This window comes from Deinococcus humi (genome assembly GCF_014201875.1).
GTDB lineage: Bacteria > Deinococcota > Deinococci > Deinococcales > Deinococcaceae > Deinococcus > Deinococcus humi.
Map to the genome: position 1 here is coordinate 612,956 of NZ_JACHFL010000001.1, position 107,227 is coordinate 720,182.

Consider the following 107,227-nt stretch of genomic DNA (forward strand, 5'->3'; position numbering starts at 1 on the left):
AGGGCGGCTACCAGCAGGCGCGCTACGCCGCCGCCGAGAGCGTGCCCGACAACCGCCGGGGCACCGCCCTGGGCGCCCTGATGTTGATGAGTGTGCTGGGCTCGTTCCTGATGACCGGCTTCTCGCACCCCATTGAGGGGCTGGCCGTCACCCTCGGCACCACTCCCGAAATTGTCGGCTGGCTGGTGGGCGGCGCGTTACTGGGCGGCTCAGCGCTGCTGATGCTGCTGTGGACCCCGGTCCGCGAACCGGTCACTGCCACCGTCGCCGGAGCCACCCGCAAGACCCCCTCCTTCTCCGAGGCGTTCCGCGTGCCGGGGGTTCGCAGCACCGCGCTGGCGCTGGCCACGGCGCAGGGACTGATGGTCACGCTGATGAGCCTCACGCCGCTGCGAGCGCACAATATGGGCATGGACCACACGGGAATCGCCGCGCTGATCAGCGGGCACATCCTGGGCATGTTCGGCTTTGGCTGGCTGACCGGGCCGCTGATTGACCGCCTGGGCGTGCGGGTAGGCTACGTGGGCGGCGCGGCCCTGCTGTGCACGGCGGCCCTGACCGCGGCGCTGCCAGGAGCCGGGGCGCTGGGCCTGAGCATGTTCCTGCTGGGGCTGGGCTGGAACCTGGCCTTCGTGTCGGGCAGCAAGTCGCTGACCCGCTTTCCCGCCGTGCAGGGGGTCACCGATGGCCTGGGCTACATCACGGCGGGGGCGGGCACGCTGTTGGGCGGCTTCGTGATCGCCCGCGCTGGGTTTCCGCTGCTGGCCTACATCTGCGCGGCACTGGCACTGCTGCCGCTGCTCAGTGCGTGGCGGGCCGGGAAATCTTCCTCATCTGTCCGGCAGGCCGCATGAACGCCGCCGAGACCCGCGCCCTGCTCGACGCCCTGAAGGCCGCAACCCAGCAAGGCCAGCGCGCCGCCATCGCCACCGTCGTGGGCGTGCAGGGCAGCGCCTACCGCCGTGAGGGCACGCGGATGCTGGTGCTGGACGACGGCGCACAGGTCTGCATGCTCTCGGGGGGCTGCCTGGAGGCCGAAGTGGTGGAGGTGGCGCTGGAGGTGATCCGCAGCGGCACCCCCACGGTCACCCACTACGATCTCTCGGAGGACGCGACCTGGGGCCTGGGCATCGGTTGCGGCGGCAGCGTGGACGTGCGCGTGGAGCCCGTGGAGGGGGACGACCCGGTGATGGGCGCGTGGCTGCGGGCGCTGGAGAACGGAGAACTGGCGGCGCTGGTCGTGCCTCTCAAAGGTGAGGGCCGCCTCCTGATCACGCCGGATGGGGCCACGCTGGGGGACCTCTCCCCCACCAGCCTGCGCGACTTTGCCGTGCAGGCGGCCCAGGCACGCCTGGGGCAGCTTGAGCCGCGGGCGGTGACCCTGGCCGCGCCAGACGGGACGCCCGTGTTCATCGACATCAGCATGCCCCCGCCGGTGCTGGTGCTGTACGGCGCAGGCCACGACGCCATGCCACTGGCGCGTGGGGCGCACGATCTGGGCTACGAGGTGCATGTGATCGATCCACGCGGCGCGTACCTCACGCCAGGACGTTTTCCGGGGGCCATCTTGCATGACCTCGCGCCGGAAGACCTGGCACAGTTCACGCCGCCCGCCCGCGCCAGCCTGCTGATCATGAACCACCATCTGGACCGCGACCGGGTGTGCCTTCAGCACGCGCTGTGGTCTGGTGCGCCCTACGTGGGCGTGCTGGGACCGCTGAGCCGTGCCCAGGGCCTGCTGGACGAGCTGAAGGCGGAGGGCGTGGGCTTCAGTGACGCGGAACTGGCCCGCCTGCGTGCCCCGGTGGGTCTGCGCCTGGGTGCCGAAGCCCCCGAGGAGGTGGCCCTGAGCATCCTGGCCGAGTTGATGGCGTGGCGGCGCGGCTACGACGGGGGCTTTCTGAGCGGCCATGCCGGGCGCATTCACGACGCCCACACGCACGCGGCCAGTCCGGCGCTGGGGGCGTCCCCGGAACAGTAACCACCCTTTCCCGTGCCGGAGAGGTTCAATAGTCCATGACCCCTTTCACGCCCACCCCTGACCTGTGCGACGCCCACCCGGAAGCACAGGTCTTCGCGCCCATCTTCCGCGACTTCGGAGGACGGGCGCGGTTCAGCGGCCCTGCCTTCACCCTGCGCGTCTATGAGAACAACACGCTCGTGCGCGCCACGCTGGAAACGCCCGGCGAGGCACGGGTGATGGTGGTGGACGGCGGCGGCAGCCTGAACTGCGCGCTGGTGGGCGATCAACTGGCCGGGCTGGGTGTGGAGAACGGCTGGGCAGGCATCATCATTCACGGCTGCGTGCGCGATACAGCGCAGTTGAGGGAGATGCCCATCGGCATCCGGGCGCTGGCCGTCCATCCCCGTCGCAGCGGCAGGGCGAATGTGGGCGAAACGGATGTGGTCCTCACTGTTGCGGGCGCGACCGTACGCCCCGGCGACATGGTTCACGCCGACGAGGACGGCATCTGCCTCCTGGCTGCACCCACGGACCAGTGAAAGGGGTTCCACCTGTCGCATCAACGACGAGGTGGAACCCGCTGGCGGAGTAGCCCAGTTCAGGCCGAAGGAACGGCCTCCGCTTGCGCCAGATCCCGCAATGCTTCCCGCATGATGTCTAGCCCCGTCTCCGCGTCCTCGCGCGTCAGGATCAGCGGTGGGCTGACGCGGATCACGGCCTCGCCACAGTCCAGATTCAGCAGACCGCGCTCAAAGATGGCGGTGCTGGCACGATCCCGCAGCTTGCCGTCGGGGCTGCCGTCGGGCTTCACGAATTCCAGGCCGATGAACAGGCCCTGGCCGCGCACGTCGCCCAGGAAGGGAAACTCGCTCTGCATTTTGTTCAGCTCGGACAGCAGGTAGGCGCCCACATCGGCGGCGTTCTGCATCAGGCTCTCGCCGCAGCCAGGGTGCTTGACGACGCCCTCAATCAGGTCGAGGGTGGCGTGGGCCGCCGCCGCCGCCACCGGATTGCCACCGTAGGTGGAACCGTGAGAGCCGACAGGCCAGGTCATGACCGATTCCTTCGCCAGCAGCGCGGAAATGGGCATCCCCGAGGCGATTCCCTTGGCCACCGTGATCATGTCCGGCTGAACCTCGCCGTATTGCTCGAACTGCTGGAACGAGAACATCTTGCCGGTGCGGCCCATGCCAGCCTGAACCTCATCGTAGATCAGCATGATGCCGTGCTCGTCGCACAGTTGGCGCAGCCCCGGTAGGAAGTCGGCGGGGGGCACGATGTAGCCGCCCTCGCCCTGCATGGGTTCCACGATGATGGCGGCCACCTCGTCCGCGGGGATAACGCCCACGAACAGCTCGCGGATGTGGTTCAGGACAGCCTGACCGCAGGCTTCAGGGGTGGACCCCAGCGGTGGGCGGAACGGGTTGGGGTACGGCACATGCGACACGGCGGGCAGCAGCGGGCCAAAGCCACGCTTGTACTTGGTCTTGCTGCCCGTCAGCGTGATCGCGCCGTAGGTGCGCCCGTGAAAGCTGCCCATCGTGGAGATGATGTGGCTGCGCCCAGTATGGTTGCGCGCCAGCTTGACGGCGGCCTCCACAGCTTCCGCACCGGAGTTGCCGAAAAACACGCGCCACTTCTCCGTGCTTCCATCCGGCAGGGAGCGCTCCACATGCTTGACCAGACGCTCGGCAAGGCTGGTGGTGACTTCCTGCGGGTAGTCGGAAAGGCAGACATGCGTGAACCTGGTGACCTGCTCCTGCACGGCCTTCACGACATGTGGGTGCGCGTGGCCGGTGGTGGACACGGCGATGCCCGCGAAGAAGTCCAGCATGGTGTTGCCGTCCGGGTCACTGAGCCAGACGCCCTCGCCGTGGTCCGGCACGAAGGGGTACGGGCGCACGTAGGAGGTGGAAAGGTGCTGGGCGTCGCGGTCCATGATGGCCCTGGTTTTGGGGCCAGGGAGAGCGGTTTTCAGGATGGGCTGGCGCGATTTGGTGGCTGTGGTCATGAACTCTCCTCAAGAGTGAAATGCGTTGGGGGCTGGCAGGCGATGACGGCGGAGTGGCACTCTGGTTGCCGCTGAGCAACGCACCCCAGTCGTGCCTCTGCCTTGTGTCAGTCCCCGCTGTGGACTGGGATCGGCTCCTGCACCTTGCCGTCGGGGGCGGTGTCGCTGACGCCCGCCGGATTGGGTGCGCCGACGCCGTAAGCGGCCCACTTGTCCTCACGGCTGTTCAGGCGGTGGGTGGTCGCGCCAGGGCGCACGCGGCTCTCGGAGAATTCGCGCGGCTCTATGGAGATGCGCTCGCCTTCCATCAGGCCAAAGATGCCGCTCTGACCGGGTTCGCGGCGCTGCCAGTCCTCAGGGATCGCCATGTCCGGCCCGGTGTAGTCGGTGGGTTCGGAATACGCGGCGATGTAGCCCTCGAAGTTGCGCAGAATCAGCTTGTCGGGGCTGTGCGACAGCACGTAATTGGGGGCAACCGGAATCTTGCCGCCGCCGCCCGGGGCGTCCACCACGTAGGTGGGAATGCTGTAGCCGGAAGTATGCCCGCGCAGACTTTCCATGATCTCCAGCCCCTTGCTGACGGTGGTTCTCAGGTGGCCCGCGCCGTGAACGAGGTCGCACTGGTAGATGTAGTACGGTCGCACACGAATCTTGACCAGTTCGCGCAGCAGTTTCTGCATGATCACGGGGTGGTCATTGACGCCCCTGAGCAGCACGCTCTGGTTGCCCAGCGGCACGCCCGCGCGGGTCAGGCGGTCACAGGCGTCGGCCACCTCCGGCGTGATTTCCTTGGGGTGATTGACGTGAATGTTCATCCACAGCGGGTGGTTCTCGGCGAGCACGTCGCACAGTTCTTCGGTCACGCGCATGGGCATGAAAACCGGAACGCGCGTCCCGATACGGATGATCTCGATATGCTCGATCTTCCGCAGTTCGGCCAGCAGGCGGCCCAGCACCTTGGGGGCCAGGGTCAGCGGATCGCCGCCCGACAGCAGCACGTCGCGCACCTGGGGCGTATTGCGCAGGTAGTTGAGCTGCGCCTCGTATTCGGCGGGGTTAAAGGTCTCTGTGGGATCACCCACGATGCGGCTGCGGGTGCAGTAGCGGCAGTAGCTGGCGCACTGCGTAGTCACCAGCATCAGTACGCGGTCCGGATAGCGGTGGACCAGGCCAGGCACCGGGCTGTGCTTGTCCTCGGCCAGCGAGTCCTCCATCATCGAGGTAAACGGTTCCAGCTCGTGGTGCGTGGGAATCACCTGACGACGGACCGGGCAGGTGGGGTCCTCGGCGTCCATCAGCGAGGCGAAGTACGGCGTGATGTCGAGGCGGAAAATGCCTTCCGCACTGGCGCCGAGGCGTTCGCTCTCGGTCAGGCGGATCACTTCTTCCAGCTCAGAGACGGAGTTGATTCGGTTCTTGAGCTGCCATTTCCAGTCGTACCACTTCTCGTCGGGAATATCGGCCCATTTGGCGGCGCGGTGACCACGGGGCAGCATCTGCTGGCTGCGAACAGTCGCCTGCGGGTGTAGGGGAGCGTGGGACATAGAGGCCTCCTGAAAGAAAGAAACGTGAGTTGCTAGACCTTCATTCTTCATCTCCGGCGGGGTGGATTGGAAGGCGCGGAGGCCGCCAATATGGTGGGGTCAAGGGGGCTTTTCTCTTGCAAACGCTACGCCTGACCTTGCATATGACAACTACGGTGCTAAGCTCTGAGAATGCGACAGACTGGCAGCGCTTTGGATTCCCTGGATCACCGGATTTTGCAGGAGCTCCAGACCGATTCGCGGCTCTCGATGCGTGAACTGGGCCGCCGGGTGGGGCTGTCGGCCCCCGCCGTGACCGAGCGGGTGCGGCGGCTGGAGGATGCAGGTGTGATCCTGGGCTACGGCGTGCGCGTCGCCAGCAAGCCGCTGGGTCGCACCATCACCGCGTTTATTGGCGTGCAGGACAGTGGCCGCAACGATCCCACGCTGGTGCGCTGGGCCACCGCCCACGACGGCGTGCTGGAGTGCCACAGCGTGACCGGCGACAACTCCTGCATCCTCAAAGTGGCCGTGCCGGACGTGGGCGCGCTGGAAACCATGCTGGGGGATCTGATCGGCATGGGCTTTACCTGCGACACCTCGATTGTGCTGAGCACACCGCTGGAAGGCAAGTTGATGCTCCCGCTGCGCTGAGCAAAGGCCCGGGGACAGAAAGGCGGAAGCCGTCCGTCCTCCATTGTCCTCTTCAGCGGTCTGCCTTTTCCGTCCCCCCCAGCAACAATTCCAGCAACTCGTTGACATTCCGGTGCGCGTCCAGCGGGTGGCGCAGCGGGCGGTTGGCCTCGATCTGGTAGGTGTTACGGCGCCCCACGCGCTGGCGGATCAGGATGCCGGCGTCCTCAAGGTCGCGCACGATGCGTTGCACGGCGCGTTCGGTGATGCCGACATCGGCAGCCACCTGACGCAGCGTGGCGTCCGGCTGGCGTTTCAGGCACAGCAGCACGCGGCTGTGGTTCGACAGGAACGTCCACGAGGGTTCATGTGGGGGCAGGGGCGAGGTCATGGCGTGTTGGGCCGAGTTTAACCGAGACAGTGGAGCGGACAAGGCTAGACCTCCAGATGGGAAGTGGGGCGGGGGGCTTGCATCTCCAATATACGATCTCTAATATACGAATTATATTTCGTATATCGAGTAAATCCAACCCCAGGAGATTGCCATGCCCACCATCGAACAGCCTGTCCAGCCCGCCGCCCCCCAGACCGCCCTCGTTCCTGTTTCCGTCGTCTACGGCGATGGTATCGGCCCCGAAATCATGGGGGCCACCCTCCGCATTCTGCAGGCGGCGGGCGCGCGAATTGCTCCGCAGGAGGTCCGCATGGGTGAGGCGCTGTACCGGGAAGGCTTTACCTCCGGTTTCGCGCCCGACGCCTGGGACAACCTGCGCCAGACCGGGGTGCTGCTCAAGGCGCCGATCACCACGCCACAGGGCGGCGGCTACAAGAGCCTGAACGTGACCCTCCGCAAGTCGCTGGGCCTGTACGCCAACGTGCGTCCCTGCCGCGCCTACGCACCGTACGTGCCGACGCACCACCCCGCGATGGATCTGGTGATCATTCGCGAGAACGAGGAAGACCTGTACGCGGGCATCGAGCACCGCCAGACCCGCGAGGTGATGCAGTGCCTAAAGCTGATCACCCGCCCCGGCTGCGAGAAGATCGTGCGCTACGCTTTCGAATACGCCCGCGCTAATGGTCGTAAGAAAGTCACGGCCTTGAGCAAGGACAACATCATGAAGATGTGCGACGGGCTCTTTCACACCGTCTTCGACGAGATCAGCGCCGAGTACCCGGACATTCAGGCCGAGCATCAGATCATCGACATCGGCACGGCGCGGGTGGCGGCCAGACCGGAAGGGTATGACGTGATCGTGACCCTCAACCTGTACGGCGACATCCTCTCAGACGTGGCGGCGGAGGTGGCCGGTTCGGTGGGACTGGCGGGCAGCGCGAATATCGGTGACAGTTTCGCCATGTTCGAGGCCATCCACGGTTCGGCCCCCGATCTGGCCGGGCAGGACGCGGCCAACCCCGGCGGTCTGATCTCGGCGGCGGCGCTGATGCTGGGGCATCTGGGCCAGCACGAGGTGGCCGCCAGCATTCAGAACGCCCTGCTGTGTGCGCTGGAGGACGGGATGCATACCAGGGATGTCGCCGGGCCCCACACGAAAGAGGTGCTGGGGACGCAGGCTTTTGCCGATGCCATCATCGAGCGGCTGGGACGCGTGCCGCAACACCTTCCGGCCGTTACCGCCGACTCGGGGGCCAGGAAAATGCCTGTCCGGCAGCCCGCGGAGCCCGCCCACATCGACAAGCAGCTTGTCGGGACTGATGTCTTCTTCGAATGGACGGATGCTGGACGTGACCCTGAAGTGCTGGCCGCCATCCTGCAGGAGGCGCAGCTTGACGGCGTGCCGCTGCGGATGATCACCAACCGGGGGGTCAAGGTCTGGCCGGACGGTCTGCCCGAGACCTTTAAATCCGATCACTGGCGCTGCCGCTTCCAGTCGGAGACGCCTGTCACCCACCGTGATCTGCTGGCCCTGTTGGTCCGCGTCCACGACAAGGGACTGGATTTCATCAAGACCGAACACCTCTACACCTTCGACGGCGTGCCGGGGTATTCGCTGGGCCAGGGCCAGTAAGGAGAGGCAGACCCGGCCTCATTCTCTACCGCGTCAGCGCCGCGTACCTCTGCAACACGTCCCAGCCCAGGCCCGCCATCATGACCTCGCGGGCCTGGGCCACGCCCGCTGCGATGCTGTCCACACGCCCCGCTGTCCGCAGCGCCGCCCCCGCGTTGAGGGCCACGATGTCGCGCTGGGCCTCGGTTCCGCCGCCCGTCAGCAGGGCCCGGGTGATCCCGGCGTTCTCGGCAGGAGTACCCCCCACCAGCGACTCGCGCGGATGCACATTCACGCCCACTTCCTCGGGATGCACCTGACGGTCAATAATCTCGCCGTCGCGCAGACCTGAGACGGTATTGACGCCGCAGACGGTAAATTCATCCAGACCGTCGCCGTAAACGACGGTGGCCCCCTTCGCCCCCAGCAATCGCAGCACCTCGGCCAGCGTCCGCGTCAGCTCCGGCTTGAAGACGCCCACCACCAGGTGCGTGGCCCCCGCCGGATTACTCAGTGGCCCCAGGATGTTAAAGACCGTGCGGGCGGCCAGATCCGAGCGGACCGGCGCGGCGTGGCGCAGGGCCGGATGGTAATTCCGGGCAAACATGAAGCCCACGCCCAGTGTGTTCACGGCCTCCTCGATGGCTTCCGGGGGAGCGTCCAGGTTCACGCCCAGCGCCTCCAGCACGTCCGCACTGCCGGCACGGCTGCTGGCGGCGCGGTTGCCGTGCTTGGCGACGGGAACGCCCGCTCCGGCCACCACAAACGCCGTCGTGGTGCTGATGTTGAAGGTATGCGCCCCATCGCCCCCGGTGCCGACCACGTCCAGGAGAACCTCACGCGGACGGACGTTGACGCGCACCGCATTCTCGCGCATGGCCTGGGCAAATCCGGCGATCTCGTCGGGCGTCTCGCCACGCACGCGCAGGGCCGCCAGCGCCGCTGCCATCCGCACGCCGCTCATTTCCCCGGCCATCACCTCACGCATGAAGGCCGCCGCCTCCGACTGGGACAGGACTTCGCCGTTCATTAGGCGAGCATGGATCATGCCCCCACCGCCCCGGCCTGGGCCGCCCGGTGCCGCTCCACCTCAGTCAGGAAATTGCGGATCATGGTCTTGCCGTCCTCGGTGGCAATGCTTTCGGGGTGGAATTGCACCCCGAAGACCGGATGGTCGCGGTGACGCAGGGCCATCAGGGCGCGGTACTCGCCCCCCGGCGTCTGATCGGTGGTCCAGGCGGTCGCCAGCAGCTCTGGCGGCAGGTCCTCCACGATCAGGCTGTGGTAGCGGGTCACGCTGGCGTCGCCCTCGATTCCGGCGAACAGGTTCTGGCCGTCGTGCGCCACCTTGCTGGTCTTGCCGTGCACTGGAATCGGGGCGCGTTTGACGGTGGCCCCAAATGCCTCCCCAATACTCTGGTGGCCCAGGCACACGCCCAACAGCGGGTATTTCGGCGCAAAAGCCTGAATGACTTCCACACTCATTCCGGCTTCCAGCGGCGTGCAGGGGCCAGGGGAAACCACGATGGCGTCTGGATTCAAGGTCTCCACATCCTCAAGGGTGAAAGCGTCGTTGCGCCACACGGTCATTTCGCAGCCCAGTTCACCGAAGTACTGAACGAGGTTGTAAGTGAAGGAGTCGTAGTTGTCAACTAAAAGGATATGGGTCATTGCTGATCTCCAAGCGCATCAATGGCAGGACTTGCCTGAGTGGTGAGGTGACGCTGTGGCCGGTTGGAGGCGGGCATGGCTCCAATCTGGCTCCTACGCCCCGTCACAGCCCCGCCACCGCCCGCTCCACCGCCCGCATCAGTGCTGCCGCCTTGTTGCGCGTTTCCTCCTCCTCAGCCACCGGGTCAGAATCGGACACGATTCCGGCCCCGGCCTGAATATGAATCCTGCCGCCTGCGATCACCATCGTCCGCAGGGTTAGGGCCATGTCCAGGCTGCCGTCGAAGGCGATATAGCCGAATGCGCCGCCGTACGGCCCGCGCCGCACAGGTTCTACCTCGTCGATGATTTCCATCGCGCGGATCTTGGGAGCGCCCGACACCGTTCCCATCGGCAGCGCGCTGGCGAGGGCGTGCAGCGGGGTCTGCCCCTCGCGCAGCCTGCCCCGCACCCCGCTGACGATGTGCATGACGTGGCTGTAGCGCTCGATGGTAAAGGCGTCCTCCACGGTCACGCTGCCGTACTCGGCCACCCGCCCGATGTCGTTGCGGCCCAGGTCCACCAGCATCAGGTGTTCGGCGCGTTCTTTCTCATCCGACAGCAGTTCCTCGGCCAGGGCGGCGTCCTCGCCGGGCGTCTTGCCGCGCGGACGGGTTCCGGCGATCGGGCGAGTCACGATGCTTAGGCCGTCGCTTCGGAGCAGGCTTTCGGGGCTGCTCGCCACCAGCGTCACCTCGCCCAGGTTCAGAAAGCCCAGATACGGGCTGGGGTTGATGCCGCGCAGGGCCCGGTACAGCGCGAAGGGATGGACGGTCAGGTCCGCAGAGAAGCGCTGGGACGGCACCACCTGAAAGACGTCCCCGGCGTGGACGTACTCGATACAGCGCTGGACGGCGGCCTGATACCCCTGGGGCGTGAAGTTGCTGGAAAAGGTCACCGGCCTGGCCCGCTCACGCCCCGGCACGTCTGGCAACGGCCCGAGCAGATCAGCTTCCAGGGCCGCCACAATGCGCTCCGCCTCCGCCTGATGTTCGGAGATGGCCACGGCGTACAGCTTGTGCCGCAGGTGATCAAAAATGACGATGCCCTCGGGGACGATGAACAGCGCGTCGGGAACGTTCAATTCGTCGGGATTGTTGTCGGGCAGTTTCTCATACACGCGGATGAGGTCGTAGGCGGCGTAGCCCACCGCGCCGCCAAAGAAGGGGGGCAGCCCGTTGAACTTCCCGGGAGGCAGTTCAACGGGGCGCAGCACCCGGCTGTACAGCACATCCAGCGGATCGTCGGTTTCCAGCGTCTCGTTGCCCAGCACGCCGCTGAGGGTGGCCTCTCGCCCGCGCAGCGTGAAGCGCCCTACCTCGCCCACACCGATAAACGAGTAGCGGGCCTGCCGCTCACCACCCTCCACGCTTTCCAGCAGGAAGCTGAGTTTCTTCGCGCCGTCCGTGACTTTCAGGTAGGCGCTGACGGGCGTGTCCAGATCGGCATTCAGTTCCTGAACGGCCACGGCGGTCATCGGCTTGGATTGAGCGGTCTGGGTCATGAAACTCCTCTTCCACGGTGAAGGGCCAAAAAAAGGCGCCCGGCGGTCTTTAAACCACCTGGGCGCGTCGGATACGGCAAAAAAGGACAGCGGCGCGTTAGACCCAGGTGAAACTGGGCCACCACCACGCGCGGCGAACGGTCATGGACCAGAGCATAGCGCGGCGGGGAGCGGCGGGGAAGATGGCGTGACCTGGACGGCCGTCCGCCCGCCCCCAGGGACGCCCGCCCCCTCCCCTTTTTTCCACAACCGCTAGACTCATCCCATGACCCTACCCGCCGGTTCCCCGACGCTCACCGTGGCGTTCCTGGCGGGGCTGATCTCGTTTCTCAGCCCCTGCGTGCTGCCGCTGGTGCCCAGTTACCTGGGCGTGATCGGCGGGGCCCGCGCGCCTCTGATGCGGGCGCTGGGCTTCATCGCAGGCTTCGGGCTGGTGTTCATCGCGCTGGGGGCCACCGCCAGCAGCCTGGGCGCGCTGATCGCGCCCCACAAGTACCTGCTGGGCCAGATCGCGGCAGTGCTGATCACCTTCTTCGGACTGGTGATGCTGGGTGTGATCCGTCTGCCCTTCTTAATGCGCGACACCCGCGCCCTGGCGGATGCCGGGGGCTACGGTCCCGTCGCGCTGGGCGCGGCCTTCGCCTTCGGCTGGAGCCCCTGCCTGGGGCCAGCGCTGGGCAGCATCCTGGGGCTGGCCGCCAGCAGCGCCAGCCTGGGCGCGGGCGTGACCCTATTGGGGGCCTACACGCTGGGACTGGCCGTCCCGTTCCTGCTGGCCGCGCTGCTGTGGAACCGCTTGAACCTGCGCCGCCTGAACCGTTACGCAGGCATCTTCGAGAAGGTGGGCGGCGGCATTCTGGTGCTGGTGGGCGTGCTGATGCTGACTGGACAGTTCACCCGCCTGGCCACCTTCTTTTACGAGGTGATGCCCGCGTGGCTGAGGGTGTAAGTGGGCGAGTGGAAGACCAGCTCCCACCCCTAGTCTCCCCCGCCCTGCAACTGCGCGATCTGTGGTTGAGGCTGGGGCGAGAGGTCATCCTGCGCGGCGTGAATCTGGATGTGATGGTGGGCGAGGGCGTCACGCTGCTGGGCGAGAACGGGGCGGGCAAGACCACGCTGCTGCGCCTGCTGGCCTCCGGACTGCGGCCCACGCGCGGCGAGGGACGGGTGATGGGCTTTGACCTGCGCGACTCACGGGCAGTGCGCGATCACATTCACCTGATGCCGGTGGACGCCGGCCTATACCCGGACCTCAGTTGCGCTGAGAATCTGGACTTTGCACTGAAGATGCACGGCCAGACCGGTGACGTGGCGGCGGCGCTGCGGCGCGTGACCCTGGAGGCCGCCGCCAACCGCCGCGTGCGCTTTCTGTCGGCGGGAATGAGGAAACGGCTGGCCCTGGCCCGCGCCCACCTGCTGGCCCGCCCGCTCACGCTGGTGGACGAACCGTTCGCCAATCTAGATACGGCAGGACGGGGGCTGGTGCTGGAGTTGCTGGGCGAACTGCGCGCTGGAGGCGTGACGCTGTTGATCGCCGCCCACGAACCGGAACTGGCGCGGCAGGTGGCCCCACGGGCGCTGCGGCTGGCCGCCGGGGTGCTACATGAGACCTAGGGCAAGGAGACGCCCCCATCAGCACGCCATCCCCGCGAATGGTCGGCCAGTGCTTCCCCCCTCTCCTCAGGACCGCCCATGAGAAACGCCCTGCACCTCGCCGCCAAGGACCTGCGCGTCGCTGGACGCACGCGCGATACCCTCCTGGCCACTGCTTTTTTCGCCGGGCTGGTGCTGCTGGTGCTGGGGCTGGCGCTGGGCGGCAACCTGGGACGCACGCTGTCGCAGACGGCGGGGGTGGCGTCCGGGGCGGTGTGGACCGCGCTGGCCCTGGCCGCGGCGGTGGGCGCGCAGCGCGCCTTCGCGCAGGAGCAGGAGGCGGGGGCACTGGAACAGCTCACGCTGTATCCGGGAGCGCACGGCGCGCTGTACCTGGGCAAATTGCTGGGGGTGCTGGGGCCGCTGCTGCTGGTGGCGGCCTTCACGTTACCGGCGGGGTTGCTGCTGTTCGGCGCGGCAGGAACAACCTGCGTGCCGGGCCGCGACTGCGTGCCGACGCCCTGGTCCCTGCTGGCGCTGGTCACGGCGCTGGGGGTGCTGGGCTTCGCGGCAGGAACCACGTTCTACGGTTCCATCACGGTCAGCCTGCGCGCCCGCGAGGCGCTGCTGCCTGCCCTGGCCTTCCCGATTCTGGTCCCGGTGGTAATTGCCACGGTGCGCGCCACATCCGGCCTGCTCGAAGGTTTGCTCCTGGCGGAACTGTGGCCCTGGTTTGCCTTCCTGGGTGCCTTTGACCTGGGGACGATCATCCTGGCGACGCTGCTGTTTCCATATGCCGTGGAGGGGTAGCGTCGCCCTTCCGTCTGTGCTCGCCCCCATACGCGCCCTTCCAGACCACGTCACCGTATTTGACACGCTCCATCATTCTGCTATCATCAGAATATGAAGCGTCCATTACGCAATGAAGCCGATCCGTATCCGGCCAGCGGACGCGGATACGTTCACGTCTGCCCGGACTGCGCGCTGCCCCTGACCCTGCACGATCTGCGTGACGGCGATCAGGCGTACTGGTGCCACACGTGCGGCAAGGGCCACCGCGCGGGCGATCCGCCCCTTGAAGCCCTCAGACTCCTGCCCCAGGCGGGGTAAACGTTGGGGACGGGGACGCTATGCTGGGCCACATGACGGACCCCACCACTTCCCGCGACCACGCCGGGGCTCCCTATCAGGAGGTGCTGGCCGGGCAGGTGATCGCCGTGACCGGGGCCGATACGGGCTACGGCAAGACGCTCAGCACCGCCCTGGCACAGCTCGGGGCCAGCGTGGTCCTGATCGGCAACAACAGCGAGACGCTTGCGGCGCAGGCCAGCGCCCTGGAACATTCCGGCGGTCACGCCATTCCCATCAAGGCCGACGTGAGCGTGCCGCTGGACTGGCTGAGCGCCCAGACCCGCATCCTGGAAATCTTTGGGGCCCTGCACGGCATCGTTCACCTGGCCGACAAGCGCACGCACGCCAGTTTCACGCTGCTCAGCGAGAACGAGTGGATGGAACTGTTCAACAGCAACGTCAAGAGCAGCGTCGCCATCGCGCAGATCCTGGGCCGCCGCCTGCCCGGCACCTGGCTGACCATCATCGGCCCGCACGGCGACGAGCCCGGCCTCCAGGCCCATCCGCAGCGCGGCGCGATTCGTGGTCTGGTGGAAGCAGCCGCGCGCGAGGACCTCCGGCTGAACATGCTGCTGCCCTCTCGCGCCAGCAGCGGCGACGAGGCCCTGGACCGTCCGCTGGCCGACGCGGTGCTGGCCCTGGCCGCCCCCCGCATGCGCCACCTGCGCGGCAATGTGATGGACGTGCCGCTGCCCGCCGCCCCCAAAGTCCGGCTGCCCGAAGTGACGAACGTTCTGAACACGCTGTGATGGACTGCCGGAAATGAAATGCCCCTACTGCTCGGCCCCCGATTCCAAGGTGGTCAATTCGCGCCCCAGCGACGACGGGGCCAGCATTCGCCGCCGCCGCGAGTGCCTGAACTGCGCCCGGAGGTTCACCACCTACGAGCGCGCGCAGCTGGAGCCGCTGATGGTGGTCAAGCGCAGCGGCCCGCGCGAGGCTTTTAACCCCGACAAGTTGCTGCGCGGCCTGTCGCTGGCCACCGAGAAACGTCCTGTCGAACCCGAGGCCCTGCGCGCTTTCGCCTACGGCTTTGAGGACGAGGTGGGGGCCGCCGAGATCGCCAGTGAGGAAATCGGTAAGCGCGCCATGACCTTTCTGCGCCCACTGGACGACGTGGCCTACATCCGTTTTGCCAGCGTTTATCGTGACTTTGACAGCCTGGAACGCTTTATCGAGGAAATCCGGGGGCTAAAAAACAAGGATGAGGGCTGAGTCGCTCCAGCGAGCCGATTTGCTCAGGCCATAAAAAATCCGCCCTCTCGGACGGTGATGGAGCAAATATAGCGTGAAATGCACGGGCTGTCAAACTTATACATCGCCCCAGAATCCGTGCGCTGGGAGAGCATCCGCGAGACCCTCAAAAGGACTTGCTGACCTCTTCGCTCGGTAGAAGGTATGCAAGTCAAGAGTCCGGCTGTCCAGAATGTCTTGCATAAAAGGATGCTCACGCCGTTCCTCAGGCCGCGCACCAGACCAACGGGCTCGCCCGCTTCACTGCGGGCCGTCCAGTTCACGGACGGGTAGGCAGAGGAGTTCATCTGGTGTGGGCACTTCATCGGCAGTCAGGCAAAACGTCATGTGGGGCGTCGTGCTGCCTCGTCTCGACCAGGGCATTGCAAAAGCCAGTCCATAACAAAAGCCCCCGCACACGGCGAGGGCAAAACAGACAAGAGCGGCTTTAGCGGCGGCGCAGCCACCCCTGAACCGTGCCGACCACCCCGGCGCGGAAGAAGAGCACCACCACGACAAACACCAGCCCAGTCACGATGCCCACCGGCAGATCCGAAGTGGTCAGGCGGTCCCGCAGCAGCAACACCAGGCCCGCGCCCACCGCCGGGCCGAACAGCGTGGTGGTCCCGCCCAGCAGGGTCATCATCACGACCTCGCCGCTGGTAGTCCATTTGGTCACGTCCAGGCTGACCACGCCGTGGCCGAAGGTGTACATGCTGCCCGCCAGCCCGGCCAGCCCGGCGCTGATCAGAAAGGCGGTGAACTTGAAGCGCACCGGGTTGTAACCGATGCTCTGGGCGCGCACCTCATTGTCGCGCACCGCCTGCTGCGCCTGACCGAAAGGGCTGCGCACTGTGCGGTAGGCGATGTAGAACCCCAGCGCGAACACCGCCAGACAGAAGTAGTAGCGCGTGACGCTGTCGCTGAAATCCAGGCCGAACAGGCTGGGACGCTCGAAGCCCTGGAGGCCGTTCTCGCCGCCTGTCACGTCGGTCCATTGCAGCGCCACGAAATAGACCATCTGCGCGAAGGCCAGTGTGATCATGCTGAAGTAGATTCCGGCGCTGCGGACACTCAGGTACGCAATGGGCACGGCCAGCAGCAACGCGCTGAGGGTCCCTCCCAGCATGGCGACCGGTACGCTCTGACCGTTGGACAGCAGGAAGGCCGTGACGTAGGCACTGCTGCCCCAGAAAGCGGCGTGACCAAAGGACAGCAGGCCCGAGAAACCGAACAGCAGATCGAAGGCCACCGCGAACAGCCCCCAGGCCAGAATATCCAGCGCGAGCACCGGGTAGATCAGCCGGGGCAGAATCAGCAGCAGCAACCCCAGCCCAATCAGCCACGCGGCACGGACGGTGCGGGCGCGGTCGTTGTGGGCGGCGGTGCGGGGCAGGGCGGTCACCGCGTCCCCTCGGGCAGTCCGAACAGACCGCTGGGACGCACCAGCAGTACGACGGCCATCAGAATAAAGACCAGCGTGTTGGCAATCGGCGGGTAGACCGCCGCCCCCACCGCCGCCAGTACGCCCACCGCGAAGCCGGTCACGATGCTGCCCAGGATGCTGCCCAGCCCACCGATGACCACCACCGCGAAGGTGGTGATGATCAGCTCCGCGCCCATGTACGGCTCGACGCTGTAGATCGGCGCGGCCAGCACCCCGGCCAGCCCGGCCAGGCCCACACCCACGCCAAAGACGCCCGTCACCCATTTGCTCACGTCGATCCCGAAGGCCCGCGTTACCCCTGGATTCTCGGTGCTGGCGCGAATGATCGCTCCCACACGCGTCTTCTCGACCACGAACCATGTCACTAGACAGATGACCAGCGTTAGCGCGATCACGAACAGCCGGTACTTAGGAAAGACCACGAAGCCCAGGTTGACCACCCCAGTCAGCACATCCGGTGTGGTGTACGGTGCGCTGGACACGGCGAACTGGCTGAGCATCACCTGCTTAACCAGATCCTGGGTCAGCAGCGTCAGGCCGAAGGTCAGCAGCAGGTTGTAGCTGGGTTCCAGGCCGTACAGCCGCGAGAGCAGCGTGCGCTCCAGCAGCATGCCCAGCGCCCCCACAATCAGCGGGGCCAGGATCAGCGCGGGCCAGAAGCCCAGCCCGAAGGCCTGTCCCAGCGCGAAAGCGGTGAACGCTCCCAGCATGTACAGCGCCCCGTGCATGAAGTTGACGATCCGCAGCATCCCGAAGATCACCGCCAGACCCAGGCTCAGCAGGGCGTAGAACGCCCCGTTGACCAGCCCGTTGAACACTTGAATCAGCAGCAGTTGTGTATTCATCTGTTGTCCATAGCGTGAAAGGCGCAGGGGGCAGGAACGCCCGGTTCAGCGTTCCCGCCCCACTCCCCCTAGCCCATCCTCAGAACTTGCACTTGACTTCGGCCAGCGGGGTGAAGGCCTTGGCGGAGGGAATGGTGGCCACCTTGGTGAAGATGTCACCGGCCTCCTTGGCCTGCGCCTTGGGTTTGACTTGCACGGTGTACACGTCCAGCGTCACGCGGTGGTCCTGTGGGCGGACGTAGGCGCTGCGGGCAAAGAAGTCGCTGAAGCGGTGGCCTTCCAGGGCCTTGACCACCGCGTCGCCGTTGTCGGACTTGGCGCGAGCGACGGCCTGCAGGTAGGTCGTGGTGGCGCTGTACACCCCGGCCTGCGCCCAGGTGGGCTTCTTACCGAAGGCCTTCTCGAACTTGGCGGACCAGTCGCGGCTGCGCTGATCCAGGTTCCAGTACCACGGCACCGTCGCCAACGCGCCCGCAAAGGCGTCCTGGCCCAGCGCGGCCACGTCGGTCTCGAACAGCAGGCCTATCCCGAGGCCGATGCCCTGCTTTTTCAGGCCGAACTCGTTGTACTGCTTGACCACGTTCACCAGATCGTTGCCCGCCTGCATGGTCCCGAAGATCTTGGGCTTGAGGCTCTGCGCTTTGAGCAGGTACGAGGAAAAATCGGTGTTGGGGAACGGCGTGGCGTCGCTGGCCGTGACCAGCTTGCCGCCGTTTTCCTTGACGGCCGCCGTCATCTGCCGGTCCAGATCCTGCCCAAAAGCATAGTTGGGGTAGATAATGTACCAGCTGTTCCCGCCGCGCTTGGTCACCGCGCTGCCCGTGCCGTTGGCGAGCATGTAGTTGTCGTAGGCGTAATGGAAGGTGTACTTGTTGCACTTCTCGTTGGTCAGCGCGGTGGTGCCGCCAGTCACCACCATCACCGGAATCTTCTTGCCCTTGGCGACCTCGGAGGCAGACAGGGCGGCGGAGCTGGTGGGCAGGTCCATCAGCACGTCCACGTTCTGACGGTCAATCATCTCGGCGGCCTTGTTGCTGGCGACGTCGGCCTTGTTCTGGTGGTCCACGCCGATGACCTGCACCTTGCCCTTGTAGGCGGCGTTGGCGGCCATGAAGTCATCGGCGGCCATCTGCGCGGCCTTGACGCTGCCGGGACCGGACAGTTCCGAATACACCCCTGACAGGTCGGTCAGCACGCCCACCTTGATGGCGTTGTCGCTGAGTTTGGCTCCCTGCGCCAGCACGGCGGTCACAGAAAACAGGGCGGCGGTGGCAATGATGGCGGTCAGTCTGGCTTTTTTCATGGTGGAATCCTCCGGAGGGAACAGGGAGAGAGGGGTCAGACGCTCAGGTATTTCAGCAATTCCTCGCGGCGGGTCAGGGCGTCGGCGCGGGGCACTTCGTCGACGATCTGGCCGTCCACGAAGACGTAATGGCGGTCGGCCAGTCGGGTGGCGAATTTCAGGTTCTGCTCCACCAGCAGCACTGACAGGCCCTCACGACGCAATTCCTCGATGATGTCGCCGATGCGCTGCACGATCACCGGTGCAAGGCCCTCGCTGGGTTCGTCCAGCAGCAGCAGCCGGGGGGCGCTGCGCAGAACGCGCACAATCGCAAGCATCTGCTGCTCGCCACCCGAGAGCTTGCTGCCGGGGTGGTGGCCACGCTCGCGCAGGACTGGAAAGGCCTCATAGGCACGTTCGGTGGTCCAGCCGCCGGGGCGGGCGGGTGGCAGTTCCAGGTTCTCGCGCACAGTCAGGGTGCTCATGATGGCGCGTTCCTCCGGCACCCACGCCAGTCCACGCGCGGCGACGCGGTTGCTGGGCAGCCTCAGGATGTCCTGCCCGTCGAAGATGACGCTGCCGGTGCGCGAGCGCAGCGCGCCCATGATGCTGCGCAGGGTGGTGGTCTTGCCCGCCCCGTTGCGCCCAATCAGGCTGACGATCTCGCCCGGCTGGACGTGCAGGTTGACGCCATGCAGGACGTGGCTCTGCCCGTAATAGGCATTCAGGTCCCGCACCTGCAGCAGCGGGGGCGGAGGGGCGAGTGGAGCGGCGGCGCCCGGGGCCGTGTACGGCGCCGTCATTCGTCGCCCTCATCGCCCAGGTACGCCTCAATGACGCGGGGATCCTGGCGCACCTGTTCGTAGCTTCCACTCGCCAGCAGCGAGCCGTACTGCAACACCGTGATGCGGTCGGCCAGTTCCGAGACCACGCTCATGTTGTGTTCTACCAGCACCACTGTGCGCCCGCGCGCCACCTGCCGCACCAGCGTTTTCACGCGGGCGATGCCCTCCGAACCCATCCCGGAGGTGGGCTCGTCCAGCAGGAGCACGCGCGGGTCCTGGGTGAGCGAGATGCCGATTTCCAGCTGCCGCTTCTCGCCGTGGCCCAGATCCGCCGCCAGCCGCGCATGCGAGTCGGCCAGCCCCACGTCCGAGAGAATGATGTCGGCCTGTGGCCCCAGCCGCTGCAACCGTGAAATTGGCGTCCAGAACTGCCCCGGAAGGCGGCTGCGGGATTGCAGCGCCACCAGCAGGTTTTCCCGCACGGTCATGGTGGGAAAGACGCTGCTGATCTGGAACGAGCGCGACAGCCCGCGCCGCACGATCTGGTGCGGCGGCAGGGTGTCGATGCGCTCCCCGAAGAGGCGGATCTCGCCCGACGTGGGTTTCAGGAAACCCGACAGGAGATTAAAAAGCGTGGTCTTGCCCGCTCCGTTGGGGCCGATGATGGCGTGGATCTCGCCCTCATGAATGTCCAGAGTCACGTCGTTGGTGGCGCGGAAGCCCCTGAAATCCTTGACCAGATTCCTCGCCTCAAGGGCCACTCTCAGCCCATGGATCGTGCCAACCGGGGCAACAGGGCGGGTCTGGGCCGTCATGGGAAGCGTCTGGATGCGAGTTCGAGCATCGTCCCGTCCTCCTTGCTAGGGTTGGATTTTGGTACGTCGCAGAGTGTAACGCCCCGGCGTTACGTGTGGGTTACACCTTCGTTCGCTCCAGGCCGCAAGAGGCCTTTTCCTGGCGGAACCAGCGCCTGTCCCAGTTCAGGCCAAATCGGTCGGAGTGGCCTCTTCGGGCCGTGGGATCACGGGCGACTCATTGGCGGGGACACGGCCCCGCACGTCGTGCAGGAGTGCGGCAATCCGGGCGAAGTCAGCTTTCAGATCGCCCGTCGGCTGGATGTACCCGATGATGCCCACGCGTTTGCGGCCCCAGTCCAGTGCGGTCACGGCAATCGGCACGCCCGCCTGCAGGGCCATGTAGTAAAAACCGGTCTTCCAGTACCCGGCCTGCCCCCGGCTGCCCTCCGGCGCCACGAGCAGCACGATCTCTTCCTCGCGCTCGATGACCGAGACCACCGCGTCCACGAAGTTGCCCCCGGCGCGGCGGCGATCCAGGGCGATGCCGCCCACGGCGCGCATGAAAAGGCCTTGCGGAAAACCGAACAGCTCGCGTTTGCCCACCCAGTGCAGTGGAATGCGGGTGGCCCACTTCCAGAACAGCCCCGGCCAGAAGTCCAGATTGCTGGTGTGCGGCGCGGCAGCAGTCACGAACTTGACGGCCCCGCCGGGCGGCGGTTCCAGCAGCGGCGTCCAGCCGGAGAGCCGCAGGAGGAACAGCGACACGCGCGAACCCAGCGTGTGCGGGCGGCCCTGCCAGGTCACAGTCACGCGGCGAGTATACGGGCAGCGGGTCTTGCAGAACTCTTGCGCGGGACGGGTCAACGCAGATCGGGAGTGGTCACCCGCCCCGGTTCTGTCGCCACGCGTGGTGTGGCCTCAGTCCCGCCGGTTCTGGAGGCGCACCCGTAGAGGCTGGCGTTCCGGCTGTTTTTGCAAGGAGGCCAGCAGCAGCGAGAAAACGATGGCCAGTCCGGCGAACACGAGTTCCATAGGGCAGTGTGGCCCAGCGTCTCTGACAACGGCGTGACAGCTCAGTCCGATAAGTCCAGCCGCATGAGGCGAACCGGGCCGTCTTCGCCCTCCAGCACGGCAAGAGGCAGAAATCCCACCTTCACACAGGCGCGAACGGCCCGCGTGTTTTCAGAGGCAGGGTCAATCAACACCCGCCGCAATGCTGGCCGCTCGGCACGCAACTTTCCCACAAACGTCCGGATGACCTGTGGCCCCCACCCCTGCCCGGTCAGCTCGGCGTCACCAATCAGCACGTCTATCGCCCAGGTTTCGCCGTCACTTGCCGCCCAGCTGTAGAAACCATGCCCCGGTGTGATGTGCTGGCTTTGGATGAAGCCCGCTGCCCACCCGTCCAAGCTGAAAACGAAGCCGGGGACCTCCCGCCCAGGGCGGCAATAGGGTGCCCGTACCGCCGCCACGTCACGCTCACGGTCGTCCCAGAAGGCGCGCACATGAGGCTGCGGCAACCAGCGCGTCAGCGTGGGTAGATGCGCTTCGCTCAGCAGTTCAAAGGTGATCCGCATGCAGCCCTACCGCCGCCAACGCCGCCTCAAACTGCTCGGCTGTCACGGGCAGGACGCTCAGCCGCGAGCCCTTACGGGTCAGCGGCGAAGTCTCCCACCCGGGCAGGGCACGGATGGTCTCCAGTGTCAGGAGAGTGGGAAAAGCGCACACGGCTTCTACCTCCACCATGCTCCAGCGCGGCTGATCCGGATCAGATGTGGGATCAAAGTACGCGCTGGCCGGGTCAAATTGCAGATCGTCCGGAGAGGCGGCCCGCGTCACCCGTGCCACGCCCGCGACGCCCGGCGTCTTGTTGCGCGAGTGGTAGAACAGGCACAGGTCACCCGCCGCCATCTGCCGCAGGAAATTGCGTGCCTGGTAGTTGCGAACGCCGTTCCAGGATTCGCGTTCCACGCGTTCAAGATCGGGGTAGCCGAAGACCTCGGGTTCAGATTTGAGGAGCCAGTGGGACATGGGGTTCAGCGTAGAGCAGGGACGGGAATCAGCTCCCCCATGTCGCCGCCCATCCAGGCTCGGCCCAGGCCCCAGCGCGTGGAACAATGCGTCGGATGAACCTGTCACGCAGCCTGCTTGTGTCCTGTCGGGCACGCCCGGATAACCGCCCGCATCGCCCCGCCCTCATGGGCTCAATGACGCAGGTGGCCCAGCAGGGTGGTGGGCCTGCCCTTCGCGCGGCGGCAGCGGACAGGGCATGATCCTCAGCATCGATCTGGGGGCGAGCAGCAGCAAATGGGCGCTGTTCTCTGGGGAGGAGATCACAGCCAGCGGGGTTTACGCCCCCCTGTCCGGCCACCTCTACACGGCCGAAGCCCGGCAGCGTCTGGGCGAGGGGCTGGCAGAAATGCGCGCCGCTGTCCCCGCACGGCCCTCTTCAGTCGTGGCGGGCGTCACCGGGCTACAAACTGAATACACGCCGCTGATCGTGGACCTGCTGTCCTCGGCCTTCGGCCTTGCGCCCGAGACGCTGTACGTCACCGACGATCTGCACCTGGCCTACGCCGCGCATTTTCCCGCTGGCGGCGGCACGCTGGTGTATGCCGGAACCGGCAGCATGGCCTATCACCGCACGGTGGCGGGCGAGGTGATGCGCGCAGGCGGCCACGGCTTTCTGATCGACGATGGGGGTGGGGCCTTCTGGCAGGGACGGCAGGGCCTGAAGGCGGTCCTGCGGGCAGTGGACGAGGGGCGGCGGGAGAGCCTGCTGGCCTCCAGGCTTTTCGAGGTAATCGGCTCCCGGCACTGGCCCGACATCCGCGCTTACGTGTACGGCGAGGGCCGCGCCGCCCTGGCCCGCCTCGCGCCCGCCGTCCACGCCGCTGCGCTGGACGGCGACCCCCACGCCCAGGACATCCAGCGCCGCGCCGGACAGGAGCTGGCCCGTCTGGGCCGGGCAGTGCTGGACCGCAGCGGGGGCCGCGACGTCGCGCTGTGCGGCGGCAGCTTCAATCCACTGGTGGCCGCGTCTTTCCACAGCCAATTTGCAGGCCGTGAGGTGGTCTTCATCCCCACCAGGTCACCCTTGCTGGGAGCGCTGGCGCTGGCGCCGGCAGGCTGAGCCACGCCTCCCTGCCCCTGGCTGCGTGCCTTTGCCTACCTTGCCCGCCTGCGGGGCACTCTAGACTGCAGCTGTGCGCGTATCGCCCTGGCTTCCTGTTCTGCTGATCCTGGCGTTGGGGGCCTACCTGTTGCCCAACTGGCAGCCCAAATTTGAGCTGGTTCCCCAGCAGCCTCAGCCGCAGATCTCCGCCAAGCTGCCGAATACGCTGCCCGAGGCCACCCAGGCCCTGTTCAAGAAGGTTCGCCCCGCCACCGTGCGCGTGGAGAGCCTGGACCCCCGCACGCGCGAGGCGGGCATCGGCACCGGCTTTTTCATCAGCGAGACCGGGCAGGTGCTGACCGCCTACCATGTCGTTAGCCTGGGCACGCTGTTTCAGGTCAGCACGCTGGACGGAAAATCGTACCGGGCGAAGGTGACCGCCTTCGACGCGCGGGCCGACGTAGCGCTATTGGAAGTGCAGGGCCGCGGCCCCTTTCCCTTCCTGCCGCTGGCTGCCCGTGCGCCGCGCGTGGGCGAGACCGTGCTTGCGGTGGGCAACAGCGGCGGCGATTTCCTGCAACCCCGGCGAGGCAAGTTACTGCGGCTGGGCGCAGCGGCCGCGCGGGCCGACTTCCCGCAGGGGACGCTGGAAATGAACGCGCCCCTGGCCCCCGGCGACAGCGGCGGTCCGATCATCGATGGGCTGGGCAAGGCTATTGGCGTGGTCAGCTACATCAGCGTGGACAGCAGCGGCATCACCCGGCGCAGTTACGCCGTGCCGGTGGTGGACGGCGACAACCTGATCACGGCGCTGCGGACAGGAGAGAAGCGCGACACCCCGGTCCTGGGCATTGAGCTGGACAGCTTTCACAGCGGCCTGATCGAACCGGCGGGCGGCGTGATCGCCCGGGTGGTGCGGGGCAGCCCGGCGGACCGCGCGGGATTGCTGGGCGGCGAGTACGACGCCAACAGCAACCTCACGAAGCTGGGCGACGTGATCACGACCGTGGGTGGTCGGCGCACCCGCGACGCCAACGAGGTCATCACCGCCCTGAGAAGTGGCGAGGTCGGTGACACGGTGACCATCGGCTATCTGCGCGGCAAGCAGCCCCGCGAGACCCGCATCACCCTGGTGGCCAGGGCCAGCCTCCCCAACCTGCCGGGCGAGTAGAAGGCGCAACGGGTAAAGACAGGGTTATCCGGCACCTATCTGCCCTTCACAGCGCTTCAGTAGCCTGTGAGGATGTCTAGAGCCTTCGTGAAGGAAGAAGCGGGCGCCCCCTGGACGCCGCCGCGCACCGCCCGTGCCTACCGCATCGTCTGGACGGGCGATGCGGGCCGTGAAAGTCCGGTCCAGCCGGAAGTCATGCGCGAGACCGATGATCTGCTCGACGCCCTGCGCTGGCTGGCCGCCCGGCCACGCCCCGGCTTTGAGTTGCGCAGCGCGGACGGCGAACTGCTGGCCACGAACGCGGCCTGAGCGGCAGTCCTCGCTCCTACCACTTGCCCTCCAGCGTGATCCGCACCGTTCCCGCCAGATTCTGCCCCGGTGACAGCACCCGCATGTCCACCCCGCCCACGCCCCTTGCAGCCAGGTTAAAAGCGTCGGTGGCGTGTGAGACGGGTTCCAGCGCCAGATTGCCGTCCGGCGCGGTGAACACCACCAGATGTGAGTAGACGTTGTCGGCGGTCTGGACCACGGCCCGTTCGGGGTGCCCCGTCTCAGACCAATCCAGCCGTGCGATACCGTCCCAGGCTGTGAAGGTCCGGTCAATCTCACGCCCGCCGATGTGCGCTGGCGCGCGGTAATCCTCCCCGGGCCGGACCTCGCGTGCGCCGCCCAGCGTGAGGCTTCGCTCGTCGGTGTCATAGGTCAGGGGGGCGTCAAAGGTCAGGGTCGGATCGATGCCGTCCTGCAGCCGCTCGAAGTAGGGGTGCAGGCCCATCCCGGCAGGCATATCGCGGGTGTCGACGTTGGTGAGCGTGACGGTGGTGTCCAGATGCGGCCCATGGAGGCGGTATTCCATGAGCGCCGTGAAGGCCCAGGGCCAGTTCATGTCGTCAAAGTCGCGGCTGTCGAAGGTGCAGATCAGGTGGCTGTCTGAGGCGCGCCTGACCGTCCAGGGGCGATTGCGAACATCGCCATGCTGGGCCAGTCCATCTCTGGTGTTGGCCCGAAGTTGCACTTCCTGACCCCCGAACGTGAAACGCGCGTCCCGGATACGGTTGGAAAAGGGCAGCAGGACAAAACTGGCACATTGACTGCTGGTCTGAACGTCCGCCAAGGCCACGTCCCGCAATACCGGGCGGCCCGAAGCGGCCCGCAGGTTCAGGATGCTGGCCCCCAGTTCGGGAAGAACCTCCAGGGTCATGGCGTCACTGGAAATCTTCTCGGTGTGGCGACTTTCAGGCCTGTTCATGCCTTGCCGCGCCCGCGCATCACCTCGTGGATCAGGATGCCAGCCGCTACCGAGGCGTTCAGGCTGTCCACCTGCCCACGCGTGGGAATGGCCACCAGCACGTCGCATTTCTCGCGCACCAGTCGGCGCAGGCCCTCACCCTCCGCGCCGATCACCAGGGCCACGCGTCCGCTGAAATCGGTCCGGGTCACGTCCTGAGCGGACTCGCCTGCCGCGCCGTAGACCCACACCCGGTCTTCCTTCAGGGCGTCGATCAGCCGGGGCAGGTTCTTGGTCTGCGCCACCGGCAGGTAACTGGTGGCCCCCGCCGCCGTTTTTGCCACCACCGGGGACAGCGGGGCGCTGCGACGTTCCTCCACCACCACGCCGTGTGCCCCCAGCACCTCAGCGCTGCGGATGATCGCCCCGAAATTGCGCGGATCGGTAATGCCGTCCAACAGCACGATCAGCAGATCCTCATCCTTGGCCTCGGCGCGGTCCAGGATGTCGTCCACCGTGGCCCAGGCCAGATCCTCCACCTCGGCCATCACACCCTGGTGCGCGGTGGTCCCGGCCAGCTGGTCCAGCTCAATGCGCGGGGCAAAGCGCAAACGCACGCCGCTGTCCCCCAGCGCAGCTTTCAGCTCTGCCACGAAACTTTCCTCGACGCCGCGCGCCACCAGGATCTCACCCACCCGCCCATCTCGCAGGGCTTCGAGAACCGGATTCCTTCCATACAGCAACATGCCGGGCAGTCTAGGGCAAGCTGGCCCCAACCCGGCAACGCCGTACAGCACCAAGCCCTCCGGCGTCGGAGGGCCTCCTGGGGGTTCTTTACTTATTCCTGCGCTGGACTCACGAAGGCGGCGCTGTCGTAATAGGTGCGGAAAGCGCCCACCTTGCCGTCCTTGATCTCGATGATGCTGACGCCCCGGTACTCGATGTCGTCACCGTTCTTGAGCTTGCCGCGCGCGTTCCACTCCATCACGCCCTGACCGTCACTTTCGTGGTGGTGCGTAAATTCGCTGCGAATCTCCTGGAAGTCGCTCAGGTACGACTCCCAGAAGGCCTGCGCGCCTTCCATTCCCTGCCAGGTCTTCGTGGTCAGGTTGCTGAGGGTCACGTCCCCGGCGTGCAGGGCCACCAGCCCGGACGGGTCCTTGCTGGCTTCGGCGTTTTGCAGCGCGCTCATGAACTCTTCGGTGGTGGTCATACTTCACCAGACCATCCAGCCCGCGCGCAGAGGGTGTGTCGTCTTACCATCGAAAAGTTTGGTGAAGCCGTCCGGGCGCGGTCCTCAACGCTCCGAGAGCCACGCCAGCAGGGCCGCCTCGGGCAGCGGTGGGCAGACCACATAGCCCTGCGCAGCGTCGCAGCCCAGTTCTCGCAGGATGTCCAGCTGCTCGCTGCGCTCCACGCCCACCGCCACCACTTTCAGCCCCAGGCGGTGCGCCAGATCAATGGTGGCCTCCACCAGCGTGACCACACGCGGGTCACCGGGCAGACGGGAGGTCAGGGTGGGGTGCAGCTTGATGGCCGTCAGGGGAAAGCGGGTCAGGGCGCTCAGGTTGCTGCCCACAGCGTCGCCGAAATCGTCCACGCTCAGGCGCGCGCCGTGGCTGCGGAGCTGCTCCAGCAGGCCCAGCGTTTCCTCGCTGTTGTCCAGCAGGCTCCCTGCCGTGACCTCGATATCCGGGGCACCCTGGGCGCTCAGCAGCGGCAGCAGGCGGCGCAGGCCCTCGCTGCGGCGCAGCTCCTCCAGACTCAGGTTGACGCTGACCTGCCACCCCGGCAGCGCGGCCCCACATTCGGCGCGCACGCGCGCACGACTGGCCAGGGCTTCCTCGACCACCCACTCGCCGATGCGGGTGATCAGGTCGCTGCGGCCCGCCACCTCCAGAAAGCTCTGGGGCAGCAGCAGACCGAGTTCGGGGTGCTGCCAGCGCAACAGCGACTCCGCGCCCAGCGGCCGGCCCGTTCTCAGGTCCAGGACCGGCTGGTACAGCAACGTGAATTCGTGGGCCGTGAGTGCGCCGCGCAGGTCCTCTTCCAGCGCGTAGGAGTTGCGGACCCCGGCGCGCAGGGCCGGCGTATAGAAGCCGAGGCCGCTCCGGCCCTGCTGCCGGGCGTGGCGCACGGCGATCTCGGCGTTCGAGATGGTGTCCTCGGTCCCGCCGTCCAGCGGGGCCACCCCCAACGCGAAGGTCAACAGCGTCTCGCGCGGGCCGCAGCGCAGCGGAACGCTCAGCGAGCGCTGCACGGCTTCCAGCGCCTCGTGGATGTCCAGTCCCGGCAGCAACGCGGCGAAGGTGCCCCCTTCCAGCCGGGCCGCGCTGCCCTGCCCCTGCCCCAGTCCGGCCATCAGATCGTTCAGGCGGGCGGCCAGACCAATCAGCAGGCGGTCACAGGCCACCCGACCCAGCGCCGTGTTCAGGGCACTGAAGCCGTCGATGTTCAAGCAGACCAGGGCGCCGGCTGCCCCCTGCCCGGTCTCCAGCGCCGCCAGATCCTCGCGCAGGCCCACGCGGTTGCGCAGTCCGGTCAATGAGTCGTGGCGGGCGTCGTGGTGCATCTTGGCCTCGGCGCGGCGCAGCACAGTCACGTCGCGCAGCGTCAGCAGCAGACCGCCCGTCGGCGCGCTGCCCCGGTGCCCCGATTCCCTGTGACTCCCCTCTGGCCCAACAGGCGTCATGCGCAGTTCCATGTGACGCAGTGAGTGGCCGGGCAGGGCCAGCAGGACCTCGCGGCGCGACGGCACCGGTGACGGCAGGGTGCGCCAGTCGGGCAGGGGTAGCGGTTGCCCGTCCGGCGAGAAAACCTTGACCCCCAGTTCGCCCAGCACACGCATCAGCCCCAGGCCCACCAGGCGTGCGGCCTCGACGCCCAGCAATGCGGCGGCGCGGTCATTGATCAGTTGCGCCCGGCCAGCGGCGTCCACCAGCACAGCGGCATCCTCGGAGAGGGCCAGCATCTGCGAGATCAGTCCCAGTGGGGCCGCGGCGCCCACCGACGCGCCCACACTCTCGGCCACCAGGAGCCCGCTCTCCGACGAGCGGCGCACAGTGAGGGTCAGCAGTTCGCCGGTCGCCAGTTTGACGTCAGCCTGCGCCACACTGCCCCCCGCAGCCAGCCGCACCAGATTGCGGACCGCTGCCGAGGGGGCGCCCTCAAAGCCAGACCAGGCCCACAGCGGCGCGCCCGTGATCACCGGGAGCGGCTGTCCGGGCAGGTGGGGGGCCAGTTCGCTCAGGCCGGGACTGGCATGCAGCACGGTGCCGTCCTCGGTCAGCAGCGCGGCGGGCGTACGGGTGTCCAACAGCGCCGAGACCCGCGCGGCCCGCTCGTACTCGCCGCTCACGTCCTGCAGGGTCACCATCACGCCTGCGCCCCAGCCGCCCAGGTAAGGCCGCGCCTCGCCGCGGATCCAGCGCGGAAGGCCCGTGATTTGATCGGCCCCGGCCAGCCGCTCGTCGGGCAGCCTTACCGACCGGCCCGCCACAGCACCCTCCAGCGCCAGCAGCAACGCGGGATGTCCGGGCAGCACCTCTGCCACCGTGCGCCCCAGCACCCCGGCGTCATTCAGGTCCAGCAGTTCCAGAAATGGACGGCTGACCCGCCGGAACACCAGCTCAGGGGTCAGCCAGGCCGTGGCCACCGGCAACTGCGTGACCAGCACCTCGGCTTCTCGTCCTGCCCCGTCCGGGCGCGAGGCCGCCAGCAGCATGGTCAGCACCTCTACCGCCGTGGACGACACCGGTCCCGCGTCGCTCCACAGCAGCCCCAGCAACTCGCCGTCGCGTGAGAGCCAGGTCATCTCGCCGCCCTCCAGCCATTCCTCGGGCGGCTCCAGCTCCGGTCCGCACTGTTCAAGGGTATCTCCCTCCAACCGCAGCACCGCTCCTCCCACCCGCGCCAGCAACGCCGCTTCCGGCGCGTGGGCACGCAGCAGATCGCTCAGCGCCGTGTACAGCGCCGCGCTGGGTTGACCGGCAGGCGCCGGAACGGTGCTGGTGTGGGGGGTGGACGTGCGAACGGTGCGCTTCCCGGCCAGATGGTCCGGGGCGGCACGCTTGGATTTGGACAGGGAAGGGGTCACGCTGAAGTTACCTCGCGTCCACAGACGCTGATGAATGTTCGGTCCCGTGAGGAAAACACAACAGGGCGAGGGGTGAGTGGAGGGAAGCGGTCATGCGGCGCCGAGGCGTGGTCAGGCTCTCTGGAGAAAACGCAGGTACCCGGCAGAGAACAGCAGGCCCAAGAGGGCGGCCAGCACGGGTTCAAAGACAGCAGGTGATCGGCACCTGCGGGTCATCGTGACACCCGAACTCTTACCTCAATCATTCAAGAACGCGCTTTAGGCACGTCTGGCGCTGACCCGGCGTCCATTTGAACGGCTCTCCTCTTCTCCACCGCCGACACAGCCCTTCACGGTGGACCGGAGCGCCGCGGCAGGACAGGGGGAGACCAAGTCGCCAGGAACGGCGGCGGGCAGTTGGACGCGCGCCTAGAGAACAATTGCCACCCTGAGGTGGGCATCTGGTGGAAACAGCCCTAAGAACACCAACGAGGCCAGGGGCGCGCGCCCCTGGCCCCGAATATTCAGTGTTGTCTGGCAGGGAAAGGACCCCCAGCGGGGGTGGGGATCAATTCTGCCAGGCAGCCTCTTTCCAGGCGGCGGGCCACACAAGGTAGATGCCCGGGTCGCTGGGGTTGCTGGCCGCCAGCAACCGTTTGATCTCAGCGGTTTCCGGCTCATCGATCACCCGCGTGAAATCGGAGACGTTCATGACTGTCTCGCGCACCGGCCAATCGTGGGCCTGCGCCCAGCGCACCAGTTGCTCCAGCGCCTCCATGCCCGCTGGCCCGAAACGCGGCCCAAACGCCTGGGCCGCCACCGTCACCATCGGCCCCACGACCAGCACTGCCGCGTAGCCCGCACGGTCGCGGTCTCCCTGCCGGTCGGTCACCAGGATCAAACGGCCCGCCGCGGCCCCCGAACTGTGCTGTTCCAGAGTGGCCATGACGGCATTCAGGGTCTCGTGCGGCGCTCCGGGCACGCCCAGCGGGTCGGCAATCTGCATGGGCGCAGTGTATCCAAAACAATCATGCAGGACGTGCCCCACACAGCGGATCAGGACAAAGGGCTTTTCGACGGAATCTGGCAGTCAGCCTGGACAACAGACCTGGTCCTGAACGGCGACTGCCTGGCCTAGGAGGCTCACCGCTGCCACGGGACCCGTCTCTGCCCTGCGCCCAGTTCTTGGCCGCTGCCCTGTATTGCAAGGCCGTCTGGTGCGTGCTACAGTCCTTCTCGCCCTTGGTTCACGTGGTGTGGGGCCATAGCTCAGCTGGGAGAGCGCGTCGTTCGCAATGACGAGGTCAGCAGTTCGATCCTGCTTGGCTCCACCACAGAAAGCCTGTCGATGACAGGCTTTTTCTTTTTGTCAAAAAGCCATCTGGACCTGAAACGCTGCCCCCTTGCGCAGGGGTTACTCCAGGACCTGTCATCCTGTCACGCAAGCGGATGCGGGGAACAGCCTGAACTGCGGCCTAAGCGAAAGAGGCAGAGGCCGACGTCTTCGGTCCCTGCCTCAAGAATTTCAGGAAATCACAGCGGACGGGTCACCGCTCTCCCTTAACCGGGCTTCAGCGTTTGAGCCAGGCCGTACGCAACCCGATGTAACTGGTGTTCGGAAAGTGCGCGTAGCCCTGGACGGCCTTACGCGCTGCCTCGTACTGGGTGCTGGAGTACAGGAATACCATCGGCGAAAGGTCCACCAGACGCTTCTGCACGTCCACATACAGCTTCTTGCGGGCCGCCGGATCGGCCACCTGCCGACCCTGGTCCAGCCATTTATCAATGGTGGCGTCCTTGAAATTGGTCAGGTTGCCGCCCGAATCGGAGGCGAACGGCGTGTACAGGTAGTCGTCCGGGTCGCCCTGACCGCTCTCGCCCAGGATGGTAGCGGTGTATTTCTTGGCCAGGATATCGGGCAGGTACACGCTCCATTCCAGGGCGTTGATGTTGACCTTGATGCCCAGCGGCGCGAGCTGGGCCTGAATGATCTCGGCGGGGACGCGCAGGAAGTCGTAGGTGCTGGTCACCTTGAGGTCCAGGGTGAAGCCGTTCGGGTAGCCCGCCTCCTTCAGCAGGGCGCGAGCCTTGTCGAGATTGGGCTTGCCGTAGCTGGCATCCGGCGCGGCGTAGTAGTTGCCGTCCGGGAACACCGTGCCGGGTGAGGGCAGTCCGCCCACGCCCAGCAGCGCCACATCCACGATTTCCTGGTTGTTGAGGGCGTAGGCGATGGCGCGGCGCACCTTGGGATTGTCCAGTGGTTTTTGCGCCACATTGAAGAACAGCGCGCGGTAGTTGGCGGCCGGGCCACCCAGGACGTTCACGTTGGGATCTGCCTTGAGGGTCTGGATCGAGGTGGACGGCACGTACTCGATCCAGTCCACATTGCCTGTGCGCAGCGCAGTCACGCGCGCCGTGGGGTCCGGCAGGTACGAGTAGGTGATGCCGTCGAGGTACGGCAGCCTGTTCCCCTTGGCGTCCTTGCCCCAGAAGTTGGGGTTCTTCTTGAGCACCATGCGGGTCTGCGGCACATACTCCACGAACGAGAAGGGGCCGGTGCCGACAGGTTTGGTGTTCAGCGTGGCCGCCGCTTCCTTGGGCACGATCACGTTTAGTGAGAAGGCCAGTTTGCTCAGCAGTGGCGAGAAGGGCTTGCTCAGCGTGATGACGGCGGTGGTCTTGTTCGGTGCGGCCACGCTCTTGACCAGTTCGAAATCCCCGCTGCGAGGGGACTTGGTCGCCGGAGCTTTGATACGGTTGATCGAGTACACCACGTCGCTGGCCTCGAAGGCGCGTCCGTTGTGGAATTTCACGTCGCTGCGCAGGGTGAAGGTCCAGGTCAGCCCGTCCTTGCTGGTGGTCCACTTGGTGGCCAGCGAAGGCACGATCTTGCCGCTGGGATCGAAGGCCACCAGGGTGTCGTAGACGTTCTCCAGCTGGTTGCGCGTGGAGGTCGCCTGGGTGACGTGCGGATCGAGGCCCACGGGATCGGCCTGCATCCCCGCGCGCAGGACCCCCCCGGCGGTCTGGGCCTGGGCCGGGGTGGCCGCGCCAGCGAGCAGGAGCAGCGTGCTGAGACCGAGCATACGGACGGTGCGCTTGTTCGTGGACATAGGGTCCTCCTGTGGGGGACGTGCGGGGAGTGTAAACAGATTCTAACGGCCCAGCCGGGGGTCGAGGGCGTCACGCAGGGCGTCACCGAGAAGATTGAAGCCCAGCACTGTGACCATGATGGCCAGTCCCGGCGCCACCGAGATCCACGCATTGGTTTCCAGAAATGGGCGCCCGTCGGCGATCATCTGACCCCAGGCGGGGGCGGGCGGCTGGGTGCCCAGGCCCAGGAAACTCAGGGCCGCCTCGCCGAGGATGGCGTAGGCCAGCCGCAGCGTGACCTCCACCATCACCGGCCCCAGCGAATTGGGCAGCACGTGCCGCCACAGCAGACGGGTGTCGGACGCGCCCAGCGCGGTGCTGGCCTCCACGAACATGGCCTCGCGGCTGCGCAACACGGCAGCCCGCACCACCCGCGCAAAGGGGGCGGTGAAGGCCACCGCGATCGCCAGCGTCAGGTTCCAGAAGCCGCCGCCCAGGAAGGCCAGCAGGGCGATGGCCAGCAGAATGGCCGGGAAGGCCAGCAGAATGTCGGTCAGGCGCATGATCAGGGTGTCCACCCATTTCAGGTAGAACCCCGCCAGCGCGCCCAGCAGCCCGCCGACGATCAGCGCGAAGGCCACGCTCAGGACACTCACCGACAGGCTGATGCGGCTGCCGTAGATCACCCGCGACAGCAGATCGCGCCCGTACAGGTCGGTGCCCAGCCAGTGCCGCGCCGACGGCCCCTGCATGCGATCGGCGGGCAGGTACTGCACCGGGTCATACGGCGAGATCTGGGCGGCAAAGAGGGCGCAGATCACCACCAAGAGAACCAAGGCCAGCCCCACCACGCCGCTGGGCGTGCGGAAAAACAGTGTGGCGGCGCGGCGTGTCGGTGAACGCGGCAGGGCCATGGCGGGGTCTGAGGTGGCGCTCACGAGTAGCGCACCCGGCTGTCGATCACGCCGTACAGCACGTCCACCACCACGTTGACCAGCACGTAGCTCACCGCGATCCACAGCACCGCGCCCTGCACCACCGGGTAGTCGCGCAGGTTGATGCCCTCCAGTGCGAAGCGCCCGATGCCGGGCAGACCAAACAGTTGCTCGATGATCACGGCCCCGCCCAGCAGGTTGCCCACCTGCAGGCCGATCACTGTGACCACCGGAATCAGGGCGTTGCGCAGGGCGTGGCGGACCACCACCGAGCCACTGCCTAGTCCCTTGGCGCGCGCGGTGCGAATGTAGTCCTGCGACAGCACGTCCAGCAGGCTGGCCCGCACGATCCGGGTGGTGGCGGCGGCCAGCCCGAAACTCAGGGCCAGGGCGGGCAGAAACAGGCTCCTGAGATTGCCGGTCAGCGACTCGCCGGGCGAGACGTAACCGTTGGGCGGAAACCAGCCGAGCTTGAGGCTGAACAGCAGGATCAGCAGGATCGCCAGCCAGAACTCCGGCGCGGCCAGGCCGACGAGGACGAAGGAGCTGGAGATCAGGTCGGCGGCCTTCCCCCGCCGGAGTGCGGCCAGAATGCCCAGCGGCAGGCCCACCAGCAGGGCGAACAGCAGGGCGAGGGCAGAGAGTTCCAGCGTGACCGGAAACCGCAGCAGCAGATCGGTGAAGACGGGCCGGTCTGTGCGGAGGCTGATGCCGAAGTCGCCGCGCAGCAGCGCCCCAAACCAGCTCAGGAACTGGGCCCAGATCGGTTGATCGAGCCCAAACAGGCGGCGCATCTCGGCCTGCTGCGCGGCGCTGACGTTGCCCTCCAGGCCAATCAACTGCGTGACCACGTCACCGGGGATCAGGCGCAGCAAGGTGAAGACTAGGACGCCCACTCCGAACGCGGCCAGCAGCGCCAGCAGCACGCGCCGGACCAGCCAGCCTCCGGTCAAGGCTTCTCCAGCAGCACGTAACTGAGGGTCACGTCCTCCAGAATCTCGGCCTCGTGAATCTCCCCTGCCGGAATCAGGGTCACGTCGCCGCCGCGAAGCGTGTAGCTCTGCCCCCCGCTGACCGCGCGCAGCACGCCACTGTGAATGAATGAGATCTCGTCCTGCTCATGACTGCCCGGTGGCAGCACCGTTCCGGCAGGGAAACTCAGCGTGCCGACGCGGGCGGGAAGGGTCGTGAACTCTCCGACGTTGACGCTCTCGCTCAGGGTGAGCCGTTCCATGCGTCCTCCTGTGTGCTTGTGCCCCTCCACTATGGCGTCTCAGTGGGATGGCCACCAGTCCTCAGGCCGGCAAGGTCAGGCTGTCCAGATCGCGCGGATAGTCGGTCAGCAGTTCCATGCCCGACGCCGTGATCAGAATGGTGTCGGAGTGCCGGAAGCCGCCCAGTCCCGGCACGTACAGTCCCGGCTCCACGCTCAGGACCATGCCCGGTTCGAGGGGACGTGAATCGCCAATGTCCAGGAAAGGACTCTCGTGAATGCGCTGGCCCAGGCTGTGGCCGACGTGGTGCCGCCAGTGGTCCCACAGTCCCTCGCGCTCGTAGTACGCCCGCACGGCCTCGTCCACCTGGGCGCAGGTCCGGCCCGGCCCCAGTGCCTCAAACGCGATGTCCTGCAGCTTGAGCATGTGCCCAAAGAAACGTTGCTGCTCCCCACTGGCCTCGCCGAGAAACATGGTCCGCTCCAGCTCGCTGAGGTAACCCCAGACGGCGGCCCCGGCCCCGGTGACGAGGGTATCGCCGTGCTGGAACGTCGCCCCGGTGGTCATGGCGTGGGGCAGGGCGCTGTGAACGCCGATCTGCCCCCGGTACAGCGCCACCGCGCCGCTCATCCAGCGGTTCTGGCCGCGGTAGGTCTCACCCAGCGCGGCGATCATGGCGGCGGTGGCCTCCTTGGTGGCGCGGGCCTCCACTTCCGTCTCGTTCTCGCCGACGCGGGTGTAGTCCTGGAGCAGCTGATGGGCATGCGCGCCCCACCGCGCGCTCTCCCTGATGAGCTCCACCTCGGTGGGCGATTTCAGCGCCATCTGATGGTCCAGGGCGCGGGACACCCGCCGAACCTTTGCTCCGGGCAGCGCCTCGCTCAGCTCCGGGCCGTCGTACCCCATAACAGGCGGGTAACCGTCATGGTCCACGCCGATGGAAGCTGGGCTCAGCCCCAGTTCGCCCAGCAGGTCCGTCAGTTGCAGCAGCGGGTGACGGTGGCCGGGAAACTCCGGATAGTCGGCCACGCGCTCGGCCTCGCCCATCTGCTGGGCGTGCTCGCGCTCCAGGCGGGGAACGAACAGGATGCGCTCGCCGTCCCGCGTGATGATCAGGGCGACCGGCCGCTCGGTGGGAAAGAAGGCGAAGCCGCTGTAATAGAAGATGAACTGATCGTCGAACAGGACCAGAGCGTCCTGCGGCGTGTCCAGATGATCGAAGGCCGCCTTCGCCCGCGCCGCGCGCTCCTCGCGGCTGATCGGGCCGGGCGACGCGGTCACGCCCCCACCGCCGACAGGTGACGGGTCAGAAACCCGCGCACGATCTCGAGGTACAGCGACTGCTCCTCCAGTTGAGGCGAATGCCCGCTGTGCTTGAAGATCACGAGTTCGCTGTTCGGAAGGTGAGCGGCCAGTTCCTCGCTGGCTTCCAGCGGCGTGATCCAGTCGTGGCGGCCCACTGTGACGAGCACCGGCACCGTGATCTCCGGGAGGCGGGCCACGATGTCGTAGTTCGGCTGGTTGCGCGAGAAGGCCCAGTTGTGCGTCTGATACCGAAAGGGGATTTTCGCCAGACGCTCGGCTTCGGCCGCAGGGTCTCGCTCCACGGTGTACAGCGGCTGAATCTGCGCGAAGCTGGCGCGGAAATCGTCGTTGTCGCGCATCTGGCCGGAAAACATCCGGTCCAGTGACGCCTCGTCCATCGGGAACCCGCTGTCCATCGCCCGCCGCTTGCTGGTGTCCTGGAAACGGTTGCTGGCCGCCGTATCGCGCAGGATCACAGCCTGCAAGTTCTGCGGGTGGGCCAGCGCATATTCCAGGGCCAGGAAGCCGCCGTAACTGCCGCCCAGCACCACGATCCGGCCCAGGTCCAGCTTCTGGCGCAGCGCCTCCAGATCGGCCACGAACTGCGCGTGGGAATACGGCTCGGCGCCCTCCGATTCGCCGTTGCCACGTTGATCGTAGGAAATCAGGCGGTACTCGTCGGTCAGCGGCCCAAAAGCCGCCCAGTCCCCGGCGCGGCTGCTCATGCCCGGCCCACCGTGGAGGGTGACGATGGTGGCCTTGTGGTTCTGGCCCGCCCCGGAGTCGTCATAGATCAATTTGACGCCGTTGACCTCGATGCTTTTGCTCACCGGTACCACGCCTCTTTCAGCACCCGCATCACGTTGCCGCCCACCGCCTTGGCGATGTCGGCGTCGCTGTACTCGTGCTTGACCAGCCAGCGCACGATGTTGGGAAACGCCTCGGCGGGGTTTTCGATGCCGTCCACGTACTCGACTTTCTCGTATTCCAGGTGCCCGCGCGAGGCTCCGATGGACAGCGCCTCAGTCAGGGCGTTATGCAGGCCCACGTGATCTCCGAAAAGCACGTCCGGCCCAAAGGCGACGTGATCGATGCCCACCAGATTCACGCAGTACTCGAAGTGCTCCATGAATGATTCGAGGCTATGGCGCGGGTGCTTTTCGGTCAGGGTGGTGTGCGGCGCGGCCTCGATGCCAATCACGCCGCCCTTGTCGGCGCAGGCGCGGATCACGTCGTCGGGCTTGAGGCGGTTGGAATTCCACAGGGCGCGTGCCCCGGCGTGCGTGATGAAAATGGGCTTCTCGCTGACCTCAATGGTGTCCAGGGCGGTCTGATCGCCGCTGTGGCTGACGTCGATGGCGATGCCCAGCTGGTTCATCCGCCTCACCGCCTGCCGCCCGAACACGGTCAGGCCGCCGTCGCGCGGCTCCTTGAGCCCGGCCCCCAGCGCGTTGCCCTCGCTGTAGGCGATGCCCATGCAGCGCACGCCCAGCCCGTACAGGATGTCGAGGCGGTCCAGCTCGTTCTCGATCATCGCCGCTCCTTCCAGCGAGACGATAAAGGCGATCTGGCCATTCTTCTTGGCGTTCACGATGTCTTCTGTGGTCTTGCAGTGGACCACCATCTCCTGATGCGCGATGTCGGACAGACGCATGCCCAGATCGAAGATCACGTCATCCCACTTCCAGCCGCCGCGCGAGGTGATCATGGCCGTGCCGTTCATCAGATTGTCGAACACGGCGTCCAGGCCGGAAACGCTCAGGCCCTGGTAGCCGGTGAAATCCCGGCCCCAGCGCCGAAACTCCAGAAACCGGGAGAGGTCTTGCGGGGCCACAAAGCAGTGGTCGTGCAGCGAGATCATCAACTGTTCCTGAAACAGCCGCCGCACCCGCGCCTCCTGCTCATCGGTGACCTCGGGGGCGCGGCTGGGCACACGGTTGAGTTCCGCTGACAGCGGCCAGTTCGGATAATCCTTGCCCGCCTCCAGGTAGGAAAAGGAGGTGTAGCCGCTGTAGTTCTTCTGTTGCATGGGGGCCGGCGCAGTCTGGGCGTCCTTGAGATCGGTCATGCTAGCTCCTGGCTTTGAGGGCGAGAACGAAAAGGGCTGGCGCTCTGACCTACTTCTCGACGGTGTCGAGCTTCTCGGAGCCGGTGGGGCTGGGAATCCAGCCTTTGACCCCGGCGCCGCTGGCCACCAGCAGGCGCGAATGGACGATGGGAATCCGCACGGCGGCATTGAATAAGATCTCGTCCACCTTCTGGTAGAAGGGCAGGCGCTGGGCCGGGTTGGGCAGCTTGCGCGCGCTTTCCAGCGCGGCGTTGGCCTCCGGGCTGTTCCAGTTGATGTCAGTGGTGGCACCGGGGGCAATCAGGTAGGTGTAGGCGCTGTCCGGATCGGTCACATAGACGAAGCCCAGCATGAAGGCCTGGAACTTGCCGTTCTGGCGGTCTTCCAGATACTTGGCCCAGTCCTCGGTCTTGAGGTTGACCTTGATCCCGATGGCGCTCAGGTCAGCCGCCATCGCCTCAGCAATCGGTTTGGGCGTGGGGTAGTACGGACGTGACACCGGCATGTACCACAGGTCCAGCGTGAAGCCGTTGGGATAACCCGCATCGGCCAGCATCTTCTTGGCCGCCGCCGGGTCAAATTTATAGTCAGTCACGCTCTTGGCGTAGTTCTTGGCCAGCGGCGGCGGCAACAGGTGGCCGTCGGTGGTGCCCAGACCGTTCCAGAAGCTGTCCACGATGGCCTTCTTGTTCAGGGCACTGGCAATCGCGGTGCGCACCCGCACGTCGGCCAGCGGCTTGTAGTCGGTGTTGAGGCCTAGATACCCCAGGTTCAGCGCCGGGCGCAGCACCGCGTTCAACTTGGCGTTGCTCTGGATTGCCTTGAGCTGATCGGGCAGCAGTTCGGCGGCGATATCCACCCCGCCGGTCAACAGCTCGTTGAGACGCCCGCTGGGATCCTTGACGAAGCGGAACAGCAGCCCATCGGACTTCGGCAGCCCCGAGCGGAAGTAGCTGGGGTTGCGGGTCAGCTCGACGTTGACGCCGCTGGTCCACTTCTTCAGTATGAAAGGGCCAGTCCCGACGGCCAGACCCGCTGGCGTGCCGTACTGTCCTGGGTTTTTCTTGATGGCTGTTGGAGAGGCGATGCCGAACAGCCCGGAATCGGCCAGCACCGAACCCAGGGCCGGATACGGCTTGTCCAGAATGATGTCGATGGCGTACTGGTTACGCACCTTGACGTCCTTGACGATCGAACCAGGCTCACCCTTGAAGCCGCCCAGATTGTTCTTCCAGCCCAGGAACGGTTTCTTCGCACCAAACTCATTGCTGGGGTCCCACCAGCGCAGGAAGTTGAAGCGCACAGCTTCGGCATTCAGTGGCGTACCGTCATGAAACTTGACGTTCTGGCGCAGGTAGAAGGTCCAGGTCAGGCTGTCGTTGCTGACCGTCCAGCGCAGCGCCAGGTCCGGTTGCAGTTCCACGGTGCCCGGCTTGAAGCTGATCAGGCTGTTATAGATCTGGGTGGTCACGTAGGCGGTGTTCCCATCGGCGGTCACGCTGGGGTCCAGGCTGATGGGTTCGCCGCTCAGGCCGAACACGATGGTTTCCGCGGACGCGCCACCTGCCATCAACAAGCCTGCCAGCAGCCATCTGCGCATGTTCGTCTTATTCATGTGCGTCTCCTTGTGGGGCCTGTGGCCCCCGCGTGAATTCGTCCAGGAAGGTGACCATCGAACGTTCGAAGTCCAGAATGCCCGCCACCGTGCAGTACTCGTTGCTGGAATGCTGCCGCGAGCCGTGGCCCAGCCCGCCCGTGACGTACGGTAGGCCCAGCTGCCGCTCGAACACGTAATACGGCGCGCTACCGGGGTTGATCGGCCACAGTTCCAGCTCGCCGCGTAGGCCCTGGTAGGTGCGGATCATGGCCTGAACGGCGGGTTCGTCCAGGCTGAGCTTCGACCACGGGTACTTGTTGTAGACCTTGATCTCAATATCGGAGAAGCCTCCTTTGTCCAGATGGGCGCGCAGCCCGGCCAGGACCGTGTCGGGGTCCATATCGGGGACCATCCGCACGTCCACCTTGGCCGTCGCCTGGTGGGGCAACACGGTTTTGGTCTCCGGCCCGGTGTACCCCGCGAACAGGCCGTCGATGTTGAGTTGCGGCTGCGAGAACAGGCGGTGCCAGGCTTGGCGATCGTCACTGTCCTTGAGCCGCCGCACGGCGTAGGCCTCGCGGAACACTCCGGCATCGAAGCGGCCCGCGTCGATCTGTTCGTCAAGCAGCGCCGCCTCGCGCTCGGAAAGGGGGCGGACATCATCGAAGAAGCCGTCCACCAGAATGTTCTCGTCGTCGTCCACGAAGCTGGCCAGCGCACGCGTCAGCCGCCACACCGGACTTCTAACCCAGGCGTTGTAGCTGCCGTGAATGCCGCGCTCGCTGGGGCCGCCCCAGTCCCCGCCCGTGCAGATCAGCTCGACGTACAGCATGCCCTTGGTCCCCAGCACCAGGCTGGGCATCCCGGCCTCGTCCTGCTCGAAGAAGGGAAAGAGTACGGCGTCGGCGCGCTTGAGCTTTTCCGCATACCGCTCGGCGAAGGCGGGAAACGAGCGGCTGCCCATCTCCTCCTCGCCCTCGACGGCGAACAGCAGATTGACGGGCAGTTTTCCCTCAACGCGCATGATGGACCGCATGGCCGTGAAGAAGGCGGCCAGTGGCCCCTTGGTATTGACTGCGCCCCGACAGATGACGCTCGGCCCCAGGCCCGGCAGGTCATGGATCTCGGCCCCGAACGGTTCGGCCATCCAGCCGTCCTCATCGGTGGGCATCACGTCGTACATGCCGTAGATCAGCAGGGTTTTGGGTGCGTCCTGCCACAGTTCGCCGTACACGATGGGATGGCCCGGCGTCTCCACCACCTCGGCCTCACCGCCCAGCCCGGCAATCAGGTCGGCCACCGCCTGCGCGGTCTCGGCGATGCCCTCCCCGGTGTAGCTGATGCTGGGCTGCCGCAGGAAGCTGCGGATGTCCTCCAGATCCTGATCGAAATGCTGCTGCAGGTCGGCGTGAATGGCGTTGACGTTCATCTTCCTCCTTGTTGGGCTTGTGGTGGGGTTCAAGCGTGGGCTTCAGCGTCCCTGGGGATCGCTGGCGTCGCGCAGACCGTCCCCCAGCAGATTGAAGGCGACGACCGTGATCAGGATCAGTGCGCCGGGATATACCGCCAGCCACGGGGACGAGTACATGTAGTTCTGTGCGCCGGTCAGCATGTTTCCCCAGCTGGCATTGGGCGGCTGGATGCCCACCCCCAGGAAGGACAGGGCCGATTCGGTCAGGATGGCAAACGAGATGCCGATGGTGGCGTTGACGATCATGGTCGGGTACACCTGTGGCAGCACATGCCGCCACAGCACCCGCAGCTCGGAGGCTCCCAGCGCGCGGGCGGCCTCCACGCTCAGTTCCTCGCGCTCACGCAGCACCTCGCCGCGTACCAGGCGCGCCAGGCCCATCCAGGAGGTCAGCCCGATGACCAACACCAGCTGGGTCAGCCCCGCACCGAAGAAGGTCAGGGCCAGCAGGCTGATGAAAAAGCCTGGAATCGCCAGCATGCCGTCGGTCAGGCGCATCAGGACGGCGTCCGTCGCGCCCCGGAAGAAGCCCGAGAGCCCCCCGATCAGCACGCCGAAGACCAGCGAGACGGCCACCGCGAAAAAGCCCACCGCCAGCGACACGCGGCCGCCCAGCATCAGGCGGATCAGGACGTCGCGGCCATTTTCATCCGTTCCCAGGGGATGCTGCCAGCTCGGCCCGGCGAACTGCTGGGAAAAGTCGATGGCTTCCGGCGAGACCCGGTAGATCAGCGGCCCGAGCAGCGCGAAGGCCACGATCAGCAGCAGCACGGCCAGGGACCACACCGCACTGGGGTTACGCCGCAGTTTCTGGGCGCTGCGTTGGGCGGGCGACAGGGCCAGGGTCTGCTGCACCATTAAGCCTCCGCCCGTACGCGCGGGTCGAGCCAGGGGTACAGCAGGTCGATCAGCAGATTGAAGGTCACCACCGCCAGCGCCACAAACAGCGTGATGCCCATGATCAGCGGGTAGTCGCGGCCCAGCGCGGCCTCCACGCTCAGGCGGCCCATGCCCGGCCAGCCGAAGATGGTCTCGGTGATGGCTGCGCCCCCGATCAGGCGCGGCAGTTGCAGGCCCACCGCCGTCAGAATCGGGATGGCGGCGTTGCGCAGAATGTGGCGATACCGCAGCGCCCACTGCCCCACGCCCTTGGCGCGGGCGGTCCGCACGTAGTCCTGCGTGCTGACCGTGCGGGTGCTGGAGCGGGTGTAGCGCAGGATCTCGGCGATGCTGGCCGCCGACAGCACCACGGCAGGCAGAATCAGGTGCCGCAGCAGATCGGGCAGGTTGCCTTCCTGTCCGGCGGTGTTCATGCCGCCAGCGGGCAGAACGCGCCAGGTGACGGCGAACAGGATGATCAGCAGCAAGCCGAACCAGAACACCGGCACCGCCACGAAGACCAGGCTGACGGTGCTGGTGATCCGGTCAAAAGCGCTGCCGGGGCGCAGGCCGCTGGCCAGCCCCAGCGGCAGGGCCACAGCCAGCGTGAGGAGCAGCGAGGTCCCTGCCAGGATCAGGGTGTTGGGCAGCCGGGTCATGATGATCTGGACGGTGGGCGCGCCGTACAGGAAGCTGCTCCCCAGATTGCCGCGCGCCGTCTGGCCGGCCCATTTGGCGAACTGAACGGGGAGTGGATCGCTGAGGCCCAGCCGCTCCTCGATGGCCTGACGCTCCACGACAGACAGCTTGGGATCGGCCAGCAGTGACGGCCCGCCGGGCGCCAGACGGACCACGAAGAAAGTGATGATGCCGACCATGACCAGCACGATCAGGGCATGGAACACCCGCCTGAGCAGGTATGAAAGCGTCATCTCTCCTCCTTCAACGAAGTGCCTCGCCGCCACCGCCTGAGTTCGGTCCCCGGATCTACTTCAGCTGGAACTCCTCGCTGTGGCGCAGCGCGTCGCGAATGCCCAGGTCCGGCAAGCCGCTCAGGTTCTTGCGAATGGCCTGCAGTTCTTTGGGGTAGTACAGCACCAGCACGGGCGGATTGGTCATCTCCAGCCGCTGGAACTCGTTGTAGATCTTCTGGCGCTGCGCCACGTCCGCCGTCTCGCGCCCCCGCTTGAGCAGCTCGTCGGCCTTGGGATTGGAGAAGAAGGCGCTGTTGTTGTCCTGCCCGGTGGCGTAGTAGGAATACTGATCCGGGTCAGGCGGCGTGGTCCACCAGATCAGGTTGGCGTCGTACTTGCCCGGCAGCAGGTAATCGCGCACCAGCGTGGCAAATTCCAGCGGCTGCAGGGTCACGTCCATACCGATCTTTTTCAGGTCCTGCTGCACCGCCAGCGCCGCCTGCTCGCGGCTGGGATTGCCGCGGTCCACGATCAGGGTGAACTTGAACGGTTCACCCTTGGCATTGACCAGTTGCCCCTTGGCGTTCGCCTTCCAGCCAGCCTGGGCCAGCAGCGCCCTGGCGCGGGCAGGATCGAACTGGATGGGCTTGATGGATTTGTCGTAGTACTTCTTCAGTGCGGTGGGCAGCGTGCCGGTGGGGTAGTCGGCGTAGCCCTTGAGCACGCCGTCGATGATGGCCTTGCGGTTGACCGCGTACTGCATGGCCTCGCGCACCTTGGCGGGGGCGAACAGCGGGTTTTTCTGGTTGAAGAACACCAGGAAGTGCTGCACCGCGTTGGCCTGCTTCAGCGTGATGTTGGGATCGTTCTGCAGGCCGGCCAGATTGTTCGGCTCCACGTTGACCCAGTCGAGTTCGCCGGAACGGAGCTGAGCCACCTGCGCGTTGATGTCGGGCACCACCTTGAAGACCATGCCGCTCAACTTGGGTTTGGTGCCGTAGTAGTCCTTGTTGGCCTCCAGTGTGATGCTGGCGCCCGGCACCACCCGCGTCACCTTGAACGGTCCGGTGCCGATGGGGGTCGAACGGTTGAAGGCGGTGGCGTCGTTCAGGGGCTTGCCGTCCAGCAGGTGCTTGGGCAGGATGCCCGCGTTGTGGCCCAGCAGTGTCAGGAACGGCGCGAAGGGGCGCGAGAGGGTGAATCTGACCGTTGTGGGATTGACCGCCACGACGTCCTTGATCGAGGAGAAATCGGACACCAGCCGCGAACCCGACTTGGGATCGGTGGCCGCCTTGAAGGTGAACACCACGTCGGCGGCGGTGAACGGCTTGCCGTCGTGCCACTTCACGTCGTTGCGCAGGGTGAAGGTGTAGACCAGACCGCCGTTGGTGATGGTCCACGATTTGGCCAGGTCGGGTTCGGGCAGCAGATCCTCGTTGGGCCGCACCAGCCCTGGAAAAATGACCTTGTTGATCAGGACCGATCCCAGATCCGGCGCGATCACCGGGTTCATGATCGGGTCATTGATCAGCGGCAGCTTCAGGGTGCCGCTTTGCGCCTGGGCTGTGCCGGGGACGAAGGTAAGCCCGAGGGTAAGAAGGCCGACGCTGAACAGACGCTTGGGCATGGGGTTCTCCTTTCGGTACCAGTGAAGGGCGAGGAGGAACTTGCTTTCGGCTGGACGTGGGCTGATGGAGAGACTCGTGTTTCAGCTCGGGACGGGCAAGGCCAGTGCGCGTTCCACCGAGATGCGCGCCTCGCGCAGGGCAGCCATCACGCGGTTCTGACCGCGCATCAGGTGGGTGCGGTAAAAGCCGACGCGCTCAGGGGCGGCGTGGGGCAGGTCCTCGGCCACGACCAGATCCGGCAGCGGGGGGATGGACTCGGCGGGATCGTGAAAGAAGGCGGCCTCGCGCGTGAAGTTCACCCGCACCAGCTGGCGGGCCAGGCACATCTGGGCCTCGTTGATGGCCCGCACCTCGGCGGAAGTGAGCGGCTGGTCCTTCAGGCTGGCGGCCTGCGCACCAAGCTGCCCCACGGCAGAACGCAGGCGGGCGATTTCCGCGCGCAGCGGCTCGAATCTGAAGTGGTCGCCAGCCGCCGCCTGGTAGCGCTCGACGGTGGCGCGGAAGTCGTCCAGCGTCAGCGTGAAATCGAAAGGAATCACCGTGCTGTTGGCCGTGCGCATGGCGGCCAGCAGATAGATGCGGATGTCCTTGAGCAGGATGTCGCGGTCCGCGATCTCCAGCAGGTCATCTTCCGTGTGCCAGGCGATGTTGCCCCCGCAGCCCCCCACCGCGTAGTAGTCCTTCTCGGCGCGCAGGTCGTCGGGCATGGTGGACAGCAGCATGAAATAGCCGCTGAGACCGATGTTGTTGAACGAGTAGTCTCCGGCCTGATGGGGCCGCTCAGCGCGCAGCTCCTTGCCGGTCACGTCGCGGATCAGTTCGGCGGCGAAGCGCTCGGTTTCGGGCATCAGGCTCACGTCCTGGTACTCGGTGGCCCAGCGGCAGCCGGGCGAATCACAGTTGATCTGCGCGATGCAGTTCTCGTTCAGGTCCAGCCCAAAGGCGTCCGCGTACCACGTGCTGCCCGCATAGCGTCCGGTGGAATGCCCCGGCCACCAGGCGATCTTGACGCTGCGCCGCAACCCGTCACGGTGCGCCCAGAGCACCCGGGCAATTTCCAGCAGCGTGGCGTCGCCCACCGCATTGTCGCCGATGCCGTAATCCCAGGAATCGTAGTGGCCGTGGAGCAGCACGAACTTTTCCGGCTCTTCTGTGCCGGGGATGGTCACGACGGGCACCGGGGACTCGAACCAGCCCTCGTTCAGGTCGGTCGTCAAGGTCACCTCGCCGCCGGAGCGCGCCCACTCGATCAGGCGTTGCCCATCCTCGGCGTTCACGTTGACCACCGCCACACCCGGCTTGCGCGGCAGGTCATACAGGTCCGGGCTCCCCCAGATGGTGGTGCAGACCCCCCAGTGAGCGCGCTTGCCAGGATTGATGGCGATGACCGCAAGTGCGCCGCGCCGTTCCAGATCGCTGACCTTGCCCGGCATCCCGAAGCCCTCGCTGACCACGATCTTGCCGCGCACATCCAGCTCGTCGGCCGGCGCCTGGCGCGAGAACAGTTCGTCGGCGTCCAGGGCGTAACCGCTGGGTTGATACACCAGCGGCGCACTCAGCCCCTGCGGGAAGATGGCGCTCATCGCCATCGCTTTGGCAAACAGCGTCACGCCGCCCATGGTCACGCTGGCCGACCGTGGAATGCTCAGGAACAGTTCGGGGTGGTGAATCTCCACGGGCACGCCGTGTTGGGTCAGGCGTTCGGCAATCAGCGAGGCCGCCTGCCTGACGTCTTCGGGATCTTCTCGCTTGAGGGTGGTGAACCGTTCGATCAGTTCCCACGGGGTATCGAGGTTCACGGCGTCCAGGATGGTCTGCTCTGCGGAGCTGATCATAATCCCCCCATACAGTTCACTGTATGAACTAACGATTCACCAAGTGATGCGACTAGGCGGTTATTGTCTGGGAAGCGCATGAAAAAGTCAAGTGAAAGCTTCCAAACCGCTGAGCCGGAATACGGCATTACTGCTCTTGAATCTGCGCTCCAGGTGCTGGAAGCTGTGGGCGAGCATCCTGGGCTCAAGGCAAGGCAACTGGCCGAGTTGACCGGGTTGACCAAGAGCAAGGTCTTTCGCATCATCCGCACCCTTGAAAGTCTCGGCTACGTCACCCTGGACGCGGACCACGCCAGCGTCCTGGGACGCAGCGCTTACCTTCTGGGCAAACGCGCCGAGCAGCAGTGGTCCCTGTCGCGGGCGGCCACGCCCGTTCTGGATGAGCTGGCGGCCCTGACCATGGAGAACGTCCATCTGGTCGTGCGCGAGGGGTTGCACTCGCTGGTGGTGGACGTCCGCATCTCGCCCCAGCCCATCCGGATGTATGCCCAGGTGGGGCGTATCGGGCCGCTCCACGCGGGCGGCACCCCCAAAGTCCTGCTGGCTTACGCCCCGGAAGAGGTGGTCCAGGAGGTCCTGCATTCCAATCTGGATCAATTCACCGGCACCACCGTCAGCAACGCCGACGAACTGCAAGACATTCTCCGCCGGATCCGGGCCGATGGCTACCATCTCGCCGTGTCTGACCTCGAGGAGGACACGTTCTCAGTCGCTGCGCCGGTCTTCAACCATCAGGGAACCGTGATTGCCGCGCTGAGCGTCGCTGGCCCCGTGATGCGGCTGGACACCGGCAAGCGCCGTGAGTTCATTTCTCTGGTGGTTGACGCCGCGCACCAGTTGTCCCAGGCCCTGGGGTACCGCGGAGACCTGTCGGCCGTGAGCCGGGCCGCGGATTGAGGAGCTTCGGCGGGGTCAGCCGCAAACTGCTTCAGGGGTCTGTCGTTGGGGATAAATCGGCCAGCATGACTGGGAGGTGATACAGAGACCCCAGAGTTATAGCCGTGTCCCGGCGCAGTCCTACACCCCGGCCCCACTTTAGAGTTACCCTGGAACGCGCAATCGACAATCCAACCGCACCGTCCCCTGGCGGCAAGTGCCGCTGCACGCATTCCGGAGGTTCCCGTCATGAAAAGATCCGTCCTGTTCCTTTCGCTGGCCCTGCTCATGCCCGTCGCCCAGGCCCAGCTCGCGGCCTCTGCCTCGTCCCAGTCGGTTCCCGGCGACACCCGCCCCGACGCACCGGAGTTGAGTGCACGCGGCCCCTACACCGTGGGCGTGCGGACCTTGACGCTGACCAATCCCGGCCAGCTTGACATCGTGAACGCTCCCAAGGAAGGCGACATTCCGCGCTATAACCGCCCGCTGACGGTGGAGGTGTGGTATCCGGCCCAGGGCGACAGCGGCAGTGGCACCACCAGCTACACCGATGTGCTGGGCAGTGGGCCGGGGGACCCCAAGCGGCCCAACACGCCGTTCACCATCCCAGGCCGCGCCACCCGTGACGCGCCGCCCGTGGCCGAGAAGGCTCCGTACCCGCTGGTGATCGTGTCTCACGGCTATCCGGGCAGCCGCTTCCTGATGACCTACCTGACCGAGAACCTGGCGAGCAAGGGCTACGTGGTGGCCTCGATTGACCACACCGACAGCACCCACGGCGACAAGGCTGCTTTTGCCAGCACGCTGCTCAACCGCGCCCTGGACGACAATTTCGTGCTGTCCGAGATGGCCCGGCTGGGCGCGGCGGGCAGCGGCTCGCCCCTCAGCGGGCTGATCAATGCCGACAATACCGCGCTGGTCGGCTACAGCATGGGCGGCTACGGTGCGCTGAATGCGGCGGGAGCGGGCTACGGACCGGAGATGCTGCCGCTGGTGCCGGGCGGGGCGCTCAAGGCGCGGCAAACGGGGAACTTCAAGGTGGACCCGCGCATCAAGGCGGTGGTGGCCTTCGCGCCGTGGGGCGGGGACGCCGCCGTGCGGGGTATCGGCGTCAACTTTGGCGGCAAGTACGGCTTCTGGGACGAGGCCGGGCTGGCCGGGCTCAAGGTGCCCACGCTGTTCGTGGTGGGGGACCGTGACGACGTGGCCTACTACGAGGGCGGGGTCAAGCCGCTGTTCGAGAACGCCGTGAACGCCGAGCGCTACCTGCTGGTCTACGAGAACGCCTCGCACAACAGCGCCCCCAACCCGCCGCCCGCCACGTCACTGGGCAGCTTCGACGACTACATGCACTACGCCGAGCCGGCCTGGGACATGGGCCGCCTGAACAACCTCAACCAGCATTTCGTCACCGCCTTCCTGGACTGGAAGCTCAAGGGCAAGACCGAGGACGCGGCCTACCTGAACGTCCCCACCCCCAGGTCCAACGACATCAAGGTCAGCCGCAACGCCGACGGCACCCCCAAGGCCGACGACACCTCCTGGAAGGGCTTCAAGGCCCGCACCGCGCGGGGAATCGAGCTTTACAAGATGATGCCCAAATAGGGCGGATGTAGCCGAAGCGTGCGGCCTCCTGGAGGGCCGCGCGCTTCTCTTTGCCCTGCTGTGCCTTGAGCCCCCTCTCAACTTCCCCTGAAATGGAAAGGCCATGCTGGGGCATGACCAGAAACGATTCCAGCAACGAGCAAGGCGCCCAGCCCACCCCCCATCCGCCCGAAGGCCTGCCACAGCGCACGCTGCCCGAGGTCCCCGCCCCCACAGGCGACGGCATGACCGCCGGGGAAGTCACGGGCCTGCTGGGCGGCGACGCCTCCATGACGGAAGCAAACCTCGCGCTGGAAGCGGAAGAGGGCGTAGGCCCAGCCGCCGAACGCTGAACGACGGGAGCCGGACCAGATGCGAACCGTGGCCGAACTGCGGGAGACCTGCGCGCGGCTGCCCCGCTCGGAGGAGACCTTTCCCTTCGGCCAGGAGACCAGGAGACGCTTGTCTTTAAAGTGGGCGGGAAGGTCTACGCCCTGACGGACATCACCGCCGATCCGCTCACGCTGTCACTCAAGGTGCGTCCGCCGCATGGCGATGAGTTGCGCGCTGCCCACGATGCCATTGCTTCTGGCTACCACCTGAACAAGCGCCACTGGATTCCGGTGACGCTGGACGGCAGCGTGCCTGACCCCCTGCTCAGCGATCTGCTCGAGGGAAGCTATGCCCTGGTGACGGCGGGCCTGACGCGGGCGCGACGGGCTGAACTGGGCTTGTCAGCGGATCAAAAATGAACCGTGGGCAAAAACGGTGTCATCCGGATGGAGTGGAGAAAACCGTGTGCAGGCGGGAAGCTGGCAGACGAGCCCTATTCCATTGGGTTAACGGGAAACAGCCAGCCCCTGTCTGCACGGCAGGCTCAGGGGCGGTCCAGCCGCACCACCATCATCTGCTCGTGGTGGGCGATCAACCGGCCCCCGGCGTCGTATTCCAGTCCAGCAGCCTGCCGCTCGGCGGCGCTCAGGCGGTCGGCATGGGCGCGCAGGCGTTCCACCGTGGTGGGCGTGCAGCCAGACTGCGCCGTCCACCACGTGAACTCCAGACGGTACGGCACCAGGGTGTGCCGCGTCCACACGAATCCTGCCGCTGCCGTCAGGTCCTGCCACGCCTCCACGGTGCGCTGGGCGTGGTGACTGGGATCGCGCAGGGTCTGATACTCGTCCATCCAGACTTGCGCGGCGGACGTGGGGCTGATCTGATCGGCGATGACGAGGCGCCCACCCCCTTCCAGCACGCGGTGAGCCTCGGCCAGAAAGCGGTCCAGGTGCAGGAAATGATGCGGCGCGTGGCGCGACGTGACCAGCGTGAAGGCAGCGTCGGGAAAGGGAAGGTTCTCGGCGCTGCCCACCACGAAACGGGCATTGGTCTGCCCGTCTTCCCGAGCGCGTTGCCGGGCGTGGTCCAGCATCAGGTCAGCCAGATCGAGGCCCACGACTTCGCCGACAAAGGGGGCCAGCGCGTGTGCGGTATTGCCCGTTCCCGTTGCCACGTCCAGCGCGCGGTCCTCGCGCATCGGCGCAGCGTACTCCAGCAGCACGGGCAGGCTGGGGCCATGTCGGTGGACCTCACTGGCAGCGTACTTGCCGGCGTGGGCGTTGAACTGGGCGCGGCTGGAGTTGGATTCGCTGGGCATGCCCGGATTGTGCGCGCTCTCCGGATCTGACCTCGGCGGATGTCTGGAGGGCTTGAACAGAGCGCCTCCAGACCAGTGAAATCGCCGCCCACGTAAATGGGGCGGCGACTTTGGAACGGCGGCGGTCAGTTCAGGGTCTTGATGTGTGCCAGAAGGTCAGCCACCTGCTTGTCGCTGAGCTGAGCGTCACTGAAGCGGGGCATCACGGCGCTCAGTTCGCGGCCCTCGGGCACCTTCCCCTCGCGCAGCACAGTGGTGAACTGCGCCAGCGTCCACCCCTTGGGGCCCTGTTCGGTGAGCAGGCTGGGGCCGATACCGCCGCTGCCGTTCGCGTTGTGGCAGCCTGCGCAGTTGCTGGCAAAGATCGTACTGCCAGCCTCGGCATCACCCTCCGCAGCGTTGGGGGTGGGCGCCGCGTCGGCCTTGCCACCAGCAGCCACCGACTCCGCCGTGGCGTCGGTGTCCTGCTGGTCCGGACCGCCCGTGGTGTTCTGGGCCACAGCGGGGGACTGCGAAGCGGGCAGCTCGCTGCTGCTGCTCTGGTTGTCGGCGGGCGTTTCGGTGGTAGGGGCGTTGGTCTCGGCGGTCTCTGCCGTGCTGGCCGTGTTTGGCTGGGCGTTGGTCTCTGTCGTGGCGGACATGTCCGACTGGTCTGCGGTCCCGCCCGCCGTACTGCCGGACTCCGCACTGCTTGATCCGGCACTACCCGATTCGGCATTACTCGTCTCAGCATTGCCCATTTCTGCGTTGCCCGATTCAGCGGTAGCTGAGCCGCCAGGGGTCGTCGTGGTGGTCTGCTCGGCGGCAGTGGGCGCCTTGGCCGTCTCACCAGGGCCGGCCATCAGCCGTGGGGTCACGATCAGCAGGGTGACGCCCAGGACCACGCCCAGGGTCACGCCCGCCATCCAGGAAGCCAGACTGCCCTCAACCCAGGGGTCACGGCGAAGCTTGGGGTGCGTTCTGTTCATGACCCCCAGCATACGCTGGGAGCGTCGGGACGTGCCGCCCTTTCCTGTTTTAGGCGGCCTTTAAGCAGGTCTTGAGGCTCAAGCTTCAAGGGCGGCCAGCCCAGGAAAGTCGGAGAGGAATACGCCAGCCCTTCCGGTCCACAGCCACCATTGAACAGCCCCGCCTTCTCGACTAGAACAGCGCTTCTGGGGGGGCGTCGCGGTCTTCCTCGGGCCACCACTGCCGCGCGGCCAGATCACAGCGCCCGGAAGCGTCAAAGGCCACGCCCTCGGCGCTTAATAGCCGCTCCTGAAGGCTGCCGAAGCCCAGCTTGTGGGTGCTGACGCGGCCCTGAGCATTGATAACGCGTTGCCACGGCAGATCGGCCCCGGCGTCATCCTGGCCGCCCATCAGGCCATTCATGACGTGGCCCGCCTGTCGCGCCGCGCCGGGGCTTCCGGCCAGCAGTGCCAGCTGGCCGTAGGTCATGACCCGGCCCGGTGGAATGCGCGCCACCAGCGCCATAACCCGCGCCCGAAAATCGCCTGGAACCCCGGCCATGTGCCCGGAGCCCTCGTTTACTGCTCTTCCATTCTCGGGTTGCTGCGACACCTATTTGCCCGCGCCGCCGATTGCGCCGCCGTCCACGATGCCCGTGACCAGCGCCTCGCGAATGCCCTGCGCGATGCCCAGCGCCACGCGGTCACGGTAGTTGGTGTCCTGCAGGTTCTGGCCATCGACCGGGTGACTGGTGTAGCCGATCTCAATCAACGCGGCGGGGATCCGGCTGTTGCGCAGCACCGCCAGCGACTGACTGTTCTTGAGGCCTTGCGAGTACGCTCCGGTCTCGTTCACCACGTTGGTCTGGAGCAGCGCCGCCAGCGTGCTGGACAGCGGATGGTTGGGATTCCACCACGTCTCGACCCCGTAGCCGCGCAGGGCGCTCCGGGCCTCCATGGCATTCACGTGGATGCTGACGAACAGCTGCGTGCCCGGTGTGCCCATCCTGGCGCGCATGGTCAGATCGGTGTTCTTGTCGGGATTCAGCTCGCCGTCCCGATCACGGGTCAGGACCACGTCTACCCCAGCAGCGCGCAGCAGGGCCGTCACACGCAGGGCCACGTCCAACACCACCTCTTTCTCGATCACTGCCCCCACCGCGCCGGGGTCCCGGCCACCGTGGCCCGGATCGATGACCACCCGAGGGCGCACGGAGGTGGCACTCAGGGCCAGGATGGCCATGCCACGCGCCGCCGGAATGGGAGGTACGGCGGCCAGCAGTTTTTCCTGCGGGGTCAGCGGGGTCAGATCGGCCAGCGCGGGCGACAGGTCAATCGCCAGGCGCGACAGGTCCCCGCTGGCGGGGGGCAGCAACTGGGCGCGCCAGCCGCTGCGGGGTGTGGTGGGCGCGCCGGTCAGCAGCGTGAAGACCGCCCCGCCCGGCGTCGCCTCGGCCCGCCATGAGCGCAGTTCGGGGCTGATGTTCTGCGCCACCTGCGGCGTCACGCTGACGCCCGTGAGTTCCACCCGCAGCCCGATACCGCCCGGCACGATCCGGTACGCGGTGCCTGGTGGCAGGTCCAGCACCACCCGCGTCTGCCCCGGATTTTTGCCGATACGCGGCGGGGTCAACAGCGCACCTCTGGCTGTGCCCGGCACCTGACCACTCAGGGCACTGGGCATTTCCGAGTTGGCACCGGGCAGCGCGGGCGCGGGCGGCAGCGCTCCCCCCGGTGCTGGGGTCACCGTGTCGCCCGGAGGCAGCGTGGTGTGCGCCGGACCGGTCGCCAGCGGAGCCGGCGGGGTGGGGGCAGCTGTGGCAGCAGGAGCGGCAGGCACCACGGCTGACGGTGCGGTGCTCTGCGCCACCGTGCGAACCAGTTTACCCAGTTCCGGGCTGGCCCCGCCGTTCACGGTTGAGCCGAAGTCCAGGATCAACACCCGGCCACCGTTGCCGATGGTGGCTTCCATGGCCTGCCAGCCACCGGTCAGGGACAGCGGGTAGGGCGTGATCAGCGTGGCCTGGCCGCCCCCGGCACGGTACTCGCTGACACTGTCGCCCAGCCTGCCGGACACCGTTGGCAGCACCCGCGCGCCCTGCACGTCCAGCCGCAAGCCACTGAAGGTGGGCGTCAGGGTGTAGCTGACGCCGTTTGGCAGATCAAAGACGACGCGCGTCACGCCGCCGTTCTGGCTGGAGCGGGGCGAGCCGAAGGTGGCGTTCTGAACGCCAGTCAGGTTGATGGGGGCCGGAGCAGTGCCCGCCACGCCCTGCAGCATGGGCACGGCCTGTGCCGGAGCCTCGCGCACGAAGGGATCGCCGCTCTGCGCTAACCCGGCTCCAGCTGCCCCAAGAAGCATGGCAGATGAGAAAAAAATGATCTTCTGCTTCATGACGCTTCCCACTATTCAATGTTCAAGGTGAGAAATGCTGTGCTGGTCCTCATCAATGCCTCTTTGAGCGGCTGTTAGAAATCTCATAGAGCAGTTGTCCGTCCGTGGAGATGCTGGGAAAGTATCCAGCAGGGAACGTGGGTTGAGGTTTATGCCAGGGCTGCCCGACGTTGCCTTTGGGTGGCTCTCAGGGAATCGCGGGGGCATCGAAGCGCTGTGCTTGGGCCGAGAAGAGCCGCTCCCAGGTCACGCGGTCCACCACGCCGGTCACAGGCAGACCATTGGCCTTTTGGAACACGCGTACGGTCTGGGCCGTGACCGGACCATACCAGCTGTCACCCCGCCCCGGGCGCGCTGGACGCATCAACGCGATCAGGCGATTCTGCACGGCCAACACGTCAGGGCCGTTCAGCCGTTCCTCCTGCAATCTCAGCGTGCGGCCAAACGGTACGGGGGCCAGCTCCGCGACACCTGGGGACGGGGTGGCGGCTGCGGCGACGGATGCCGTGTCCCCAGCAGTTGGAGGCGGGGTCTGGGCTGGCTGAGACGGGGCAACCGTCTCCGGGTGAGAAGACGCCTCGGATGCGTGGGGGGCAGACACAGCCGGGGTCAGGGTCACGCCGCCGATCTGGGTGGCTGCGGCTGGCGTCGTTTCGGTGGCGGGGCGGTCCGTCTGTGCCGCTCCTGTCTGTTCCGGCGGCAGGTCCAGGTAGAGCAGCGTCTGAGCGCGGCCATCCGGGTCCGGCTGGAGACGCAGGTAGATGTAGCCGCCTGCCGTCTTCAGCCAGTTGTAGACGCTGCGCTGCCCGTCGCGGCTGCGCCACACCCCGTACAGATCGTTTGCCATGGCTGAGTTCAGCCCAGCCCGCGCAACCTCCACGGTGTCGCCCACGCCCACGCACCGCTTTTCCGGAAAGCCTATTCTGGCAAAACTGGCCGGGCAATCCCGCAGAACACCGCCCAACGTCTGCGCCGTCCTCATCGCCGCCTCCTCTAGATCAGCCCCTCCGGGCGCGGCGCCGGCAATGGCGGTGAGCAGGGCGAGGGCCAGGGGGACGGCGCGCTTCATACCCGTAGTCCTAGCATGCAGAAGCTGACGATGGCTGAGGAACCAGCGGGTCTTCGCACATTTTCCAGCCCTCAGGGTTGGCCCACGCGCGCTGAGACAAGGCCGTCAACTGGCCGATCAAAGCCTGCTTCCAAAAGCGAAGCGCGAGGCGGAAAACCTCCCAGAGCCGACATCCAAGCCGCAGGAAGGGCGTCTCAGCTGTCTGGAACTCCTGGCCCGACAGGGGACGCCAGAGCGCTGCCGTCAGCCGTCCATAGTCTCAGTCGGAGGCGGGGGCTCCGGATAGACTGGACGAATCGTCTGTCATGGCCTCTTGCGGAGCGCTGGACAGCGACAGTGAACCGGTGAGACACGTGTTTCAGACAGTAAACGCCTTCTCAGGCACGGACGGATTTCCGCTCCGCCTACTTGTATTCCGGCCAGGGCCACGTCTTGAAGGTCACCTGCTGCCATTTGGGGTGCATGCCCTCATCCTCCTGCAGGCTGATCAGTTTCCCCACAGCGCACTTCTGGTAGGCCAGCAGGCGCTCTTTCTTGTCGGGGGTCTTGAAATCGCGCGTGACCAGCACGCTCTGCACGGCGACGGTGGGCACGCCCGACACGCTCAGGTTGGGGTACAGCAACTTGGCCGAGGTGTAGATGCCCTCCAGGGGCGGGCTGAAGGGCAGCGGAACCAGCCGCAGGCCGCTGAGCCCCTTGACCCAGGCAGCGGGCTGGCCGATCACCGCCAGCACGGCGTCCACCTGACCGGCATTCAGGGCCGCAAAGGCGGCAGGCTGGTCCTTGACGGGCACGATGCTGTACGGCACCGCCAGCTTGGCGCTCAGGACCTTGGCCGTGATCACGCTGCCGCCCCAGGCCGCCACGCGTTTGTTTTTCAGGTCATTAAAGGTCTGCACGCCCGTCACGGTGGTCTTGCCCAGAAAGCTCTTGCTGGTCACCGGCGGCTTGGCAAAGATGTGAATTTCTTCGTCGTACAGCGGCAACAGCGCCTTGATGTTCGCCACCCTGGGGTCCTGATCGATCTGCTGGCGGGCCTTGAGCACGTCGCTCTGCACGAAGGCCAGCGAGACCTCGTTGTTCATCAGCAGGTCGATATTGTCCAGACTGCCACCTGTGCCGCGCTCCTTGAGGTACGCGCTCTGGGTACAGACCTGGCCGATGTTCTTGAACATGGCGCTGTAGGTTCCGGTGGGGCTCCCGGTGGCGACGTTGAACGAAATGGGATCGGCGGCCTGGGCCGCGCCCAGGGTAGACAGCAGAAGAAGACTCAGAACGCGGGTCATAACGGACCTCCAGGGGAAGACTTCACTTCAGCTCGCCGTAGCCGTCCCCGTTGGTGGCGTCGGGGGGCGTGGCCGGAGTGGACGGTGTGGCAGGCGAAGAGGCAGGAGACGGGGTGGTAACCGTGGAACCGCCAAAAAAACCCTGTTGATCCAGATAGATAGCAGCGGCACACAGCAGCAGGATGGCAGCGAGGACGGCCGTCAGGACGCGGGCGCGGGTCATGGTCTCTTCCCTCTCATCCGGCGCCTCCACGGGCGCGGCCCGACTGCTCACCGGCGGCCAGCGCCTCGTCCAGCAGGGCGGCGTTGCGGCCCGCGCGGCGGGCGATCTCGCTCAGGGCACTCTCGGTGACGTGGCGGTCCTCGGCGCTCAGATTGGCCTGTTGCAGGGCAGAGGCGACGTTGCCCTTGGCCTGCGCGAGTTGCGTGTCGATGCGCGCCTTCTTGATCTGACGGTCGAACTCCCCCAGATCCGCCCGCAGGTCCGAGAGGTGCGTCTGGGCGCGGGCGAAGGCGTCACGGCTGACCTGCAGATCGTTTTCCCAGCGGGCAATGTCGGCAGCGTCCATGTCTTTGCGGTTGGTATCGATCAGGCGGCGGAAATCTTCCAGGTGACCGTTGGCCTCGGCCAGCTGGCGGCCCTTGGCGGTGATCAGGTTCTCGAACTGCTTGCGCTGCAAGATCAGCGTTTCCAGCGGCATGGCGCGGGCCACCGCCTCCTTGGCGCGCACCCGGCCCGCGTTCAGGGCCATCATCAGTGCCGGCAGCAGCACGATGACCGCCAACAACGCGACGCCGAAGGCCGCAATGGTCACCGTGGTCAGGGCCACGTTGAACAGCGCCACCGCCGCGCCGCCCAGCATGGCCAGCGCCAGTACACCGCCCCCGGTCGCCAACACCACTTTGCCCGCCGTGACCGGCCGGGGAGCCAGTTCGGTGCCGCTGCTGGAAGGCCGCAGGTTGATCACCGTCTCCTGGGGGACAGGTTCGTTCATGCCCCTTTATACGGCTTGCGGGCGCACAGGGTTGCCGCAATGGCCGGTGCAAGGCCCGTCCCACCGTCTCAGGCAGAATCGGGGGGTTTTACAGCGCTGCCAGTTCCGCCTGCGCCGCGGCAAAACCCGGACGCAAGCGCAGCGCCTCACGGTAGGCCGACTGGGCCTTTGCCGTCTGACCCTGGCCGGCCAGCGCCCGCCCACGCCAGTAATACATTTCCTCGTGGGCGGGCGCGTCGCGTAAGACGGAGTTCGTCAGACGCAGCACGTCGTCGTAGCGCCCATTGCGCGTGTACGCCTCCAGCAGACCGAAGGAGTACCACAGCGTGCGCCACGGCAACCCACCTACAGTGCGCGCCGGGCGCGTAGGATCGAGTTTGGGGTCTGGCCGGGCGGCGAGGGCCGCGTCGAAGGCCCGCACCGCGCCGCGCGAATCGCCCAGGTCCAGCTTGGCCTGCCCCACGTTCAACCACGCCACAGCGTCGTTTTTTGTCTGGGCCTCGGCCAGCGCCACGCGCAGGGCCGCACGTTTCGACATACGGGCGTCGGCGTGATACCCCAGCGCCTCGTCCAGCCGGGCCTGCCTGTTCTGGGGGGCAACCACCAGAAAGGTGCGTCCAAAGGAACGCCACAACTCGTCGAGTTCGGCGTACGTGAAGCCCAGACGGCCCATGTACGAGTCCAGCGCCGAGAATTTGCCCTTCGCGTCGTCATAGCCGGTCAGCAGTCGGTAGTGGCCCATGCCTCCGCTATCGTGCGTGACGAACCACGTTTCCACGATCACCGGGAATCCGGCAGCCAGCAGTCGGCGCAACATCAGCGGAGTGCCGCCGCGTGCCAGGTGAACGGCCATCCCCTGGCCACGCGCGAAGGCAGCGAGTTCCTCGGGGGAAACATTTACATCTCCCCTGTTGGCCTTCAGTTTTGGCGCGATGTCGTACTGGTTGAGCGTCCCGCCCCAGCGGCTCAGGGCCATGCCCACCGTCACCGGGCCGCAGTTGTTCAGCCGCTGGTATTCATGCTTGACGTCACCAATGCTGACCTGTGCGGGTAGGGCCGAGGCCATGCCGAGGAGGCCGCAGGTGAGTAGGGGAAGCAGGGCGCGCATTACCTCTATCCTCGCCAGCCTTCATGATCTGGGACTGAGGGGCGAAGGTAAGCGGAAGAACCTTTGTGGTCCCGGCGGCAGGATCACGTCATAGGAGGAAGGCGGGCGCGAGACTGGCCCGCCTTCCTCCTATCGAATGTTAGTTACTCGTCGTCGACACCGGGCAGGGCGCTACCCCGGCGCGGGTTTCGCGGGTGAACTTGCAGCCATAGTTGGGATCGGCGATCACGGTGGGCGTGGTCACGTCGTCTCCGGCGGGTTTCGCACCTCCTGCTTCCCACTTCACCAGATCATTGAAGCCCTCCACCAGTTCGGCTCCCACAAATTCACAGTGCCCTGCTGCGCGGATGGCCCTCTGGACCAGCCGACCGGAGTTCGCATTGGCCGCCACCGCCTTGCTGTAAAGCTGTTCATGCTTGAACGGCACGTAAAAGTCGCCAGTGGTATGCATGGTCAGCACCGGCACGTTGATCTCGCCGTTCACACGCGGCAACCAGCGCAGCGCACCCTGGCGCGCTGGGTTGGCGTCTGCGTCAGCCGTCACGCGCAGGATGGCGTCGTTGAAGGCTTGCTCGGCCACGGTAAGGGTATCGCCGCTAGTCCAGCGGTAGGTGACGCCCGTGTTGCCGTAATAGTTCTTCGTCAGGATGCCGTTCAGTGTGCCGTCCGAGCCGCCAGTAGACAGCACCGCGCTTTGAAGAGCCCCGACGCTAAAGCCAAGGTTGAATACGGGCCGCTCGCCGCCGGTGAGTTGCTTGGCAAGATCTCGCAGCTTGGCACCCTGAGCGCTGTTGACCTGCCACAGCGGGCCAGAAGTGTCGGTGAAGAGCGCCGCCTTGATATCGGGCAGCAGCTTCTGGAAATCGGTCTGTGGATAGCTCTGCGCGCCATAGCCAGCCAGCTGCGCGGCGGCCAGCGTGTAATCGCCCAGCCACTGGAACTCGTATTCCTCATCCATCACGCCGCAGACCGGCATGGCCGCCGCGTACGTCACCTTGTTCTTGGCCGTGTTCAGGGTTTCTTTCTCGACGGCCGCTCCCGCCACATGACCGCCCATGCTCACGCCCATGATCAGGTACTTGGTGGGTTTAGTCTTGCCGGTCAATTCAGTGAATTTCAGGGCCAGCGCATTGGTGTCCTCCACACCGGACTGGACATCGTAATAGTTGCTGGAATAGCTGCTGGCGGCCCAGGCATAGCCCAGTGACAGCCAGTAATCCCGCAGCGGCGGGGCCAGCACGTTCAGCTTGTCGCCCGTGCCCGCGTACCCGTGGGTGTACATGATCAGTTGCCCGTTCCAGTTGACCGGAACCTCGATGGCGTAGGCAGCCTTGCCCTGAAGCCCGTCGTAGAGGCCCTGAGACAGGGCCGCGCCAAGGTGGGCTTCAAACGTGGGTGTTACCGCCGTAAAGGTGCGCTTGTCCTGCTCACGGGTCTGGGGCGTCGGCGTGACGACGGGACTGCCGCAACTCGACAGAATCAGGGTCAGCCCGGTTACCAGGAGCGAGGCCTTGCGGGCCGTGTGCGGGCGGGAACGGGCAGCAGTGGAACGGGTCTGTGCGGTCATGGGGCCTCCAGGGTACGGACGCGAAAGCTCTCCCTGTGCCGGGCAGCAGCACAAAGATGGGCATATGGTGTGTTGAACGTCCGTAATCTAACGCCCCTGGCGGCGGTCCTGTCAACCTCCGTCTTCCCTCGCCGCCCCAGCCTGGGAACTTTCCTGACCCCGCTCCCGTACCCTGAGGGCATATGAGATCAAGACGTGGACCGGGATGCGGCTGCCTGGGATGTGGCGGTGGGTTGCTGGTGCTGGCACTACTGGGCGCGCTGGCATGGTTCGTGGTGGTCAGACCCGTGCGCGAGTTCGTGGCCGCGTGGAACCCGCCGCAGAGCCAGAGTCAGACCCAGACGACGCTGCCGACGCCGAACCAGACTCCCTCGGCGAATGCCGCGCCCCTCACCCAGAGCGACGTGCAGAAATTCGTCCGCATCCGCCGGGATGAACGCGCCGCCCTGGGCAACAGCTTTTCCGCTCTGCAGACCGTCTGGGCCGAGGTCCAGGCCGGACAGACACCCAATCTGCTGCAGATCGTGAACGTGTTGCGACAGGCGGGGGGCAGCATCGGGAAGGCCCGGGAGGCGCAGAGTGCCGGCCTGGCACGCGAGAACATGAGCGCCAGGCGCTACGCCGAGGTCCGCGCTGGGATCAACCGCGCGCTGGGCGTGCCGAATATCGACTTCGCGCAGGCAGCGCAGGCCCTCCAGAGCGGCCAGCTTCCCAATCTGGACGGCACGGTGACGGAGGCTAGTGCCCGTGAGAAACAACTGGTGGCCCCATTCAGACAAGAACTGGAACTGACGGCGGCGGTGGGCCTCCTGGGGCTCTGAGCCCGCCGACTGTTGCTTTCCTCTCCCCCACTCCGCCCGGGCTCCGCTAAGGTGCAGGGTATGACCCAGACGACCTCCTCAACCGCGCAGTCCGAGGCGCTCTTTGCCCGTGCCCGCGCCGTGACGCCGGGCGGCGTGAACAGCCCGGTGCGGGCCTTCAAAAGCGTGGGCGGCACGCCGCGTTTTATCCGCGAGGCGCACGGCGCGTACCTGACCGACGTCGACGGCGCGCGTTACATCGACTACATCGGCTCGTGGGGACCGATGATCCTGGGCCACGACCATCCGGCGGTGCGCGAGGCGATTTCGGACGCCCTGCAATACGGCACCAGCTTCGGCGCACCCGGTGAACGCGAGGTGGAACTGGCCGAACTGGTCACCCGCCTGACCGGCACGCAGAAGGTGCGCTTCACCAGCAGCGGCACCGAGGCCACCATGAGCGCCCTGCGGCTGGCCCGCGGCTTCACGAATCAGGGCGGGACCGGGCGCAAACTGATCGTCAAGTTCCGGGGCAATTACCACGGCCACGCCGACGGCCTGCTGGTGGAGGCGGGCAGCGGTCTGATGACCAATCTGGACGGCGCCCTGGGCGCATCGGCCCCCAGCAGCGCGGGTGTGCCCGAGGAGTACGCCGCCCTGACCCTGGTGTGCGAGTACAACGACCCGGCGGCGCTGGACACATTGATGGCCGAGCGCGGCGCAGAGGTGGCCGCCGTGATCTTCGAGCCGGTGGTGGGCAATGCCGGGGTTCTCATTCCCACGCCGGAATTCCTGGCCGCGCTGCACCGCGTTCAGGAGGCGGGCGCGTTGCTGATTGCCGACGAGGTGATGACCGGCTTCCGCCTGTCGCTGAACGGCGCGACGGGCCTGCTAGGATTGAGGCCGGACCTGACCTGCTGGGGCAAGATCATAGGTGGGGGGCTGCCGGTAGGTGCTTATGGCGGGCGGGCCGATGTGATGGATTTTGTCTCTCCGCAGGGACCGGTGTATCAGGCCGGAACCCTCAGCGGCAATCCGCTGGCGATGGCGGCTGGGCTGGCCACCCTGCGGACGCTGGAGGCTGACCCCGGCCTCTACGAGCGGTTAGAAGCGTACACGGTCCGGCTGGCCGACGGCCTGAAAGAGGCGGCGGCAGAGGCGGACGTGCCGATCAGCGTCAACAGAATCGGCTCGATGCTCACGCCCTTTTTTCAGGACGCGCCGCATGGCTCGGTTCGCAACTACACCCAGGCGTCACGCAGCGACACGCAGGGCTTCGGCAGATGGTTCCAGGGCCTGCTGTCACGGGGCATCTACTGGGCACCCTCTCAGTTCGAGAGTATTTTCGTCAGCGCCTCACATACGAGTGCCGAACTGGCTGCCACACTGGAAGCCGCCCGCGCCGCGTTCGCCGCCCTGAACAGCACTGCTTCCGCCACCCATGAAGGAGTTTCGCCTTGACCCTCGTTCAATCGAACCCGGACCTCGTCCGCGTCCTGACCCAGAATAAGATGATTGCCGTGGTGGGCTTTCACCATGACAGCATGAAACCTGCCTTCTACGTTCCGGAATACATGCACCGCCAGGGCTATACGGTGATTCCCGTCAATCCTTCGCTGGCAGCGCGGGGCGAGAGCTATTTCGGGCACAAGGCGGTGGCGACGCTGGCTGAGATCACGACTCCGGTGGACATTGTGGACATCTTTCGCCGCAGCGACCGGGTACCGGACCACCTGGACGACATCCTGGCGATGAATCCACTGCCCAAAGTCGTGTGGCTGCAACTGGGCATCCGCAACGACGGCGTGGCCCACAAATTGAATGCGCGCGGCATCGACGTGGTGCAGGACCGCTGCCTGCTGGCCGATCACCGCGCCCTGCTGTAGCTGCACTTCGGAGAGGATTCATCAGGATCGTTCCGGTCAGCATCACAGATGCTGGCCGTTTTGCATTTACGGCAATCCGCCTGAAACGGTCCTCCTACACTTTGGTATGGGCTTTACCTTCGTGTTTCTGTTGCTGCCCCTTCTGTTGCTGATCGCTCTGGCCCTCTGTGCCGGATCATTGCTCGGACTGATTTTCTGGCGTTCTACACGCGGGCGCAGGGGCAGCCTTGCTCTGACTTTCACAGCCGCTCTTTTCCCCATCGTCGCCATCCTTGTCACTGGTTTCCTCTTCGTCTCCTCTTGGATGTTTACTGAGGGTCAGGACTGGGAGAGGGGCAGCATGGATACGTTCAAGACCCCGCTTGGCGGCGGATATTTCGCTACCAGCTTCGATTTAGTAGACGCTCCGGCCTTCTTAGACCCGGCCCCTGGCGCGGCCACCCCGCCAAGGATCGTGGCCTTCGGCTGCTGGCATCGCCAGCCCTTCCTGAGGCTGCACGAACACTCACCGTATGTCCAGGTGCAGGTCACGAGGCGACAATTGTTAACCTTTTCGTCAGAGGCTCAATTGAGATCCTCTCTGGCGCTGCCCAATGGACAGCGCCTGCCCTGGACTGATCGCGCTGGGTTCGAAGACACCCCCTGCATGCCGCAGGCACCAATCGGGTTCAAAGGGGTCAGTTTCACCATCTGGACGCTTCTTTCCCTGTGTACGCTGGGGGCTAGTCTGGGCCTGGGCGTTTGGTTTTGGCGGGTGCGTACTTCTCCGGTCATCTGGCCAGAACGATCTGAGTCGAGCTGGTGAAGACGCTTTCGAGACTGATTTCGATGCTGGCCAGGACGATTCTAATGACTACTCCCCGAAGCACAGCCAAAGTCAGGAGAAGAGCTCAGGAGGTATTTGCGCCCCCTCTCCATCTCCCCTTGCCACGAGCTGCGTCTAGCCCCGCATCAGGAAGTTTTCGATGATCGCGTGGTGGTCCTCAAAGAACAGCTCAGGGTGCGCCATCGCGTCACCCAGCGGCAGCCAGAGTGCCTCGGCAGCGTCACTGCCGCCCTGCAGCAGCGGCAACTGACCGATGCCCAGATCGAAGTGGAAGGCGTGGGTCACGGTACGCCCGCGCAGGCTGCGTTCCGGGTAATCGAAGACGGCGCTGCCCCGCATGGCAGCAGGCAAGTCCACGCCCGCGCCCAGGCCAGTTTCCTGATGGGTCTTGCGCACGGCGCAGTCCAGCAGGGTCTCCGTTTGTTCCAGAAAACCGCCGGGCATGGCCAGCCGTCCCTTGCCCGGCATGCCGCCCCGGCGCACCAGCAGCACATGGCCGCTGCGGGTGACCACCGCGTCGGCAGTCACGAACACCGGTGGAAAGGGCGCGTCTGCCCAGGCCGCACGGTACTCGCGCAGGTGGTCATATTCGGCGCGCAGTTCGGCGTACTCGGGTGTGGAGTGAAAACGCTCCAGAAAAGCGTGAACCGCGGGTGGAACCATGCCGCGTACCTCTGGGAGGCGACCCTCAAAGTACGCCCGGCGCACGTCGGTGGCGCTCAGCGGGCTGACCACATGGCTGGGAATAAACTCCCAGGCCGGAAACGAACGCAGGTAATAGCTGCTCTCGTCCTTGACGTGGCCGATCAACGCCACATCGGTGCTGCCACGCGTGAACTGCTGCACGCCACGCTGCACTTCCGAGAGCCACAGCGCCTCGTTGTAGTAGTAGTCGCGGACATGCACGAACAGCAGCCGGGCCCGGGCGATCCCGGCCTCCAGCAGCATGGCAGTAATCACCTCCTGGCGCTCCTCGGCAGTAAAGGGATTCTTGGGATTGCGCGCCGCGCGGGCCGATCCGATCACCACGATCAGCTTCTGCACGCTGTTCAACGCTTCGAGCATCACCAGCAGATGAGCCGCGTGCGGTGGCTCAAAGCGACCGATGTACACCCCGAAGGTGCGTTTTCGCCTTGTGGGAGACAAAGTCGGCGCTGGATAGGCGACGGCAGGCGTGCTGGGGGGATACATGGACCTCATCTTCAGGAGATCGAGGATGAAGAATATGTGATAGCCGTATGGTCCACAGATCTTGCACAGGACGGATCAGAAACCCGTATTGTGATGCTATGAACAAAAAAATGATGCTGGCTGGTCTGCTGCTCCTGAGTCTTACTGACGCAGCCCTGGCGGGCGGGGCGGGCGCACCCGTCACTGGAACGAATGCTCAGGTGCAGGCAGCCACCCCCGACGCTGTTGCCGCCGCTCTGCGGGCAGCCGGATACAAGGTCACCGTGAACCCCACAGACCCCGATAGCGACCCCAGCCTGACAGTCAACGCGGGCGACTACGAGATTGACGTCTGGCTCAGCGGCTGCCAGAAAAACGTCTGCTCGCGGGTCACGGCCAGTTCCTACTGGGACTACAGCGATGACGAGGATATGCTGGACACCGAGCTGATCAACGACTGGAACGGCAATTATTACACCCAGGCCTACGTCTACGAGGGCGCATACTACCTGGACAGCACCATGCCGATCCGAGGTGGCTACACCAGGGCCGCGCTGAACGCCTGGATGGTGGACTACCTGGAAGATGTGGCGGCTTTTGAGGAAGAGCTGCCCTGAAGTGACGTTGCCACAGGAAGCCGCCGGGAGCATGAACGCCCGGCGGCTCTTGTATCTCCTGAATATTTCCGACCCGACTTTCTGTCCTCAGGCGCTCAGCCCTTTGCTGCCGTGCAAGGTACGTTCCATTGCGTCAGTCACTTCCGCCTCGAAGCGGCGCAGGTGTTCGCGCAGACGGTCCATCTCGGTCACGCCCAGGTCCGGCAGCCACAGCACGCTGCGGCCCAGCACCGCGAAGGCCAGTGGAGCGTCCCCGTCCGGCTCGCCGTCTTCCTCGTCGGGCTCCACCGGATCCAGGTTCAGGCTGCCGTAATCCAGACCCTGATTGAGCAGGTTCATGCCCATCAGGATCTCAGGCAGGCTGTCTTCTTCTACGTACAGGTCAAGGTCCAGATGCAGGCGCACGATCACGCCGCCCTGGTGGTCTGCATCGGCAAATAGGGCCACTCTGGAGTCGCCGTGCTGGATGAGCGCTCCGTCATCCACCGCTTCGACGGTCAAACCGCTGGCCTGCAGCGCAGACACGATCCGCTGCAATTCGGACTGGGGGGCCGTCATGCCCGGAAGTATAGAGCGTGGTTGCTGGCGCAACCGGAAGCCTTCGCCCTTTGCCTTGGCATCGTTATTCCCGTCGTCGCCAACCTCGTGCAGCAGGGGCAGAGATAAGAGCGTGTAGACACTGTCGTCATCGGATTGCCCAAAGCTCTGTCACAGGGACGCCATAGGCTTAAAAAGACCTAGTACGGGCCGCAGACACGGTCACTGTTCCGGTCCAGGCCGATAACCTTAGAGTCCCGCCAGATCAGCCGATGTGCGTTTCGCCCTCAGGCACAGCACAGACTTAGCACGCGGCAACGCTAGGAAGCCAATCTCACCTTCTATCTGCATTACAGCAGTGAAAGGGTGAACAGCTCGAATCAGGTGACCGTGAAGGTGATGAGGCCAACGACCCCGTCATGTGTCAGGCGTGGTAGATCCATCTGCCGTCCTCCTCCTGCCAGGTGCGGTAAAGCTGGCCCAGCAGCCGCAGGTGTTCGGCGTGGGCCAGCGTCTCGGCCAGGGCAAAGCGGCGTCCGCTGACGTTCAAGTCGCGGTTGAACATCGCCAGCGACAGGTCATAGGCGCTGCGGGGCTCCCGGCCCGCCTCGGCCTTGATGAAATCCAGTCGCTCATGGTGGTGGCCCCTGAGTTCGCGGGCGCGAGCCTGCACGCCGGTCATGACCGGGCCGTGGTGGCCCACGACGGCCTGCGCGGGATTCAGGGCCTCGAGCTTGCCCAGCGTTTGCAGGTAATCGCCCAGCGGATCGGGGCGGGTGTAGGCGTACAAGCCGACGTTTGGGCTGATGCGCGGCAGGATGGCGTCACCGGCGATCAGCATGCCGCCTTCCGCGTTCCACAGGCCCAGATGTCCGTCAGCATGGCCGGGCAGCCACAGCACCTCCCAGTCGCGTCCGGTCAGCGTGACATTCTGGCCCTCGCGCAGCGGCGTGACGTGCTGCGCGGGCTGCACCCGGTCCCGGCCCCGCCGGTTGTCCGCGCCCATGCTTTCCAGCGACTCCTGCGGCAAGCCATGATCGCGCATGTGCTTCAAGTGCCCCGGCAGCCACTCCTCCCACAGGTGCCAGTAGCGCTCGCCGCGCCCGATCTCCACGTCCAGCATCTGCACGTCCGCGCCGGACCGGGCCTCTACCACGCCGGCCAGCCCGTAGTGGTCCGGGTGGTGGTGGGTAATGATGGCCCGTTCCACGTCACCCCAGCCTAGGCCCAGTTCGCTCAGGCCCGCCGCAATGGCCGTCTGGGCCTCGGGCGTGTCGAGCGCGGTGTCGACCATAGTCACCGGGCCACCATCTTCCGGCTTATCGAGCAGCACAGTTACGGTCTTCATGGGGTAGGGAATCGGCACTTGCAGGGCGTGCAAGGTGCCCACCACAGGCGTCAGCACCGGAGCATCGGAAGCGGTCATGCCCGGCAGGCTAGCACCCGTTTCAAGTCCTCAGCGGGGCGGCGTGACGCTAGGCTATAAACGATGAGACTAGGCCAGTTCGTGACGGAAGGCGGCGTACAGGTCCGCGTGTGGGGCGAAACTGACGTGCTGGTGGTCAGCACGCCGATACCAGGGGTGTTGCGGGTGAGGCTAGCGCCACAGGCACGGGCCAACGGCCTGGGCTTCCCACGCCTGACCGAAAAACGCAGCTTCGCCCTGCACCCCGATCTGCCCGAACCTGAGCGCCTGAGCGTACAGGAGGACGGCGAGACCTTGCAGATCAGCGGCGGCGGCCTGACCCTGCAGCTGAACCGCAGCAGCGGCGCGTGGCGGGTGACCGGGGGCCAGGATGGGGGGCCGGAGCGCGAGCTGGCAAGCGTGCTGGACTGGAGTGGCGACGCGCCCACCGCCCGCCCCGCCATGACCGCCGAGCGTTTCAACCTGCGCCGCAGCCGCCTGAGCGTGGCGGCCCCCGAGGGCGCGGCCTACCTGGGCTTCGGCGAGCGCGTGGGGCCGCTGGACAAACGCGGCATGCAGCTCACGTTCTGGAACACCGACTGCTATCCGCACCACACCGACACCGATCCGCTGTACATCAGCGTGCCGTTTACCACGGTGGTGCAGGGTGGCCTGGCCCACGGCATCTTTGTGGACGAGACGTGGCGCATGACGGCGGACGTGGCCCGCACAAATCCGTACGCGCTGGACTTCGCCTCTGCCGGGCCGGAACTGGACGTGTACGTGCTGGCCGGCCCGCGCCCAGCCGACGTGCTGCGCCGCTTTGCGGACCTGACCGGCCACGCCCCGATGCCCCCGTTGTGGGCGCTGGGCGCCGCGCAGAGCCGCTGGGGCTACCGCACCGCAGACGATCTGCGGGCCGTGATCGCGGGCTACCGCGAACGCAACCTGCCGCTGGACAGTGTGTACATCGACATCGAGTACATGGACGCTTTCAAGGTCTGGACGGTCAACCGCGCGGGCTTTCCGGATCTCAAGGCGTTCGTGAAAGAGGCGGCCAAAGAAGGCGTCAAGCTGGTGCCGATCATCGACCCGGGCATCAAGCTGGAAGCGGGCTACGACGTGTACGAGGAGGCCCTGAAAAACGATTACCTGGTCCGCACCGCGCGCGGCGATGTGCTGGTGGGCGAGGTCTGGCCCGATCCGGCCGTGTTCCCCGACTTCACCCGTCCCGAGGTGGTGGCGTGGTGGGCGGGGCGGCACAAGCTGTTCACCGACGCCGGCATTCAGGGCCAGTGGAACGACATGAACGAACCTGCCTGCTTCTCGCTGGCGCAGCCCAGGGAAACGGAGGGCAAAACCCTGCCCTACGATGCGCTGCACGGTTCGCGCAGTCATCTGGAGATGCACAACGCCTACGCCAATCCCATGAGTCAGGCCAGCCGCGCCGGGTACGCCAAGTACAGCCCCGAGATTCGCCCGTGGATCATCTCGCGGGCCGGTTACGCGGGCATCCAGCGGCACGCGACCGTGTGGACCGGAGACAATGCCGCCACCTGGTCCCACCTGGCCCTGAGCCTGCCGATGATCGGAGGCCTGGGCCTGAGCGGGATTCCGTTTGCCGCGGCGGACGTGGGCGGCTTCGGCGGCGACACCACTGGTGAACTGCTGGCCCGCTGGTACCAGACGGCAGTGGGATACCCCTTCCTCCGCAATCACTCGGCGCAGGGCACGGTGGATCAGGAACCATGGCGTTTTGGGGAACCGTACACCAGTGTCATCCACGCCGCGCTGGAGTTGCGTTACCGCCTGCTGCCGCACCTGTACACGCTGGCCCATCTGGCGTCCCAGACGGGGCTGCCCGTCCTGAGGCCGCTGGCCCTGCATCACGCGGCCGACGAGACCGCCCTGCGTACCGACAGCCAGTACCTGCTGGGGTACGGACTGATGGTGGCCCCGGTGATGGCAGCAGGCCACCGGGGGCGGCAGGTGTATCTCCCGGCGGGACGCTGGGCCGCCGTGTTCAATCTGGCCGAGTTCGGCGCCGTCCATGACGGCCCCGCCCATGTCACCGCAGAAGCGCCGCTCCACACGCTGCCGCTGTACCTGAAGGCGGGCGAGGCCCTGCCGCTGACCGAGCCCGCCGCCCACACCACCCAGGCCCGCTGGCCGCGCGTGACCTGGCTGGCGCATCTGGGTGAAACCGGCTTCGTGGGCCAGTTGTACGAGGACGCAGGCGACGGCCCTCTGGAGGGCCGCTCCACCCGCCTGATTGGGGACCGGGAGGCCGGCAGACTAAGCATCCGGCGCGAGGCCGAGGGCGCTGCGTCCCTGCCCGAACAGCGCGAAACTCTGCATATCATCGGCCTGGAACCGGTGCGAGAGGTACAGGGGGCGGCCTCCTTCTCCTATGAGGACGGCGTCCTGCGCCTGACCCTGCCCGCTCGCTGGGAGGAAGTCACCGTGACCTGGGTGGAGTAAGAGCGTCAGCGTTCAGAACCTGCCGCTCAAGGGTGCGGTCTGTCACGAGGCTTAGGCGTCATTGTCCGGCCACTTCCGAGGAGAGTCAGGGGCTGGAAAAAGCGCGACTGAACTCCTGAGCGCACGGTGCGCCCCTGTCTCTTCGTAGACTTCAGACAGGCAGACGGTACAGCGTCACGTCGAAGCCCTTGACCGTGCGCGCTCCGACGTTCTGAAACCCGAAGTCTTCGTAGATGGCGCGTAGTTTGGGCCGCGCGGTCGCGGTGTCCAGCTTGAGCCAGGGCCGGCCCCGCTCTGCCGTTTCCCGCACGGCCTCGCGCAGCAGTAAAGCCGACAGGCCCTGACCCTGCGCCTCCGGGTGGACGGCCAGTTTGTGCAGGTACAGCGCGTCCTCCGGCGGATCGTCCGGCCAGAACAGAGGATCTGCTTCCAGCAGACACAGGCACGCCACCGCCACGTCGCCGCGCCAGGCCACGCGCCAGCAGGGGGGCGGATAGTGCCGGGCCAGGCGTTCGGGGGTCAGGCTGGACTCGGGCCACAGCGGCTCGCCGCGCGCTTTCAGATGCAGGGCAGCGGCGATCAGCACGGCCGAGGCGGCCAGATCGTCACCCGTGGTCAGCGTCACGCCGCTCATGAACGCAGTCTAGCTGTCCTGTCTCGGCGGGGGTTCAATGCCCGTCGCCCAGACCGCCCTGCCCCTCAGTTCCAGCCTGACCCGGGGCAACGGGCCATTGGCCTTGCCGAATACTGCGGCCCCGTCCTGCAGGGGATCGAATACACTGTAGTGACAGCGGCAACCCAGTTGAGGATGCTGAGCGTCTCCTGGCGGACGGTAATTAAAGGCGAAGGCCAGGACCTCCGGATCACGCACCAGATTGACGGTGCAGCCCAGGTGGGTGCAGACGCGGGAGTAGGCCACCAGATGAATGCCGCCGTGCAATTCCAGACCGCCCTCCACCGCCTGCGGCACCCGCAGCAGCACACAGGGACGGCCCGCGTAGGTGAAGTTCACGTCGGCCCATACTTCCTGCAGGTCAGTCAGAGAGGCGACGTGCTGCGCCGCCGCCGCCTGAAAGGCCGGCGATCCAGCTTTCTGCTTGCCCAGGGTGACGCGCGTGGCGTACCAGCCCATATAGCCGAACGCGCCAGCGGTGGCCGCAACAGGCAACAGCCACCATTTTTCGAGGAGGGCACGGCGGGTGGTCATCGGGCCGCGTGCCGCAGGGGGGAGAGTCTGGTGGGGAAAGGGGCTGACCACCGCCGGGAACTGCCGGCCATCACCCCTCCTTCTGCCATTTTTCCATCAGGTCCAGCAGCAGCTTCAGCTCGGCGTCCGTCAGCCTGGGGTAGGCGGGCATGGCCCCCTTGCCGTTCACCGTGATGCTCCGCAGCGCCGCGCGGCTCAGGGTGGAGTCGCGCAGGCTGGGGCCGATGCCGCCCGCACCGGAGGCGCCGTGGCACGAGGCGCAGCTTCCGGCATACAGCTTCAGCGCCGGGTCGCTCTGGTTGAGACGGGCGCGCAGGGAGGTGATCACGTCGTCGGCGTCGCGCCCGGCGGGATCGAGGGTGCGGTATCGCTCCAGCGCCTGCAACGCCTCCTGATCCTGCCCGAAGCGCGACAGCGCGAAGCCCAGCAGCAACTGGGACTCAGGCTCGTCGGGCGCGAGCTGGGCCGCGGCACGGATCAGCAGGGCCGCGCGTTCGGCGTCCTCGGCCTTGATCGGGGTGCCCGTCTGCTCGCCGCGCGTGAGCAGCAGGATACCCAGGCGACGCAGCGCTTCGGGCTGGCGCGGGTCGGTTTTCAGCGCGTTGCCGTAGGCGCTGACCGCCTGATCGTAGTTGGCCGAATCGAAGGCGGCGCGGCCCCAGGCCAGGTAATCGGCACTCCTCTCGGTGCGCTGGGCGGTGGCCTTCAGGGCAGGAAGTTTGAGCACCGCCTGCACCTTGCTCGCCTCGCCCGCCTCCAGGGAGGCCAGTTGCCAGCGCGGAATGAAGGTTACGGCCCCTGCCACCGTCAGCAGCGCGGCGACCCCCACGCCGGTCAGTGCCAGCGTGCGCGAACGGCCCGGCTGGCCAGTTCTGGCCGGCGGCGGCAGGGCGTCCAGGGCACGCAGCGTCAGCGCGGCGCGGCGTTCCAGATCGGGGCGGCGGGCCTCGTCCTCCAGACCATTCAGTTCGCCGTACAGGCGATCGCGCTCGGCCAGCAGCCGGGCGCGTTCGGGGGCATCCGGGTCTTCGGGTGCGGCGCGGCGCAGCGGCTCAAGGACCAGCCACAATGCCGCCCCGCCGATCAGGATCAACAGGAGCACACTGAGCATCACGCCCCACCACCGCCCGTGTCCCGGCGCACCTGGTCCAGGTACGCGTCGTAGGGTTCATTGTCCTGCGCGGCTTCTGCCGCAGTGCCTCCCGTGCCCCGGCGGCGCAGGAAAGTCCACAGCGCCGCGCCGCCGCCTGCCAGCGCCAGCAGCGGCCCGCCCCACAACAGCAGGTTACGCCCGGTCTTGGGTGGATCAAGCAGCACAAAGTTGCCGTAACGCTGCGAGAAGAAGGTGTAGATCTCCGAGTCGCTGCGCCCGTCGGCAATCTGCTCGCGCACCGATTCGCGCATCTTGATACTGATGTCGCTGCGCGATTCCGCGATGGATTCTCCGGTGTCGCACAGCGGACAGCGCAGGTTCTTCTGGATGGCGACGGCGCGCTGCTCCTGGGCGGGCGGCAGGGTCAGGGGGGCCGTGGTGGGGGTAGTGGCGTGGGCGAGGGACGACAGGCAAAGGCACAGCGCGACGGGCAGCAGGCCGGAGCGCAGATCCCTCTTCCCGGTTTCGACGCTCAAATCCCCTTCACCCCGATTTTCTCCAGCCCCACGTTCAGGCGCTCACGGGTCAGGCCGCCCCGGTCCATGTACCGCACGATGCCTTCCCGATCGATAAAGACCGTTTCGGGCACACCGGACACGCCGTAATTGACGCCGGTGTCGATGCCGGGGTCTTTCAGGTTGGGGTAGGCCAGCGCGTATTCCTTGATGAAATCGCGGGCATTCTGCTCCTTGGTTTCCTGAAACAGGATGCCCAGGATCGCCGCACCGTCCGCCGACTGCGCAGCGCCCAGTTCGTGGAAGAGGGGCGCTTCCTCACGGCAGGGGCCGCACCAGGACGCCCAGAAGTTCAGGATGACGGGCCGGCCCTTCAGGCTCGCCAGACTGATCGGCACGCCGTCCAGACTCTGAAGTGTGAAGGCGGGCGCAGCCTTGCCGATCAGCGGGCTGCCGGTGGTGGCATTCTTGGCCGGGCTAAGCAGCGCGTAGCCCAGCACACCCACCAGCGCCGCCGCGATCAGCGGGGGAACGGCGCGCCGCCACGCAGGCGCGGGAGTGGCTTTGGACATTTCAACTTTGGGTGTCTCAGTCATAGGTCAACTCTCAATGGTGTTTGCAGCCCCGGAGAAACTCGCGTCAGTCCGTTGCCGGAGCCAGCCCGGTGGGGGCGGCGCGCGTCTGGGGGCGTGCCGGGGTGACCAGCGTCAGACCTGCACCCAGACAGATGATCAACGTGCCCCACCAGATCCAGGACACCAGCGGACTCTCGATCAGGCGGACACTGGCCCACTGCCCTTTGGGATCGATGCTTGTGACCACCAGATAGGTGTCGCCCAGCAGGCCGTAACGCACGGCAGGCGCGGGAAACAGGGCGCCGGGAGCCTGGGTGTAGGTGTTCAGGCGGGCTTCAAAGGGTTTGCCGTCAATGGACACAGACGCGATGGCGGAGTCTCCGAAGCCCCGATTTACCTGGCGCAATCCGGTCAGCTCCAGCCGCTCGTGCAGCAGGGTAGTGGGCGCGGCGGCCCGCAGGTTCAGGGTGGCCTGGGCGTCCTGCCGGTACGCGCCGCTAAAGGCCAGGCCCAGCGCCATCACCACCAGACCGACATGGGCGGTGTACGCCCCGTAGCGGCGGGGCTGGGCCTGCAGGGTGCGCCCCAGCCCACCGGCCTGCCGCGCCGCGCGGGCGGTCAGCAGCCCCAGCCCGACGAGGTTGTAGGCCGCGAGCGCCACAGTGATCAACACGGCGGGGGCCCGAACACCGAACACAAAGGCAATCAGCGCCGCGCCCAAGCCAGAGGCCAACAGCGGTGTCAGCGCCCGCATCAGGCTCTGGCCGTTCGCACGGCGCCACGGCAGCAACGGCCCCACACCCATCAGGAGGAGCAGGCCCAGGCCCAGCGGAATGGCGAAGGCGTTGTAGAAGGCCGGCCCCACGCTGGCGTCCCGCCGTCCCTGCGCGGCCTCCACGAAGGTGGGGAACAGCGTGCCCAGCAGGACCATGAAGGCAAAGACCAGGAAGAGCCAGTTGCCCGCCAGAAATGCGCCCTCGCGGCTGACCGGGGCGGGCACCTCCGCCTCGTCGCGCAGGAACGGCGCACGCCAGGCGGCCAGACCGATGCCCACGATCAGCAAGAACGCCAGAAAACCCAGGAATACTGGCCCCACCGGGCCGCCCGCGAAGGCGTGGACGCTCTGGACGATGCCGCTGCGGTTCAGGAACGTGCCCAGCACGGTGCTGGAGTACGCCAGCACGATCAGCCAGACATTCCACGAGCGCATCAGCCCGCGCTTTTCCTGAATCTGGATGCTGTGCAGGAAGGCGGTGGTCAGCAGCCACGGGATAAAGGACGCATTTTCCACCGGATCCCAGGCCCAGTAGCCGCCCCAACCCAGCGTCTCGTAGCTCCACCAGCCCCCCGCCACGATGGCCGCGGTCAGGAACGTCCAGGCCACCAGCGTCCAGCGGCGCGTGACCACCACCCAGTGATCCGAGAGGCGGCCCGTGACCAGGGCGGCCACCGCGTAGGCGAAGGGCACGCTCAGGCCCACGAAACCCAGATACAGCAACACCGGGTGCACGGCCATCATCCAGTGGTTTTGTAGGGCCGGGTTGGGACCGCGCCCATCGGCCAGCAGGGTTGAGACGGGCGTGAACGGCGAGGCGATGGTGGCACACACGCCCACGAAGAACAGCAGGCTGACAAACATCGTGCCCAGCGCCCAGGGCCGCAGGGCGTCGCGCCGCAGCGTCAGCGACAGAATGAAGGTGAACCCCGACAGAAGCCAGGCCCACAGCAGAATGCTGCCCTCCAGCGCGCCCCACAGGCTGGTAATCTTGATCCAGGTGGGCGAGGAACGCATGGAATGTTCGGCCACGTAGCGCACCGTGAAGTCATCGTTCAGCAGCGCCACCATCAGCACCAGGATGCCCAGGGTCACCAGTGCGAAAACCGCCCACGTTGCCCGGCGCGCCGCCTCCACTACCCGGGCGTCGGCCCGAATGCCGCCCACGAAAGCCAGCGCCAGCCCTGCCAGCGTGAACGCCAGCGCGCCCAGCAGCGCCACCTGTCCCAGAGAACCCAGAGCGCTGCTGGTAAAGGAGATCAGGTTCAGCATGGTGCCCCCTTCGGAGCGGCATGGGGCTCAGGGTGTGACGGCAGCCGCGGACTCTGTTTCCTGCCACATGAGGGAAGGAGAGAACGAGCCTGAGCGCCCGACACCCCGTTCTTCGTCACAGGCCCGAAGCGACAAGCCACAGGCCGTCTCACTGCGTTTGCTGAAGCATGTCCTTCAGCTCGGTTTGCGTCTTGGGCACGTTGTATTCCTCGCTGTGCTTGACGATCAGTTCCTGCGCGTGAAAGGTATTGCCCTGAAATTCGCCGCGCACCACAACGCCCTGATTCTCCTTGAACAGGTCACTGACCGCCCCGCTGTACTGCACCGGAAAGCTGGCCCCGCCGTCCGAGACGACGAATTTCAGATCAAGGGTCTGGGGATTGTAGTCCACCGCCCGCACCAGCCCGCCGATGCGGATCGGGCGGCCTTCCAACTCGGCCCTCTGCTGCGAGTACTCGGTGGGGGTCACGAAGTACTCCAGGCTCTTGTTCAGGTTTCCGAAGGCGATAAAGCCGGTCAGGCCGACAAGCGCCACGACGCCCAGAATGACGGGCAGCGGGTTGCGGCGGCGCTGGCGGGCGCGTGGCAGCGGCGTAGGCGTGGGGGAGCTCATCGCGGCGCCTCGCCCGTCTCGTCCCGGACGGCGCGCAGCCGCGCCCACAGCCACACCAGATATCCCAGCAACAACACGAAGGTCACGGCATAGACGACGATCACGTACACGCTGTACTTATCCATGAGAGGCTCCACGGGCGCTTCCCACACTCTGACCTTGCAGGTCTTCCATCAATTCGCGCTCCTCGCGGGCTTCCTCACGGGCAGCCAGCGTGCCGCGCACGCGCAGCAGGTACAGGTACAGGAAGGTAAAGGCGACGACGGCCATCAGCAGCACCCAGCCGTAGATGGGAGCGGCATCGAAGCGCATCTTGCCCAGCAGCTTGAGGGTCTGCGTCTGGTGAACACCGCGCCACCATTCCACCGCCATGTAATTGACCGGCACGTACAGCGTGCCCACGATGCCTACGACCGCCGAGACACGGGCGCGGCGGTCGGGATCGTCGATCAGGCTGCGGATCAGCAGGTAACCCCCGTAAACCACCAGACTCAGGGCGGTGGTGGTCAGCCGTGCGTCCCAGACCCAGTACACCCCCCAGGTGGGTTTGGCCCACAGCATCCCGCCGACAATCGTAACCACCGTGAACAGCACGCCGATCTCCGCGCTCGCCAGGGCCAGCCGGTCCCAGCGCCGCTGCCGCCCAATCAGGTACAGCAGACCAAACAGGCCGGTGCCGCCGTACGCCAGGTAACTGAGCCAGGCGCTGGGCACATGCACGAACATCAGACGCACCAGCGAACCCTGGTTGATGTCCAGCGGCGCGGCCAGGCCCAACGCGATCGCCACCGCCAGGGTCACCACGGTGGCCCCACCCAGCAGCGTGGTCATGAGGTTTCCTTTTCTGATGCTGCTTTTGCTGGTCATCTTGCTCCTCATTAAAGCTAAAGACATGGACTCTGCGGGGGCTGCTCTGGCAGGTCACGGCCGGTCCGCCCAGCCCGTTTCGTTGCTCCAGAATCGCGCCTGGACCAGATTCAGACAAGTGCGAGTGTCCCCTTCTTTACTCGGCGCAGAAGGTAAAAAACGCCCTATTCTCTATAAAATCACTCGGTCTTTTCCAACTTGCCTGAAGGCGTCAATCTATGACCCAATCTATGCCCCGGCGCCGCTGTTTTGTTCTAGCCGCCTTTTCCCTGGGCCGGATCCTGGCCCGCTACCCGATCTCGCCACGGTCCGCCCCGCACCCGGCGACGTGATGGAGACGGGAGAAGGGGTGGGCGACGTGGGCCGTTGGATAATCATCGGAAATCTGAAAAAACCACCTAATGCTCGAGGCTATAAACGGGCAAGGTGTGGCCCGAAAACATGCATAGCAACAGCTATTCCGGCCACCTGAACGGTGAACTCAGGGGCCAGTATCCGCAGGGTAAGGGGCCGGCCTTCAGAGACGATCCGCGGTAGGCCACCAACAATCACGGATGGGTCTTAAGGCCGTTCGTGGTGGGCGACAGGACCAGCTTCATGGCCTCATTCAGCCGTGAGAACTTCCGCCGCCTGCCCACCCCTGGCCATCCCTACAGTTCCTTCCAGATGGCCCGCGAGGACTGCGCCGACAGATGAGCGCCAGGACCATGTTCAAAGCGTAGAGCTACCTCGGCATGGAAGCGGCCATTGACACGTCGGCGGAAACCACGGGGATCCACGATGGGCAATCGCTGCTGCTGGTGCAGGAGGAGACAACCCAGAGGCGTGCTCTCTGAGGGCCCTGCTGGGGGTCACCAGCGGGCTGAGACGCTCCGCTCCACACCCCCGCGACATGGCGGCCATGGCCACTATAAGCGTGTGCTGGCCGTGATCTACTCGCCCTATGAAACTTCTGCTGTGGCCCGCGCTGCTGGCGCTGACCCTCCCCGGTTCCGGCCTTGCCGCCACCGTCGAGGACCACGCCAAGGCTGTTCTGGCCTTCGGTCCCCGCGTGGCGGGCAGCGCAGCCAATGGGCAGGCCCGCAGCTACCTGGAAGAGCAGTTCCGAGCGCTGGGTTACCAGACACGGCGCGAGGCTTTCTCCTATCCGCGTTTCGACGATCTGGGTTCGGACGTGCGCGTGGGAGAACAGGTCCTGGGAGGCAACGCCCTGCAAGACTCCGCCGGGGGCGAGGTCACAGCTCCAGCGGTGCGCGTGCCGGGGGTGGGCACCTCTGCCGACTTCGCGCGCGTGGACGTGCGTGGGCGAGTGGCGGTGGTGCAGCGCGGGCAGATTCCCTTTATCGACAAGGCCCGCGCAGCGCTGGCGGCGGGTGCAGTGGGCGTCATTATCGTCAACAACAGCGCCGGGGACCTCCGGGGCACGCTGGGGCAAGCTCTGAACCTGCCTGTACTGGGCGTATCAACCACGGTGGGCGCGGCCCTGAAGGACAATCAACCGGTGACCCTGCGCGTCCGCGTGCGCCAGGGCGAGGTTCAGGCCGTCAACCTGATCGCCTTCAAGGCAGGGGTGGACAGGCCAGAAGTGCTGTTCGGCGCGCATCTGGATTCGGTGCAGGGTGCGCCGGGGGCCAACGATAACCTGTCGGGCAGTCTGGCCGTGCTGGAAATTGCGCGGCAGGCGGCCAACACGTCGCTCTCGGCCCGCAGTTTCTTTGTGCTGTTCGACGGCGAGGAGGACGGCCTGCTGGGTTCGCGCGCTTTTGTGAAGGATAATCCCAGCGTTACCGGGGGGCTGAAGGCCATGCTGAATCTGGACATGGTGGGCGTGAACGTCATGCCCCTGAGCATCAGCGGTGAGGCTCCGCTGGTGGAGGCGGCGCGGCGCGCAGGGGTGGAGGCCAGCGTGGGCACCCCTGGCAGCAGCGATCAGGTGCCGTTCCGGCAAGCCGGAGTGCCCACCCTGTTCTTCCACCGGGGCCTGGACGCCAACTACCACCAGCCCGGCGACACGCTGCTGGACTCGGAGCTGGTGAGGCAAGCGGCAACGGCGGCCTTCACCATTACCAATGGGGTGTTGAGCGCCGTTCCGGCGAACTGACTGCGCCCAAACGCCTCTCTGACAGGATCTAGAGGAGCCTGGAAGCGTTCCTCTAGACTCCCGCCATGCCCAATCCACGCGATCTCGGCCTGCCGTTCACCGGCCAAACAGGTCCCCTGAATGCCATCACCGACCTGGCAGGTCTGGAAGTCGGCCACGTCACGCTGATCCTGGGCGAGGGCAAACATGCGGTCCGCACCGGGGTCACGGCGGTGCTGCCCTGCGGCAGGAACGGAGCGCACACGGTGCCCGCCGCGTGGTTCTCCCTGAACGGCAACGGCGAGATGACTGGGACCACTTGGATCGACGAATCCGGCGGATTGACTGGCCCGGTCATGCTGACCAACACCCATTCTGTGGGAATGGTGCGCGACGCAGTGGTGGCCTGGGGCAAGTCGCACGGTTGGACTGAACTCTGGAGTCTGCCGGTGGTGGCCGAAACCTACGACGGCTTCTTGAACGACATCAACGGCTTCCACGTCACCCAGGAACACGCTTTCGAGGCCCTGAATACGGCGTCAGGCGGCCCGGTGACCCAGGGCAACGTGGGCGGCGGCACCGGCATGATCGTTTCCGGTTTCAAGGGGGGGGTAGGCACCTCGTCACGGGTGCTGGACGATTCGCCCCATAAGGTGGGTGTGCTGGTGCAGGCCAATTTCGGCGCACGCGAAGACCTGATGGTCCTGGGCGTCCCGGTGGGCCGGGAGATCGCCGACCTGCTTCCTGAGCGGGAGGATACGGCTGGTCGCGACGGCTCGATCATCATTCTGGTGGGCACGGACGCGCCGCTGCTGCCGCATCAACTCAAGCGCCTGGCCCGCCGAGCGGCCCTGGGACTGGCCCGTACCGGCAGCGTGGCGCACAACGGTTCCGGCGACCTGTTCCTGGCCTTTTCAACCGCCACGCCGGAGGTTGCAGGCGGGTTGGAACACTGGAAGGCGTTGCCCAACACCAGCCTCGATCCACTGTTCAAGGCCGTGGTGGAGGCCACTGAGGAGGCGATCATCAACGCCCTGTTCGCCGCCGAAACGATGACCGGTGTACACGGGCGCACCGTCCACGCCCTGCCACACACGCGCACGCTGGAGGTGATGCGGAAGTACCGACGCGGTTCAGACGTGGCCTAACGGCCCTGGTCCTCCGCCTCTGGCCTGCCACTGTGTCCCGCCGCCAGCAGACGCAGCCACTGGCCCAGAATCGGCTCCAGGCGGTAGCGCTCGGCACCAGCATAGGCCCGCTCACTCCACTCCTGCCGCAATTCTGGCTGCGACATCAGTGACTGCAGGGCCGAGGCGAAGGCAGAGACGTCCTGTGCCGGCATCAGCGCGCCGCCCCCCGCCGCCAGCAGCTCCGCCGGCCCAGTGAGGCAGTCGAAGGCCACCGCCGGGACGCCGTGCGCCTGCGTTTCCATCAGGACCAGGGGCAGTCCCTCGTGACGGGAGCTGAGGGCGTAGATCCCCGCAGTGCGGTACACCGCCGCAACATCAGAGGTGGGGGCGAACAGTTCCCAGCGGCGCAACCCGAGTTCCTCGGCCAGATCGCGCAGAGCCTGCTCCTCCGGTCCCTGGCCGTAAATCTGGAGCCGCCATTCGGGGCAATCCGCCTCAATCTCGGCCCAGGCGCGCAGCAGCAGATCGAACCCCTTCTGGGGGTCCAGACGCCCCACGCCCAGCACCACCCGGCTTTGCGGCGAGTGCGGATTGACCGCAGGACGGTCCACCGTCAGCGGGTTGGGGATGGCCGTGATGGAGGCGAGAGCCTGGGGAAAGGCTGCGCGCCACCAATCCCGGTCCTGCCGGGTCAGAGTCACCACCCGGTGGCCCAGATGGGCGGCAATCACGCGAGCTAGTCGGCGGGAACGCATGTTCAGGTCGGTGCGGAAATTGAAGTGCTCCCAGGCCACCCGGAGCATCGGCAGGTCCAGAAGGGCGGGGAAAACGAATCCGGCCAGAAAAGTGTCCACCGTGATCAGCACGTCCGGACGCCGCCGCTGCAGTTCCTTTCGCACGGCGCGTACCAGCGGGACGGTCTGTGCCCTCATCCGCAGGGTGCCCTCGGGCAACCCCAGCGAGGTCAGGATCACCGCCTCCGGCAACTCGAAAGCGGAAGTCTCGCCCCGCAGAGCCACAATTTGCACGTCCAGACCCAGCGCCGCGAGGCCACCCGCCACGGTTGCCGTGACCCGCTCCATCCCGGCCCGAGCCCTCATCGACTCGATCAGAAAGGTGACCTTGACAGCGGACCGCCGTCCCCCGTCCGGTGGTGGCCCCGCGCGAGAATCCGGGGCTGTGCCGCCGTCCTCAATCACGTTGCCCAACCGGACGGGGGCGCGTCGGGTGTTGAGCCAGCGCCGCAGCCTGCGCCGCAGAGGGGCAGGCACAGCCCAGTGTTTCAAGAAGCTGGCCAGCTCGGAGGGTCCAGGACGCGTGGCCAGCAGCGCAAGGCCCAGAACCGGCAGGCCAGTAGGGTCACCCGCCCGTACGGCGCGGGGCACGACCTGCGCCAGCAGAAATCCGGCGTAAGCCCGGTCCGACAGCCGCCCAGCCCGGCGGTGCCCTTGCGCCCACTCCAGCATGGGCCGCCACGACGACACCCCACTCCCCGTGGACCGATCCTCGTCCCGGTAATAGATGGCCAGCGTCGAGGCGTCTTCGGGGGGAAGCTGCTCGAAACCGACGCCTGGCGTTTCCTCGACGCGCAGCAGCCAGTCCCAGTCCTCGTTGTTGCGCAGGTGCGTGGGCCAGGGCACACGCAGGGCCAGAGCGCGGGGGGCCAGCACCAGAATGCCGAACACTGCGCTCCCCGGTGGGCGGGCCGAGCGGCGAACGAACATGTAGTCCCCCAGGGATTCATCCGCCGCTTTGGGGCGTGTGGGATACAGCTGATCACCGTAAGGTGTGCGCTCAATGTATCCGCTCAGAACGACTGGCAGCGGATGAACCGAGCGTTGCGCCACTTGCATCTGCCGGGTCAGCTTGTCGGGACGCCACACGTCATCGTCGTCCAGAAAGGCGATCCACTCGCCCCGCGCGTGTTGCACGCCGTAATTGCGGGCCGCCGAGGGCCCCTGGTTGCGCGGCAGGGTCAGTGGGCGCAGCCGGGGATCGTCGATGGCGGCCAGCGCCGCCGACGTCTCGACATCGGGACCGTCCATGACCACCAGCACTTCCAGATTGGGATAACGCTGTGCCAGCGCGCTCCTGAGCCCCCGGCGCAGCAACAGTTCGGGGCGGCGGTAGGTGGGAATCACCACGCTGATCAGCGGCGCGGTCTCTTCATGCGGGGCAATGTCGTGGGAAAGAGCATTTTTCAAGGTGACCTCAACTTGGCCAGGGAAAGGGGCGGCCTCAAGCATTGTCGCCCTGATCGTCTCCAATCCAATCTAGGACAGGCCGTACACTTCCCGAAGCGACTTTGATGACCCAATTAAGGGAACGATTAAACATAACTGTGCAATGGGTCCAGGCGATTCAGAATGCTAGCGGGCAGACCTGACCCTATCCGCTTCCTGATCTATGCCAGAAAATTCTCCCCTATACGGCGCTCACTTCGTCCCTATCGCAGGCAACGCTGTCCACGACAGAGGACCGCACCAGACGCGCTAGCCTGCCCGGCATGACCGCCCCGCTGCCGCCGGACGCTGCGCTGCCTGCCCGCACTGAACGCGGCCCTGTCAGAACGCGCGCGCCGCTGCCCGATGTGCTGCGGGGACTGGCCCTGCTGGGAATTCTGGTGGTGAACGCGCAGGATTTCGCAGGATTTCGCGAGTGGACCCAGACCGGGCTGGACCGCGCCGTGCAGGTGTTGACCGACGTGCTGGCCAATGGGCGGTTCATCAGCATCTTCGCCATGCTGTTCGGCTGGGGTGCGGCGGGACTGCTGCAAAAGCAGGGGCTGGGCGTGTTCGCGCGGCGGCATCTGGTCCTGCTGGCGGTGGGCTCCCTGCATTTCATGCTGGTGTGGCACGGCGACATCATCTCGCTGTATGCAGTCCTGGCTTTCGGGCTGCTGGCGACGGCCCGGATGACGGCCCGTGGTCTGCTGACGCTGGCCGCAGTGCTGGGCGCGTGGTGGCTGGGCCTGGGCCTACTGGAGGGTTTCGCCGCGCGGGCACAGGGGCTGGCTGCGCCCAGGTTCACAGGGCTCCCCTCCCTATTTTCCGGCGAAACCTACACGGAGGTGGTCTCAGGGAGGGCCGCCGATTTCCTGAGCGAACTCATCGGGAGCAGCCTCTACAACGGTGCATGGCTGCTGGCCCTGTTCTGTCTTGGCGCGGCGGCGGGCCGCGTGGGCCTGCTGCTGCGTCCCCACGAGCATGTCCGACTGTTGCGCGGGCTGACCATCTGGGGCCTGCTGATCGGCCTGCCGCTGGGCGTGTTGCTGGCATGGTTGAACACACGGGGCGACTACGCCAGCGGATTGATCGCCATCCCCGTGCGCATGGGTGGCGGGCTGGCCTCCGCGCTGGGCTACGTGGGCGTGATCGGCCTGCTGACGGTGCATGATCGTCTGGGACCACTGCGCGTTTTTGCGGCTGGTGGACGCGTCGCCATGAGCAACTACATCACCCAGAGCCTGATCATGACCGCCATCTTTTACCCCTACGCGGGCGCACAGTTCGGACAGTGGGATGCGGCCGCGGCGGTGGGACTGGCGCTGGTCCTGGGCCTGTTGCAACTGCCAGTCAGCGCGTGGTGGCTGCGCCGCTTCGGCACCGGCCCATTGGAGTGGCTGGTGCGGCGGTTGGTGTACTGGAAGTGAGCAGCGTTCAGACATCGGTCAATTCCGTGAAAGGATCATCGAAGGTGAGACCTTCTGCCATCCCCACGCCGCGCTTCCCCATAACTTCCGCTGATCAGCCCTTGTGCTTGCTGGAGTTGCACCATGAAATGAAAATCGCCGGGGCAAGCCACAGTGGCCTATGCACACGATCTGGAGCTGCCCGCCTGCGCCCGTCAGCTCCAGATGAAACGATTTCGAGAACGTGTAGCCAAGCTGGAGCCCGGCGTGCGCCTTCCCAGCGCAGCAAGATGAATCAGCCGAGCCGAAAATCTGGCCGTAGGTGTGGGAAACCGGTGAGAGAGGCGCGGTAGACTGAATGGCATGGACAACCGCACGAATCTCGACGATTACCTCGCGGAGCTGGGCATCAGCGAGGCGGACGAGAGCGTCACACCGCCGCCCGCGCCCGACTCTTCCGGCTCTGCCCCCCCGCTGGAGGCCGCCGCCACAGACCCCAGCGCGGTACTGGACCGTTTTCTGCGCGGTCTTGTCGCACGCATCGATCCCGAGCTGAATGTGACGGTCCGCGAAGTCGACGACGCCCTTGAAGCCGAGATCAGTGGCGAGAACGCGGCCCGTCTGGCCGGGCGCGACGGACGCACCCTGGGAGCCATCGAGATCCTGGCGTACACGGTCCTGTCCAAGCTGGAGGGCCGGGGTGACACGCGCGTACGCGTGGACATTGGCGGTTTCCGCAAACGGCAGGCCGACACCCTGACCAAACTGGCCGAGCGCCTCGCCATCGGGGTCGCCAAGAGCGGTGAACCCCACGAGTTGCAGCCCATGCCCGCGGCCGAGCGCCGCGTGATCCACATTGCCCTCAAGGAGCATCCTGACGTGATGAGCGAATCCGTGGGCGAGGGCGCATCCCGGCGGCTGGTGATTAAACCCCGCCACAGTTAGTCGTAGAGCACAGGTGAAGCGCCTTGCCGCCCCTCTTACGAGGGCAGCAGGCGCTTCGCTTTTCAATCCCTGGGTTTTTAGTCCTGTTTGACCTCGGCCAGCAGCTTGCCCAGCTTTTCAGTGTCGGCGGCAAAGCCCCGGATACCTTCGTAAAGCTTCTCGCCGGCCATGGCATTGGAGGCCAGGCTGTAACGGAACTGGGCCTCGGTGATCATGTCTTCCTTCTCGTGGCCCATCTGCTCGTCCAGCCGGACTTCCAGCTTGCCGTGATCCTCGGCCAGTTCGCCCAGCAACTGGGGGCTGATGGTCAGACGGTCACATCCAGCCAGCGCCTCGACCTGTGCGGCGCTGCGGAACGACGCACCCATAATGATGGTTTCGTAGCCGTGAGACTTGAAGTGGTGGTAGATCTCGCGCACCGACTGGATGCCGGGGTCTTCATCGACGGGATAGTCCTTGGTGCCGGTGGATTTCTTGTACCAGTCGGTAATCCGGCCCACGAAGGGCGAGATCAGATAGGCCCCGGCCTGCGCGCTGGCAATCGCCTGCTCCAGATTGAACAGCAGGGTCATGTTGCAGCGGATGCCCTCTTTTTGCAGGATACGGGCAGCCTCGATGCCTTCCCAGGTGGAGGCCAACTTGATCAGGATGCGGTCCTTACCTACGCCGTTTTCCTCGTACAGGGCCATCAGGTGGCGGGCGCGGGCCAGCAGGGCGTCCTTGTCGAAGGACAGCCGGGCATCCACTTCTGTCGAGACGTTGCCGGGCACGATCTTGGTCAGCTCGGTGCCGACGCGGACAGTCAGCCTGTCGATCACATCGTCAACACTCTCGCCGGATTTCAGGCGGGCGCGGGCCTCTTCCATCAGCGAACCGTAGCCCTCCAGCTGCGCGGCTTTAAGGATCAGCGACGGGTTGGTGGTGCAGTCCTGCGGCTGGTATTTCTTGATGGCCTCGATATCGCCAGTATCTGCGACAACGACGGTCACGGCCTTGAGCTGTTCAAGCTTGTCGGTTCCAACTGCGGTCTGGGTGGGATTCATAACCAACCTCCATAAAGGATGAGTGGACTCAGGTCAGCGCGCCCTGAATGAAACGCGCCATCGTTTGAAGGACGAGGGGAGGAAGGGCGTCGGCGGACGCTGCGCCGTCGCGATGGACACTCTCAACCATACGCTCCAGGCAGACACTGAACGGCTCTCCGGCAGTGGCAGCCTCGCGGTAGGCCTCGCGCGCGGGAATCAGGGTGCCGATCAGGTGCTGGCGGGCCGGGCTGGTGTCGCCCACCGTCTGCACGGCGGCCAGGGCAGCGGTCAGGGCCTCACCAAAGTTCTCGCGGTTCAGGTTCTGGGCGCCCTGAAGTGCCCCCGACATCGCCAGAAAGACATCACCGTAGAGGCCTGCCTCTGGGGGATCAGTATGCTGGATCAACGTCAGGGCCAGATCTTCCAGCGCGCCGTCCACGCCAGGCCGAGAGGTGCGGGCAGCCATGCGCCCACGGGCCTGGGCGAACGCCTGCCCGAGCGCCAGTCCTGGCCGGGCACCCACCTCCTCGACCAGCTCCTGGACCATACCCACAGCGCCCAGGCTGGGGACGCTCTGTTTGGATGTCATGCGGTTCCTCCGTTGACCGGAACATGAAACGGTTCCGGCGCCTTCGTTCTAGGTTAGCGCTGAGGCAATGGGCGGGGCATTTCGGTTCCTTTGTGAATCCAGCCCCGACATCTACAGCCCCCAAACCAGCGCAATGACGGGCGCACCTACCGCCACCACGATGATCTCCAGCGGCAGGCCCACCTTCCAATAGTCGCTGAACTTGTAGCCTCCCGGCCCCATCACCAGCGTGTTGCTCTGGTGTCCGATAGGCGTCAGGAAAGCGCTGCTGGCGGCCAGCGTCACGGCCATCAGGAAGGCGTCGGGATTGGCATCCAGGCCCTGCGCGATGGTCACAGCAATCGGAGCGGTGATCAGGGCGGCGGCGGCGTTGTTAATCACATCGGACAGGGTCATGGTCAGCACCATCACCACCACCAGCACCGCCATCACCGGCCAGTCGGCGGCCACGCCCAGCACGCCCTCGGCGATCAGCTTCGCGCCGCCGGTACTCGATAGCGCCGCCCCCACCGGAATCAGCGTGGCCAGCAGCACCAGGATGGGCCACTCGATGCTCTCGTAGACGTCGCGCAGATTGATCAATCTCAGCAGCAGCATCAGGGTGGCGGCGGCGGTAAAGGACACTGCGACCGGCAGCAGGTTCAACGTGGCGGCGACAATAGCCACCAGGAAGATGCCCCCGGTCAGCAGCATCTTGCGGGTCTGTCCGGCGGGCACCATGTCCAGTGGACGCTCGCGCAGCGGCAGGCATCCCAGAGTGTTCATGGCTTCTTCAATGGAATTATGCGGCCCGTGCATCAGCAGCACGTCCCCGGCCTTGAAGCGGGCATTGACCAGACGCTCGCGCAGGCGCTGGCCCTGACGCGACACCGCGATCAGGTTGATGTTGAAACGCTGGCGCAGGTTCAGGCTCACGGCACTCTGGCCCACAATGGGCGACAGCGCCGTGACCACCACTTCGGCCAGCCGCACGTCGTCGGAGGCCAGCTGTTCGGGGGTGATCTTCTCGTTGCCCACCAGTGTCAGCTGCCCGTCTTCGACCAGTTCGGTCAGTCTGGCCGCATTGGCCTCGACGATCAGCACATCCTCCGGCTGCAATACGGTAAACGGCGTGGGAAAGGGCCGTTGCGATTCGCCGCGCACCAGGGAGACCACCTGTACGCCCTCCACCTTGCCCAGATCCATCACGCGCTGTCCGGCCAGGGCACTGCCCGCGGGTAGCCGCACCTCGGTCATGTAATCGGCCATGCGGTACAGGTCTGCACGGTTCTCGCCAGACACCCGCTGGGGCAGCAGCCGCCAGCCGAAGACCACCAGATACGCGACGCCCGCCACCGCCACTGCCCCGCCCACCGCCGTAAAGCTGAACATCCCGTAGGGCTCACCCAGCAGGTCACGGCGAAGGTTGGAGATGATCAGGTTGGGTGGGGTGCCGATCAGGGTGGTCATGCCGCCCAGCAGCGAGGCAAAGGCCAGCGGCATCAGCAAGGAGCTGGCCGAACGGCCTGCGCGGTTGGCCAGGGTAATGGCCACCGGTAACATGATGGCCAGCGCGCCCACGTTGTTCATAAAAGAGCTGAGCACGGCCACTACGACGCACATCACTAGAATCTGCGCGGTCATGCCATTCCCCACCCGGCTCAGGCCGCGCACCAGCACGTTGACCAGCCCGGTCTTTTGCAAGGCCTGACTGATCACCAGCACGGCAGCCACCGTGATCACGGCAGGCTCGGAAAAGCCACGGAAGGCCTCGTTGCCCTTGACCACGCCGGTCAGGGTCAGCGCCAGCAGCGCCAGCATGCCCACCACGTCATAGCGCCACTTGCCCCATACGAACAGCACCAGCGCACCGATCAGCGTGGCAAAGACCAGCAGTTGCGGGGTGGTCAAGGGCGGAACCAGGGAGAGAAGATGGGGCGGGGTATAGAACCTCGGCAGAGGGAAGGAGTGGGCATGGGCTGCGCGCATTTTAGGGAGAGGCCGGGCAGAACCGTATTTGCACGCCGTTCATGTCACGAAGGCCGCCAGATTGCCCCAATGTCCCTGCACCTGGTCAGCCACGGCGGCACAAGCCATGAGAGCAGTGCGCGGCTGAGTGGACTGGGACGAGGGCAATTTGCGCCTGATTCCTCAATTGGGCTCTGCGCTGCTTAGCCAGAGAAACAGAGAAAACCTCTACATCCCGGCGGCGTCTTGAGAGACGCGTTACAACAGGCGTATGACGACCGAGAAAGCAGGCATGAGGCCGACACGCTGGATGCCGAGATACAGAGCAAGTTTGCCAGGGGCGACTTGCGCAACGACAACGTGTTCGAAGACAGTCAGGCTGCCGTGGCTCTGAACACGCTGCTAGACCTGTTCTTTCCTTTTGAGATGCTCAAGGTCACTGAGGGCTACAGGGTCATGGAACTCTTCCAGATAGAGGCGTCACGCCTACTGGATGTGTTGCACAGCGTGACCTCGTAGGCAAAAGTGCAGCTATGTAACGCTGAGCGGCGTGGCGGACGCGGGATCAAGGACTGACGCTGCTTCCCCACGACTTTCCGTCGGGCGCCGAGGTGATGGGTGTGGGCGCATAGACCCTAGCTATCACTACCTGCCGCTGACAGCCACTCAAAATCAATGCAGCCCACGCCGCCGGAACAGCTTGCGGTGATACATACGCTGATCGCTGAGCCTCAGCAGATCACCAGCGGTCTGGGCGTCCTGCGGGTACTGGGCATGCCCCATGCTGGCAGTGGCGTCCTCGAAGCCCTGGCGCCGCATCTGGCCATGGACCTGATCCAACAGGTCTTGCAGCGCGCCCTCGTCGAGCGGATTGGCGGTCACAACGGCGAACTCGTCACCGCCAATCCGGTAGGCCAGCCCAACATCGCCCAGCACCTCCGTCAGCGCCTGCGCGAAACCCTGGAGGAAGAGGTCCCCCTGCGCGTGCCCGTGCGCGTCGTTCACCCCTTTCAGTCCGTCGAGATCAAAGGAGATCACGGTAAATGGGCTGTGGTTCCCGGCGGCCTGCTTGAGGGTCCGTTCCAGCACTTGCTCCAGCGCGCGGCGATTGCCCAGTCCGGTCAGGCTGTCCGTCAGGGCCAGCCGCTCAGCCACCGCACGGGCCTGCTCCAGTTCACGGGTACGCTCGACCAGCAGTTGCTCGAAAACCGTCAGGACGTGGCTCGCATCCTCCTGTTCCAGCGGCAGAGGCTCCTCTCCCCAGTCGCTGTCGTGGCTGTCGGGTTGTGTCAGGACCGCCACGGCAGTGTCCACCAGCTCGGGATCGAAGTGGCTCCCGGTCAGCTTGCGGATCTCGTCCAGCGCCTCCTGGGGGCTCCAGGCCGCTTTGTAGGGCCGCGCGTGAGTCAACGCGTCGAATACGTCGGCCAGCGCCACGATCCGGCCAGACAGCGGAATCTCGCTGGCCCGCAGCCCGCGCGGGTAGCCGCTTCCGTCCCAACGTTCGTGGTGCGTCAGCGCTATTTCCTCGGCCAGACGCAGCAGTTCCGAGCGTCCGCCTGACAGGATGCGTGCCCCGATCAGGGTATGGGTCTGCATCTGCCGGAACTCGGCACTTTCGAGTTTGCCCGACTTGAGCAGCACACTGTCGGGAATACCGATCTTGCCCACGTCGTGCAATCTCGCCGCAATGCCCAGCACGTTGGCCTGACCCTCCGGCCAGCCCAGCGCCCGCGCGATCCGTGCCGAGGTGCGCCCTACCCGCCGGGTGTGTTCCCCGGTGGTGTCGTCACGGTACTCGGCGGCCATGGCCAGGCGCGTAACCACCTCCTGCTGCGCGCGGGCCAGTTCTGCCGTTCGCACGCGCACCTGCTCCTCGGCGCGCTGACGTCCCTCCTGCTCCACGTCTGTGCGGACACGGTAGATCTCGGCGTCGTGGCGGGCACGCTCGACCTCGAACTGGATACTCAGGTTACGGGTCTGGCGGTCGCGCTCGGCATTGAACAGTTCGCGCTCGATACGGGTCAGCTCGCGGCTGTGGGCCAGCGCCCGCCCCAGATCGCCGCATCTCTCGGAATATTCGGCCAGCGCCTCGTGGGCCTCGGCCTGCTCCTTGACCGACTGGATACTGACGGCCAGTTCCAGGCCCGCCTCCAGTTGTTGCCGGGCCGCGTCCAGTTCGCCCTGACGCAGGTGTAGCCGCCCCAGTTGCAGGCGGGCCTCCAGTTCACCCTGCTTTGACCCGATTTCCAGCGCAATCGCCAGCGCCTCACGAATGGTCTGCAAGGCCAGTACGGGTTCCTCAGTCTGCCCGTACAGGTTGCCCAGACTATCCAGCGCACTCAACTCGCCCACCTGATACTTCAGTTCGCGGCTGAGACTCAGGGCCAGTTGTAGATACTCGCGCGCGCGGTCAAACTGGCGTGTGTCCAGGTAGAAGCCACCAAGGTTGAGGCTCGCTAGAGCCTCAAGACGTTGGTTGCCCGTGGCGCTGGCTGCCTGATACGCCGTCAGCATTACCTCAATCGCTAACCCAGCATCCCCGCTCATGCTATGGACGTGTGCCAGATTGTGCAAAATAGGCATTTCCGTTTTTGGATCCGCTGCCTGTGTTTTGTAGAGGCTGTATGCACGCGTCAGGCTTTTGATTGCCTCGCCGTACTGACCAAAGCGCATCTGAAGGCTGCCAATATTGGTCAGGCAGTGGACCTGTCCAGTGACATTTCCGCCGCTCTCGTGGAGCTGCAACGCCTGATGGGTGAGCTGCAATGCTTCCGCAGCGCGCCCTTGATGATTGTGGACAGCGGCTAGATGGTTGAGTGCTGTCGCCTGAATTGCTGCGGCTTCCGGCACGGGCTTAGCCAACTCTAACGCGCGCTCCAGGGCTATGGCGGCGTCATCAAACTGTTCAAGGTCAATCAGCGCTTTCCCGACCAGTCCACGCGCCTCGGCTTCCGATACAGGTTGGCGCAGTTGTTTAAAGAGGTCTGCGGCGCGGCGGAATGCAGCTAAGGCCTCGGTCTGCTGTCCACTCGCTTGAAGCGCCCGGCCCAGCAAGACGTGGCTTTCGGCGGCCTCACTGCAATCAAGCTTGCCAATCAGATCGCAGCAAGTCCGCGCCATTGCCAGTGCCTGTGCTGGATCCACACCCAGCAATTCAGGAATGGCACGTTGCAGCGCCTGAAGCTGGGTCTGGGGTGGCCCAGGTCTGGGTGCGGAAGAGGATTGGGGGCCAACAGTCATTGGTTAACAGCCCTCAATAGGTGCTGGCATGACTGAGGAACTCCACCAGGTCCAGACGGCCCTTTTCCCCCAGCTTGTCCTTGAATGGTTTGTTGCCGCTGATATTGTAGATATCCGTTGCTCGGTCAGCCAGTTCTTTGGCGAGATCCTTGGTGGGCGCCTGCTGTCCCAGCGCCAGCGCCAGGCCGCCACTGACCATGGGGGCGGCCATGGACGTGCCACTCCAAGCGGCCATGAGCCCTCCTGGAGCCGGAGCATACACCTGCTCACCCGGAGCCATCACTTTCAATTCAGTCGCGTAATTCGAGAAGTTGGACTTGACGTCATTCAGATCAACGCTGCCCACGCTCAGGCTATAAGCCCCACTGCCCTTGGCATCGGCGTCTGCCGCTGGATAGGTGATCTTACTCAGATTGCTGTTGCCTGCCGACGATACCACCAGCACCTTTCTCTCGGTGACCTTCTTGATGGCGTCCTGCACGACCTTGGAGCTTTCTTCGCTGCCCAGGCTCAGGTTGATCACGCCGGCGCCGTGGTCGGCGGCCCAGACAATGGCCTTGGCCACCATTACCACGTCGCCGGAACCATCTGAGCCCAGAACGCGCAGCGGCATGATCTTCGCGCCGGGAGCCACCTGCAAGACGATGCCCGCCACGTTGGTCCCGTGGCCGTAGCCGCCGACGCCGAAGATGCCCTCGTCTTGTGGCATCGTGTCCCCAGCGTAAAAGTCATACCAAGTGGACGGATCGGAAAGGGAGCCGCCGAAAGCAGGATGCTGAAGGTCGAGACCAGTGTCAATGACGGCCACAGTCACGCCCGCGCCCAAATTGGGGGCCATACGCTGCGCTTCTTCCAACCGAATTTTTTTCCACAGCGCAGTGTTCTCTGGAAGCTGAGTGAACTGTCCGCCTGCCCAAATACTGACCTTGCCACCTGCCCAGATGCTGACCTTGCCGCCCGCCCAGATACTGACCTTGCCGCCCATTGTGGCAGTCAGAGTGCCGCCGCCACTGAAGACATCCTTGTTCGGCTCAATGTACATCGTCCGTCCGCGCAGGGCGTGCAGGTTCTGGGTATCCACCTGTGAATTCAGGCCTATCATGGCCGTGCAGTTGATTTCATCGGCAGCCTCGCATCCAACTTCGTTCCAGCTCAGCACGGAACCTCCTACCGCCTTGGCCAGGCGCTTCGGCGTATCCCCCGCCTCAAGAGGAACCAGGGCGACGCGGGCAAAACGTTCCTGGGCCGCAGGAGTAGTGGAAGTGACTGTGTTGGAGCACGCGGATAGGAGACCAAGCGTCAACAGGCTGAGGGCGGCTATCTTGTTGGTCATGGTATTGCTCCTTGAATGTGGGCTACAGGACGGGCTCTAGTCTTTTGATCTTGCCGGAGGCCCTCTTACAGAGACCTCACCGGATTCGAGAGAAATCTCATAAAGTCGCCTTCTTAGCGTGGGGACGCCAAAAGCCATTTAGGCCTCTGCCACGTTTGGCAGACATTAAACTTCCTTCACTTTGGTTGGACCGTCACGAAGTGAGCCCCCAGTACACGACAACCAGGAAACGGGCGCCAGAATTCCCCTTCGGCAAAGACCTACATAAGCAATAATCAACTTGCCTGCTCCAACTCGAGGAGCGGAACAGGCACCTATGCCTTTAGGGGGTAACTACTTAAGCGGACCTCGTAGTGATTCCGACCTCCTCGTAGACTCAATTGGCAGAATAAGAAAGAGTCTTAAAATAGAAATTGGTTGGGCCACGGAATTGTCCGGTGCGAAATCATGTTGTCGCATTGTCGGGCCACCACAAATCGACTACGCTATTGGCCTCTGTTTCATGATCTTGACCCTCTACAGATCAGACGACAAACAGGTCAGAGGCCATTCTGGGATTCAGAATGGCCTCCGGCTCTTGCACCCTGCTCAGCAGGAACAGTGGGTTTGAAAGTTTATTTGCTGGCTGGCAACGTGACCACGTCCGGGAAGGACGCGGTGTTCAGACGGGCGACCTGGGAGTCCAGGTACTTCTGAGCGGCCTCGCTCGCCAGTTGCTGACGGATCAGCGGAGCGGCTTCGGCCAGCGGAGTCACGCCCGCATCGGTGCGCTTGGTCACCACCAGAACGTGGTAGCCGAACTGCGACTGCACGGTCTGAACCTGGCCCACCGGCCCGGTAAAGCTGGCCTTGTCGAAGGTTTCAACCATCTGCCCAGGACCAAAGCAGCCCAGGTCACCGCCCTGCGGGGCGCTACCGGGGTCCTGGCTCTTCTCGGCAGCAATCTTGGCAAAGTCCGCGCCACCTGCCAGATCCGCCACAATCGCCTTGGCCTCGGCCTCAGTGGGGACCAGAACGTGTTTGACGCAGGCCTCGGCCTCGCGGGTCAGCTTGTCGCGGTTGAGCTGGTAGTACCCGGCCACCACGGCGTCGCCGAATTTGAAGCGCTCCTGCAGACTTTCCAGATATGCGTTGACCAGCGCCTGGCGCCCCAGCTCGGCCCGCAGGTCTTCAGGGGTGCTGTAGCCGGTGGCCGCCAGCGCCTCGGCAAATGCCTCGTCGGTCTCAAAGTTGCCGCGCGCATCCTCAAACTGCTTGTCCACGGTGGCCTGATCCACCTTGGCACGCGACTGGGCCAGCTGGGTCACGGCGCGGTCACGCAGGAACTGCTTGAGGTACTCGGGGCGGGCCTCGGCGAATTCGGTCAGGTAGGAGTCCTCGAAGGGAATGCCCTGGGCATTCACCACGCGGGCAGCGGCGATGCGGAACGCTCTGTCGAAATCGGCCAGCGTGAAGGTCTGATCGCCCACCTTCGCTACAACTGCCGCCGGGTCACCCGTGCTGACCGGCGCTGCGGGCGTGGCCGGCGTTCCGGGGGCTGGAGTGGTGGGCGCTGGGGCCGTCGGCGCGGGTGCAGTGGGAGCAGGGGCCGGAGCCGGCGCAGGAGGAGCAGTCTGGGCCAGAGCGACGCCGCCGAGCAGCGCCAGGGTCAGCAGGATTTTCTTCATGCCTGGCAGTCTAGCCCGCACGGCGATGAGGGATGGTGGCAAAGGGCAAAGGCACGGGATGGCTGGCCCTTCCGCCGGACGCTCAGGTGCCTGTTGAGGTCTCCCCTGCTACAATCCGCCCCGTGCGCCTGAAGCTCCTGGAAACCACCGATCCGCGCGTTTACGACGACGCTGTGCGGAACATGCCGATCACCAGCGCCCTGCAGGGCTGGGGCTACGGCGAGGCGCGGCGGGTGCTGGGCCAAACCCCCCTGCGCTCCCTGATCGTGGACGAGGCCGGACGCACGGTGGGCGCTTTGCAACTGCTCCGCAAGCGGCTGGTGCCGGGGTTCAGCACGCTGTACGCGCCGCGCGGCCCGGCCCTGGAAAGCCTGGAGTTGCTGCCGGCCGTGGCCGACGCCGTGAAGGCAATCGCTAAACCGGGCGACGCCCTTCTCAAGATCGAGCCGCCCGTGCCGCTGCCCGCCGACGACAGCACCGAGATCCCAGACGCCTACGGCCCCTTCCGCCGCGCCGAATCCGAGCAGCCCGAACACACCATCCTGGCAGATCTGTCACACAGTGAAGACGTGCTGTTCGCCGGTCTGCATAGCATGGCCCGCCGCAACGTTCGCACCGCACAGAAACTGGGCGTGGTGGCAGGCCGCGACGACGATTTCGATGCTTTCTGGGACATCTTCACCGCCACCAACGAGCGGGCCCGGCTGGGCGCCTATCCGCGCGCGTACTACGAGACCCTGTTGCGCGAGGGCAATGCCCACGGCGGCGAAGCGTACATCGTGCTGTCGCGCCATAGGGGAAAGGCGCTGGCGGGGGGCTTTTTTCTGGGCATGGGCGCGGGCACCTATTACCTGTTCGGTGGCAGCGTCCGAGATGACCGCGTGAATGACGCGGGTCAGCCCCTGAAAGACAGCAAGGCCCCTGACGCCTTCTACTGGAACGCCATGCTGGACGCCAAAGCGCGCGGGTACACGCTGTTCGACTTCTGGGGCATCCCCCGCAAGCTCGATGAGGAAAAGCACTCGTTCGGTGTCTTCAAGATGAAGCTGAAATTTAGCGAGCAGCGCGCGTGGTATCCGGCTTACGACTTGCCGCTCAACGCCGCTGCCCCCGCCATCGTCAAGGCACTGCGCTGGCGCAAGACCCAGAACAACAAGCGCAAGCGCGGGAGTGCGGAGGACGTGTTGTAGAGCGTCCCAGCACGCCTCAATTGAGGGGCCGCAAGTTCGTTCATCAATCTGGCTCCTAGGTCAAGCCAGTCAGTTCATTAACTTCATGTCTCTAGGAACGGCACCCAGCAACACGTCCAGACGGTCCAGGAGGCTGGGCGCGCGCAGGGCCTCCTCACGGCCCTGACCGCTAAAACCGGGCAGCAGGCTGGCGGCGAAGCTCGCCAGCAGCATGGGGTCTTGCGGGGCATTGGCGCGAATCAGCTCGGCATCGGCAGGGCGCAGACGCAACAGATCGCTCAACAGCTTGCGGGCGCTAGCCTGCACGACGGCTTCCTGAGCGGGTGGGGCATCCTCCAGCGGCCACAGCTTCACCTCAGCGCTCAGGTAGGGCTGGCTGAAGTCGAAGGACTGCACCGTGAAGCGTTCGCCGCCCACCACCACAATGGTGCTGGTGCCGTCCTCGTGCGTCTCGGCCTGCTGCAGATGCGCCAGCGTGCCCACCTTCGAAACCCGCTCGTGAAAGGGCATGGATACGTTCTCGGACAGTTCCAGGATCTGCACGATGCCGAACGGTTCGCCGCTGGCCTGCGTATCCGCGAGCAGCGCGCGGTAACGCGGCTCGAAGACATACAGGGGAAGCACCACACCTGGAAACAACACCAGATTGGGCAGGGGAAACAGGGGGACGGTCATCTGGCCCTCATGGTGCGCCCGTTGGGAAGATGCGACTTGAGCGCAACCCACAATAAGAACGTGTCAAACGCCTGAATTTCATTCGGATTGGCTGCCATCAATCCGAATTTTTTTGCGTTTCACCCGCTTGGCCGGCGGGGGTGGCGGCGCGTCCCAGGCCTGGAGCTGCTCCGCCGTCACGCCCAGGTTCAGTAGGGCTGCGCTGTCCTGTGGCGTCAGTCCGGCCCCCATCAACAGATCGGGGCGCCGCGCCAGGGTCCGCCGCAGCGCCTGCTCGCGTCGCCAGGCCGCCACTGCGCCGTGGTTGCCGCCACGCAAGACCTCCGGCACGCGCTGACCACGCCATTCAGGCGGGCGGGTGTATTCAGGGTAGTCCAGCAGGCCGCTGCTGAAGCTGTCGGCACGGTGCGATTCGGGGTCACCGATCACGCCGGGCCGCAGCCGGGCCACCGCTTCCAGCACGCAGGCCGCCGCCGCCTCGCCGCCCATCATGACGAAGTCCCCGATGCTCAGCTCCCGCGTGACCAGATGCTCGGTGCGGGCGTCGAAGCCCTCGTAGCGCCCACACAGGAAGACCAGATGGTTCTTCTGCGCCAGTTCCTCGGCCACGGTCTGCGTGAACGGCTGTCCCGCCGGGGTCAGGAGGATCACCTCATCGGCTGGCGGGAGACTCATTAGCGCCCGCTCGGCCACGTCCACCCGGATCACCATGCCCGCGCCGCCGCCGTAAGGCGTGTCATCAACCTTGAGATGTTTATTGTCCGAGAAGTCACGCAACTGCACCAGATTCACGTCCAGCAGCCCACGTTCCCGCGCCTTGCCGATGATGGCCTCGCCCGCGAAGGGGGCCAGCAGTTCGGGAAACAGCGTCAGAAAGGAAAACGTCAACATGGGGAGGGGCTCAAGTGTCGTCCTGCTCCACTTCGGCGTCATTGTCTGACTCGTCCGGCTCGCCCAGCAGGCCCTCCGGTGCGTCGGCGGTCAGGGACAGGCTTTGTGGGCGCTGTTTGGCATTCAGATTCACGGTGACATACGGCGCTTGCAGCGGAATCAGCGCCTCTCCACCCTCGTGGGTGACCACCAGCAGGTCCTGATGCCCGGCGTCCAGCACATCCCTGACTGTCCCCAGTTCCGTCCCCTCCGCGTCGCTGAGGCTCAGCCCGCGCAGCTCGTGGAAATAATACACACCCTCTTCTGGGGCGGGCAGTTCGTCGTCAGCGGCGTAGACATTCAGGCCGCGCAGCGCCTCGGCCCCCTCGCGGGAGGACAGGCCCGCCAATTGCAGTGCCACGCCGGGCGCGAGCGGCGTGGTCCGCATCACCCTGAGCCAGCCCCGTCCCTCGACGTACACGCGCCGCAGAGCCTTGAACTGTGCCGCGTCCCCCAGCACATACACTTTGACGCCGCCCTGAACACCATGCGGTCCCAGGAAATGGCCCAGGCGGGTGATCTCGGTGCCCGCCGCGCTTGTATCGGTCATGCTCAACCCTTGCGTGGGGCGTCCAGGTCGACGTTCACGCGCTCGCGGGGGTCGCTGGCAGCGCGCACCAGCGTGCGGATGGCCTGAATCACGCGGCCCTGCCGTCCGATCAATCGACCCTCCTCACCGGGGGCGACGCGCACCATCACGGTTGGCCCCCGCTTGGACACGCGCACCAGCGACGGCTGATCCACCACGCTTTGCGCCAGGAACAGGGTCAGTTCAGTCGGATCGCTCTTCATGGTGTGCATTCTAGAGGGAGCGGCGTGACCGAAGGCTGACAAACGGAACCAAAACGAAAAAAGGCTCCCGCAGGAGCCTCTGTTCAAGCTTGGACGGTTCAGGAGAACTTGACGCCCTGCGACTTCAGCAGACGGCGGGCGGTGTCGGTGGGCTGAGCGCCGACGCCGATCCAGTGCTGGGCGCGTTCGGTGTTGACCTTCAGGTAGTTCTCGGAGGTCTTACGGGGATCATAGTGACCCAGGTTCTCGATGTAACCGCCGTCGCGGGCGCGGCGGCTGTCAGTCACGACGATACGGTAGTGGGGGTTGTGGGTGGAACCGAAACGGGACAGGCGAATCTTGACCATGATGGAAAACCTCTGATGTGATCTGTGGTTTGAAGGTGTTGCACCCGCAAGGATGGCGGGGATCATACGGGCCGACAGCAGCCAACCGGGCCGCGCACCGAAGCAGAGTATCAAAGCCGGGAATGAGAAGGCAAGAGGCGCGGTGCCGCATTCGACTGCCAGTCCCCTGAAGCTGCCGTAAAGGCCTGGTCAAGGGGCCTCAAGCTGAATCGGGATCAGAAAGGTCCTCCTCACTCCAAGATAAAGGGGGAGACCTTATACCCCAGTTTCCTTGCACACCCTCCAAGATACTGAAAGGCACTCTACTTCCACCTAGTTAGGCCGTACCCAGGGCGAATATGGCAACGCTGGGTAATTGTAGGCCGTTGTTGAAAAATCTTATCTGGATGATTGAGACCTGTGATCCCCGTGCGACTGCGTCAAGCGGCGGGTATACACCCAGTTGGAGGGGTCCCGCGCCCTCCCCCGCCGGGACAGAGAGTTATGAAATGCCTTCACGCCGCCAAAACTGTTGGTGCCCCCATGAATGACACACCGCTGAATGACCCCTCCTCCAAGCCCGGCGAACTGCTCGCCCTGCTGGCCACCCAGGTGGGAAAACCAGGGTCTTTGCCCGTCTACCTCCAGCTGCGACAGGCACTGGCGCAGGCCATTCAGGATGGGCGGCTCCGTCCTGGCGATTCGTTGCCTGCCGTGCGCGCGTTGGCCTCAGCGCTGGCACTGGCTCCCAACACAGTTGCCAAGACCTATGCCCTGCTGCAAGACGATGGCCTGACTGAAAACCGCGCCGGGGCAGGCACGCGGGTACGGGCCGACAGCGCGGCCGGACAGCAGAGCGGCCTCCTTGAGCTGCGGCGGTGCCTGCAAGAGTTGAAAGCTGCTGGAGTGCGGCCCGATGAGCTGCGGGCTCTCGTCGATGAGGTGCTGGCGGGTTAACCGTCTATAAGTGTACGTGGTACACAATCAGCGGGCACGCTAGGATGGGAACCATGACGCAAGCCACCGAAGGAAATCTCGAACAGCTCAGCATCAACACCATCCGCACGCTGTCCATTGACGGCGTGCAGGCCGCCAACAGCGGGCATCCTGGCGCGCCGCTGGGAATGGCCCCGATGGGCTACGTGATCTGGCAGGATTTCCTGCGCCACAATCCCGGCAACCCCCACTGGCCCGGCCGTGACCGTTTTGTGCTGTCAGCGGGCCACGCCAGCATGCTGATCTACAGCCTCCTGCACCTGACGGGCTACGACATGCCGTTGCAGGAGCTGAAAAACTTCCGGCAGTGGAACAGCAAGACGCCGGGCCACCCGGAGTTCTTCCACACGCCGGGGCTGGACGCCACCACCGGGCCGCTGGGGCAGGGCGCGGCGATGACCGTGGGCATGGCGATGGCCGAGCGTCACCTGGCCGCGCAGTACAACCGCGACGGCTTCCCCATCTTCGACAACTACACCTACAGCATCATGGGCGACGGCGACCTGCAGGAAGGCGTCAATCACGAGTCCGCCGCCCTTGCCGGACACCTCAAGCTGGGCAAGCTGATCTGGTTCCATGATGACAACCGCGTTCAGCTGGACACCGCCACCGAGAAGGCCGAGTCTGAGGACACCGCCGAACGCTACCGCGCCTACGGTTGGGAAGTGCTGAAGGTGGAGGACGGCAACAACCTCGAGGAAATCCGCGCGGCGATCATCAACGCCCGCAACAACACCTCGCAGCCCACCCTCATTCAGGTGAGGACCATCATCGGTTTCGGCAGCCCACGCGCCGGGACGAGCAAGGCCCACGGCGAGGCGCTGGGCGCGGAGGGTGTGGCCGCGACGAAAGCTGCGCTGAACTGGGACTACCCACCCTTCACCGTCCCAGACGGGGTGGCCGGACATATGGATGCCCGGGAGCGCGGCGCAAAACAGGAGCAGGCATGGCAGGAGATGATGGACGGCTACCGCGCCGCTCATCCGGACCTTGGCAAAGAGGTGGACGCGCTGCTGGCCCGCGATTTGCCCGCCAACCTGGAAGACAGCCTGCCCAGATATGAAGTGGGCGGCAAGGCGATGGCGACGCGCAATGCCAGCGGCGAGGCGATCAACGCGCTGGCTGCCGTGGTGCCGGGACTGATGGGCGGCAGCGCGGACCTGTCGGGCAGCACCAAGACCACCATCAAGGACGGCGGCGTGCTGAACCATGACCACTATGCGGATCGCAACGTCTACTTCGGCGTACGCGAGTTCGGCATGGCCGCCGCCGCCAACGGCCTGAGTCTGTACGGCGGCGTGCGCCCGCTGGTGGGCACGTTCCTGGTCTTCGCCGATTACCTCAAGCCCGCCTTCCGCCTGAGCGCCATTCAGATGCAGCCGGTGACCTACGTGCTGACCCACGACAGCATCGGGCTGGGCGAGGACGGCCCCACCCACCAGCCGATTGACCAGCTCGCCATGCTGCGCGCCGTGCCGGGCGCCCATGTAATTCGGCCCGCCGACGCCAACGAGACCGCCATTGCCTGGCAGATGGCGCTGGAATACGAGAAAGGCCCTACCGCGCTGGCGCTGTCCCGTCAGGACCTGCGAATCCTGCCTCGCAATCCAGAAGGCGTTAAAAAGGGCGCCTACGTCTTGCAGGATGCCGAGAACCCCGCCGTGATTCTGGTGGCCAGCGGCTCGGAAGTCGGACTCGCGCTGGACGCCGCCGAGGCGCTGGGCCAGCAGGGCACCGCTGCCCGCGTCGTCTCGATGCCATGCATGGAGATCTTCCGCGAACAGGATGGGAGCTACCGCGACAGCGTGCTGACCCCCGGCGTCAAGCGCGTCGCCATCGAGGCCGCCGCCAAATCCCCCTGGTACGAGTGGGTGGGTCTGGAGGGCGCGGTAATCGGCATGGACACCTTCGGGGCCAGCGCACCCGCTGAAATTCTGTTCGAGAAGTTCGGCTTCAGCGTGGAGAACGTGGTCAAGGTGGTCAAGAGCGTCCTCTGAATTTCCTTTCTGAAGATGGCATCCCCCGGCGTGACGCCGGGGGATTTGCTTTTACCGTCCGCGACGACGCATCACCACGCGTTCCAGCCAGGTGATCACGGCGTAGATCAGCACGCCGAAGAGAATCAACAGGGCAATGGCGGCGAACTGGGTGTCCTTGCGGGCGTAGTTGCCCGCCAGCTGGATGGCGAAGCCCAGGCCCTTCTGGTTGGCGTCCACGAACTCCCAGACCACGGCGCCGATCAGGGCCAGGCTGGCAGACAGGCGCAGTCCGCCCAGCATCACGGGTAGCGCGCCAGGCAGTTCCAGCCGCGTCAGCCGTTGCAGGGGCGTGGCCCGCAGGCTCCTGAACAGCTCGTAGAAGGTGCGGTCTACTTCCCGCACGCCAATGATGGTGGACACCATAATCGGATACAGGGCGCTGATGGCCGAGATGGTCACGGCGGGCAGGAAGCCGAAACCCAGCCACGACACCAGTAGCGGCGCGAGAATCACGATGGGTGTGCTCTGCGAGGCGATGATGAATGGACTGAAAAAGCGCTCCAGAGGCCGGATCTTCGCCAGCGGGTAGCCGATCAGCACCCCCAGCAACCCGCCGATCAGCAGGCCAGACAGTGCCGTGCGGGCCGTAACCCAGAAGGCCGCTAGCAGTTCAGGAAAGGTGCCAGTCAATTCGCGCCACACGGCGGCGGGCGTGGGCAGCAAGAAGGGCTGGTTCAGTCGTGCGGCGGCCACCTGCCAGACCAGCAGCCCCAGCGCCATTGCGGCCAGCGGCAGCAGACCCGACAGGCTCAGGCGCTCGCGCACTGGCGTTCGCAGACGGGTACTGTCCCCCGTTCCCAGCACTCCGCGCAGATGTGCTTCCAAGCCGTCGGTGTAGGCGCTGACCCGGCCCTCGCCGCGCGTGTCCAGAATCTCCACGATTCTGCCGTTCCGCAGAACAGCCACCCGGTCCGCCAGCCACACCGCCTCGCGGATGGAATGGGTCACCAGGACGGTGGTGCGCCCGGTTTTCTCGTGCAGGTGGCGCAGCTCGGCATTGAAGCGTTCGCGCACTAGGGCGTCCAGGGCGGCGAAAGGCTCGTCCAGCAGCAGAACATCGCCGCTCTGAGCCAGCGCGCGGGCCAGCGCCACCCGCGCCCGCATCCCGCCGGACAGATGCGCCGGGAAATAGCCCGCGTAGGCGTCCATGCCCACCAGATGCAGCGCTTCTTCGGGGGGCAGGCCACCCCCAGCGCCCAGATCGGCAGGCAGGGTCACATTGCGCAGCGCCGTGCGCCACGGCAGCAGGCGGTAATCCTGAAAGACCAGCGCTGGTGCCGTCCCCACCCGGACCACACCGGACAGCGGCTCCAAGAGCCCGGCGATCACGCGCAGGATCGTGCTCTTGCCGCCGCCACTGGGGCCGATCAGCGCCAGAAACTCCCCCCGGCGCACGTCCATGGTCACGCCGTTCAGGATCAGCTCGCTGCCCAGCCGTACGCTCACGTCCTCCAGCACGATGGGTGCGTCGGCAGGCGGTGCGGGCGGCAGTTCGGTGAAGGGGGCGCTCATGCTTCCAGCGTCTCCTGAAGCTGTGACCCCTGCGGCAGCTTCCGGGGACGGCCCAGGGTATTGACCAGCACCACACCGGCAATCGCCACCACGCCCCCCAGCAGGGTGATGGGCCGGGGCAGTTCGCCCAGCCACACCAGCGCGATCAGGATGGCCAGGACCGGGCTGACGTACAGGAACGACGTGGTGGTGCTGGCCGGAACGCGCGACAGCGCAAAGGTCCAGGTCAGGTAGGACAGTGCAGAGGGAAACACCCCCAGGTAGATCAGCGCCAGATGGGCCGACAGGGGCGCGGCCCGCAACTCCCCCGCGAAACCGGGCAGGAAGACCAGCAGGGGTACAGCTCCCAGCAGCAACGACCACACCGTGAAGTGCAGCGGATTCATACGCCGCAGCAGCGGTTTCTGGAATACGAAATAGATGCTGGTGAACAGCGCTGCCCCCAGGATCAGCAGCGCTCCCTGCGTGAAGCTCAGACCCTGACCGCTGCCCAGCACGATCAGCGTGACGCCGCCCAAGCTGATCAGGGTGCCCAGCCAGCCCAGCGCGTTCAGTCGTTCGCCGCCAAACCGGGTGGCCAGCAACGCCGTGATCACCGGCCCCGCCGCGATGATCAGGCTGGCGGTGCCGGCGGGCACGCTGACCTCGCCATAATTGAGCAGCACGTGGTACAGGGTGATGCCCATGAAGCTCAGGCCGAAGATGCGCGCCAGGTCTGCTGCCGAAGGAACGGGAATTCGGGCGATCACCGCGTACGTCCCCAGCGCTACCGCCGCCACCAGAAAGCGGTACAGCGTCAGGTGACCCGGCGAGAAGGCGTCCAGACCCGCCCGGATCCCCGCGAAAGCTGAGGCCCAGAAGACGAGGGTCACCAGGATGGCCGTCAGCGACAGGGGGTCCAGACCTTCGGGGCGGGCGGACGGGGGAGCGCTCATACGCCCGCCAGCCTAGAGCATGACGCGCCTCTGGAGGGGGTCTTCATCCCCCTTCTGCACCCTCGCTCTGCGGCACCCTTCAGATCAATCCCATCTCAACCCCAGGTCAAGGGCCGCACACCTTCTGCCCGCATAGGTGCGGAAGGATACACCCACTGCACGTTCAGGAGGCCAGCCATATGGGAGAAGGAAAACCCACCAGCACACCCATCGACATGGAGACCCACGAGGGCGGCGCGGCCAGCACCTACGGGGCCAACACCAACCTTGATCCGCAGATGCAGGGCGGCCCGGCCACTGCGTCCGACCGCGCAGCCACCGACGAGATCGAGAAACAGCATGAGGAGCAGGGGACCCCTGCATCTCAGTCCGGGCCCCCCGAATCCTGACCTCTGGCCGAGTCGGCCGGAAGCAGCTCCGCACATATTCTGGATTGGTTTACCTTTCGCCGCTCCCCCACCCCCAACCTTTAGACTGCCGGTGAACGGAGGATCAACGATGACAAAAACAGAAGACAGTGGAATGGACCAGACCCGCCTGATTAGTGGCGCGGCAGGCGGCGCTCTGCTGCTGATGGGTCTGCGCAAGCGTGGCGTGCTGGGTCTTGGTCTGGCAGCGGTTGGTGGGTACCTGGCGTACCGTGCGGCCACCGGCAACGACCCGGTCATGGCGGCTGTGGGCGGCGGCGGCGCAACCAGCTCCAAGCCCATTTTCGTGGAGCACAGCGTGGTCATCGACCGGCCCACACAGGGGGTCTACGACTACTGGCGCAAACTGGAAAACCTGCCCAGGATCATGAGCCACCTGGAAAGCGTGACCGAGCTGGACGACAAGCGCAGCCGCTGGGTCGCCAAGGCCCCGCTGGGCACCCACGTTGAGTGGGAGGCCGAGATCGTTAACGACAAACCCGGTCAGCGCATCGGCTGGCACTCCCTGCCGGGCGCCACCGTGGACAATGCCGGCAGCGTACAGTTTGAGGAATTGCCCAACGGCGGAACTCGCGTGCACGTGGCCCTCAGCTACCGGCCCCCGGCTGGCCCGCTGGGCGCCGCCGTCGCCAAGCTGTTTGGCGAGGAGCCCAGCCAGCAGATCGCCGAGGATCTGCAAAAGTTCAAGGCCACCTTTGAGGGCAGCGACAAGAACTGAGCGGCATCTGAACTGAAAGAGGCTGGAGCAATTACGCTCCAGCCTCTTTGCCGTTGATCAGGTTCAGAATTTTGAAGCCACCCAGACCATGCCACAATGCCCGGATGACCGCACCAACACCCCCAGCAGCCGACACGCGGCAGGTGGCCCTGATTGCACATGACAAGAAGAAGCTGGAACTCGCGATGTTCGCACTGGCCCACCGTGAGACCCTGGCCCGCTTTCATCTGGTGGCGACGGGCACCACTGGGGGCATCCTGCACAAACAGACCGGATTGCAGGTCGAGCGTGTGCTCTCTGGCCCACTGGGTGGGGACCAGCAGATTGGCGCGCGACTGGCCGAGGAACGTGTTCTGGCTGTGTTCTTCTTCCGTGATCCTCTGACCGCACAGCCCCATGAGCCGGACGTCAGTGCCCTAGTGCGCCTGTGCGACGTCCACGACATCCCGCTGGCCACCAACCCGGCCAGTGCCCAGGCGCTGATGCTGTGGTTGCGCGAGCAGATTGGCAGTTCTGCCTGATGGGCTCAGCGGGCGACCACGGCGACGTAGATCTCTGCCGCCCCCGCCGCAGAGAGCGCATCCCGACAGGCGATCAGGGTGCTGCCGGAGGTCATCACGTCATCGAGCAGCAGCAGTGGACCTGAGGGCAGGCGGCCCGTCCTGACCGCGAACGCTCCAGTCATCTCGTGGCGTCCAGCGGCCTGCTGGCGCGCCTGCTGACGGGTCGCGCGGGTACGGCGTAGGGCGTCCACGCAGGGCACCTGCAGATGGCGGCCCACCTCGCGGGCCAGCAGTTCGGCCTGGTTGTAGCCGCGCTGGCGCTCTCGGGACGGATGGAGTGGAACCGGAACCACGGCGCCTACACCCCACTGCGGCGGAACGCCCGCCGCCAGCGCCTCACCCAGCACTCCCGCCAGCTCACGCGCGCCACCGAATTTTAGGGCACGAACGGCGCGGCGCTCCACGCCCCGGTAGCGGCCCAGACTCACCAGATGCGGCTCCGGACGGGAACGCAACGGGCTGTACGATTCGACATGCGCGCGCAGACCGCCCCGGCAGGAAGGGCACAGCCCGACCTCTGCACCCAGTTGCGCCCCACAACCAGGGCAGGCACGGGGCAGCAGGGTTCGCCACAGGCCGGCCAGCATGCCGGTCACGCTATGCCGCTGGCCACCAGCTCATCCAAGAACAGCGGCGGGATAGTGTCCTCGATGCGCTGCCAGGCACGTGATAGACCATCCGGGTCCAACATCGGAGCGGCCAGGGTCAGGCAGGCCAGATGATGAGCGCAGACCTGCTGCACACCCCTGTCACCAAGCCGCGCACGCTCGCTGGCGGTCAGCAGCGCGGCAAAGGCATCGGGCCGCCCCAGCGCCGGATGACTGCCTTCACGAATGGCAGCCCGCAGGAAGGCCGCCACCTCGGCAGGGTTGAGCCAGAATCCGAACATCAACGTATCGGACAGGCTGTCCAGTCGCCGCATCCGCCCAGCGTCCAGTCCATGCTTGATCAAACTGCGCGCCAGATCCTGACGCTCGATTCGGGTAGCCGCATATTCGGGAAGGCTCAGCTGTTCGCCGCCCGGCGCGACCCGTCCTCCTACGGCGGCGCGCAGGCGGTAGGCCAGCACGTAACCCTGATACTCGCGCAACATCTCCGATACCGGGAGCCCACTCATGGAGGCAGTCTAGCGGGCCATAGACAGGCGGCATGGTGACTTTAATGCTGTTCCCAGCGATACGTATTGCCTCGGCCTGTCCAAACCGCTGCAAACAGGGCCCTATTCGGGCGAGCATATAGCTGCACCACCAAATGAAAAAGCGCCCCCATACCGAAACGGTATGGGGACGCTTGAGAACGCATCTGGTGTTGATGAATGTGACCTGTAAAAGGAGGTGATCCAACCGCACCTTCCGGTACAGTTACCTTGTTACGACTTCACCCCAGTCATGAACCACAGCCTAGACGCCTGCCGTGAAGCTC

The 107,227-nt window shown here is 65.7% G+C and carries 105 protein-coding genes, 1 tRNA gene and 1 rRNA gene (1 of these 107 only partly in view); 36 read left to right on the forward strand and 71 right to left on the reverse strand.

Annotation, left to right across the window (positions count from 1 at the left end; all coding sequences use genetic code 11):
- The 3 genes in view from HNQ08_RS03075 to rraA are tightly spaced (at most 35 nt apart) and all read left to right on the forward strand, a layout consistent with a single transcriptional unit that may run on beyond the window.
- Nucleotides 1–854: the 3' portion of an MFS transporter gene (locus tag HNQ08_RS03075; RefSeq protein ID WP_184127602.1), read on the forward strand. The gene continues 361 nt to the left of window position 1, outside the view; only the last 854 of its 1,215 coding nucleotides appear in the window; its start codon lies beyond the left edge, outside the window; its stop codon occupies nt 852–854.
- A complete protein-coding gene (locus HNQ08_RS03080) occupies nt 851–1,981 on the forward strand; it encodes an XdhC family protein (protein WP_184127603.1) in 1,131 nt (376 codons plus the stop codon). Before HNQ08_RS03075 ends, HNQ08_RS03080 begins: the two co-directional genes overlap by 4 nt.
- 35 nt (nt 1,982–2,016) lie before the next feature.
- Complete coding sequence (gene rraA / locus HNQ08_RS03085; RefSeq protein ID WP_184127604.1) at nt 2,017–2,502, forward strand: ribonuclease E activity regulator RraA; 486 nt, start codon at nt 2,017–2,019, stop codon at nt 2,500–2,502.
- Nucleotides 2,503–2,561: 59 nt separating this feature from the next.
- Here rraA and HNQ08_RS03090 read toward each other — a convergent pair whose 3' ends face one another.
- Nucleotides 2,562–3,974 carry an acetyl ornithine aminotransferase family protein gene (locus HNQ08_RS03090; RefSeq protein ID WP_184127605.1) on the reverse strand — a complete coding sequence of 471 codons (1,413 nt, stop codon included), beginning with the start codon at nt 3,972–3,974 and terminating at the stop codon, nt 2,562–2,564.
- A 107-nt stretch (nt 3,975–4,081) separates the two neighbouring features.
- Nucleotides 4,082–5,518 carry a KamA family radical SAM protein gene (locus tag HNQ08_RS03095; protein WP_184127606.1) on the reverse strand — a complete coding sequence of 479 codons (1,437 nt, stop codon included), beginning with the start codon at nt 5,516–5,518 and terminating at the stop codon, nt 4,082–4,084.
- A 171-nt stretch (nt 5,519–5,689) separates the two neighbouring features.
- On the opposite strand from HNQ08_RS03095, the gene HNQ08_RS03100 reads away from it, so the two are divergent.
- Nucleotides 5,690–6,151 (forward strand): Lrp/AsnC family transcriptional regulator, encoded by a 462-nt coding sequence (locus HNQ08_RS03100; protein ID WP_184127607.1) that lies wholly within the window; start codon nt 5,690–5,692, stop codon nt 6,149–6,151.
- A 52-nt stretch (nt 6,152–6,203) separates the two neighbouring features.
- Here the strand turns inward: HNQ08_RS03100 and HNQ08_RS03105 are convergent, their stop codons facing one another.
- Nucleotides 6,204–6,521, reverse strand: a complete 318-nt coding sequence (locus HNQ08_RS03105) for a helix-turn-helix transcriptional regulator (RefSeq protein ID WP_184127608.1) — start codon at nt 6,519–6,521, stop codon at nt 6,204–6,206.
- A gap of 154 nt (nt 6,522–6,675) precedes the next feature.
- On the opposite strand from HNQ08_RS03105, the gene HNQ08_RS03110 reads away from it, so the two are divergent.
- The gene (locus HNQ08_RS03110; protein WP_184127609.1) at nt 6,676–8,160 is read left to right on the forward strand and encodes an NADP-dependent isocitrate dehydrogenase; all 1,485 of its coding nucleotides are present in this window, start codon (nt 6,676–6,678) and stop codon (nt 8,158–8,160) included.
- Between the two features lie 25 nt (nt 8,161–8,185).
- On the opposite strand, the gene trpD is transcribed toward HNQ08_RS03110, so the two are convergent.
- The 3 genes from trpD to trpE form a co-directional block, all read right to left on the reverse strand.
- On the reverse strand, nt 8,186–9,187 hold the full coding sequence (gene trpD, locus HNQ08_RS03115) for an anthranilate phosphoribosyltransferase (protein WP_184127610.1): 1,002 nt from the start codon (nt 9,185–9,187) through the stop codon (nt 8,186–8,188).
- Complete coding sequence (locus HNQ08_RS03120) at nt 9,184–9,810, reverse strand: anthranilate synthase component II (RefSeq protein WP_184127611.1); 627 nt, start codon at nt 9,808–9,810, stop codon at nt 9,184–9,186. The genes trpD and HNQ08_RS03120 overlap by 4 nt, the downstream gene beginning before the upstream one ends.
- Before the next feature lie 103 nt (nt 9,811–9,913).
- Nucleotides 9,914–11,353, reverse strand: coding sequence for an anthranilate synthase component I (gene trpE / locus HNQ08_RS03125; protein WP_184127612.1), 1,440 nt, complete (start codon nt 11,351–11,353; stop codon nt 9,914–9,916).
- Nucleotides 11,354–11,618: 265 nt separating this feature from the next.
- Between trpE and HNQ08_RS03130 the strand changes: the two genes are divergently transcribed.
- From HNQ08_RS03130 to nrdR, 6 genes are all read left to right on the forward strand, one after another.
- A complete protein-coding gene (locus HNQ08_RS03130; RefSeq protein ID WP_184127613.1) occupies nt 11,619–12,302 on the forward strand; it encodes a cytochrome c biogenesis CcdA family protein in 684 nt (227 codons plus the stop codon).
- Nucleotides 12,287–12,967 carry an ABC transporter ATP-binding protein gene (locus HNQ08_RS03135; RefSeq protein WP_229789636.1) on the forward strand — a complete coding sequence of 227 codons (681 nt, stop codon included), beginning with the start codon at nt 12,287–12,289 and terminating at the stop codon, nt 12,965–12,967. The genes HNQ08_RS03130 and HNQ08_RS03135 overlap by 16 nt, the downstream gene beginning before the upstream one ends.
- 78 nt (nt 12,968–13,045) lie before the next feature.
- Entirely contained in the window at nt 13,046–13,756 is a 711-nt protein-coding gene (locus tag HNQ08_RS03140; protein WP_184127614.1) for a heme exporter protein CcmB, read from the forward strand.
- A 93-nt stretch (nt 13,757–13,849) separates the two neighbouring features.
- Complete coding sequence (locus tag HNQ08_RS03145; RefSeq protein WP_184127615.1) at nt 13,850–14,056, forward strand: hypothetical protein; 207 nt, start codon at nt 13,850–13,852, stop codon at nt 14,054–14,056.
- Nucleotides 14,057–14,088: 32 nt separating this feature from the next.
- Nucleotides 14,089–14,826, forward strand: coding sequence for an SDR family NAD(P)-dependent oxidoreductase (locus tag HNQ08_RS03150; RefSeq protein ID WP_184127616.1), 738 nt, complete (start codon nt 14,089–14,091; stop codon nt 14,824–14,826).
- Between the two features lie 13 nt (nt 14,827–14,839).
- Entirely contained in the window at nt 14,840–15,292 is a 453-nt protein-coding gene (gene nrdR / locus HNQ08_RS03155; protein WP_184127617.1) for a transcriptional regulator NrdR, read from the forward strand.
- Nucleotides 15,293–15,758: 466 nt separating this feature from the next.
- On the opposite strand, the gene HNQ08_RS03160 is transcribed toward nrdR, so the two are convergent.
- The 8 genes from HNQ08_RS03160 to HNQ08_RS03195 all read right to left on the reverse strand — a co-directional run bounded on the left by HNQ08_RS03160 (nt 15,759) and on the right by HNQ08_RS03195 (nt 22,497).
- Complete coding sequence (locus tag HNQ08_RS03160) at nt 15,759–16,715, reverse strand: branched-chain amino acid ABC transporter permease (protein ID WP_184127618.1); 957 nt, start codon at nt 16,713–16,715, stop codon at nt 15,759–15,761.
- Nucleotides 16,712–17,602, reverse strand: a complete 891-nt coding sequence (locus tag HNQ08_RS03165; protein WP_184127619.1) for a branched-chain amino acid ABC transporter permease — start codon at nt 17,600–17,602, stop codon at nt 16,712–16,714. The genes HNQ08_RS03160 and HNQ08_RS03165 overlap by 4 nt, the downstream gene beginning before the upstream one ends.
- A gap of 79 nt (nt 17,603–17,681) precedes the next feature.
- Nucleotides 17,682–18,905 (reverse strand): ABC transporter substrate-binding protein, encoded by a 1,224-nt coding sequence (locus HNQ08_RS03170; RefSeq protein ID WP_184127620.1) that lies wholly within the window; start codon nt 18,903–18,905, stop codon nt 17,682–17,684.
- Nucleotides 18,906–18,940: 35 nt separating this feature from the next.
- Nucleotides 18,941–19,687: an ABC transporter ATP-binding protein gene (locus HNQ08_RS03175; RefSeq protein ID WP_184127621.1), complete on the reverse strand. Its 747-nt coding sequence runs from the start codon at nt 19,685–19,687 to the stop codon at nt 18,941–18,943.
- On the reverse strand, nt 19,684–20,484 hold the full coding sequence (locus HNQ08_RS03180; protein ID WP_184127622.1) for an ABC transporter ATP-binding protein: 801 nt from the start codon (nt 20,482–20,484) through the stop codon (nt 19,684–19,686). Before HNQ08_RS03180 ends, HNQ08_RS03175 begins: the two co-directional genes overlap by 4 nt.
- A 165-nt stretch (nt 20,485–20,649) precedes the next feature.
- A complete protein-coding gene (locus tag HNQ08_RS03185; RefSeq protein WP_184127623.1) occupies nt 20,650–21,276 on the reverse strand; it encodes a 1-acyl-sn-glycerol-3-phosphate acyltransferase in 627 nt (208 codons plus the stop codon).
- 263 nt (nt 21,277–21,539) lie between these two features.
- Nucleotides 21,540–22,043 (reverse strand): GNAT family N-acetyltransferase, encoded by a 504-nt coding sequence (locus HNQ08_RS03190; protein WP_184127624.1) that lies wholly within the window; start codon nt 22,041–22,043, stop codon nt 21,540–21,542.
- A complete protein-coding gene (locus HNQ08_RS03195) occupies nt 22,027–22,497 on the reverse strand; it encodes an EVE domain-containing protein (RefSeq protein WP_184127625.1) in 471 nt (156 codons plus the stop codon). Before HNQ08_RS03195 ends, HNQ08_RS03190 begins: the two co-directional genes overlap by 17 nt.
- Before the next feature lie 238 nt (nt 22,498–22,735).
- Between HNQ08_RS03195 and HNQ08_RS03200 the strand changes: the two genes are divergently transcribed.
- The 3 genes from HNQ08_RS03200 (at nt 22,736) to HNQ08_RS03210 (ending at nt 25,061) form a co-directional block, all read left to right on the forward strand.
- A complete protein-coding gene (locus tag HNQ08_RS03200) occupies nt 22,736–23,599 on the forward strand; it encodes an N-acetylglucosamine kinase (protein ID WP_184127626.1) in 864 nt (287 codons plus the stop codon).
- A gap of 73 nt (nt 23,600–23,672) precedes the next feature.
- Nucleotides 23,673–24,752, forward strand: coding sequence for a S1C family serine protease (locus tag HNQ08_RS03205; protein ID WP_184127627.1), 1,080 nt, complete (start codon nt 23,673–23,675; stop codon nt 24,750–24,752).
- 72 nt (nt 24,753–24,824) lie between these two features.
- Nucleotides 24,825–25,061: a hypothetical protein gene (locus HNQ08_RS03210; RefSeq protein WP_184127628.1), complete on the forward strand. Its 237-nt coding sequence runs from the start codon at nt 24,825–24,827 to the stop codon at nt 25,059–25,061.
- A gap of 16 nt (nt 25,062–25,077) precedes the next feature.
- On the opposite strand, the gene HNQ08_RS03215 is transcribed toward HNQ08_RS03210, so the two are convergent.
- The 5 genes from HNQ08_RS03215 to HNQ08_RS03235 all read right to left on the reverse strand — a co-directional run bounded on the left by HNQ08_RS03215 (nt 25,078) and on the right by HNQ08_RS03235 (nt 31,061).
- Nucleotides 25,078–26,001 carry an aldose 1-epimerase gene (locus HNQ08_RS03215; RefSeq protein WP_184127629.1) on the reverse strand — a complete coding sequence of 308 codons (924 nt, stop codon included), beginning with the start codon at nt 25,999–26,001 and terminating at the stop codon, nt 25,078–25,080.
- Nucleotides 25,998–26,726, reverse strand: coding sequence for a 23S rRNA (guanosine(2251)-2'-O)-methyltransferase RlmB (rlmB, locus tag HNQ08_RS03220; RefSeq protein WP_184127630.1), 729 nt, complete (start codon nt 26,724–26,726; stop codon nt 25,998–26,000). Before rlmB ends, HNQ08_RS03215 begins: the two co-directional genes overlap by 4 nt.
- A 92-nt stretch (nt 26,727–26,818) precedes the next feature.
- The gene (locus HNQ08_RS03225; RefSeq protein ID WP_184127631.1) at nt 26,819–27,193 is read right to left on the reverse strand and encodes a nuclear transport factor 2 family protein; all 375 of its coding nucleotides are present in this window, start codon (nt 27,191–27,193) and stop codon (nt 26,819–26,821) included.
- A gap of 84 nt (nt 27,194–27,277) precedes the next feature.
- Entirely contained in the window at nt 27,278–30,076 is a 2,799-nt protein-coding gene (locus HNQ08_RS03230; RefSeq protein ID WP_229789643.1) for a sensor domain-containing protein, read from the reverse strand.
- 547 nt (nt 30,077–30,623) lie between these two features.
- Nucleotides 30,624–31,061 (reverse strand): DUF3197 domain-containing protein, encoded by a 438-nt coding sequence (locus HNQ08_RS03235; RefSeq protein ID WP_184127632.1) that lies wholly within the window; start codon nt 31,059–31,061, stop codon nt 30,624–30,626.
- Between the two features lie 252 nt (nt 31,062–31,313).
- On the opposite strand from HNQ08_RS03235, the gene HNQ08_RS03240 reads away from it, so the two are divergent.
- Nucleotides 31,314–31,389, forward strand: a tRNA-Ala gene (locus HNQ08_RS03240).
- A 237-nt stretch (nt 31,390–31,626) separates the two neighbouring features.
- On the opposite strand, the gene HNQ08_RS03245 is transcribed toward HNQ08_RS03240, so the two are convergent.
- The 13 genes from HNQ08_RS03245 to HNQ08_RS03305 form a co-directional block, all read right to left on the reverse strand.
- Complete coding sequence (locus HNQ08_RS03245) at nt 31,627–33,168, reverse strand: ABC transporter substrate-binding protein (RefSeq protein WP_221283947.1); 1,542 nt, start codon at nt 33,166–33,168, stop codon at nt 31,627–31,629.
- A gap of 42 nt (nt 33,169–33,210) precedes the next feature.
- Entirely contained in the window at nt 33,211–34,086 is an 876-nt protein-coding gene (locus tag HNQ08_RS03250) for an ABC transporter permease (RefSeq protein WP_229789651.1), read from the reverse strand.
- Nucleotides 34,083–35,036: an ABC transporter permease gene (locus HNQ08_RS03255; RefSeq protein WP_184127633.1), complete on the reverse strand. Its 954-nt coding sequence runs from the start codon at nt 35,034–35,036 to the stop codon at nt 34,083–34,085. Before HNQ08_RS03255 ends, HNQ08_RS03250 begins: the two co-directional genes overlap by 4 nt.
- Nucleotides 35,033–35,317: a cupin domain-containing protein gene (locus HNQ08_RS03260; RefSeq protein WP_184127634.1), complete on the reverse strand. Its 285-nt coding sequence runs from the start codon at nt 35,315–35,317 to the stop codon at nt 35,033–35,035. Before HNQ08_RS03260 ends, HNQ08_RS03255 begins: the two co-directional genes overlap by 4 nt.
- Nucleotides 35,318–35,378: 61 nt before the next feature.
- The gene (locus tag HNQ08_RS03265; protein WP_184127635.1) at nt 35,379–36,578 is read right to left on the reverse strand and encodes a M24 family metallopeptidase; all 1,200 of its coding nucleotides are present in this window, start codon (nt 36,576–36,578) and stop codon (nt 35,379–35,381) included.
- Nucleotides 36,575–37,432: an alpha/beta fold hydrolase gene (locus HNQ08_RS03270; RefSeq protein WP_184127636.1), complete on the reverse strand. Its 858-nt coding sequence runs from the start codon at nt 37,430–37,432 to the stop codon at nt 36,575–36,577. Before HNQ08_RS03270 ends, HNQ08_RS03265 begins: the two co-directional genes overlap by 4 nt.
- The gene (locus tag HNQ08_RS03275; protein ID WP_184127637.1) at nt 37,429–38,670 is read right to left on the reverse strand and encodes a dipeptidase; all 1,242 of its coding nucleotides are present in this window, start codon (nt 38,668–38,670) and stop codon (nt 37,429–37,431) included. Before HNQ08_RS03275 ends, HNQ08_RS03270 begins: the two co-directional genes overlap by 4 nt.
- Nucleotides 38,671–38,719: 49 nt before the next feature.
- Entirely contained in the window at nt 38,720–40,285 is a 1,566-nt protein-coding gene (locus tag HNQ08_RS03280) for an ABC transporter substrate-binding protein (RefSeq protein WP_342355674.1), read from the reverse strand.
- On the reverse strand, nt 40,278–41,696 hold the full coding sequence (locus tag HNQ08_RS03285; protein ID WP_184127638.1) for a M20/M25/M40 family metallo-hydrolase: 1,419 nt from the start codon (nt 41,694–41,696) through the stop codon (nt 40,278–40,280). Before HNQ08_RS03285 ends, HNQ08_RS03280 begins: the two co-directional genes overlap by 8 nt.
- A gap of 42 nt (nt 41,697–41,738) precedes the next feature.
- Complete coding sequence (locus HNQ08_RS03290; protein WP_184127639.1) at nt 41,739–42,596, reverse strand: ABC transporter permease; 858 nt, start codon at nt 42,594–42,596, stop codon at nt 41,739–41,741.
- Complete coding sequence (locus HNQ08_RS03295) at nt 42,596–43,549, reverse strand: ABC transporter permease (protein ID WP_184127640.1); 954 nt, start codon at nt 43,547–43,549, stop codon at nt 42,596–42,598. The genes HNQ08_RS03290 and HNQ08_RS03295 overlap by 1 nt, the downstream gene beginning before the upstream one ends.
- A gap of 55 nt (nt 43,550–43,604) precedes the next feature.
- Nucleotides 43,605–45,158 carry an ABC transporter substrate-binding protein gene (locus HNQ08_RS03300; RefSeq protein ID WP_184127641.1) on the reverse strand — a complete coding sequence of 518 codons (1,554 nt, stop codon included), beginning with the start codon at nt 45,156–45,158 and terminating at the stop codon, nt 43,605–43,607.
- A gap of 81 nt (nt 45,159–45,239) precedes the next feature.
- Nucleotides 45,240–46,994, reverse strand: a complete 1,755-nt coding sequence (locus HNQ08_RS03305) for a M28 family peptidase (RefSeq protein ID WP_184127642.1) — start codon at nt 46,992–46,994, stop codon at nt 45,240–45,242.
- Nucleotides 46,995–47,072: 78 nt separating this feature from the next.
- On the opposite strand from HNQ08_RS03305, the gene HNQ08_RS03310 reads away from it, so the two are divergent.
- The 4 genes from HNQ08_RS03310 to HNQ08_RS03325 all read left to right on the forward strand — a co-directional run bounded on the left by HNQ08_RS03310 (nt 47,073) and on the right by HNQ08_RS03325 (nt 50,206).
- Nucleotides 47,073–47,891: an IclR family transcriptional regulator gene (locus HNQ08_RS03310; protein WP_184127643.1), complete on the forward strand. Its 819-nt coding sequence runs from the start codon at nt 47,073–47,075 to the stop codon at nt 47,889–47,891.
- A 228-nt stretch (nt 47,892–48,119) separates the two neighbouring features.
- Nucleotides 48,120–49,475: an alpha/beta hydrolase family protein gene (locus tag HNQ08_RS03315; protein ID WP_184127644.1), complete on the forward strand. Its 1,356-nt coding sequence runs from the start codon at nt 48,120–48,122 to the stop codon at nt 49,473–49,475.
- A gap of 113 nt (nt 49,476–49,588) precedes the next feature.
- Nucleotides 49,589–49,807 carry a hypothetical protein gene (locus HNQ08_RS03320; protein ID WP_184127645.1) on the forward strand — a complete coding sequence of 73 codons (219 nt, stop codon included), beginning with the start codon at nt 49,589–49,591 and terminating at the stop codon, nt 49,805–49,807.
- Between the two features lie 120 nt (nt 49,808–49,927).
- Nucleotides 49,928–50,206, forward strand: a complete 279-nt coding sequence (locus HNQ08_RS03325) for an MmcQ/YjbR family DNA-binding protein (protein WP_342355675.1) — start codon at nt 49,928–49,930, stop codon at nt 50,204–50,206.
- Between the two features lie 125 nt (nt 50,207–50,331).
- Here HNQ08_RS03325 and HNQ08_RS03330 read toward each other — a convergent pair whose 3' ends face one another.
- The 10 genes from HNQ08_RS03330 to HNQ08_RS03375 form a co-directional block, all read right to left on the reverse strand.
- Nucleotides 50,332–51,105 carry a class I SAM-dependent methyltransferase gene (locus tag HNQ08_RS03330; protein WP_184127646.1) on the reverse strand — a complete coding sequence of 258 codons (774 nt, stop codon included), beginning with the start codon at nt 51,103–51,105 and terminating at the stop codon, nt 50,332–50,334.
- Nucleotides 51,106–51,230: 125 nt separating this feature from the next.
- Entirely contained in the window at nt 51,231–52,073 is an 843-nt protein-coding gene (locus HNQ08_RS03335) for a c-type cytochrome (protein WP_184127647.1), read from the reverse strand.
- 172 nt (nt 52,074–52,245) lie between these two features.
- Nucleotides 52,246–52,614, reverse strand: a complete 369-nt coding sequence (locus HNQ08_RS03340; protein ID WP_184127648.1) for an MGMT family protein — start codon at nt 52,612–52,614, stop codon at nt 52,246–52,248.
- Between the two features lie 51 nt (nt 52,615–52,665).
- Nucleotides 52,666–54,447 (reverse strand): N-acetylmuramoyl-L-alanine amidase, encoded by a 1,782-nt coding sequence (locus HNQ08_RS03345; RefSeq protein ID WP_184127649.1) that lies wholly within the window; start codon nt 54,445–54,447, stop codon nt 52,666–52,668.
- A 187-nt stretch (nt 54,448–54,634) separates the two neighbouring features.
- Complete coding sequence (locus tag HNQ08_RS03350) at nt 54,635–55,516, reverse strand: peptidoglycan-binding domain-containing protein (RefSeq protein ID WP_184127650.1); 882 nt, start codon at nt 55,514–55,516, stop codon at nt 54,635–54,637.
- A 404-nt stretch (nt 55,517–55,920) separates the two neighbouring features.
- Nucleotides 55,921–56,802 carry a TAXI family TRAP transporter solute-binding subunit gene (locus HNQ08_RS03355; RefSeq protein WP_184127651.1) on the reverse strand — a complete coding sequence of 294 codons (882 nt, stop codon included), beginning with the start codon at nt 56,800–56,802 and terminating at the stop codon, nt 55,921–55,923.
- A 22-nt stretch (nt 56,803–56,824) separates the two neighbouring features.
- On the reverse strand, nt 56,825–57,025 hold the full coding sequence (locus HNQ08_RS03360; protein ID WP_184127652.1) for a hypothetical protein: 201 nt from the start codon (nt 57,023–57,025) through the stop codon (nt 56,825–56,827).
- A 13-nt stretch (nt 57,026–57,038) separates the two neighbouring features.
- Nucleotides 57,039–57,797: a hypothetical protein gene (locus HNQ08_RS03365; RefSeq protein WP_184127653.1), complete on the reverse strand. Its 759-nt coding sequence runs from the start codon at nt 57,795–57,797 to the stop codon at nt 57,039–57,041.
- 88 nt (nt 57,798–57,885) lie between these two features.
- Nucleotides 57,886–58,905 carry a C39 family peptidase gene (locus tag HNQ08_RS03370; protein WP_229789653.1) on the reverse strand — a complete coding sequence of 340 codons (1,020 nt, stop codon included), beginning with the start codon at nt 58,903–58,905 and terminating at the stop codon, nt 57,886–57,888.
- 139 nt (nt 58,906–59,044) lie between these two features.
- Nucleotides 59,045–60,472, reverse strand: coding sequence for an alpha/beta hydrolase (locus HNQ08_RS03375; protein WP_229789655.1), 1,428 nt, complete (start codon nt 60,470–60,472; stop codon nt 59,045–59,047).
- Between the two features lie 239 nt (nt 60,473–60,711).
- Here HNQ08_RS03375 and HNQ08_RS03380 point away from each other — a divergent pair, with 239 nt between their 5' ends.
- From HNQ08_RS03380 to HNQ08_RS03395, 4 genes are all read left to right on the forward strand, one after another.
- Nucleotides 60,712–61,293, forward strand: a complete 582-nt coding sequence (locus tag HNQ08_RS03380) for a hypothetical protein (RefSeq protein WP_229789657.1) — start codon at nt 60,712–60,714, stop codon at nt 61,291–61,293.
- A gap of 60 nt (nt 61,294–61,353) precedes the next feature.
- Nucleotides 61,354–62,733 carry a glutamate-1-semialdehyde 2,1-aminomutase gene (hemL, locus tag HNQ08_RS03385; RefSeq protein ID WP_184127655.1) on the forward strand — a complete coding sequence of 460 codons (1,380 nt, stop codon included), beginning with the start codon at nt 61,354–61,356 and terminating at the stop codon, nt 62,731–62,733.
- A 50-nt stretch (nt 62,734–62,783) separates the two neighbouring features.
- Nucleotides 62,784–63,158 carry a CoA-binding protein gene (locus tag HNQ08_RS03390; RefSeq protein WP_425321331.1) on the forward strand — a complete coding sequence of 125 codons (375 nt, stop codon included), beginning with the start codon at nt 62,784–62,786 and terminating at the stop codon, nt 63,156–63,158.
- A 106-nt stretch (nt 63,159–63,264) separates the two neighbouring features.
- Nucleotides 63,265–63,963 (forward strand): hypothetical protein, encoded by a 699-nt coding sequence (locus tag HNQ08_RS03395; RefSeq protein WP_184127657.1) that lies wholly within the window; start codon nt 63,265–63,267, stop codon nt 63,961–63,963.
- A 135-nt stretch (nt 63,964–64,098) separates the two neighbouring features.
- Here HNQ08_RS03395 and HNQ08_RS03400 read toward each other — a convergent pair whose 3' ends face one another.
- On the reverse strand, nt 64,099–65,175 hold the full coding sequence (locus HNQ08_RS03400) for a bifunctional nicotinamide-nucleotide adenylyltransferase/Nudix hydroxylase (RefSeq protein ID WP_184127658.1): 1,077 nt from the start codon (nt 65,173–65,175) through the stop codon (nt 64,099–64,101).
- Nucleotides 65,176–65,273: 98 nt separating this feature from the next.
- Between HNQ08_RS03400 and HNQ08_RS03405 the strand changes: the two genes are divergently transcribed.
- Nucleotides 65,274–65,771, forward strand: a complete 498-nt coding sequence (locus HNQ08_RS03405) for a YbjN domain-containing protein (protein WP_184127659.1) — start codon at nt 65,274–65,276, stop codon at nt 65,769–65,771.
- An 87-nt stretch (nt 65,772–65,858) separates the two neighbouring features.
- On the opposite strand, the gene HNQ08_RS03410 is transcribed toward HNQ08_RS03405, so the two are convergent.
- Entirely contained in the window at nt 65,859–66,329 is a 471-nt protein-coding gene (locus HNQ08_RS03410; protein ID WP_184127660.1) for a type III secretion system chaperone family protein, read from the reverse strand.
- Nucleotides 66,330–66,732: 403 nt separating this feature from the next.
- Nucleotides 66,733–67,734: an MBL fold metallo-hydrolase gene (locus HNQ08_RS03415; protein WP_184127661.1), complete on the reverse strand. Its 1,002-nt coding sequence runs from the start codon at nt 67,732–67,734 to the stop codon at nt 66,733–66,735.
- A 63-nt stretch (nt 67,735–67,797) separates the two neighbouring features.
- On the opposite strand from HNQ08_RS03415, the gene HNQ08_RS03420 reads away from it, so the two are divergent.
- Nucleotides 67,798–70,194 carry a glycoside hydrolase family 31 protein gene (locus HNQ08_RS03420; RefSeq protein ID WP_184127662.1) on the forward strand — a complete coding sequence of 799 codons (2,397 nt, stop codon included), beginning with the start codon at nt 67,798–67,800 and terminating at the stop codon, nt 70,192–70,194.
- A gap of 151 nt (nt 70,195–70,345) precedes the next feature.
- On the opposite strand, the gene HNQ08_RS03425 is transcribed toward HNQ08_RS03420, so the two are convergent.
- The 9 genes from HNQ08_RS03425 to ccsA all read right to left on the reverse strand — a co-directional run bounded on the left by HNQ08_RS03425 (nt 70,346) and on the right by ccsA (nt 77,111).
- The gene (locus tag HNQ08_RS03425) at nt 70,346–70,828 is read right to left on the reverse strand and encodes a GNAT family N-acetyltransferase (protein ID WP_184127663.1); all 483 of its coding nucleotides are present in this window, start codon (nt 70,826–70,828) and stop codon (nt 70,346–70,348) included.
- A gap of 9 nt (nt 70,829–70,837) precedes the next feature.
- A complete protein-coding gene (locus tag HNQ08_RS03430; protein ID WP_184127664.1) occupies nt 70,838–71,401 on the reverse strand; it encodes a Rieske 2Fe-2S domain-containing protein in 564 nt (187 codons plus the stop codon).
- Nucleotides 71,402–71,471: 70 nt separating this feature from the next.
- On the reverse strand, nt 71,472–72,512 hold the full coding sequence (locus HNQ08_RS03435) for a c-type cytochrome (protein ID WP_221283948.1): 1,041 nt from the start codon (nt 72,510–72,512) through the stop codon (nt 71,472–71,474).
- Nucleotides 72,512–73,030 carry a cytochrome c-type biogenesis protein gene (locus tag HNQ08_RS03440; protein ID WP_229789658.1) on the reverse strand — a complete coding sequence of 173 codons (519 nt, stop codon included), beginning with the start codon at nt 73,028–73,030 and terminating at the stop codon, nt 72,512–72,514. Before HNQ08_RS03440 ends, HNQ08_RS03435 begins: the two co-directional genes overlap by 1 nt.
- Nucleotides 73,027–73,605, reverse strand: a complete 579-nt coding sequence (locus tag HNQ08_RS03445) for a TlpA family protein disulfide reductase (protein WP_184127666.1) — start codon at nt 73,603–73,605, stop codon at nt 73,027–73,029. The genes HNQ08_RS03440 and HNQ08_RS03445 overlap by 4 nt, the downstream gene beginning before the upstream one ends.
- 43 nt (nt 73,606–73,648) lie before the next feature.
- A complete protein-coding gene (locus HNQ08_RS03450; protein WP_184127667.1) occupies nt 73,649–75,631 on the reverse strand; it encodes a heme lyase CcmF/NrfE family subunit in 1,983 nt (660 codons plus the stop codon).
- 148 nt (nt 75,632–75,779) lie between these two features.
- Entirely contained in the window at nt 75,780–76,244 is a 465-nt protein-coding gene (ccmE, locus tag HNQ08_RS03455; RefSeq protein WP_184127668.1) for a cytochrome c maturation protein CcmE, read from the reverse strand.
- Complete coding sequence (gene ccmD, locus HNQ08_RS03460; RefSeq protein ID WP_184127669.1) at nt 76,241–76,369, reverse strand: heme exporter protein CcmD; 129 nt, start codon at nt 76,367–76,369, stop codon at nt 76,241–76,243. Before ccmD ends, ccmE begins: the two co-directional genes overlap by 4 nt.
- Nucleotides 76,362–77,111 carry a cytochrome c biogenesis protein CcsA gene (ccsA, locus tag HNQ08_RS03465; RefSeq protein WP_184127670.1) on the reverse strand — a complete coding sequence of 250 codons (750 nt, stop codon included), beginning with the start codon at nt 77,109–77,111 and terminating at the stop codon, nt 76,362–76,364. The genes ccmD and ccsA overlap by 8 nt, the downstream gene beginning before the upstream one ends.
- A gap of 943 nt (nt 77,112–78,054) precedes the next feature.
- Between ccsA and HNQ08_RS03470 the strand changes: the two genes are divergently transcribed.
- Nucleotides 78,055–79,212: a M28 family metallopeptidase gene (locus HNQ08_RS03470; RefSeq protein WP_184127671.1), complete on the forward strand. Its 1,158-nt coding sequence runs from the start codon at nt 78,055–78,057 to the stop codon at nt 79,210–79,212.
- A gap of 65 nt (nt 79,213–79,277) precedes the next feature.
- Nucleotides 79,278–80,339: a DmpA family aminopeptidase gene (locus tag HNQ08_RS03475; protein WP_184127672.1), complete on the forward strand. Its 1,062-nt coding sequence runs from the start codon at nt 79,278–79,280 to the stop codon at nt 80,337–80,339.
- Here HNQ08_RS03475 and HNQ08_RS03480 read toward each other — a convergent pair.
- Nucleotides 80,336–82,525 carry a glycosyltransferase gene (locus HNQ08_RS03480; protein ID WP_184127673.1) on the reverse strand — a complete coding sequence of 730 codons (2,190 nt, stop codon included), beginning with the start codon at nt 82,523–82,525 and terminating at the stop codon, nt 80,336–80,338. The two genes, HNQ08_RS03475 and HNQ08_RS03480, sit on opposite strands and share 4 nt — an antisense overlap.
- Nucleotides 82,526–82,827: 302 nt before the next feature.
- On the opposite strand from HNQ08_RS03480, the gene HNQ08_RS03485 reads away from it, so the two are divergent.
- Nucleotides 82,828–83,973 (forward strand): DUF418 domain-containing protein, encoded by a 1,146-nt coding sequence (locus tag HNQ08_RS03485; protein ID WP_184127674.1) that lies wholly within the window; start codon nt 82,828–82,830, stop codon nt 83,971–83,973.
- 342 nt (nt 83,974–84,315) lie between these two features.
- A complete protein-coding gene (locus HNQ08_RS03490; RefSeq protein ID WP_184127675.1) occupies nt 84,316–84,897 on the forward strand; it encodes a Jag family protein in 582 nt (193 codons plus the stop codon).
- A 77-nt stretch (nt 84,898–84,974) separates the two neighbouring features.
- Here HNQ08_RS03490 and tal read toward each other — a convergent pair whose 3' ends face one another.
- The 3 genes from tal to HNQ08_RS03505 form a co-directional block, all read right to left on the reverse strand.
- Complete coding sequence (tal, locus tag HNQ08_RS03495) at nt 84,975–85,940, reverse strand: transaldolase (protein ID WP_184127676.1); 966 nt, start codon at nt 85,938–85,940, stop codon at nt 84,975–84,977.
- Between the two features lie 28 nt (nt 85,941–85,968).
- Nucleotides 85,969–86,511, reverse strand: coding sequence for a DAK2 domain-containing protein (locus HNQ08_RS03500; RefSeq protein ID WP_184127677.1), 543 nt, complete (start codon nt 86,509–86,511; stop codon nt 85,969–85,971).
- Between the two features lie 111 nt (nt 86,512–86,622).
- A complete protein-coding gene (locus tag HNQ08_RS03505; RefSeq protein ID WP_221283949.1) occupies nt 86,623–88,401 on the reverse strand; it encodes an SLC13 family permease in 1,779 nt (592 codons plus the stop codon).
- Nucleotides 88,402–88,704: 303 nt separating this feature from the next.
- Between HNQ08_RS03505 and HNQ08_RS03510 the strand changes: the two genes are divergently transcribed.
- Nucleotides 88,705–88,977 carry a hypothetical protein gene (locus HNQ08_RS03510; RefSeq protein ID WP_184127679.1) on the forward strand — a complete coding sequence of 91 codons (273 nt, stop codon included), beginning with the start codon at nt 88,705–88,707 and terminating at the stop codon, nt 88,975–88,977.
- Between the two features lie 153 nt (nt 88,978–89,130).
- On the opposite strand, the gene HNQ08_RS03515 is transcribed toward HNQ08_RS03510, so the two are convergent.
- The 3 genes from HNQ08_RS03515 to HNQ08_RS03525 all read right to left on the reverse strand — a co-directional run bounded on the left by HNQ08_RS03515 (nt 89,131) and on the right by HNQ08_RS03525 (nt 94,701).
- Nucleotides 89,131–91,701: an HD domain-containing phosphohydrolase gene (locus HNQ08_RS03515; protein WP_184127680.1), complete on the reverse strand. Its 2,571-nt coding sequence runs from the start codon at nt 91,699–91,701 to the stop codon at nt 89,131–89,133.
- A 13-nt stretch (nt 91,702–91,714) separates the two neighbouring features.
- A complete protein-coding gene (locus HNQ08_RS03520; protein ID WP_184127681.1) occupies nt 91,715–93,034 on the reverse strand; it encodes a S8 family serine peptidase in 1,320 nt (439 codons plus the stop codon).
- A gap of 614 nt (nt 93,035–93,648) precedes the next feature.
- Nucleotides 93,649–94,701, reverse strand: coding sequence for a peptidylprolyl isomerase (locus tag HNQ08_RS03525; protein ID WP_184127682.1), 1,053 nt, complete (start codon nt 94,699–94,701; stop codon nt 93,649–93,651).
- 122 nt (nt 94,702–94,823) lie between these two features.
- Here HNQ08_RS03525 and HNQ08_RS03530 point away from each other — a divergent pair, with 122 nt between their 5' ends.
- Nucleotides 94,824–95,891, forward strand: a complete 1,068-nt coding sequence (locus tag HNQ08_RS03530) for a peptidoglycan bridge formation glycyltransferase FemA/FemB family protein (RefSeq protein ID WP_184127683.1) — start codon at nt 94,824–94,826, stop codon at nt 95,889–95,891.
- Nucleotides 95,892–95,960: 69 nt separating this feature from the next.
- Here the strand turns inward: HNQ08_RS03530 and HNQ08_RS03535 are convergent, their stop codons facing one another.
- The 5 genes from HNQ08_RS03535 to rpsP form a co-directional block, all read right to left on the reverse strand.
- Nucleotides 95,961–96,566 (reverse strand): LON peptidase substrate-binding domain-containing protein, encoded by a 606-nt coding sequence (locus HNQ08_RS03535; RefSeq protein ID WP_184127684.1) that lies wholly within the window; start codon nt 96,564–96,566, stop codon nt 95,961–95,963.
- Nucleotides 96,567–96,644: 78 nt separating this feature from the next.
- The gene (trmD, locus tag HNQ08_RS03540) at nt 96,645–97,457 is read right to left on the reverse strand and encodes a tRNA (guanosine(37)-N1)-methyltransferase TrmD (protein WP_184127685.1); all 813 of its coding nucleotides are present in this window, start codon (nt 97,455–97,457) and stop codon (nt 96,645–96,647) included.
- Between the two features lie 10 nt (nt 97,458–97,467).
- The gene (rimM, locus tag HNQ08_RS03545; RefSeq protein ID WP_184127686.1) at nt 97,468–98,046 is read right to left on the reverse strand and encodes a ribosome maturation factor RimM; all 579 of its coding nucleotides are present in this window, start codon (nt 98,044–98,046) and stop codon (nt 97,468–97,470) included.
- 2 nt (nt 98,047–98,048) lie between these two features.
- Nucleotides 98,049–98,288, reverse strand: coding sequence for a KH domain-containing protein (locus HNQ08_RS03550; protein WP_184127687.1), 240 nt, complete (start codon nt 98,286–98,288; stop codon nt 98,049–98,051).
- 98 nt (nt 98,289–98,386) lie between these two features.
- Nucleotides 98,387–98,635 (reverse strand): 30S ribosomal protein S16, encoded by a 249-nt coding sequence (gene rpsP, locus HNQ08_RS03555; RefSeq protein WP_184127688.1) that lies wholly within the window; start codon nt 98,633–98,635, stop codon nt 98,387–98,389.
- 522 nt (nt 98,636–99,157) lie between these two features.
- Between rpsP and HNQ08_RS03560 the strand changes: the two genes are divergently transcribed.
- Both HNQ08_RS03560 and tkt read left to right on the forward strand, forming a co-directional pair.
- The gene (locus HNQ08_RS03560) at nt 99,158–99,571 is read left to right on the forward strand and encodes a GntR family transcriptional regulator (RefSeq protein ID WP_184127689.1); all 414 of its coding nucleotides are present in this window, start codon (nt 99,158–99,160) and stop codon (nt 99,569–99,571) included.
- A 53-nt stretch (nt 99,572–99,624) separates the two neighbouring features.
- On the forward strand, nt 99,625–101,607 hold the full coding sequence (tkt, locus tag HNQ08_RS03565) for a transketolase (RefSeq protein WP_184127690.1): 1,983 nt from the start codon (nt 99,625–99,627) through the stop codon (nt 101,605–101,607).
- A gap of 51 nt (nt 101,608–101,658) precedes the next feature.
- On the opposite strand, the gene HNQ08_RS03570 is transcribed toward tkt, so the two are convergent.
- Together HNQ08_RS03570 and HNQ08_RS03575 are read right to left on the reverse strand one after the other, a co-directional pair.
- On the reverse strand, nt 101,659–103,161 hold the full coding sequence (locus HNQ08_RS03570) for an ABC transporter permease subunit (protein ID WP_184127691.1): 1,503 nt from the start codon (nt 103,159–103,161) through the stop codon (nt 101,659–101,661).
- Nucleotides 103,158–104,096, reverse strand: coding sequence for a DMT family transporter (locus HNQ08_RS03575; protein WP_184127692.1), 939 nt, complete (start codon nt 104,094–104,096; stop codon nt 103,158–103,160). Before HNQ08_RS03575 ends, HNQ08_RS03570 begins: the two co-directional genes overlap by 4 nt.
- 179 nt (nt 104,097–104,275) lie before the next feature.
- On the opposite strand from HNQ08_RS03575, the gene HNQ08_RS03580 reads away from it, so the two are divergent.
- From HNQ08_RS03580 to HNQ08_RS03590, 3 genes are all read left to right on the forward strand, one after another.
- Complete coding sequence (locus HNQ08_RS03580; RefSeq protein WP_184127693.1) at nt 104,276–104,485, forward strand: hypothetical protein; 210 nt, start codon at nt 104,276–104,278, stop codon at nt 104,483–104,485.
- Between the two features lie 109 nt (nt 104,486–104,594).
- Complete coding sequence (locus HNQ08_RS03585; protein WP_184127694.1) at nt 104,595–105,242, forward strand: SRPBCC family protein; 648 nt, start codon at nt 104,595–104,597, stop codon at nt 105,240–105,242.
- A 104-nt stretch (nt 105,243–105,346) separates the two neighbouring features.
- On the forward strand, nt 105,347–105,763 hold the full coding sequence (locus HNQ08_RS03590; protein WP_184127695.1) for a methylglyoxal synthase: 417 nt from the start codon (nt 105,347–105,349) through the stop codon (nt 105,761–105,763).
- 5 nt (nt 105,764–105,768) lie between these two features.
- Here the strand turns inward: HNQ08_RS03590 and HNQ08_RS03595 are convergent, their stop codons facing one another.
- The 3 genes from HNQ08_RS03595 to HNQ08_RS03605 form a co-directional block, all read right to left on the reverse strand.
- Entirely contained in the window at nt 105,769–106,392 is a 624-nt protein-coding gene (locus tag HNQ08_RS03595) for a ComF family protein (protein ID WP_184127756.1), read from the reverse strand.
- Nucleotides 106,393–106,397: 5 nt separating this feature from the next.
- The gene (locus tag HNQ08_RS03600) at nt 106,398–106,922 is read right to left on the reverse strand and encodes a hypothetical protein (protein WP_184127696.1); all 525 of its coding nucleotides are present in this window, start codon (nt 106,920–106,922) and stop codon (nt 106,398–106,400) included.
- A 210-nt stretch (nt 106,923–107,132) separates the two neighbouring features.
- Nucleotides 107,133–107,227 (reverse strand): 16S ribosomal RNA (locus tag HNQ08_RS03605); the annotation flags it as partial.

Excerpts from the sequence above, each read along its gene's own strand:
- HNQ08_RS03080 (WP_184127603.1), top strand. The coding sequence starts at position 851 with ATGAACGCCGCCGAGACCCGCGCCCTGCTCGACGCCCTGAAGGCCGCA.
- rraA (WP_184127604.1), top strand. The coding sequence starts at position 2,017 with ATGACCCCTTTCACGCCCACCCCTGACCTGTGCGACGCCCACCCGGAA.
- HNQ08_RS03090 (WP_184127605.1), bottom strand. The coding sequence starts at position 3,974 with ATGACCACAGCCACCAAATCGCGCCAGCCCATCCTGAAAACCGCTCTC.
- HNQ08_RS03095 (WP_184127606.1), bottom strand. The coding sequence starts at position 5,518 with ATGTCCCACGCTCCCCTACACCCGCAGGCGACTGTTCGCAGCCAGCAG.
- HNQ08_RS03100 (WP_184127607.1), top strand. The coding sequence starts at position 5,690 with ATGCGACAGACTGGCAGCGCTTTGGATTCCCTGGATCACCGGATTTTG.
- HNQ08_RS03105 (WP_184127608.1), bottom strand. The coding sequence starts at position 6,521 with ATGACCTCGCCCCTGCCCCCACATGAACCCTCGTGGACGTTCCTGTCG.
- HNQ08_RS03110 (WP_184127609.1), top strand. The coding sequence starts at position 6,676 with ATGCCCACCATCGAACAGCCTGTCCAGCCCGCCGCCCCCCAGACCGCC.
- trpD (WP_184127610.1), bottom strand. The coding sequence starts at position 9,187 with ATGATCCATGCTCGCCTAATGAACGGCGAAGTCCTGTCCCAGTCGGAG.
- HNQ08_RS03120 (WP_184127611.1), bottom strand. The coding sequence starts at position 9,810 with ATGACCCATATCCTTTTAGTTGACAACTACGACTCCTTCACTTACAAC.
- trpE (WP_184127612.1), bottom strand. The coding sequence starts at position 11,353 with ATGACCCAGACCGCTCAATCCAAGCCGATGACCGCCGTGGCCGTTCAG.
- HNQ08_RS03130 (WP_184127613.1), top strand. The coding sequence starts at position 11,619 with ATGACCCTACCCGCCGGTTCCCCGACGCTCACCGTGGCGTTCCTGGCG.
- HNQ08_RS03140 (WP_184127614.1), top strand. The coding sequence starts at position 13,046 with ATGAGAAACGCCCTGCACCTCGCCGCCAAGGACCTGCGCGTCGCTGGA.
- HNQ08_RS03145 (WP_184127615.1), top strand. The coding sequence starts at position 13,850 with ATGAAGCGTCCATTACGCAATGAAGCCGATCCGTATCCGGCCAGCGGA.
- HNQ08_RS03150 (WP_184127616.1), top strand. The coding sequence starts at position 14,089 with ATGACGGACCCCACCACTTCCCGCGACCACGCCGGGGCTCCCTATCAG.
- nrdR (WP_184127617.1), top strand. The coding sequence starts at position 14,840 with ATGAAATGCCCCTACTGCTCGGCCCCCGATTCCAAGGTGGTCAATTCG.
- HNQ08_RS03165 (WP_184127619.1), bottom strand. The coding sequence starts at position 17,602 with ATGAATACACAACTGCTGCTGATTCAAGTGTTCAACGGGCTGGTCAAC.
- HNQ08_RS03170 (WP_184127620.1), bottom strand. The coding sequence starts at position 18,905 with ATGAAAAAAGCCAGACTGACCGCCATCATTGCCACCGCCGCCCTGTTT.
- HNQ08_RS03175 (WP_184127621.1), bottom strand. The coding sequence starts at position 19,687 with ATGACGGCGCCGTACACGGCCCCGGGCGCCGCCGCTCCACTCGCCCCT.
- HNQ08_RS03180 (WP_184127622.1), bottom strand. The coding sequence starts at position 20,484 with ATGACGGCCCAGACCCGCCCTGTTGCCCCGGTTGGCACGATCCATGGG.
- HNQ08_RS03190 (WP_184127624.1), bottom strand. The coding sequence starts at position 22,043 with ATGCGGATCACCTTTGAACTGCTGAGCGAAGCGCATCTACCCACGCTG.
- HNQ08_RS03195 (WP_184127625.1), bottom strand. The coding sequence starts at position 22,497 with ATGTCCCACTGGCTCCTCAAATCTGAACCCGAGGTCTTCGGCTACCCC.
- HNQ08_RS03200 (WP_184127626.1), top strand. The coding sequence starts at position 22,736 with ATGATCCTCAGCATCGATCTGGGGGCGAGCAGCAGCAAATGGGCGCTG.
- HNQ08_RS03210 (WP_184127628.1), top strand. The coding sequence starts at position 24,825 with ATGTCTAGAGCCTTCGTGAAGGAAGAAGCGGGCGCCCCCTGGACGCCG.
- HNQ08_RS03215 (WP_184127629.1), bottom strand. The coding sequence starts at position 26,001 with ATGAACAGGCCTGAAAGTCGCCACACCGAGAAGATTTCCAGTGACGCC.
- rlmB (WP_184127630.1), bottom strand. The coding sequence starts at position 26,726 with ATGTTGCTGTATGGAAGGAATCCGGTTCTCGAAGCCCTGCGAGATGGG.
- HNQ08_RS03225 (WP_184127631.1), bottom strand. The coding sequence starts at position 27,193 with ATGACCACCACCGAAGAGTTCATGAGCGCGCTGCAAAACGCCGAAGCC.
- HNQ08_RS03235 (WP_184127632.1), bottom strand. The coding sequence starts at position 31,061 with ATGCAGATTGCCGACCCGCTGGGCGTGCCCGGAGCGCCGCACGAGACC.
- HNQ08_RS03245 (WP_221283947.1), bottom strand. The coding sequence starts at position 33,168 with ATGTCCACGAACAAGCGCACCGTCCGTATGCTCGGTCTCAGCACGCTG.
- HNQ08_RS03260 (WP_184127634.1), bottom strand. The coding sequence starts at position 35,317 with ATGGAACGGCTCACCCTGAGCGAGAGCGTCAACGTCGGAGAGTTCACG.
- HNQ08_RS03275 (WP_184127637.1), bottom strand. The coding sequence starts at position 38,670 with ATGACCGATCTCAAGGACGCCCAGACTGCGCCGGCCCCCATGCAACAG.
- HNQ08_RS03280 (WP_342355674.1), bottom strand. The coding sequence starts at position 40,285 with ATGAATAAGACGAACATGCGCAGATGGCTGCTGGCAGGCTTGTTGATG.
- HNQ08_RS03285 (WP_184127638.1), bottom strand. The coding sequence starts at position 41,696 with ATGAACGTCAACGCCATTCACGCCGACCTGCAGCAGCATTTCGATCAG.
- HNQ08_RS03290 (WP_184127639.1), bottom strand. The coding sequence starts at position 42,596 with ATGGTGCAGCAGACCCTGGCCCTGTCGCCCGCCCAACGCAGCGCCCAG.
- HNQ08_RS03295 (WP_184127640.1), bottom strand. The coding sequence starts at position 43,549 with ATGACGCTTTCATACCTGCTCAGGCGGGTGTTCCATGCCCTGATCGTG.
- HNQ08_RS03300 (WP_184127641.1), bottom strand. The coding sequence starts at position 45,158 with ATGCCCAAGCGTCTGTTCAGCGTCGGCCTTCTTACCCTCGGGCTTACC.
- HNQ08_RS03305 (WP_184127642.1), bottom strand. The coding sequence starts at position 46,994 with ATGATCAGCTCCGCAGAGCAGACCATCCTGGACGCCGTGAACCTCGAT.
- HNQ08_RS03310 (WP_184127643.1), top strand. The coding sequence starts at position 47,073 with ATGAAAAAGTCAAGTGAAAGCTTCCAAACCGCTGAGCCGGAATACGGC.
- HNQ08_RS03315 (WP_184127644.1), top strand. The coding sequence starts at position 48,120 with ATGAAAAGATCCGTCCTGTTCCTTTCGCTGGCCCTGCTCATGCCCGTC.
- HNQ08_RS03320 (WP_184127645.1), top strand. The coding sequence starts at position 49,589 with ATGACCAGAAACGATTCCAGCAACGAGCAAGGCGCCCAGCCCACCCCC.
- HNQ08_RS03330 (WP_184127646.1), bottom strand. The coding sequence starts at position 51,105 with ATGCCCAGCGAATCCAACTCCAGCCGCGCCCAGTTCAACGCCCACGCC.
- HNQ08_RS03335 (WP_184127647.1), bottom strand. The coding sequence starts at position 52,073 with ATGAACAGAACGCACCCCAAGCTTCGCCGTGACCCCTGGGTTGAGGGC.
- HNQ08_RS03340 (WP_184127648.1), bottom strand. The coding sequence starts at position 52,614 with ATGGCCGGGGTTCCAGGCGATTTTCGGGCGCGGGTTATGGCGCTGGTG.
- HNQ08_RS03345 (WP_184127649.1), bottom strand. The coding sequence starts at position 54,447 with ATGAAGCAGAAGATCATTTTTTTCTCATCTGCCATGCTTCTTGGGGCA.
- HNQ08_RS03350 (WP_184127650.1), bottom strand. The coding sequence starts at position 55,516 with ATGAAGCGCGCCGTCCCCCTGGCCCTCGCCCTGCTCACCGCCATTGCC.
- HNQ08_RS03355 (WP_184127651.1), bottom strand. The coding sequence starts at position 56,802 with ATGACCCGCGTTCTGAGTCTTCTTCTGCTGTCTACCCTGGGCGCGGCC.
- HNQ08_RS03360 (WP_184127652.1), bottom strand. The coding sequence starts at position 57,025 with ATGACCCGCGCCCGCGTCCTGACGGCCGTCCTCGCTGCCATCCTGCTG.
- HNQ08_RS03365 (WP_184127653.1), bottom strand. The coding sequence starts at position 57,797 with ATGAACGAACCTGTCCCCCAGGAGACGGTGATCAACCTGCGGCCTTCC.
- HNQ08_RS03370 (WP_229789653.1), bottom strand. The coding sequence starts at position 58,905 with ATGCGCGCCCTGCTTCCCCTACTCACCTGCGGCCTCCTCGGCATGGCC.
- HNQ08_RS03375 (WP_229789655.1), bottom strand. The coding sequence starts at position 60,472 with ATGACCGCACAGACCCGTTCCACTGCTGCCCGTTCCCGCCCGCACACG.
- hemL (WP_184127655.1), top strand. The coding sequence starts at position 61,354 with ATGACCCAGACGACCTCCTCAACCGCGCAGTCCGAGGCGCTCTTTGCC.
- HNQ08_RS03390 (WP_425321331.1), top strand. The coding sequence starts at position 62,784 with ATGATTGCCGTGGTGGGCTTTCACCATGACAGCATGAAACCTGCCTTC.
- HNQ08_RS03395 (WP_184127657.1), top strand. The coding sequence starts at position 63,265 with ATGGGCTTTACCTTCGTGTTTCTGTTGCTGCCCCTTCTGTTGCTGATC.
- HNQ08_RS03400 (WP_184127658.1), bottom strand. The coding sequence starts at position 65,175 with ATGTATCCCCCCAGCACGCCTGCCGTCGCCTATCCAGCGCCGACTTTG.
- HNQ08_RS03405 (WP_184127659.1), top strand. The coding sequence starts at position 65,274 with ATGAACAAAAAAATGATGCTGGCTGGTCTGCTGCTCCTGAGTCTTACT.
- HNQ08_RS03410 (WP_184127660.1), bottom strand. The coding sequence starts at position 66,329 with ATGACGGCCCCCCAGTCCGAATTGCAGCGGATCGTGTCTGCGCTGCAG.
- HNQ08_RS03415 (WP_184127661.1), bottom strand. The coding sequence starts at position 67,734 with ATGACCGCTTCCGATGCTCCGGTGCTGACGCCTGTGGTGGGCACCTTG.
- HNQ08_RS03420 (WP_184127662.1), top strand. The coding sequence starts at position 67,798 with ATGAGACTAGGCCAGTTCGTGACGGAAGGCGGCGTACAGGTCCGCGTG.
- HNQ08_RS03425 (WP_184127663.1), bottom strand. The coding sequence starts at position 70,828 with ATGAGCGGCGTGACGCTGACCACGGGTGACGATCTGGCCGCCTCGGCC.
- HNQ08_RS03430 (WP_184127664.1), bottom strand. The coding sequence starts at position 71,401 with ATGACCACCCGCCGTGCCCTCCTCGAAAAATGGTGGCTGTTGCCTGTT.
- HNQ08_RS03435 (WP_221283948.1), bottom strand. The coding sequence starts at position 72,512 with ATGCTCAGTGTGCTCCTGTTGATCCTGATCGGCGGGGCGGCATTGTGG.
- HNQ08_RS03445 (WP_184127666.1), bottom strand. The coding sequence starts at position 73,605 with ATGACTGAGACACCCAAAGTTGAAATGTCCAAAGCCACTCCCGCGCCT.
- HNQ08_RS03450 (WP_184127667.1), bottom strand. The coding sequence starts at position 75,631 with ATGCTGAACCTGATCTCCTTTACCAGCAGCGCTCTGGGTTCTCTGGGA.
- ccmE (WP_184127668.1), bottom strand. The coding sequence starts at position 76,244 with ATGAGCTCCCCCACGCCTACGCCGCTGCCACGCGCCCGCCAGCGCCGC.
- ccmD (WP_184127669.1), bottom strand. The coding sequence starts at position 76,369 with ATGGATAAGTACAGCGTGTACGTGATCGTCGTCTATGCCGTGACCTTC.
- ccsA (WP_184127670.1), bottom strand. The coding sequence starts at position 77,111 with ATGACCAGCAAAAGCAGCATCAGAAAAGGAAACCTCATGACCACGCTG.
- HNQ08_RS03470 (WP_184127671.1), top strand. The coding sequence starts at position 78,055 with ATGAAACTTCTGCTGTGGCCCGCGCTGCTGGCGCTGACCCTCCCCGGT.
- HNQ08_RS03475 (WP_184127672.1), top strand. The coding sequence starts at position 79,278 with ATGCCCAATCCACGCGATCTCGGCCTGCCGTTCACCGGCCAAACAGGT.
- HNQ08_RS03485 (WP_184127674.1), top strand. The coding sequence starts at position 82,828 with ATGACCGCCCCGCTGCCGCCGGACGCTGCGCTGCCTGCCCGCACTGAA.
- HNQ08_RS03490 (WP_184127675.1), top strand. The coding sequence starts at position 84,316 with ATGGACAACCGCACGAATCTCGACGATTACCTCGCGGAGCTGGGCATC.
- tal (WP_184127676.1), bottom strand. The coding sequence starts at position 85,940 with ATGAATCCCACCCAGACCGCAGTTGGAACCGACAAGCTTGAACAGCTC.
- HNQ08_RS03500 (WP_184127677.1), bottom strand. The coding sequence starts at position 86,511 with ATGACATCCAAACAGAGCGTCCCCAGCCTGGGCGCTGTGGGTATGGTC.
- HNQ08_RS03515 (WP_184127680.1), bottom strand. The coding sequence starts at position 91,701 with ATGACTGTTGGCCCCCAATCCTCTTCCGCACCCAGACCTGGGCCACCC.
- HNQ08_RS03520 (WP_184127681.1), bottom strand. The coding sequence starts at position 93,034 with ATGACCAACAAGATAGCCGCCCTCAGCCTGTTGACGCTTGGTCTCCTA.
- HNQ08_RS03525 (WP_184127682.1), bottom strand. The coding sequence starts at position 94,701 with ATGAAGAAAATCCTGCTGACCCTGGCGCTGCTCGGCGGCGTCGCTCTG.
- HNQ08_RS03535 (WP_184127684.1), bottom strand. The coding sequence starts at position 96,566 with ATGACCGTCCCCCTGTTTCCCCTGCCCAATCTGGTGTTGTTTCCAGGT.
- trmD (WP_184127685.1), bottom strand. The coding sequence starts at position 97,457 with ATGTTGACGTTTTCCTTTCTGACGCTGTTTCCCGAACTGCTGGCCCCC.
- rimM (WP_184127686.1), bottom strand. The coding sequence starts at position 98,046 with ATGACCGATACAAGCGCGGCGGGCACCGAGATCACCCGCCTGGGCCAT.
- HNQ08_RS03550 (WP_184127687.1), bottom strand. The coding sequence starts at position 98,288 with ATGAAGAGCGATCCGACTGAACTGACCCTGTTCCTGGCGCAAAGCGTG.
- rpsP (WP_184127688.1), bottom strand. The coding sequence starts at position 98,635 with ATGGTCAAGATTCGCCTGTCCCGTTTCGGTTCCACCCACAACCCCCAC.
- HNQ08_RS03560 (WP_184127689.1), top strand. The coding sequence starts at position 99,158 with ATGAATGACACACCGCTGAATGACCCCTCCTCCAAGCCCGGCGAACTG.
- tkt (WP_184127690.1), top strand. The coding sequence starts at position 99,625 with ATGACGCAAGCCACCGAAGGAAATCTCGAACAGCTCAGCATCAACACC.
- HNQ08_RS03570 (WP_184127691.1), bottom strand. The coding sequence starts at position 103,161 with ATGAGCGCCCCCTTCACCGAACTGCCGCCCGCACCGCCTGCCGACGCA.
- HNQ08_RS03575 (WP_184127692.1), bottom strand. The coding sequence starts at position 104,096 with ATGAGCGCTCCCCCGTCCGCCCGCCCCGAAGGTCTGGACCCCCTGTCG.
- HNQ08_RS03580 (WP_184127693.1), top strand. The coding sequence starts at position 104,276 with ATGGGAGAAGGAAAACCCACCAGCACACCCATCGACATGGAGACCCAC.
- HNQ08_RS03585 (WP_184127694.1), top strand. The coding sequence starts at position 104,595 with ATGACAAAAACAGAAGACAGTGGAATGGACCAGACCCGCCTGATTAGT.
- HNQ08_RS03590 (WP_184127695.1), top strand. The coding sequence starts at position 105,347 with ATGACCGCACCAACACCCCCAGCAGCCGACACGCGGCAGGTGGCCCTG.
- HNQ08_RS03595 (WP_184127756.1), bottom strand. The coding sequence starts at position 106,392 with ATGCTGGCCGGCCTGTGGCGAACCCTGCTGCCCCGTGCCTGCCCTGGT.
- HNQ08_RS03600 (WP_184127696.1), bottom strand. The coding sequence starts at position 106,922 with ATGAGTGGGCTCCCGGTATCGGAGATGTTGCGCGAGTATCAGGGTTAC.